The organism is Limnohabitans sp. 2KL-3, assembly GCF_001269405.1.
In the GTDB taxonomy this organism is placed as follows: Bacteria; Pseudomonadota; Gammaproteobacteria; order Burkholderiales; family Burkholderiaceae_C; genus Limnohabitans_A.
The window spans coordinates 1-87,137 of record NZ_CXON01000017.1 but is presented as its reverse complement, the minus strand read 5'-3'; the positions used below and the strand labels follow the sequence as shown (position 1 = coordinate 87,137).

General features: G+C 62.5%; 65 protein-coding genes and 2 pseudogenes. 50 read left to right on the top strand and 17 right to left on the bottom strand.

Annotation, left to right across the window (positions count from 1 at the left end):
• Positions 1-1,063: 1,063 nt before the first annotated feature.
• The 9 genes and pseudogenes from AMM41_RS17270 to iaaH (AMM41_RS17230) all read left to right on the top strand — a co-directional run bounded on the left by AMM41_RS17270 (position 1,064) and on the right by iaaH (AMM41_RS17230) (position 10,720).
• Positions 1,064-1,679, top strand: a pseudogene (locus AMM41_RS17270) (LysE family transporter).
• A gap of 32 nt (positions 1,680-1,711) precedes the next feature.
• Positions 1,712-2,329, top strand: coding sequence for a LysE family transporter (locus AMM41_RS17265; RefSeq protein ID WP_089962074.1), 618 nt, complete (start codon positions 1,712-1,714; stop codon positions 2,327-2,329).
• Between the two features lie 15 nt (positions 2,330-2,344).
• Positions 2,345-3,115, top strand: a complete 771-nt coding sequence (locus AMM41_RS17260) for a ParA family protein (protein WP_089962071.1) — start codon at positions 2,345-2,347, stop codon at positions 3,113-3,115.
• 21 nt (positions 3,116-3,136) lie between these two features.
• Complete coding sequence (locus AMM41_RS17255; RefSeq protein WP_228769335.1) at positions 3,137-3,721, top strand: RBBP9/YdeN family alpha/beta hydrolase; 585 nt, start codon at positions 3,137-3,139, stop codon at positions 3,719-3,721.
• Positions 3,722-3,723: 2 nt separating this feature from the next.
• Positions 3,724-4,641 carry a ParB/RepB/Spo0J family partition protein gene (locus tag AMM41_RS17250; RefSeq protein ID WP_089962107.1) on the top strand — a complete coding sequence of 306 codons (918 nt, stop codon included), beginning with the start codon at positions 3,724-3,726 and terminating at the stop codon, positions 4,639-4,641.
• Between the two features lie 6 nt (positions 4,642-4,647).
• On the top strand, positions 4,648-6,387 hold the full coding sequence (locus AMM41_RS17245) for an ATP-binding protein (RefSeq protein ID WP_089962066.1): 1,740 nt from the start codon (positions 4,648-4,650) through the stop codon (positions 6,385-6,387).
• Positions 6,388-6,390: 3 nt separating this feature from the next.
• On the top strand, positions 6,391-8,154 hold the full coding sequence (locus tag AMM41_RS17240; protein ID WP_089962064.1) for a hybrid sensor histidine kinase/response regulator: 1,764 nt from the start codon (positions 6,391-6,393) through the stop codon (positions 8,152-8,154).
• Between the two features lie 97 nt (positions 8,155-8,251).
• On the top strand, positions 8,252-8,986 hold the full coding sequence (locus tag AMM41_RS17235; protein WP_228769334.1) for a response regulator transcription factor: 735 nt from the start codon (positions 8,252-8,254) through the stop codon (positions 8,984-8,986).
• Between the two features lie 168 nt (positions 8,987-9,154).
• Positions 9,155-10,720, top strand: a complete 1,566-nt coding sequence (iaaH, locus tag AMM41_RS17230) for an indoleacetamide hydrolase (protein WP_089962055.1) — start codon at positions 9,155-9,157, stop codon at positions 10,718-10,720.
• A gap of 62 nt (positions 10,721-10,782) precedes the next feature.
• Here iaaH (AMM41_RS17230) and AMM41_RS17225 read toward each other — a convergent pair whose 3' ends face one another.
• Positions 10,783-11,739 carry a Bug family tripartite tricarboxylate transporter substrate binding protein gene (locus AMM41_RS17225; protein WP_089962051.1) on the bottom strand — a complete coding sequence of 319 codons (957 nt, stop codon included), beginning with the start codon at positions 11,737-11,739 and terminating at the stop codon, positions 10,783-10,785.
• A 178-nt stretch (positions 11,740-11,917) separates the two neighbouring features.
• Here AMM41_RS17225 and AMM41_RS17220 point away from each other — a divergent pair, with 178 nt between their 5' ends.
• Complete coding sequence (locus AMM41_RS17220; protein WP_089962048.1) at positions 11,918-12,697, top strand: helix-turn-helix transcriptional regulator; 780 nt, start codon at positions 11,918-11,920, stop codon at positions 12,695-12,697.
• Here the strand turns inward: AMM41_RS17220 and iaaH (AMM41_RS17215) are convergent.
• The gene (iaaH, locus tag AMM41_RS17215) at positions 12,688-14,097 is read right to left on the bottom strand and encodes an indoleacetamide hydrolase (RefSeq protein WP_089962045.1); all 1,410 of its coding nucleotides are present in this window, start codon (positions 14,095-14,097) and stop codon (positions 12,688-12,690) included. The two genes, AMM41_RS17220 and iaaH (AMM41_RS17215), sit on opposite strands and share 10 nt — an antisense overlap.
• 597 nt (positions 14,098-14,694) lie before the next feature.
• On the opposite strand from iaaH (AMM41_RS17215), the gene AMM41_RS17210 reads away from it, so the two are divergent.
• Positions 14,695-15,864 carry a benzoate/H(+) symporter BenE family transporter gene (locus AMM41_RS17210; RefSeq protein WP_089962102.1) on the top strand — a complete coding sequence of 390 codons (1,170 nt, stop codon included), beginning with the start codon at positions 14,695-14,697 and terminating at the stop codon, positions 15,862-15,864.
• 31 nt (positions 15,865-15,895) lie between these two features.
• On the opposite strand, the gene AMM41_RS17205 is transcribed toward AMM41_RS17210, so the two are convergent.
• A complete protein-coding gene (locus tag AMM41_RS17205; protein WP_089962042.1) occupies positions 15,896-17,323 on the bottom strand; it encodes an FAD-binding oxidoreductase in 1,428 nt (475 codons plus the stop codon).
• Between the two features lie 198 nt (positions 17,324-17,521).
• Here AMM41_RS17205 and AMM41_RS17200 point away from each other — a divergent pair, with 198 nt between their 5' ends.
• From AMM41_RS17200 to AMM41_RS17170, 8 genes are all read left to right on the top strand, one after another.
• Positions 17,522-18,088, top strand: a complete 567-nt coding sequence (locus AMM41_RS17200; protein ID WP_089962038.1) for a cob(I)yrinic acid a,c-diamide adenosyltransferase — start codon at positions 17,522-17,524, stop codon at positions 18,086-18,088.
• 5 nt (positions 18,089-18,093) lie between these two features.
• Entirely contained in the window at positions 18,094-18,429 is a 336-nt protein-coding gene (locus AMM41_RS17195) for a hypothetical protein (protein ID WP_089962034.1), read from the top strand.
• Between the two features lie 84 nt (positions 18,430-18,513).
• Positions 18,514-20,622 carry an acetoacetate--CoA ligase gene (locus AMM41_RS17190; protein ID WP_089962099.1) on the top strand — a complete coding sequence of 703 codons (2,109 nt, stop codon included), beginning with the start codon at positions 18,514-18,516 and terminating at the stop codon, positions 20,620-20,622.
• 139 nt (positions 20,623-20,761) lie between these two features.
• The gene (locus AMM41_RS17185; RefSeq protein ID WP_089962095.1) at positions 20,762-21,715 is read left to right on the top strand and encodes an alpha/beta hydrolase; all 954 of its coding nucleotides are present in this window, start codon (positions 20,762-20,764) and stop codon (positions 21,713-21,715) included.
• A 150-nt stretch (positions 21,716-21,865) separates the two neighbouring features.
• Positions 21,866-21,988 (top strand): hypothetical protein, encoded by a 123-nt coding sequence (locus tag AMM41_RS22390; protein ID WP_255350448.1) that lies wholly within the window; start codon positions 21,866-21,868, stop codon positions 21,986-21,988.
• Positions 21,989-22,057: 69 nt separating this feature from the next.
• Positions 22,058-23,389, top strand: coding sequence for a type II toxin-antitoxin system HipA family toxin YjjJ (gene yjjJ, locus AMM41_RS17180; protein ID WP_089962030.1), 1,332 nt, complete (start codon positions 22,058-22,060; stop codon positions 23,387-23,389).
• A gap of 62 nt (positions 23,390-23,451) precedes the next feature.
• A complete protein-coding gene (locus AMM41_RS17175; protein ID WP_089962026.1) occupies positions 23,452-23,718 on the top strand; it encodes a BrnT family toxin in 267 nt (88 codons plus the stop codon).
• The gene (locus AMM41_RS17170; RefSeq protein ID WP_089962023.1) at positions 23,705-23,995 is read left to right on the top strand and encodes a BrnA antitoxin family protein; all 291 of its coding nucleotides are present in this window, start codon (positions 23,705-23,707) and stop codon (positions 23,993-23,995) included. The genes AMM41_RS17175 and AMM41_RS17170 overlap by 14 nt, the downstream gene beginning before the upstream one ends.
• A gap of 105 nt (positions 23,996-24,100) precedes the next feature.
• Here AMM41_RS17170 and dapD read toward each other — a convergent pair whose 3' ends face one another.
• From dapD to AMM41_RS22485, 3 genes are all read right to left on the bottom strand, one after another.
• Positions 24,101-25,078 (bottom strand): 2,3,4,5-tetrahydropyridine-2,6-dicarboxylate N-succinyltransferase, encoded by a 978-nt coding sequence (gene dapD, locus AMM41_RS17165; RefSeq protein WP_089962020.1) that lies wholly within the window; start codon positions 25,076-25,078, stop codon positions 24,101-24,103.
• Between the two features lie 78 nt (positions 25,079-25,156).
• Positions 25,157-25,453: a BrnA antitoxin family protein gene (locus tag AMM41_RS17160; RefSeq protein ID WP_089962016.1), complete on the bottom strand. Its 297-nt coding sequence runs from the start codon at positions 25,451-25,453 to the stop codon at positions 25,157-25,159.
• A gap of 93 nt (positions 25,454-25,546) precedes the next feature.
• Positions 25,547-25,705 (bottom strand): BrnT family toxin, encoded by a 159-nt coding sequence (locus AMM41_RS22485; protein ID WP_368664975.1) that lies wholly within the window; start codon positions 25,703-25,705, stop codon positions 25,547-25,549.
• Positions 25,706-25,921: 216 nt separating this feature from the next.
• On the opposite strand from AMM41_RS22485, the gene AMM41_RS17150 reads away from it, so the two are divergent.
• The 3 genes from AMM41_RS17150 (at position 25,922) to AMM41_RS17140 (ending at position 30,052) form a co-directional block, all read left to right on the top strand.
• Positions 25,922-27,457: a class I adenylate-forming enzyme family protein gene (locus AMM41_RS17150; RefSeq protein ID WP_089962012.1), complete on the top strand. Its 1,536-nt coding sequence runs from the start codon at positions 25,922-25,924 to the stop codon at positions 27,455-27,457.
• Positions 27,454-28,638 carry a CaiB/BaiF CoA transferase family protein gene (locus AMM41_RS17145; RefSeq protein WP_089962008.1) on the top strand — a complete coding sequence of 395 codons (1,185 nt, stop codon included), beginning with the start codon at positions 27,454-27,456 and terminating at the stop codon, positions 28,636-28,638. Before AMM41_RS17150 ends, AMM41_RS17145 begins: the two co-directional genes overlap by 4 nt.
• Before the next feature lie 361 nt (positions 28,639-28,999).
• Positions 29,000-30,052, top strand: a complete 1,053-nt coding sequence (locus AMM41_RS17140; protein ID WP_089962005.1) for an AraC family transcriptional regulator — start codon at positions 29,000-29,002, stop codon at positions 30,050-30,052.
• Positions 30,053-30,148: 96 nt separating this feature from the next.
• On the opposite strand, the gene AMM41_RS17135 is transcribed toward AMM41_RS17140, so the two are convergent.
• Complete coding sequence (locus tag AMM41_RS17135) at positions 30,149-30,328, bottom strand: hypothetical protein (protein ID WP_228769333.1); 180 nt, start codon at positions 30,326-30,328, stop codon at positions 30,149-30,151.
• Between the two features lie 144 nt (positions 30,329-30,472).
• Between AMM41_RS17135 and AMM41_RS17130 the strand changes: the two genes are divergently transcribed.
• Both AMM41_RS17130 and AMM41_RS17125 read left to right on the top strand, forming a co-directional pair.
• A complete protein-coding gene (locus AMM41_RS17130; RefSeq protein ID WP_053173107.1) occupies positions 30,473-30,739 on the top strand; it encodes a type II toxin-antitoxin system Phd/YefM family antitoxin in 267 nt (88 codons plus the stop codon).
• Positions 30,736-31,068: a type II toxin-antitoxin system RelE/ParE family toxin gene (locus AMM41_RS17125; RefSeq protein ID WP_089961997.1), complete on the top strand. Its 333-nt coding sequence runs from the start codon at positions 30,736-30,738 to the stop codon at positions 31,066-31,068. The genes AMM41_RS17130 and AMM41_RS17125 overlap by 4 nt, the downstream gene beginning before the upstream one ends.
• A gap of 323 nt (positions 31,069-31,391) precedes the next feature.
• Here AMM41_RS17125 and AMM41_RS17120 read toward each other — a convergent pair whose 3' ends face one another.
• Together AMM41_RS17120 and AMM41_RS17115 are read right to left on the bottom strand one after the other, a co-directional pair.
• Positions 31,392-31,886 carry an RES family NAD+ phosphorylase gene (locus AMM41_RS17120; protein WP_089961994.1) on the bottom strand — a complete coding sequence of 165 codons (495 nt, stop codon included), beginning with the start codon at positions 31,884-31,886 and terminating at the stop codon, positions 31,392-31,394.
• On the bottom strand, positions 31,886-32,473 hold the full coding sequence (locus AMM41_RS17115; protein WP_089961990.1) for a type II RES/Xre toxin-antitoxin system antitoxin: 588 nt from the start codon (positions 32,471-32,473) through the stop codon (positions 31,886-31,888). Before AMM41_RS17115 ends, AMM41_RS17120 begins: the two co-directional genes overlap by 1 nt.
• 147 nt (positions 32,474-32,620) lie before the next feature.
• Here AMM41_RS17115 and AMM41_RS17110 point away from each other — a divergent pair, with 147 nt between their 5' ends.
• From AMM41_RS17110 to AMM41_RS17000, 23 genes and pseudogenes are all read left to right on the top strand, one after another.
• Positions 32,621-33,814: a lipid-transfer protein gene (locus AMM41_RS17110; protein ID WP_089961986.1), complete on the top strand. Its 1,194-nt coding sequence runs from the start codon at positions 32,621-32,623 to the stop codon at positions 33,812-33,814.
• 58 nt (positions 33,815-33,872) lie between these two features.
• Positions 33,873-34,325 (top strand): MaoC family dehydratase N-terminal domain-containing protein, encoded by a 453-nt coding sequence (locus tag AMM41_RS17105; RefSeq protein ID WP_089961981.1) that lies wholly within the window; start codon positions 33,873-33,875, stop codon positions 34,323-34,325.
• A 10-nt stretch (positions 34,326-34,335) separates the two neighbouring features.
• Complete coding sequence (locus AMM41_RS17100) at positions 34,336-34,755, top strand: MaoC family dehydratase (protein ID WP_089961977.1); 420 nt, start codon at positions 34,336-34,338, stop codon at positions 34,753-34,755.
• Positions 34,756-35,242: 487 nt separating this feature from the next.
• Positions 35,243-36,070 carry an SDR family NAD(P)-dependent oxidoreductase gene (locus tag AMM41_RS17095; RefSeq protein WP_089961973.1) on the top strand — a complete coding sequence of 276 codons (828 nt, stop codon included), beginning with the start codon at positions 35,243-35,245 and terminating at the stop codon, positions 36,068-36,070.
• Positions 36,071-36,077: 7 nt separating this feature from the next.
• Positions 36,078-37,229: an acyl-CoA dehydrogenase family protein gene (locus tag AMM41_RS17090; protein WP_089961969.1), complete on the top strand. Its 1,152-nt coding sequence runs from the start codon at positions 36,078-36,080 to the stop codon at positions 37,227-37,229.
• 45 nt (positions 37,230-37,274) lie between these two features.
• Entirely contained in the window at positions 37,275-38,990 is a 1,716-nt protein-coding gene (locus tag AMM41_RS17085; RefSeq protein ID WP_089961965.1) for a long-chain-fatty-acid--CoA ligase, read from the top strand.
• Positions 38,991-39,228: 238 nt separating this feature from the next.
• On the top strand, positions 39,229-40,020 hold the full coding sequence (locus AMM41_RS17080; protein WP_089961960.1) for an SDR family oxidoreductase: 792 nt from the start codon (positions 39,229-39,231) through the stop codon (positions 40,018-40,020).
• Positions 40,017-40,829, top strand: coding sequence for an enoyl-CoA hydratase/isomerase family protein (locus AMM41_RS17075; RefSeq protein WP_089961955.1), 813 nt, complete (start codon positions 40,017-40,019; stop codon positions 40,827-40,829). Before AMM41_RS17080 ends, AMM41_RS17075 begins: the two co-directional genes overlap by 4 nt.
• Before the next feature lie 764 nt (positions 40,830-41,593).
• On the top strand, positions 41,594-42,514 hold the full coding sequence (locus tag AMM41_RS17065) for an SDR family NAD(P)-dependent oxidoreductase (RefSeq protein WP_089962092.1): 921 nt from the start codon (positions 41,594-41,596) through the stop codon (positions 42,512-42,514).
• A gap of 9 nt (positions 42,515-42,523) precedes the next feature.
• Positions 42,524-42,838, top strand: a pseudogene (locus AMM41_RS22305) (Zn-ribbon domain-containing OB-fold protein); the annotation flags it as partial.
• A 93-nt stretch (positions 42,839-42,931) separates the two neighbouring features.
• A complete protein-coding gene (locus tag AMM41_RS17060; RefSeq protein WP_228769336.1) occupies positions 42,932-44,146 on the top strand; it encodes a thiolase in 1,215 nt (404 codons plus the stop codon).
• A gap of 18 nt (positions 44,147-44,164) precedes the next feature.
• Entirely contained in the window at positions 44,165-45,331 is a 1,167-nt protein-coding gene (locus AMM41_RS17055) for an acyl-CoA dehydrogenase family protein (protein ID WP_089961944.1), read from the top strand.
• Positions 45,332-45,424: 93 nt separating this feature from the next.
• Positions 45,425-46,411 (top strand): Bug family tripartite tricarboxylate transporter substrate binding protein, encoded by a 987-nt coding sequence (locus AMM41_RS17050; protein WP_089961940.1) that lies wholly within the window; start codon positions 45,425-45,427, stop codon positions 46,409-46,411.
• A gap of 26 nt (positions 46,412-46,437) precedes the next feature.
• Positions 46,438-47,433 carry a Bug family tripartite tricarboxylate transporter substrate binding protein gene (locus AMM41_RS17045; protein ID WP_228769332.1) on the top strand — a complete coding sequence of 332 codons (996 nt, stop codon included), beginning with the start codon at positions 46,438-46,440 and terminating at the stop codon, positions 47,431-47,433.
• A gap of 3 nt (positions 47,434-47,436) precedes the next feature.
• On the top strand, positions 47,437-48,960 hold the full coding sequence (locus tag AMM41_RS17040; protein ID WP_089961934.1) for a class I adenylate-forming enzyme family protein: 1,524 nt from the start codon (positions 47,437-47,439) through the stop codon (positions 48,958-48,960).
• A 455-nt stretch (positions 48,961-49,415) separates the two neighbouring features.
• Positions 49,416-50,297 carry an HTD2 family dehydratase gene (locus tag AMM41_RS17035; protein WP_089961930.1) on the top strand — a complete coding sequence of 294 codons (882 nt, stop codon included), beginning with the start codon at positions 49,416-49,418 and terminating at the stop codon, positions 50,295-50,297.
• A gap of 38 nt (positions 50,298-50,335) precedes the next feature.
• A complete protein-coding gene (locus tag AMM41_RS17030; RefSeq protein ID WP_089961926.1) occupies positions 50,336-51,496 on the top strand; it encodes an acyl-CoA dehydrogenase family protein in 1,161 nt (386 codons plus the stop codon).
• Positions 51,497-51,841: 345 nt separating this feature from the next.
• Positions 51,842-53,023: a CaiB/BaiF CoA transferase family protein gene (locus tag AMM41_RS17025; protein WP_089961922.1), complete on the top strand. Its 1,182-nt coding sequence runs from the start codon at positions 51,842-51,844 to the stop codon at positions 53,021-53,023.
• 154 nt (positions 53,024-53,177) lie between these two features.
• On the top strand, positions 53,178-54,542 hold the full coding sequence (locus AMM41_RS17020) for an MmgE/PrpD family protein (RefSeq protein ID WP_089961916.1): 1,365 nt from the start codon (positions 53,178-53,180) through the stop codon (positions 54,540-54,542).
• Complete coding sequence (locus tag AMM41_RS17015) at positions 54,539-55,378, top strand: HpcH/HpaI aldolase/citrate lyase family protein (protein WP_089961911.1); 840 nt, start codon at positions 54,539-54,541, stop codon at positions 55,376-55,378. The genes AMM41_RS17020 and AMM41_RS17015 overlap by 4 nt, the downstream gene beginning before the upstream one ends.
• A 126-nt stretch (positions 55,379-55,504) precedes the next feature.
• Positions 55,505-56,425, top strand: coding sequence for a LysR family transcriptional regulator (locus AMM41_RS17010; protein ID WP_089962088.1), 921 nt, complete (start codon positions 55,505-55,507; stop codon positions 56,423-56,425).
• A 124-nt stretch (positions 56,426-56,549) separates the two neighbouring features.
• Positions 56,550-56,798, top strand: coding sequence for an AbrB/MazE/SpoVT family DNA-binding domain-containing protein (locus tag AMM41_RS17005; RefSeq protein WP_089961908.1), 249 nt, complete (start codon positions 56,550-56,552; stop codon positions 56,796-56,798).
• Positions 56,791-57,222, top strand: a complete 432-nt coding sequence (locus AMM41_RS17000; RefSeq protein WP_228769331.1) for a type II toxin-antitoxin system VapC family toxin — start codon at positions 56,791-56,793, stop codon at positions 57,220-57,222. The genes AMM41_RS17005 and AMM41_RS17000 overlap by 8 nt, the downstream gene beginning before the upstream one ends.
• A gap of 248 nt (positions 57,223-57,470) precedes the next feature.
• Here AMM41_RS17000 and AMM41_RS16995 read toward each other — a convergent pair whose 3' ends face one another.
• The 8 genes from AMM41_RS16995 to AMM41_RS16960 all read right to left on the bottom strand — a co-directional run bounded on the left by AMM41_RS16995 (position 57,471) and on the right by AMM41_RS16960 (position 68,171).
• On the bottom strand, positions 57,471-58,802 hold the full coding sequence (locus AMM41_RS16995; protein WP_089961904.1) for a type II toxin-antitoxin system HipA family toxin: 1,332 nt from the start codon (positions 58,800-58,802) through the stop codon (positions 57,471-57,473).
• A complete protein-coding gene (locus tag AMM41_RS16990; protein ID WP_089961900.1) occupies positions 58,802-59,080 on the bottom strand; it encodes a helix-turn-helix domain-containing protein in 279 nt (92 codons plus the stop codon). Before AMM41_RS16990 ends, AMM41_RS16995 begins: the two co-directional genes overlap by 1 nt.
• A gap of 185 nt (positions 59,081-59,265) precedes the next feature.
• The gene (locus AMM41_RS16985) at positions 59,266-60,486 is read right to left on the bottom strand and encodes a CaiB/BaiF CoA transferase family protein (RefSeq protein WP_089961896.1); all 1,221 of its coding nucleotides are present in this window, start codon (positions 60,484-60,486) and stop codon (positions 59,266-59,268) included.
• Complete coding sequence (locus tag AMM41_RS16980; RefSeq protein WP_089961892.1) at positions 60,483-62,303, bottom strand: acyclic terpene utilization AtuA family protein; 1,821 nt, start codon at positions 62,301-62,303, stop codon at positions 60,483-60,485. The genes AMM41_RS16985 and AMM41_RS16980 overlap by 4 nt, the downstream gene beginning before the upstream one ends.
• Positions 62,300-64,426 (bottom strand): acetyl/propionyl/methylcrotonyl-CoA carboxylase subunit alpha, encoded by a 2,127-nt coding sequence (locus tag AMM41_RS16975; protein ID WP_089961888.1) that lies wholly within the window; start codon positions 64,424-64,426, stop codon positions 62,300-62,302. Before AMM41_RS16975 ends, AMM41_RS16980 begins: the two co-directional genes overlap by 4 nt.
• Positions 64,427-64,431: 5 nt before the next feature.
• Positions 64,432-65,358 carry an enoyl-CoA hydratase/isomerase family protein gene (locus AMM41_RS16970; protein WP_089962081.1) on the bottom strand — a complete coding sequence of 309 codons (927 nt, stop codon included), beginning with the start codon at positions 65,356-65,358 and terminating at the stop codon, positions 64,432-64,434.
• Positions 65,359-65,369: 11 nt separating this feature from the next.
• Positions 65,370-66,536 (bottom strand): acyl-CoA dehydrogenase family protein, encoded by a 1,167-nt coding sequence (locus AMM41_RS16965; protein ID WP_089961885.1) that lies wholly within the window; start codon positions 66,534-66,536, stop codon positions 65,370-65,372.
• Between the two features lie 12 nt (positions 66,537-66,548).
• Positions 66,549-68,171, bottom strand: coding sequence for an acyl-CoA carboxylase subunit beta (locus tag AMM41_RS16960; protein ID WP_089962077.1), 1,623 nt, complete (start codon positions 68,169-68,171; stop codon positions 66,549-66,551).
• 475 nt (positions 68,172-68,646) lie between these two features.
• Between AMM41_RS16960 and AMM41_RS16955 the strand changes: the two genes are divergently transcribed.
• The 3 genes from AMM41_RS16955 to AMM41_RS16945 all read left to right on the top strand — a co-directional run.
• Complete coding sequence (locus tag AMM41_RS16955) at positions 68,647-69,453, top strand: IclR family transcriptional regulator (RefSeq protein WP_089961882.1); 807 nt, start codon at positions 68,647-68,649, stop codon at positions 69,451-69,453.
• 631 nt (positions 69,454-70,084) lie between these two features.
• Positions 70,085-71,179, top strand: coding sequence for an OmpA family protein (locus AMM41_RS16950; RefSeq protein ID WP_089961879.1), 1,095 nt, complete (start codon positions 70,085-70,087; stop codon positions 71,177-71,179).
• 102 nt (positions 71,180-71,281) lie between these two features.
• On the top strand, positions 71,282-87,137 hold a 15,856-nt coding region (locus tag AMM41_RS16945), incomplete at its 3' end, for an Ig-like domain-containing protein (protein WP_089961875.1).

Genomic DNA, 87,137 nt, shown 5'->3' with positions numbered 1-87,137 from the left:
GCAGGAGGTTGAGGGCGATGCTGCGCAAGCAGCAAAAGAGCCCGGGGATGGGGAAGAGCCAAGTTGATCACAAACGCTGGCCAAACGAGTACTTCGCGCAGTTGGGGCTGTTCACCATGACGCAGGCCCGAATGCAAGCGAGCCAATCCCGATGAGGAAACCACTGACTGGAGAGCCGTGTGCGGGAAAACTGCACGCACGGTTCGGAGGGAGGGGAGGCCTTGGCCTTTCCTACCCCTATCAAAATGTAGGAGCTCCACCCTCGGGGCGATGTGTGATGGTCTGTGAGGCTTTCATCGCGACGAGGGCACCCCTCCTACAAAATGTGGGAGCCCCGCCCTCGGGGCGGTGGGTGGTGGTCTGCGAGGCTCCATCGCGGCGAGGGTGCCGCTCCTACAAAATGTGGGAGTCCCGCCCCCGGGGCGATGGGGGGTGGTCTGCGAGGCTCCATCGCGGCGAGGGTGCCGCTCCAACAATCCTTGTGGGAGCCCCGCCCTCGGGGCGATGGGTGGTGTTCTGCGAGGCTTTCATCGCGACGAGGGCGTTGCTCCTACAAAATGTGGGAGCTCCGCCCTCGGGGCGATGGGTGGTGGTCAGCGAGGATCCATCGCGGCGAGGGTGCCGCTCCTACAAAATGTGGGAGCCCCGCCCTCGGCGATGGGTGGTGGTCTGTGAGGCTTTCATCGCGACGAGGGCGTCGCGCCTACAAAATGTAGGAGCCCCGCCCTCGGGGCGATGGGGGGTGGTCTGCGAGGCTTTCATCGCGACGAGGGCGTTGCTCCTACAAAATGTGGGAGCCCCGCCCTCGGGGCGATGGGGGGTGGTCAGCGAGGCTTCATCGCGACAAGGGCATCACTTTTACAAAATACCGTTCATACAGACGTCATCGGGCCGGATTCATCCATAAGAGATGAATCATTCGAACTTGATAGGCCACCGCACATCGGTTTGAAAATGTGCAAACGCCAGTCAAACGCAGACTTGTTTCACGTGAAACAACAAAAGACGAGTCAAAGCGCACATGTGGCATTTACACTCAAGGTCTTGTTATCAAAGAGCTCACATGTTTGGTATTTCGGATTACGGCGCTTTTTCAGCAGCGTTTCTATTGCTGTTGTTCTTGCCTGGTCCTGGCAATCTGGCCTTGATCACCTCAACCACTTTGGGTGGTTTGTCGGGTGGTTTGGCATCGGTTCTGGGACTTTTGCTGGGTGACCAAATTTTGTTGTGGCTCACAGTGGCAGGTGTTGCGGCCGTGCTCAAGGCCTATCCGAGCGTTTTCATGGTCTTGCAATACATGGGGGCGGCCTATTTGACTTGGTTGGGAGTCAAAATGATCGTGGCCAAGCCGGGTACAGGGCCAAGCGTGAAAATCACCCCTGGGCATTATTTTCGTGAGACCCTGTTCATCACTTTGCTGAATCCCAAGGCCATTTTGTTTTATCTGGCTTTTTTCCCGCAGTTCATCGACCCCGTTCAACATCAAGGCGTGCTGACTTTTGTGGTGATGGCATTGACCATTGCCGTCTTGGGACTGACCTATTGTGTGGGTGTGGTGGCGGTCACGCACACCATGGCCGAACGCATTCGGGCAAGGCCCAAAGTGGCGGGGNTTTTTGCAAAAATGTGCCGGTTTGGGTCTGATCGGTTTTGGACTCAAGATGGTGCTGGTCAAGTAAGTCAAAACCTGAACTTCTGACGAAAGTGTTGTATGTTTTTTGGTATTTCTGATTACGGTGCATTTGTCGCCGCCATTGTGTTGTTTCTGGCCATTCCTGGGCCGGGTAACTTGGCCTTGATCACCTCCACAGGCAAAGGGGGCATGGCTGGTGGCTTGGGTGCCACCTTGGGCGTGATCGTGGGTGATCAGGTGCTAATGTGGTTGGCGGTGGCCGGTGTGGCGACGGTTTTGGCCACATACCCTGCCGCATTTGTGGCAGTGCAATGGATGGGTGCCTTGTATCTGACCTGGTTGGGCTGGAAGATGTTGTCTGCCAAACCCGGTGACGCGCCCGTGCTCAACATACGCCCGCGCGACTTTTTTCAGCAAGCGGTGGTCATCACCTTGCTGAACCCCAAGGCCATTGTGTTTTACATGGCGTTCTTTCCTTTGTTTGTTGACCCAAAAACCCACTTGGGGTGGATCAGTTTTGGCGTCATGGCCGCCACCATCGCGGCCTTGACGTTTTTGTACGGTTTGGGCATGACCTTGTTGACTTACCACTTGGCCGAGCGCATGCGTTCAAATCCGCGCATCGGCCGCATTTTGGAAAAACTGGCGGGTGTTTTTCTGGTGGGTTTCGGTCTCAAGCTGGCCATTTCCAAATAATTCGGACACCTTCATATGGCCCACATTTTCTGCATTGCCAACCAAAAAGGTGGCGTTGGCAAAACCACCACCACCGTCAATCTGGCCGCTGGCTTGGCCAAATTGGGTCAGCGCGTTTTGCTGGTCGATTTGGACCCGCAGGGCAATGCCACCATGGGGTCGGGCATTGACAAACGGCAGGTCGAGCTCAGCGTCTACGATGTGTTGCTCGAATCGGCGTCAGTGGCCGAATCGGTCGTCAAGGCCGAAAAATGCGGTTACGACGTGCTCAGTGCCAACCGTGAATTGGCAGGGGCCGAAGTCGAACTGGTTCAATTGGAGCACCGTGACCAGCGACTGAAAGTAGCCCTGCAATCCGTGGATGCCGACTACGATTTTGTGTTGATCGATTGCCCGCCTTCCCTGTCCATGCTGACCCTCAATGGCCTGTGTTGCGCCCACGGGGTCATTGTGCCGATGCAGTGTGAATATTTTGCGCTGGAAGGGCTGACCGATTTGGTCAACACCATCAAGCAGGTGCACGCCAACTTGAACAAGGGCCTGAAGATCATTGGTTTGTTGCGGGTGATGTTTGACCCGCGCATCACCTTGCAGGTGCAAGTCAGTGACCAACTCAAGGCCCACTTTGGAGACAAGGTGTTTGACACCGTGATCCCTCGCAATGTGCGGCTGGCCGAAGCGCCCAGCTATGGCGTTCCAGGGGTGGTGTTTGACCCATCGGCCAAAGGCAGTCTGGCCTATGTGGAGTTTGCGCGGGAAATGATTCAACGAGCCCCTGTGCTGTGAGGGGTGTCCGCAGTGATGTCCATGAACACATTGAGCGGCGACGCACGTTCCGGGCTGCGGCCCGAGGCTGAGCCAGCCAGCGTCTTGATCTTGCCAAGTTGGCAGGGCAGCGGCCCTGAACATGGGCAAACGCTTTGGGCGCAGCGTGATGGTTATACCGTGGTGGAACAAAACGATTGGCAAAGGCCTCGCCGTGGTGACTGGCTTGCACGACTGGATGAAGTCATTGTCGATGCACCCGGTTCCGTGGTGCTGCTGGGGCACGGTTTGGGATGCATTTTGGTGGCCGCATGGGCCTCTTTTTCTCGCCATACGGCGCGTGTTCGGGGGGCTTTGCTGGTCGCGCCCGCCGATGTGGAGGCATCCGAGCTGCATGAGCATTTGCCAGGCTGGGCACCCATTGTGCGGCAGACTTTGCCTTTCCCCAGCGTTTTGGTGGGTTGCCAGAATGACCCGCATTGCCGCACCGACCGAGCCCATGAGATGGCTCAAAATTGGGGTGCGCGATGGGTTCTGGGCGAACCGTTTGAACACCTCAAGGTTGACACCTTTTGGGGTGCATGGCCACAAGGTCATGCGCTTTTGCAAACCCTCTTGAAAGAATGACCATGGTCACCAAAAAACCCAAAGGCCTTGGCCGTGGACTGGAAGCTTTGCTGGGCCCCAAAGTGGCCGATGCGCCACTTGAGGCCGAAACCGGCACGCCCCATCAGCTCAGGCTTGACCAAATGGTGGCGGGCATTTACCAGCCGCGAACGCGCATGGACGAAGGGGCGCTGTACGAGTTGGCCGAGTCCATCAAGGCGCAGGGCATCATGCAGCCCATTTTGGTGAGGCAGCTCACCGAGGGCGACAACGCTGGCAAATACGAGATCATTGCTGGCGAACGGCGCTTTCGCGCCTCGCGTCTGGCCGGTCTGGAGTCGGTTCCGGTGCTGGTGCGGGATGTGCCCAACGAGGCTGCCGCAGCCATGGCGCTCATTGAAAACATCCAGCGCGAGGACCTCAATCCTTTGGAGGAGGCTCAAGGCCTGCAACGCTTGGTGAAAGAGTTTGGGCTCACTCACGAAGCGGCGGCCCAAGCCGTTGGGCGTTCACGCAGCGCAGCCAGCAACTTGCTTCGTTTGCTCAATTTGGCCGATCCTGTGCAAAGCATGCTCATGGCGGGTGATCTCGACATGGGCCATGCCAGGGCCTTGTTGGCCTTGGACAAGGCCCAGCAAATCACAGCGGCCAACCAGATTGCAGCCAAAAAGCTCTCGGTCAGGGAGACCGAGGTGCTGGTCAAAAAACTGGGCAACGATGCGAATCCAGCACCCCGGAAATCGAGCACCGAAAAGTCAGGGGACATCCGCCGGGTCGAGGAAGAGTTGTCAGATGCCCTGATGGCTCAGGTCGAGGTGCGCATCAAAAAGCGGGTCAAACGTTTGGGCAAGATGCAAGACATGGGCGAGGTGAGCATCCAGTTTGGCTCACTCGAAGAGCTCAATGGCTTGATTGACCGATTGCGCGGACAAGCCAGCTGAAGCCCCATGCTTCGAAAGGGTGCTTCATCATTGCCGGCGGGCTCGGAGGCTGACGGCAAAACCTTGTTTTCCAGAGAAAACCTGCTGGTCATCTTTTTGCTGGCCATTGGGCTGAGCTCGCTGCTTTTTTTCTTCATGCCGTCGGGGTATTACGATCGGCGCATCAATTTGGCCTGCACGGTGCTCATGGTGGCTTTGGTTCCCTTGGCCTACCGGCCGCGGTATTTTGCGGCCGTTGTGCATGGTGCCGCATTGATCAGCGCCACCATGGTCGCCCACAACGCCATGGCGTCTGGGGGCGTCAATTCCATGGGCATGGTGTGGCTCAATGTGCTGTCGGTGCCAGTGCTGCTGCTGTTGGGGCCGATGGCCACCTTGATCTGGGTTGTCATTTCCTTGTCGCTCACAGCGGGTTTGTTGGTGGCCACCCTGAGCGGCTGGTCGGGTGACCATGTCCAGATCACGCAACAAGCCGTGCCATGGTCATTGATGAACAATGCTTTGGTCGCTGGCAATTTGATGTTGGCGGTTTTTTTGTACGATCACCTGCACGACCGGCAGCGTCAGCAACTGGATCGACGAAACGAAGAACTCAAGGCCACGCACCAGGCCTTGTTGCAGGCACAGGCCCACAAGGATGAATTTGTGGCGGCGGTGGGACATGAGCTGCGCACGCCCATGAACGCCATTTTGGGTTTTAACAGTGTGTTGCGTCAGGAGTTGGCGGACCATCCTGACCAAGTGGAGGTGGTGGACCACATTCGCCGCTCCACCACGCACCTGTTGCAAGTGGTCAACGACATTCTGGATTTTTCGCAACTTCAGGCCGGTAAATTGTGGGTCCACGCGGTGGATTTTGATGTGGAACCCCTCATGCAAGAGGCCTTGCAAACACACCAGACCCGGGCGCAGGAAAAAGGCCTGACTTGGACAGGCCAGATGGAGGATGGTGTGCCCAAGCGGGTGCATGCAGACCGTCAGCGACTGCTTCAAATATTGCGCAATTTGCTCGACAACGCGTTCAAATTCACCGACCAAGGAGCGGTCCATTTGCGCATTGCCGTTCAGTCGGGGCAGTTGCGCTTTGAAGTCACCGACACGGGTCGCGGCATCGCGCCCGCAGAGCATCGCCAGATCTTCAAACGGTTTGAGCATGCCAATATCCAAACCACCCGCGCTTATGGTGGGACAGGACTGGGCTTGTCCATTTGCGAGAAACTGGTGAATTTGCAGGGGGGGCAGATCGGGCTTCAAAGTGAGCCTGGCCATGGCGCCACGTTCTGGTTCCAAATACCCCTTCAAGCCGCGAGCACACCCTCAGAAGCGCACCCCAAATCTTCGGACAGTTTGCAAGACGAGGCCTTGCGCATTCTGGTGGTCGATGACAACACCATGAACCTGATGGTGGCACGCTTGCAGCTCAAGAAGTGCTGGCCCAAAGCGCAGATCGTCACCGCAGACGGGGCTGCACAAGCGCTGAGCTTGTTGGACACTCAAAGCTTTGACATTGCCTTGGTCGACATGATCATGCCCGAGATGGATGGCATGCAATTGACGGCACAAATTCGCCAACAATTTCCGGCCATCACGGCCCGCATGCCGATTTTGGCGCTCACAGCCAACACCAACCCGGTTGACCGACAACGCTGTCTCGATGCAGGCATGGATGAGGTGCTGGACAAACCCATGGACCCCGAAATCTTGGTGCGTTGCGTGAGTCGGCACATTCGAAAAGCGAGGGCCTGAACCGTGCACCAAGACAAGGCCGCCCCTTCACGGTTTGAACAAATCGTCGCCCGACTGCCTGCCAGTTACCGCCAGGGCAAGATGCCCTATGTGTTCCTGTTTGGCCTTTTGATCATTGGCGTACTCTTGCTGCATGTGGTGACGAACCTGCAACAAACGGCCACACCCATGTTTTTGTTGATGGCCGGGGTCTTGTTGCTGCTGCTGGTCTTGATTGACCGTGGAATGCCCCTGAACTGGGCGGTGCACATCGGCACCACCACCAGCTTGTGTGTGCTGGCATACGCCGCTTGGACGACAGGGGGCGTTTCGTCGCCACGCTTGGCCTGGATGTTGGTGCTGCCCTTGACGCCGTTCTACATCATGGGTCGTCGGGCAGGGGCTGTCTGGTTGGTGTTGGTGTGGTTGGCTCAGTTGGGCATGGGCTGGGCCAATTGGGTGGGGTGGACACCCCCGTATGTCTTGGGTGTCGAGCATGCGGTGTCGTCTTGGATGACCTTCAGTTTGGTGACCGGGGTGCTGGTCATTGTGCCGCTGATCTATGACCGCCTTTACCAAGCCACCTTGAGCCAAAGCCTGCTTTACCAAACCGAGCTGGAAACCAAGCGTCAGGAATTGGAGATGGCGTTGAAGATGCGTGAGCATTTCATTGCCAACGTCAGCCATGAGTTGCGAACACCCATGAATGCCATTTTGGGCTTCAATGCGCTGCTGCTGTCCCGTGTCCGGGACAAACCCGAAGCGGTCAAGGTGCTCAACCACACCCACCAATCGGCCGATCACTTGATGACGGTGATCAACGACATCCTGGACTATTCCCAGCTGCAGGCCGGTCAACTGGTCACCCACCCCGAAACCTTTGAGCTGCGAAAAACGGTGGAGCATGCCTTTGAGCTGTTCAAGCCCCGCGTGAAAAGCATGGACATCGACTACCGCCTGGTGCTCGATGATGCCCTGCCCACCTGGGTGCACACCGACCGCCATCGCCTGATGCAGGTGTTGGTCAATTTGTTGGGCAATGCCCTCAAGTTCACCCACCAGGGTGCGGTGCAACTGCAGGTGCGTTGGCAAGCACCGGGTGTGGAGTTTTCGGTCAAGGACACAGGCATTGGCATTGCCAAGGAAAGACAAGCCCAAATTTTCAAGCGCTTTAGCCAAGCCGAAAGTGATACGCAAACCCTGTACGGCGGCAACGGCCTGGGCTTGGCCATCTCGCAAAAACTGGCGCACTTGCTGGGAGGTGACATTGGCTTTGAAAGCGAACCGGGCCAGGGCTCAAGGTTTTGGTTGCGCCTGCCCTTGACGGCCGAGGAGGCACCGGGTCAAAAATTGTCTTCGGTGCATCTGCGTGTGCTCAGTTCAGACAAGGCCTGGACTTTTTTGGTGGCCGATGACCATCCGGTCAACCGTTTGCTGCTCAAGCAAGTGTTGCAAAACGCCTGGCCATTCAGCGTGGTGCTGGAGGCGCTGGACGGGCAAAGTACTTTGGACACCTTGCATCAAAAACATGTGGATCTGGTGCTCATGGACATGGTCATGCCCGTCATGGATGGCATTGATGCAACACGCGTCATTCGGCAAGACCCTTTGCCCCGAGTGCGTGACGTGCCGGTGTTGGGGCTGACCGCCAATGTGAACCCCCTGGACTTGGCCGCCTTCAAGTCGGCAGGTCTGAGTGACGTCATGCTCAAACCCTTTGAACCGGCGGTGCTGTGCAGCAAGATCGAGCAATGCCTGGTGGGTGGCTCATCAACAAGAGGGTTGTGAACGCCTCCTTGATTTTCAGGAGGATGTAAACCCGCTGTGCACCGGTGCCAGATCACCTTGTAATACGAAAAGACCCACAAGCCAAGGAGAAGGGCCCGTGTACCTGACCGGAAAACAAACCACACTGCTTGGCCAGATCATGCAAACCCTGGCCGAGCCGCACGAAGAAACCGAGATCCGCGAGATCATGGGTGATTTGGTCATGCAGCTGCTCGGGGCGCAGTTCTACGCCAGCTTTGTCTGGCAGCCCGGCAGCCAGAGTTTTGCCCAGCCCATCCAGATCAACATGGACCCGATGAACCTGCGGGCCTATGAAAGCTATTACCAGTTCCATGACCCCATCACACCCCTCATGCAGCGTTACCAGGTGGCGGTGCGTGCCACCGATGTGTTGCCCATCGAAGAACTGAAGAAAACCGAATTCTTCAACGACTTCCTGAACAAAGACGGCTTGTACTGGGGCGTGAACCTTTATGCCTGGCACCAGGGCCAAAACCTGGGTGACATGCGCATCTGGCGCGACAAGCGCCGGGATAACTTCACACCCGACGAAATGCGTTTGCTTGACATGCTGCAACCGGCTTTTGTGACGGCACTCGCCCGTGCGCAAAGGTCCAGTCAGCCCGAGGCCTTGACCTTGAACATCTTGTCGCAACGCTTGACCACGCGCGAACAAGACACCGCTCGTCTGGTGATGTTGGGCATGACCGACAAGGAAATTGCCCGGGCGCTGCACATTTCCACCACCACCGTGCGCACCCACTTGGAAAACGCGTTTCGCAAAGTGGGCGTGAGCAACCGGGCCGCGCTGGTGCACAAACTCAGGCCATGAAGGGCATGCAGGCCTCCTGAAAACCAAGGATGGTCGCTCTCCAGTCGCGTCTCTAGCATGGAGTCAACGCCCATTCAGGCGTTTCAACCTTAAAAGGAGACCTCCATGCCTACAAACACATCACGTCGGAATTTCTTTAAAAACACGGGAGCCGTGTCTGCTGCGGCCATGCTGGGCGGTGTTGGCGCAAGCCTGACGGCTTGTGGTGGCAATTCCAGCACCACACTGACTTCAGCCGAACAACTGAACTTGACGGCCTCTGAAGCGGTTGCCGCCTTGAAGGCGGGCAAGATGACGGCAACTGACTATGTTGCCAACCTGATCAACCGCGCCAAGTCATTGTCTGATCTCAACGCCATGATCAGTCTTGACGAGGCGGGTGCATTGGCCGCAGCCAAGCAAGTCGATGCAGACCGCGCTGCAGGCAAAACATTGGGCGCGTTGGCGGGTTTGCCGATTGTGGTCAAAGACAACATCAACACCAAAGGCATGAAAACCACGGGCGGCACATCGTCGCTGCGCAATTTCCAGCCCAAAACCAATGCGCCTTCTGTTCAAAAGCTGCTGGATGCAGGGGCCATCATTTTGGGCAAGTCCAACCTGCACGAGTGGGCCTTTGGCATCACCACCACCAACTTCACACTGGGCATTGACCCCATCACCAAAGCAGCCAACCGCCCTGGCAAAAACCCCTACGACTTCAGCCGCATTCCTGGTGGTTCATCGGGCGGAACAGCCATTGCCGTGGCCGCACGCTTTGCCCCTGCAGGTTTGGGCACCGACACCGGTGGATCAACCCGCGTGCCGGCGTCGTTCTGCGGCATTGCGGGCTTTCGCCCCTCGGTGGGCGATGGCGCAGGCCAAGGTCGCCGTTATCCTGACACGGCAACTGACGCCTTGCCCATAAGCACCACACGCGACACCGTGGGCCCCATGGGCCGCACCGTGGCCGACCTGGCCTTGCTCGATGCCGTCATCACGGGCGGTGCGGTACCCACGGCCAAGGCACTCAAAGGCTTGAAGATCGGTCTTCCTGCCGCCTTCTGGACGGATCTCGATGACAGCGTCAGAACAGTGGCTGATGCAGCCAAGAAAAAGCTGGCCGATGCGGGCGTGGTGTTTGTGGACGCCGACTTGGTGGGCATCATGGACCTCAATGACACCATGTCATTCCCGATTGCCTTGCACGAACCGGTGGCAGCCATTCCTGCCTACTTGAGCGCCAACAGCGCGCCCGTCACCACCGTTGCACAAGTGCAGGCCGGCTTGGCCAGCCCTGATGTGGTGGGTGCATTTGGTGCGATTGCAGGGGATGTGTTTGCCGCCGCTTATGCCGCCGCCATGGTTCCCACCACAGGTGGCCGTGCACAACTGCAAAAACTCTACAAAGACTACTTTGCCGCACAAGGCGTGGCGTGTGTGTTGTTCCCGACAACCATCGTGACCGCCCCCAAAATCGATGCGGTGGAAGGCTCCAGTGCAGGAAAACTTCCTTACACCGTCGGCGGTGTGGCGAAACAAACTGCGCGTGACACCTTCAGCACTTGCATATTCAACACCGACCCCTGCACCAACGCCGGCATCCCCAGCCTGTCGATCCCCGCAGGTTTGACGGCAGGCGGTATGCCCGTCGGCATGCAAATCGACGGCCCCTTGGGCTCGGACACCGATTTGCTGGCCATTGGCATGGGCATTGAAGCGGTTTGGGGTTCGGTGAAAGCGCCCGCGATCTGATGCAAAAAAGGCCAAGCGAATCCATACCGCTTGGCCTTTTAAATGCGCGCTTGAGCGGCAGCTCAGTCTGCCGTGAAACCCGAGGCCTTGACCACAGGTGCCCAGCGGGCAGTTTCTGAGCTGATCAGCGCTTGAAGGTCTTGCGGGCTGCCGCCACCGATTTCCAGGCCCATTTTGGTGAAGCGGTCCTTGAGGGCCGGGTTTTTCAAAGCGCGGTTCACGGCGGCGTTCAGAGAGGCGATCTGTGCGGAATCGGTGCCGCCCGGTGCAAACAAGGCAAACCAGCCCACGCCGACCAAATCCTTGAAGCCCGACTCACGAAGCGTGGGCACATCCGGAAACAAGGCATTGCGCTGAGGGCCTGAGGTGGCCAGGATGCGGCTTTTGCCCGCGCGGTGCATTTCGCCTTGGTCCACCAAGGTGTCAATGCCCAGCGTGACTTGATCGCCGATGAGGGCCGTCATCAATTGCGCGCCGCCGTTATAGGGCACATGGGTCAAATCGAGCCCGGTCTTTTGGCCGATCATGACGCCAAAGAAATGCGGCAAACTGCCTGGGGCGGGTGAACCAAATGAGCCGGTTTTGGGATTCTTTTTGACCACGGGCACCAAGTCCGCAATGCTGCGAATCGGGCTGTCTGCCTTGACGGACACCCCAAACTGGAAGTCGGCAATGTGCGCCACAGGTGCGAGGTCTTTTTGCGCGTCGTAGTTGAGTTTCTTGAACACCAGCGGTGCCAGCACGGGAACCACAATGGGTGCCAGCATGACGGTGGAGCCGTTGGGCGGGGCATTTTTCAAGGCTTCAGCGGCGATGCGGCCACCCGCACCCACGCGGTTTTCAACCACCACAGGACGGCCCAATTCGTCCTTGAGGCGTTCGGCCAGCAGACGTGCGGCCAAATCGGCCGAGCCGCCTGCGCCAAACCCCACCAACACTTTGAGGGGCACCGGGTCGTTGGCTTGCGCCAGCCCAGACAACAGCAGCAACACGCTGCCCAACCAGAGTTTCGTTTTCATCGCGCATCCTTGAGGTTCAAAAGTTAAAAAACACACGAGATGACTTTAGGGTTTTCTGCCGCCAGCGAACACCCTCAAAATTGACGGTTGGTCAAGTTCAAGGCGCCCAGACAGCGGGTAATCTCTCTTGACCTTGCCTTTGCATTTGTTAACTTGAAGTGCTTGTGAGAAGCCCCCCATGTACCTGAACACACAACGATCCAAAATGCTGGCAGACCTGTGCGCGGTGATGGCCTCGGACGTCTCGAAAGCACAACTGCTCCAGACCTTGGCGCAACCCCTGGCCCAGTTCATGCAGGCCGATCATCTGGTGTCTCGCCAATGGAATGCCACCACCCATCGCTACGCCATCTGCGCTTCGTACAACGTCAAGCCGTCCAGAATCCGGGCTTATGAAGAGCACTTTCAGTTTTGCGACCCCATCACACCGCGCTTGCAGGCCATGCGCACACCGGTACGGGTCAGCGATGTGTGTTCAGTGCAAGAGCTGGAGCGCTCCGAGTTTTACAACGACCACCTGCGTCAGGACGGTATTCACTGGGGCGTGAACCTGTACGCCTACCGTGGTGATGACTGTTTGGGCGATTTGGTCATTTACCGGGCGAGGGGACGAGACGACTTCAGCCGTCAAGACATGGCCTGCCTCAACATCCTCGCGCCCGTGTTCACGGCCGCAATGAGCCGACTGGACACCGATGAATCCACCAAGACCACATGGTTGGGCCATGACGAAGCCGAGCTGCGCCGCTTGTTGAGCGGTCCTTGTCAGCTCAGCCAGCGCGAGGCCGATGTGGTGCTGCTTTGCCTGAACGGTTGCTCAGACAAGGACATTGCGCGGCAGCTCCACATTGGCTTTACCACCGTGCGTTATCACTTGGGCCACGCGTTTGAAAAACTCGGCGTTCAGGGGCGCAACAAACTGGCTGCCCACATTGGGCAGCTTTTGCATCAGGCCTGAACCATCGGTGGCCGCGGCAGCGCTGGCAAAACCCGCTCAATGGCCGCCGCCACAGCCAAAAGGTGGCGATCCGAGCCCAAAGCGCCGTCCAACTCCAGACCGACAGGTAAGCCCTCGGCCGTCAAACCCGCCGGAAGGCTGATGCCAGGCAGTCCGGCATTGCTGCCAGGGTCTGTGTTGCGGATCAAGGTTTTGAATGTGGGCAAGGCTTGCCCATGCAAATCCACCAGCTCGTCGTGACCTATGGGTGGGGCCGTCATGAGGCAGGTTGGGAAAGCCAAGGCATCCAGGCGGTGGACAGCAAAATGCTTGGCGTAGGCGGTTTGCAGTTTCTGGCGACGGGCCTGTGCCGCAGCATAAGCGGTCGCCGTGACGCGTCCCCGGCCCAATTGGCGCGACAAAAGCAGGGCCACGTCCGGGCTGCCCACACCTGCCAGCAGGGCGTCCATCGACAAGCCCTGTGCCTTGGCATAAGCGGGCAGGCTTTGCATCATTTCGAACATCACCAAGGTCGATCCCGTGGCATCGTTGTGCTGTTTCAGGTCTGGCACATCCAGTGTCACGCAGACAACGCCTTCAGCGACCAGCGTATCCAGCACTTGCTCAATGACCGCCAGAACTTGCGGGTCAGCGCCTTCAAAAAAGTCCCCGCGCGGAATGCCCAGACGCAGGCCTTTGAGTGACACGTTTGGCATGTGCAGGCGGTCTTTTGCCAAAAGACCGTCCAGCCAGGCCACGTCGGCAACGCTGCGGGCCATGGGCCCTGCGGTGTCTTTGGTGGGTGACAGGTGCAAGAGGCCTTGTGATGCATAGCGGCCTGTGCTGGGTCTGAACCCGACCACACCACACAAGGCGGCAGGCAGGCGAACCGAGGCACCTGTGTCAGTGCCCAAGGCGGCGGGCACCATGCGCGCAGCCACGGCCACGGCCGATCCACCTGAGCTGCCACCCGGGACGCGCAGGGCGTTCCAGGGGTTGCGACAAGCACCCGTGACCGCGTTGTTCGTGGTGCCGCCCAAGGCCAGTTCGTGCAGATTGGTTTTGCCAGCGATCAAGCCGCCCGACTGAAGCAGGCGCTCGACCACAGCCGCATTGCGCTGGGGCCTGGATGCGAGCAAGGCCCGAGTGCCACCACTGGTGGGCAGATTGGCGGTGTCGATGTTGTCCTTGATGGCCACAGGTATGCCCGCCAAAGGGAGATGTTCAGATGGTGCACTCGAGGCCTGATCGAAGGCCTTGGCTTGCAGGACCAGGCCTTCAGGATCGCGGCTGATCCAGGCATTCAGAGAGGTCAGCCGTTCGGTTTGCGCAAGCAAGGCCTGGACGTACTCCAGGTGCCCGAGTTTTCGCGTGCGCAGCGCTGCGGCCGCTTCCAGCAGCGTGAGTTCGAGAGGGTCCATAAGGCGTCAAGCATCAAAAACGGCTGACTCTAGGGTGCCTTTGAAAACTTGAACACCCCCATCAATGACGGTGTGCAAAAAATCCATCGTGTGCAGGCCCATACCGTGCTCGTCGGTGTGGGTGGCCATGTGACACCTTGGCCACCTGTCTCTTTCTCACCGACCCTGGCACCCACATCGGTACTCCTGCAGATCCGGCCCATTGAAGCCTTGTGCTGCAGGCAAAGGATGTGTTTTTGTAGGAGCCCACCCTGTGGGCGATGGGCGTGGCACACGCCCTGCAAACCATCGCCCACAGGGGCGGGCTCCCACAAAACAAAAGCCATCGCCCACAGGGGTGGGCTCCCACAGCAACAAAAATAACCGCATGGCGCGCAAAATGAGGGGCTTTTAAAACTTCAAGGGGCCGGACAAAAACGTCGGCATTCCGAGTCTGTCGATCCCGGTAGCTGCTTTGCGGGTGCGAGCAAACGGCGCACCGCGCAGTGCCATACTTCAGCGATGCCCGTTTTGCTGCAGAACCCTGCACCTAGCGGTGAGGTGTGCGAGGACAAAAAATCCTCGTGCCTGGTGCAAGGCTTCTGTGAGAAAAAACCCATGTTGAAAAAATGGCTGCGCGATGTGTCGCTGTCCACGGTCGTTGCTGGCTTTGTGGCTGTGCTGGTGGGGTTCACCAGTTCAGCGGCCATTGTTTTTGCGGCGGCACAGGCCCTGGGTGCCAACGAGGCGCAAATGGCCTCCTGGATGTGGGCCCTGGGTTTGGGCATGGGCGGCACCAGTTTGGTCTTGAGCCTTTGGTATCGGCAACCGGTGTTGACGGCTTGGTCAACGCCCGGTGCGGCGGTGTTGGCCGTGACGCAGGGCGTGACCCTGCCGGAAGCCACAGGGGCCTTCATCGTGAGTGCGTTGCTCATCATGGGCGTGGGCTACAGCGGCCTGTTTGAGCGGTGGATGGCACGCATTCCTTTGGCTTTGGCCAGTGCCTTGTTGGCAGGGGTTTTGGCCCGCTTTGCCCTGGATGCGGTGGGGGCTGTCGGTCAAGCCCCGGTCTTGGTGCTCAGCATGGCGGCTGCGTACCTGATGGGCCGTCGCTTTTTCCCCCGTTGGGCGGTGCCTTGTGTGCTGGCGGTCGGCATGGTGGTGGCGGCTTTGCAGGGTCAATTGAATGTGGCCCAGATCGCCTGGGCGTGGGCCACGCCGGTCTGGGTGTCACCTGATTGGCGTCTGGGTGCCATGGTCAGTGTGGCCTTGCCGCTGTTCATCGTGACCATGGCATCACAAAATTTGCCCGGTGTGGCCGCACAGCGCAGTGCGGGTTACAACACGCCGATTTCGCCCGTGATCGGCGTCACTGGCGGGGTCACCTTGCTGTTGGCCCCCTTTGGCGGGTATGCGCTCAATTTGGCGGCCATCACAGCGGCCATTTGCATGGGCCGTGAGGCGCATGCCGATCCCACACGACGGTACACGGCCTCGGCAGCAGCAGGCATTTTTTACATTCTTTTGGGCTTGGCGGGTGCCACCATCGTCAGCTTGCTGGCCGCATTTCCCAAGGCGATGGTGTTGGCCGTTGCCGGCTTGGCCTTGGTCTCGACCATCGCGTCGAGTTTGTCCACAGCCATGAAAGACGAGGGTCACCGCGATGCGGCTTTGCTGACTTTTCTGGTGACCCTGTCGGGTTTGAGCATTGCGGGGGTGGGGGCGGCTTTTTGGGGCCTGCTGGTGGGCATCGTGGCACTGTGGGCCTTGACGGCACGCAAAGCCTGAAGCGGCTTTGCCTGCGCAAACCCGCTGGGCATCACATCGAGAAAATTTTCCCCGGGTTCATGATGTTGTGCGGGTCCAGCGCCCGCTTGATGGTGCGCATCATGTCCACCGCGCCTTCGCCGGTTTCAGTGCGCAAAAAGTCCATCTTGTGCAGGCCAATGCCGTGCTCGCCGGTGCAGGTGCCCCCTAAGCGCAGGGCGCGGTTGACCAGTTGCTGATTTAAAGCTTCGGCCGTGGCGCATTCCTCGGGGTTGTTGGGGTCGATCAAATAGCCGAAGTGGAAATTGCCGTCGCCCACATGGCCGACCAAAAAGTAGGGGATGCCGCTGGCATCGGTTTCGGTGATGGAGTCGAGCAGGCAATCGGCCAGGCGGCTGATGGGCACGCAGGTGTCGGTGCTGATGGCGCGGCAGCCAGGCCGGCTTTGCACTGCGGCAAAGTAGGCGTTGTGCCGAGCCGTCCACAGGCGCGTGCGCTCTTCGGGGGTGGTGGCCCATTCAAAGGCGTTGCCACCGAACTCGCTGGCGATTTCCTGCACCGTCTCGGCTTGTTCCTTCACGCCAGCGGGTGAGCCGTGAAACTCCATCAGCAACATGGGCTCTTCGCGCAGGCCCAGTTTGGCGTAGGCATTGACCATGCGTATGCTGTTGTGGTCCAGCAACTCCACCCGTGCAATCGGCACACCCAGCTGAATCGTTTGGATGACCGTGTGCACAGCGGCTTCGATGCTGGGGAAAGAGCAAATGGCCGCCGAGATGGCTTCGGGCAGGGGGTACAGGCGCACGGTGACTTCGGTGAGCACACCCAGCGTGCCTTCGCTGCCCACCATCAGGCGTGTGAGGTCGTAGCCGGCGCTCGACTTTTTGGCGCGGGTGCCGGTGCGGATGACTTCGCCAGACGAGGTGACCACTTCCAGGGCCAGCACGTTCTCGCGCATGGTGCCGTAGCGCACGGCGTTGGTGCCGCTGGCGCGGGTGGCACTCATGCCGCCAATGGTGGCGTCGGCACCCGGGTCGATCGGGAAGAACAGACCGGTGGATTTGATCTCTTCATTCAGCTGCTTGCGCGTCACGCCAGGCTGCACCGTCACCGTCAGGTCTTCGGCGTTGATGGCCAGCACTTTGTTCATGCGCATCAGGTCGATGCTGATGCCGCCTTGTACCGCCAGCAAATGGCCTTCGAGTGACGAACCCACGCCAAAGGGAATGACGGGTACTTTGTGCTCGGCGCACAGTTTCACGGCATCGGCCACGTCTTGTGTGCACTCGGCAAACACCACCGCTGCCGGTGGTGGCACATGGGTGAAGGCCGACTCGTCGCGGCCGTGTTGCTCGCGCACCACCAGAGCGGTGGAGCAGTTGTCACCAAATCGGGCCTTGAGAGCGGCCAAAAACGCTTCGGGTACGGCGCGTTGCGCAACTTCGGGGGCCAAGTGGGCGGCGGGGGTGGGGGCGTTCATAAAGTGTCTCCGGTGGTGGCGGGGCAAGGCCGCCAGACATGCTGAACGGCAGTTTACGCCGCAAATACAGGCCTTGCTGTCCGCTGTCAGACAAGTTGCAGCCACTTGGTCGACAATCAACCCTCTTTGTAGGAGCCCACCCCTGTGGGCGATTTTTGACCCTGCACGCTTGAGCGAACACAATAAGAGAGCAATTCCATGGGCAACCGACTCACACAAATCGCCACCCGCACCGGCGACAACGGCACCACCGGCCTGGGCAACAACCAGCGCGTGTCCAAAAACAGCCTGCGCGTGCACGCCATGGGCGAGGTCGACGAGCTGAACTCTCACATCGGTTTGCTGCTGTGCGAAGACATGCCCGCCGATGTGCGCGAGGTGCTGGTCGAGGTGCAGCACCAGCTCTTTAACTTGGGCGGCGAGCTGTCCATTCCCGGCTTTGAGCTGCTCAAAGATGAGGCCGTGGCGGCCCTGGACGAGGCCCTCGAAAAGTACAACGCCCAGCTGCCCAAACTCGAAGAGTTCATCTTGCCAGCCGGCACACGCGGGGCGTCGCAAGCCCATGTGTGCCGCACTGTGGCCCGCCGCGCCGAGCGTGCGTGTGTGGCGCTGGGCAACGAAGAAGCCTTGAACGACACGCCGCGCCAATACCTCAACCGCCTGTCGGACCTGATGTTTGTGCTGGCCCGTGTGCTCAACCGCATGAACGGCGGCGACGACGTGTACTGGAAAAGCCAGCGCATGCAAAAAGACCCGGCGGCTTGATGCGCATGCTTGGCCACACCCTGAGTTTGGGGCTGTTGAGCTTGGCAGCGTTCAGCTCGGCCTTGGCGGCCCCCTCGTCGGTGGTCCTGACTTGCGCGGTGGCCTACATGCCGCAGCGCAGCACCTGGGTGCGTGAGGTGCGCATCGACTGGGACGCCAAAGCCGTGCGCCGTTTGCGCATCGACGGCGTGGAGCCTTATGGCTTTTCTCTCTTGCCCAGCGGTGTGATGACTGCGGTCGACAACGAGCGCATCCAGATCGATCTGGCCGCGCTGCAATGGCAAAGTGATTTTCGGGGCCAAGCCACGGGTCAGGGCCGTTGCGAAAAGTCGCCGGCTTGAGTCTTGTGCGCACTGTCACTTAGGTGCATGTTTCGGTCTTGTGGCGCGTGACAGCGGTGCATGGCCGCTGATACGCTGGAGCCCATGAACACCGCGACACGACCCACCGCTTCTGCCCCCTATCTGCCCCAGATCAGGCTCTACCAAAACTGGCTGCGCGATGAGCGCGGCCTGAGCTTTGACACCTACAACGACCTCTGGCGCTGGTCGGTCACCGAGCTCGATGCGTTTTGGCAAAGCATCTGGGATTATTTCGATTTCCAGTCGCCCACGCCGCACACGGCGGTGTTGGCGGGCAACGTCATGCCGGGGGCCAAGTGGTTCCCGGGGGCCCAGACCAATTACGCGCAACAGGTGTTTCGGCATGTGCAGCCCGCGCATGGGGCGGGGTTTTTGGCCGTCATCAGCCACAACGAAAAAGGCCTGCGCCGCGAAATGACCTGGCCCGAGTTGCGCCGCCAGGTGGCGGCCATGGCGCTGCACCTGCAGGCCCAGGGTGTGCAACCGGGGGACAGGGTGGCGGCTTATTTGCCCAACATCCCCGAAGCCATGGTGGCGTTTTTGGCCACCGCCAGCGTGGGCGGTGTCTGGAGCATTTGCGCCCCCGACATGGGCACCCACGCCGTGCTCGACCGCTTCAAGCAGATCGAGCCGAAAGTATTGATTGCGGTGGACGGCGTGAGCTACGGCGGGCGCGACTTTGACCGCATGGGTGTGGTGCAAGAGCTGCGTGACGCGCTGCCCAGCGTGCAACACGTCATCGTGCACGACAACCTGGGCACGCTCGACCTGGCCCATTGCGCCGTGGGTGCCAGCGTGCAGATGTCCACCATCACCACGCGTGACGATGCCGCCGTGCAGGCCTTTGAGCCGATGTGGTTGCCCTTTGACCACCCGCTGTGGATCGTCTATTCCAGCGGCACCACCGGTTTGCCCAAGCCCATCGTGCATGGCCACGGCGGCACCGTGATCGTGGCGTTGGCCAACAAAATTTTGCACAACGACATCGGCTGCAGTTACCACCCCAACAGCTGGGGCGAGCGCTTTCACTGGTACAGCTCCACCGGTTGGGTCATGTGGAATGCGCAAGTCGCGGGCCTGCTCAACGGCGTGACCTGCGTGATTTACGACGGCAACCCCGGCGGCAGCAAAGACAACCCCGACTGGGGCATTTTGTGGCGCTTGGCCGCGCATGAGAAGGTGAGTTTCTTCGGCGCGGGTGCGGCCTTTTTTGCCAACTGCCAAAAGGGAGGCGTGGACATCTCGCGCTGCGGCGACTTGTCGGGGGTCCGTGCCTTGGGCACGACCGGATCGCCTTTGTCGCCCGAGACCCAAAGCTGGGGCACAACGCAATTCAAGAACATCGGCACCGACATTTGGTGGTGCAACATCTCGGGCGGCACCGACTTTGCCGGGGCTTTTTTGGGCGGCCACCGCGAGCTGCCGCAAGAACCAGGCGTCATGCAATGCCGCGAACTTGGCTGCGCGGTCGAGGCCTGGAACGAAGCGGGCGAGCCGGTCAAAGGCGAAGTGGGCGAGCTGGTCTGCACCCAGCCCATCCCGTCCATGCCGCTGTACTTTTGGGGTGACCAGAACAACGCCCGCTACTTGGCCAGCTACTTCGAGATGTACCCCGCAGGCCACGGCCGCATGCCCGGTGGCGGTGACGGCCCGGCCAGCATGGGCGGTGTTTGGCGGCACGGCGACTGGCTGCGCATCGGCAGTGGTGACCCAGAAACCAAGGGCCAAGGTGAAGGCTGCGTGATCTTTGGCCGCAGCGACGCCACCATCAACCGCTACGGCCTGCGCATGGGCACCAGCGAGCTGTACAGCGCCGTCGAGGCGCTGCCTGAAGTCATGGACTCGATGGTGGTGGACCTGGAATACCTGGGCAAAGAAAGCTACATGCCCCTGTTTGTGGTGCTGCGCCCCGGCACCACACTCGACGACGCGCTCCAAGCCAAGCTCAACAACGCCATCAAAGTGGCGCTCAGCCCGCGCTTCATCCCGAACGAGATCTTCCAGGTCGCCGAAATCCCACGCACCTTGTCCGGCAAAAAGCAGGAGCTGCCGATCAAGAAACTCATGCTCGGTCAGCCACTCGAAAAGGTGGTCAACAAGGACGCCATGGCCAACCCAGGGTGTCTGGATTGGTATGTGGCTCTGGCCAAACGGCATTTGGCCAAGGCTTGATCCGCAGGCGCTTTTGATCTGGCCATTGAGCCGGTCCGATGGTGATTGCAATAACGCTTTTTTGTGGGAGCGGCGCCCTCGCCGCGATGGCGTTTTGCACATCACCCCACATCGCCCCGAATTCACAGGAGACCGCCTCATGCGTACATTTCTCGGAGCCCTCGTGGCTTTGTCTTTGGCAGGATGCGCCGCCGTCCCCGCTTCAAAAACCGTCGAAGTGCCTTCGGTCGTCTCGCCACAGATCGCCGCTGAACTGCTCAAAATCGGCCCGGTTGTCGCGCCGCCGCCCACCGAAAAACTCTATGCCCCGCTGGCCGAGCGCGAGCCTTATGCGGGCGTGCAGGTGCGTCGCGACGTGCGTTATGGCACCGACGCCCGAAACCTGCTGGACGTGTTCACCCCCGACAAACCGCAAGCGGGCCAGCCTGTGCTGGTGTTCGTGCATGGCGGTGCCTTCATGCGTGGCGAACGCCGCACCGGTGACAGCCCGTTTTACGACAACATCATGCTGTGGGCCGTGCGCCAGGGCATGGTCGGCGTCAACATGACCTACCGCCTGGCCCCAGCCCACCCCTGGCCAGCGGCGCAGCAAGACATCCAGTCCGCCCTGAAGTGGGTGCGCGAGAACATCGCGGCCAGCGGTGGCAACCCCCAACGCATCATCCTCATGGGCCATTCAGCCGGTGCTGCCCATGTGGCGCAATACGTGGCGCACCCGCAGTTCCATGTCGTGCCTGGCTCGGGCCTGGCCGGTGCCGTTCTGCTCTCGGGCCTCTTTGACCCGTCAACGGCAGATTCCAACCCGCCCCTGCAAGCCTACTTTGGCAAAGACGCCGCGCAATACCCTGCCCGATCGGCCGTGCCCGGCCTGGTGGCGGCCAAGGTGCCCTTGCTGTTGGCCTATGCCGAGCTGGACCCGCCCGATTTCCATCGCCAAAGCGAACAACTCAACACCGCCTTGTGCAAGGCTGGCAAATGCCCGGGCCTCTACAAACTCATAGGCCACAGCCACATGTCCGAGGTCTATTCGATCAACAGTGCGGACAAAACGGTGACCAACTTGATGAAGCAGTTGGTGGACCGGGTGCGCTGAGGGGGTGGCGCCGCTGAGGGGGGCTGGGCCTGTTTTGGCCCTGGTGCGACATGGGTACTGCCGCACCAGATTTACGACTTTTATGCAGTACTTTGAATAAAAGTCGCGACTATTTGTCAAAGTCCTGTAAAAAAGTCGAAAAATGGCGGCGTGAAACGCTACCTTGATGACCGTGTGCAGGCCGATCTGGCCCACAAAATGGTGTTCCTTACCGGTCCGCGCCAGGTCGGTAAAACCACGCCATTGAAATTCCTGGTTGTTATCAAATTCTGAAAATATTCATTTAAATACAAGAACTTGAATGCGTTGTATCATTGAAATATCTATTCATATATCCATTCAATGAATCCCGCAGACACCCTGATCGCGATCCTGCGACGCCACAACGGCCATGCCAGCAGCCCCGAGCTGCAGGCGCAGTTGGGCGTGAGCCAGCCCACCGTCTCGCGTTTGCTTGTGCCCTTGTTGGCATCAGGCCAAGTGGTCAAGGTGGGCGCAGCCCGGGCGCAGCGATATCTGTTGCCACGCGATGTGCCGGGTGTGGGGCGGCAGGTGCTCATCCACCAAGTGCTGCTCAGTGGCGAGCTGCAAAACTTTGGCACCTTGTACCCGCTGCCCGGAGGCGGTTTTTGGATGGACGAAGCCGACAAGGCCCATGGCCGCAGTGAGTTTCACCCCAGCTTGCCTTGGTTTTTGATGGACACCCGTCCCCAGGGCTTTATGGGTCGGGCTTTTGCCCAAGCGCACCCCGAGTTGGTCTTGCCCCCGCATTTGGCGCACTGGAGCGATGACCACATCCTGCTGGCGCTGGTGCGTGCAGGTGAAGACTTGCCCGGCAACCTGCTGATCGGCAGCGCCTCGCTCGACCGTTACCTGGCCCTGCCACCCAGCCGCAGCGCCGCCCCGGTGGTGAGTGAACCTGTTCAAGACTACCCGCGTCTGGCCCTGCTAGCCCTGGGCAGCGCAGCACCGGGCTCCAGCGCAGGTGGTGAGCAACCCAAGTTTTGCGCCGTGACCCATGGCGTGCCTGTGCTGGTCAAGTTCTCGCCCGCAGGCAATGGCCCGGCCGACCAGCGCTGGCGCGACTTGCTGGTGTGCGAGGCACTGGCCTTGCAAACACTGCAAGCCGCAGGCATTGCCGCCGCACAGACCGACATCGTGCAGGCCGGTGGCCGCGTCTTTTTGCAAAGTCGACGCTTTGACCGCACCCGCCAGGGCCGCGTTGGCATGGTGTCTTTGGAGATGTACGACGCCCACTACATCGGCATCGGATCGCAATGGTCAGCAACCGCCATGCAGACTGGGCGGGCAGGCACCGAAAGCCTGAGTGCTGCCGACATTCAGACCCTGTGCCTGCTAGACGCCTTTGGCGCCCTGATCGCCAACACCGACCGCCACCACGGCAATGTGTCGCTGTTGCTGCACCAACACCGCTGGCAACTGGCCCCGGCTTACGACATGTTGCCCATGTATTACGCTCCGGTGGCAGGCGAAGTGGTGGCGCGAGACTGGTCCAGCCAGCTGCCGCGCCCCAATGCACACACCTTGAATGTCTGGCCAAAAGCGCGTGAGTTGGCCTTGCAGTTTTGGCAAAGCGCGGCTGTGCATGCAAGGATCGGTGACGAGTTTCGCGCGGTTGCGCGGGCCAATGCTGGGGTGGTGCAGGGGCTTTGAGTGAAGCGTGGTGCTCACCCTCAGTCATTGACTGTTAAGTTATTGTCCATACAATAAGTTGAATGAGCATCCAGTTTGACCAAGCTAAGGACGCCAAAAACACCCAAAAGCATGGCGTGTCTCTGGCTGCGGCTGCGGGTTTTGAATGGATGGATGCAGTGACCTGGCCTGATCAACGTCAAGACTATGGCGAGGAACGTATTGCCGGAATTGGTTACATCGGCGATCGGCTGTTTGATGTGGTCTTCGTTGTCCGTGGCGAGGAGAGAAGAATCATCAGCCTGCGAAAGGCTAACCAACGCGAGGTGAAACGCTATGCCGAAACTTAAACCGACCCATATTTCTGTCACGGACACAGAAGATGCAGCGATCACCGCTGCTGCGATGACCGACCCCGACGCCTTGCCTTTCACGGATGAACAGTGGGCCTCGGTTAAGCCTCGCCTGCGCATGGGGCGTCCTAAAGCCGAGTTGACCAAAGAGCGCATCACCATCCGACTCTCCCGTGATGTGGTCACACAGTTTCGCGCCACAGGGCAGGGGTGGCAAACCCGAATGGATTCGGCGCTGCGCCAATACATTGCGGAGCACCCGATCACGCCTTGACCGCCGTAGGTCGTGATGGCGTCATAGAACTTGCCGTATTCGCCACATCAAAACGGCGTGCCCACTTTCGTGGGCACGCCGTTCGTTTTAAAAAAACCGGAAAAATCAGTTCTTGTGCAACTCAGCGTTCAACTCGCCCCAGCTCTTGTTGCGCGGAATGGCGTGCAGCGCGCCCGACTGTGAATCGCGGCGGAACAGGATGCCGTTTTTGCCGGACAGCTCTTTAGCCTTGACCACGCTGCCGTCGGGCAGCTGAACGCGGCTGCCGCCGGTGATGTAGCAACCGGCTTCCACGATGCAGTCGTCGCCCAGCGAGATGCCGATGCCGGCGTTGGCACCCAGCAGGCAGCGCTTGCCCACTTTGATGACTTCTTTGCCGCCACCCGACAGCGTGCCCATGATGGACGAGCCGCCGCCGATGTCGCTGGCGTCATCCACCACCACGCCCGCGCTGATGCGGCCTTCGACCATGCTGGAGCCCAGCGTGCCGGCGTTGAAGTTGCAAAAACCTTCGTGCATGACGGTGGTGCCGCTGGCCAGGTGCGCGCCCAGGCGCACGCGGTCGGCGTTGGCGATGCGCACGCCCGACGGGATCACGTAGTCGGTCATCTGCGGGAACTTGTCCAGGCCCTTGATCTCGAGCACGCGGCCGGTGCCACGGGCTTTCAGGCGGGCGGCGGGCACATCGGCCAGGGCGCAGGGGCCAAAGTTGGTCCAGGCCACGTTGGGCAGCAGGCCAAAAATGCCGGTCACGTTGGCACCGTGTGGCAACACCAGGCGGTGGCTCAGCAGGTGCAGGCGCAGGTAAGCGTCGTGGGTGTCGGCGGGCGCGTCGGCCAAGGACTTGATTTCGGTGCGCACGGCGACCACGGTGGCGTTGCGCACAGCGCAAGGGGCCAAGGCCTGGGCCACATCAGCGCCCAGGGCCGCCACGGCTTCTGCTTCGGTCAGGCGCGTGCTGCCGCTGGCGGCCACATCGGCGGCCAGTTCGGGGGCGGGGAACCAGGTGTCCAGCACGGTGCCGTCAGCGGCGATGGTGGCCAGGCCGGTGGCGCGTGCGCCGGTGGTTTGGAAAGTGCTCATGGTGTTGCTCCGAAAAAATGGCCCGCAGTGCGTGCGGGCCGGGGGAAATCTGAAGGCGTGATTATCGGGGATGGCGACTTAGGGTCTCGAATGGCTGGCCACATATTGGCGCAGCACGCTGTCCATGCGCGACTGCCAGCCTTCGCCTGTTGACTTGAAATAGGCCAGCACTTCGGGGCTGTAGCGCACCGAAACCAGCTGTTTTTTGTTCTCGGACTTGGGGCGACCGCGCAAACTTTTGAGCGGGACCATGGCCTGCAATTGCGTGGGCGTGAGCGGCTGAGCATGCGGATCGCTGCGGGCGGCGGCGGTGATGGCCTTGTCCTCTTGCACGCTGGGCATGCGGACAGTCGGGCGCTTAGAAATTTTCGACATAGTGCTTTACCTCCCGTCGATTGGCACGGCGAAGGCTGATGATTCTTCGCGTTGGTACCCGTCAACAAATGCCACGTAGTAAAGGGTTTCGGTCTAGGGCGCGAGAGCGATCATGCGCATCTCGTTGGACTCAAACCGATCATCAACCCATACCAGCGCGGATTCCCAGTCGAGTTCTTCGGCCATGCCCAAAGACAGACCATGTTTGATCTGATTCGAGGCGTCTTTGATCGGATCGAACTCAATACGCATTGTATTAATGTAGCTACTAAAAATCAATGTGTCAATGCTGTGAGTAAAGCTCATGGGGTAGAGCTTGTTGGGCCCCCAAAGGATGTTTGAGCTTGACGCCCTGTCACTTTCTGCCAACTCCTTTGAGCCTTGCAGCGATTGCGGCCGCCCCGCCTGCGCGGTGCAATCACCCCATGGCGACGGCCGAAATCAGGCCGTGCCGATGGAGACACAAGCATGTACCTCACCGCTGGTTTGCACCGCTCGATGCAAAGGCACCCCGACAAGATCGCCACCGTCACAGGTACGCGCCGCCAGACCTACCGGCAACTGGTGGACCGCGTGGCCCGCACCGCTTCGGCCCTGCGTGCGCTGGGCTTGCAACCGGGCGAGCGCTTGTCGGTGCTGGCGCTGAACAGCGACCGCATGATCGAATTGCTGCTGGCAGGTGCCTGGGCCGGGCTGGTGATCAACCCGATCAACACCCGCTGGACAGCGGCCGAAGTGGCCTACGCCCTGAACGACTGCGGGGCCAACGCGCTGGCGGTGGACGATGCCCTGATGGCCTCCGCGCAAGCCATGACCGACGCCCTGCCGACCCTGCGGCAGCGTTTTTACATCGGCGAAGCCCAAGCCCCGGCAGGCTATCTGCCGCTGGAGGCGCAACGGGCTGCAGCCGTGCCCATGGAAGATGTGCGCAGCGCCCCAGACACGCTGGCCGCCATCGTTTACACGGGGGGCACCACCGGCTTCCCCAAGGGCGTGATGCTCTCGCACGGCAACCTTTGGGCCTCGCTGGTGGGGCGCATGGCCGAGGTGCCCAACCCGCCGCATTACGTCACCTTGCTCACCTCGCCCATGTTCCATGTGGCGGGGCTGGGCCGCATGCTGGGACAGACCGTGGTGGGCGGCACCTGCGTGACGGTTCCAGCATTTCAGCCCCAGCCCGTGGTCGAGATCATGGCCCGCGAAGGCGTGAACGACCTGGTCATCGTGCCCAGCATGCTGCAAATGCTGCTCGACACCCCCGGCTTTGACCCGCAGGGCCTGCCCAAGCTGGAGCGCATTTTGTGGGGCGCGGCACCCATCACGTTGCCGCTGCTGCGGCGTGCGCTGCAGGCTTTCCCTGATGTGGACTTCATCCATGTGTACGGCATGACCGAAACCTCGGCCGCCGTCTCGACCTTGCCGATTTCCCGTGACCCGGCCTTTCTGGACAGCGAGCGCATCCGCTCGGCGGGGCAGGCCGGGGTGTCGGCAGAGATCCGCATCGCCGACGCCGAGGGCCAAGAGCTGCCCGCAGGCACGCACGGCGAGATCCTGGTGCGCGGCCCGGCGGTGATGCAAGGCTACTGGGGCCGAGAAGAAGACACCCGCAAGGCCTTGGCAGGCGGCTGGCTGCACACCGGTGACGGCGGCGTGATGGACGCCCACGGCTACCTGTACGTCATCGATCGCATCAAAGACATGGTCATCACCGGCGGCGAAAACGTCTACCCGGCCGAAGTGGAAAGCACCCTCACCAGCCACCCGGCGGTGTCGATGTGCGCCGTCATTGGTGTGCCCCACGAGAAATGGGGCGAGGCCGTGCACGCCGTTGTGGTGCTCAAACCCGGCGCGCAAGCCAGCGGCGAAGAACTCTCGGCGCACTGCCACGCGCTGATCAGTGGCTTCAAGTGCCCCAAGAGCTACGAATTTCGCGACAAGCTGCCGCTCACGGCTGCAGGCAAAGTCCAAAAAACCGAACTGCGCAAGACCGCAGCACGCGCATGAGCAGCACCGCCACCCATTCGCCCAACCGCCCGCCGCTGCAAGGCGTGCGCGTGCTCGACCTCACCCGCCTGCTGCCAGGCCCCATGTGCACCCTGCACCTGGCCGACTTGGGCGCCGACGTCATCAAGATCGAAGACCTGGGCGCGGGCGACTACGCCTCACCACCGGTGCGCGAAATGCTCAACCGCAACAAACGCGGCATGCGCCTGGACCTGAAGCACCCCGAAGGCATGCAGCTTTTGCTCAAGCTGTGCGAGACCGCCGACGTGCTGGTCGAAGGCTTTCGCCCGGGTGTGATGGCCCGGCTGGGCTTGGGTTACGACGTGGTGCACAGCCGCAACCCGCGCCTCGTGTACTGCAGCATCAGCGGCTACGGCCAGACCGGACCGCTGAGCCAAAAGGCCGGTCACGACCTGAACTACTGCGGCTATGCCGGCGTGGCCGACCAAGTGGGCACGCCGTCGGGCGAGCTGGCCCTGTCCAACTTGCCCATGGGCGACTTGCTGGGCGGCACCATGCCCGCCGTCATGGGCATCTTGGCCGCGCTGTTTGACGCGCAGCGTACCGGCCAAGGCCGCCATGTGGACGTGGCCATTGCCGATGGCGTGCTGGCCCACGCGGTGATCCCGCTCGCTGGCCTGCACAGCCGGGGCCGCGTGCCCGCGCCCGGTGGCGACAAGCTGACCGGCGCGCTGCCCTGCTACGGCCTGTACTCCACACAAGACGGCCGCTACCTGGCCGTGGGCGCTTTTGAGCACAAGTTCTGGGACACCTTTTGCACCTTGCTGGGCCGCCCTGATTTGGCCGAGCACCACATCCCCAAAACGCAGGCCTTGAACGACTGGGTGCGGCGCGAAGTCGCCCAAGCGGTGCAAGCCCACCCCCTGGCCCACTGGGCGCAGCTGCTCGATGGTGCCGACTGCTGCGTGACCCCTGTGCTCAAGCTCGACGAGGCGCAAAAGCTGCCCCACTTCCAAGACCGGGGCATGTGGGTGCAGGTGCAAACCGCGCAGGGCGAGACCATGACACAACTGGCCATGCCAGTGCAGATGAGCGGCTACCGCTTTGAAGTGCAACGCCCCGCGCCCCTGCAGGGCCAGCACACTCGCGAGCTGCTGACCGCTGCGGGACTCGATGACGCCGCGATTGATGTTTTGTGCCAACGCAAAGTCGTAGGATAGAGGCCTCGTATTCGAGGCCCTGAAGTCAGAATTGCCCCCGTAATCAACGCATCTTGTAGGTCGGTGGCTTCAGCCCCGACATGAGACCTGCGCCGAAGCGAGCCATGTCGGAGCTGAAGCTACCGACCTACGGAGGCGGTATTCGTAGGTCGGCGGCTTCAGCCCCGACATGAGACCTGCGCCGAAGCGAGCCATGTCGGAGCTAAAGCTACCGACCTACGGGGAGCCAGTGGTTTTTCGCAGGTCGGCGGCTTCAGCCCCGACATGCAGCCAGCGGCAAAGCCAACCATGTTGATTTTGAGGCCAAACCCGCAAAACCATTGATGAACTTTCACCGTACCGAACCTCTGACAACTGCTTCATGACCCGCCCGCCCAACGCCCCGCCCATTCAGCACACCATCGCGGCCTACCAGGTGGTGCAGATGCTCATGGCCATCGAGGACGATAACGCCCGCGTTGCCGTGCTGCGCCGTGCAGGCATCCTGCCCGCGCTGCTCGAATCCAAACTGGCGCGGGTCACCCAAGCCCAGTTTGCCCGCCTGATGACCGCGCTGGTGCGCCACCACCGCGACGAGTTTTGGGGCCTGAGCACCACCGCGCTGCCCCTGGGCTCTTTTGCCATGGGCTGCCGCATGCTGGTGGGCCACCGCAAACTGGGTGAGGCCGTGCGCGCCGGGCTGCGTTACTACCACGCGCTCTTGCCCGATTTTGTGCCGCGCTTGGTGGTCAGCGGCGGCGTGGCTTATCTGCGCATGAGTCCGCGCCACACCCTGAATGATCGCCAGGCCTACGCCGTGCGGGTCTTCATGTTCCTCAGCTACGGCGTCATGTGCTGGCTGGCGGCGCGGCGTATCCCGGTGGATGAAGTCGTTTACCAAGACCGCGATGTGGCCCGGCGCAGCGATGCGTCCAAACTGTTCCAGGCCCCCATTCGCCTGATGGACGGTGAATGGGGCTACCGTTTCGACGCCAAATGGCTCGACCTGCCCGTGGTGCAAAACACCGAAAGCGTAGAAGAGTTTTTGCAACAGGCCCCGGCCTGCCTGCTTGTCAAATACCGCGACCAGGCCAGCCTGACCGAGCGCATCCGCCGCATGCTGCGCCGCTACCTGGCAGAAGAAATGCCCTCGCTCGAAGCCATCAGCGACATGCTGGCCACCACCCCCCAAACCCTGCGCCGCCGCCTGCAGCGCGAAGGCCAGGGCTACCAAATGATCAAAGACGCCCTGCGCCGCGACGTGGCCGTCGAGTACCTCACCCAGACCGACCTGCCGCTCTTGGAAGTAGCAGCCCGCGTGGGGTTTTCAGAAGCCAGCACTTTCCACCGCGCCTTCAAAGGCTGGACGGGGCTGACGCCAGGGGCGTACCGCCAGGCGCACAACGAACCGGCTGAAGGCGAAGTGCAGGCCTGAGCTGAGTGGGTTTCCTTGTGGGAGCGGCGCCCTCGCCGCGATCAACCCTCGCAGACCCACATCCATCGTCCTCATGCGCTTGGATTTCCTCACCGCTCAAACCTCATCATCTTGATAACCCGCTTCGCGCTGGTGCCAAATCCTGGCCACCATGACCCGGTCCAACACATCGACCCATGCGTAGCGCGCCAGACAAACGCTGCGCCTGCGGGAGATGATCAGTTCACGCAAACCACCTTCCACCGGGCGACCTATGCCGGGTTGATGCGTCAACACTTGCAAGCTTTCTTTACAGCAGCACAAAGCGCAGACGGAGAATGCGACTGAGACTGAGTTGTTGACGACGTTGCAGGCTGGGTGTGAACTTGACGCGAACCAAATTTGGTCTATATTTGGTCTGAATTTACTTCTGAGGCGGCCATGTCACTCGCTCAACAAATCAAGCCTATTTCATATCTCAAGTCACACGCTGCCGACATCATTAAAAACTTCGCCACCAACCCTGATCCGTTGATCATCACGCAAAACGGTGAAGCCAAGATGGTGGTGCTCGATATCCAAGCCTACGAGCAACAACAAGAAACCATGGCACTCTTAAAGCTGATTGCCATGGGTAACAAAGAGTTGGCTCAAGGCCAGTTTCAAGAGGCTGATGACTTCTTCAGCGAAATGGCGCGTGAAGAATGACAGGCCCCAGAAAAGTTGTGATTCTTCAGTCGGCAAAATCAGATTACCGAAGAATCAAAACCTACGTGACGCAGAAATTTGGGGCTGAAACTTGGCTTGAAATCAATCACGAATGGAAAGTCAAACTCCATCAATTGGCAACGAATCCGGAACTGGGCAACAACATCTTTGAACTCGATGGCACGGGCTTGACTGGATTCAAAAGATATCAGTACAAAAATGCCTATGTGGTTTACCAGACCTCTGATGCGCTTTTGACCGTTTACATGTTCATACCGAGCATGCGCGATTTCAGGCGACATTTGATGGATCGCTTGCTCGCTGCTTGATCGCCAAGGCGCACACTCGGCGTGACCCCGTCCCGTCTTGAATCGGGTTTTGAGGCCTCAACGCTCAAACATCATCATCTTGGTAACCCGCTTCACGTTGGTGCCAAATCCTGGCCACCATGACCCGGTCCAACACATCGACCCATGCGTAGCGCGCCAGACAGACGCTGCGCCTGCGGGAGATGATCAGTTCACGCAATCTTGGTCTAAATCGATCCTAGCATTCGTTCTTTGCTGCAATGGCTAACCCCGTGCCGCAAGAGCTGTGCATAAGTTGACAGCGCAGTTTCTCTGACTGACATTGAACGAACGCCTCAATTCACTCAAGCAAGGCGAGGGTCGTAGACGAAGGGCCTGTGTACTTGGGCTTTGATCTTGTCTGCGTCCTTGTGCTTGGGGTTGATCAGCACATTGAACTCTTCGTGAACAATGACTGAGGGCACCAGCAGCAGCAAGCTGTCGCAGCTTTTGAGCCATGTATTACCCACATTGACCGTGTCCATGCCGGGTGGCTCGGCGACCCAGGTTTTGGGCAAGCTGTCTGGGGCAACCACCTGACGTGCCTCCCACAACTTGTGCGGGATTTCGATGCCCACCAGAAACCTGTTTCTGCAGGCGATGTCATCGCCGATGTGTGCCAGCGTTTCCAGTGTGCACAGCGCAATCGATGTGCCCGCATACACCACAGGGTGTCCCACCGCGTTCCAACGGCCACCCACTGCAGCGGCCCCTCCTCCACTGAGGTCCTCCGCTCGGAAGTCTTTGGTGTGCTTGGCTATTCGCCAGACTGTGGTGGGGGCGGCGCTCTTGGCAGGCATCAAGCCACCACGCCGTGTTCGATCCGACCCAGCGTGTGCATCACCAGCTCGAAGCCACTGTCCGTGTCCATGAGCGACACCGGTGTCACACCACCAAGAGATCTGATCTCCCGCTTCAGCCAGGACGATGCAGCATGGCTGTCTTCAAAGACCTCTTGTGCCCTGACCAAGGCCTTGGCTGAGCGAAGTACCGCATCCCCTTCGGTGGGGGTCAGCGGGGTATTATTTTTGATGCGTGCTTCAATTGTGCTTCTGGGCAGCTGGAGGTAATCCAGAAAGCTGGCCCGAGGCATGGCCAACGCATCGCACATTTCGACAACGGTTTTGGACGATAAGCCTTGTCGGACGAAGACCGTTTGATCCCATAAATTGCAACGCACCAAGGTAAAAATCGATGGATTTTGGCCACCGGTCGGCAATGCTTTATGGAGATCGATGGTTGCGGTTTTCTTGCTCACGAATGTCGTCACAAAAACGTCCGTTTTCTTGACTTTTCGGGCGATGGCCATTCGCCGGGGTTTTTTGCTCGAAGAGCCAGGCGCGTCGATTTTTGCTATTGAGTGCATGGCGTTGTCCAATTTGGTCATTTAATTGTCTGATTATAGACATTAATTCAGGCTGTGTGATCATCAAAAATGTCACTTCCTGCCAATCATCTTGACCTGATTGGCGATTGGTAAAGCCTCCTTGGCGCTCGATACTTTGTACGTATCGAACCCTTTCAAGGAGCAGGCATGGCCGTTAGCAAGCGCGCAGTTCACGTCGTCGGCGTGGGCATGATCCCCTTCACCAAACCCGGGGCCAGTGAGTCCTACCACCTCATGGGTGCGCGGGCGGCTCAGCTGGCGCTTGACGATGCGGGTGTGCCTTACGACGCTGTGCAGCAGGCCTATGTGGGCTATGTCTATGGCGATTCCACCGCCGGGCAAGCGGCCATCTACGGCGTGGGCCTGACCGGCATCCCGGTTTTTAACCTCAACAACAACTGTTCCACCGGCTCCAGTGCCCTGTACTTGGCATGCCAGGCGGTGGAGAGTGGCATGGTCGAATGCGCCATTGCGCTGGGTTTTGAGCAAATGGTGCCCGGCCCTCTGAAAGGGGCTTACCAAGACCGTCCCGCGCCCATGGCCCGCTTTGTCGAGGTCATGACCGCGCACCAGGGCTTTGATGTGGCCGCGCCCCGTGCCGCCCAGTTCTTTGGGGGCGCGGGCCTGGACTACATGAAGGAATACGGCATCCGCGCCGACACCTTTGGCCGCATCTCTGTCAAGGCGCGCCAGCACGCGGCGCGCAACCCGCTGGCCGTGTTTCGCCAGACGCTCTCGCTCGAAGAGGTGATGGCTTCGCCCACCGTGTTTGGTCCGCTCACGCGCTACCAGTGCTGTCCGCCCACCTGCGGCGCGGCGGCCGCCATCGTCTGCTCGGCCGACTTTGCCAAAAAGCACAAGCTGGACGCCAGTGTGGTGATTGCCGCACAGGCCATGACCACCGACACCCCCAGCACCTTCGAGAGCGATGACATGCGCCGCGTGGTGGGCTACGACATGACGGCCAACGCGGCCAAACAGGTCTACGAAGCCGCAGGCATCGGCCCCGAAGACCTGGACGTGGTGGAGCTGCACGACTGCTTCACGGCCAATGAACTCATCACCTACGAAGGCCTGGGCCTCACGCCCGAAGGCACCGCCGAAAAGTTCATCGTGGACGGCGACAACACCTACGGCGGGCGCATCGTCACCAACCCCTCTGGCGGCCTGCTGTCCAAGGGGCATCCGCTGGGGGCCACCGGGCTGGCGCAGTGCTACGAGCTGGTCTCGCAGTTGCGCGGCCAAGCCGAGCAGCGCCAGGTCGAAGGCGCACGTTTGGCGCTGCAGCACAACCTGGGCTTGGGCGGTGCTTGTGTGGTCACGCTGTACCAAAAGGTGTGAATATGAAGCCCCCACGCTCCTCACTTCGTGTAGTCGCTGCCCCCCAAGGGGGTGAAAAATGATCGACCGCCAATACATCGGCCACACCATGCCCGCCTTCGAGGTGCTGGTGGAAAAGGGCCGCCTGAAATTCTTCGCCAAGGCCACGGGCCAGACCGACCCGGTCTACACCGACGAAGAAGCTGCCCGCGATGCCGGGCACCCGGCCTTGCCCGTGCCGCCCACGTTTTTGTTTTGCCTGGAGATGGAGTCGCCCGACCCGGCCGCGATCCGCAACCTGCTGGGCATGGACTACCGCAAGCTGCTGCACGGCGAGCAGGGCTTCACTTTTCACCGCATGGCCTATGCGGGCGATGTGCTGCGTTTTGAGCAGCGCATCGAAGACATCTACGACAAAAAGGGCGGCGCACTCGAATTCGTCGTCCGCAAAACCCGTGTCAGCAACCAGCGTGGCGAGCATGTGGCCGACTTGCGCGCCGTGACCGTTTTGCGCCACGGCGTCAGTGCATAAGGAAACCCCCATGACACTCCCCTCTTTTGATGCCCTGCAAGTGGGCGACGCCATTCCTGCGCTGGAGCTGCCGCCCGTTTCGCGCCTCACGCTGGCGCTTTACTGCGGCGCATCGGGCGACCACAACCCGATCCACGTCGACACCGACTTCGCCGCCATCGCGGGCTTGCCCGACGTGATCGCGCACGGCATGTTGTCCATGGGCTGGCTGGCCCGCCTGCTTACCAACTGGGTGCCGCAAACGGCGATCCGCGACTACAGCGTGCGCTTTGCCGCGATGACGCAGGTGGGCGAAAAAATCACCTGCACAGGCCAGGTGACCGAAAAGTTTGAAGTGGATGGCGAGCGCCGCGTGCGCCTGTCGCTGACCACCGACAACGCCGAAGGCCAGGTCAAGCTGGCGGGCGACGCCGTGGTGGCGTTGGCCTGAAACATCAGGATTGATTCGGCCCTGTGAACTATTCAATGTCCAAAGATGTTGTAGGTCGGCGGCAACAGAGCCGACATGCAGCCTGCGCCAAAGTCAGCAATGTCGGTGCTAAAGCCACCGACCTACGAGATGACTTGCGCAGACATTTCGAATTTCAGCATGCCGTAGAAAAGGATTGCTCATGAATCGCAAACATCGAAGATGTAGGTCGGCGGCAACAGAGCCGACATGCAGCCTGCGCCAAAGTCAGCAATGTCGGGGCTAAAGCCACCGACCTACGAGATGACTTGCGCAGACATTTCGAATTTCAGCATGCCGTAGAAAAGGATTGCTCATGAATCGCAAACATCGAAGATGTAGGTCGGTGGCAACAGAGCCGACATGCAGCCTGCGCCGAAGCAAGTCATGTCGGGGCTAAAGCCACCGACCTACGAGAAGAATTGCGCACACGTTTCAAACTTCAATATGCCATAGAAAAGGACTCCTCATGACCCGCAAACTCGAAGGCCAAGTGGCCCTGGTCTCAGGCTCTGGTCGCGGCATCGGCCGTGAAATCGCGCTCAAGCTGGCCAGTGAAGGCGCACGCCTCGTCATCAACGACCTCGACCAAGCCCCGGCCGAGCAGACCGTGGCCGACATCGTCGCCAGCGGCGGCCAGGCCGTGGCCTGCATTGGCAGTGTGACCGACAACGATTTTGGCGACCGCTTTGTCAAAACCGCACTCGACGCGTTTGGCGGCATCGACATCATCGTCAACAACGCCGGTTACACCTGGGACAACGTGCTGCAAAAGATGAGCGACGAGCAGTGGGAAGCCATGCTGGCCGTGCACATGACAGCGCCGTTTCGCATCTTGCGCGCCGCCTCGGGCTTCATCCGCGAAGCGGCCAAGCGCGAAGCCGAAGCCGGCATATCCAAGCACCGCAAGGTGGTCAACATCTCGTCCACCTCGGGCGTGTACGGCAACGCAGGCCAAGCGAACTACGCCGCTGCCAAGGCGGGCATCAACGGTTTGACCAAAGCCATGGCCAAAGAGTGGGGCCGTTACAAGGTCAACGTCAACAGCGTGGCCTTTGGCCTGATCATGACGCGCCTGACGCAACCCCTGACGGCAGGCGACGCCAGCGTGGAGATTCAGGGCCGCACCATCGCCGTCGGCGTGCAGCCTGATCGCCTGAAGGCCGCCGAATCCACCATCCCGCTGGGCCGGGGCGGCACGCCTGAAGAAGCCGCAGGCGCGGTCTACATGTTCTGCATCCCCGAATCCAACTACGTCAGCGGCCAGGTGTTGGTCTGTGGCGGCGGCCGTCCTTAAGGCGCGTATGGACAGCATCCTCACTTTCCCCCGCAGCGTCTTCCGCGAAGACCACGAAATGCTGCGCACCACCGTGCGCCGCTTTTTGGAGCGCGAATGCAAACCCCGCCAAGCCCAGTGGGACAAGGACGGCAAAGTCGACCGCGAAACCTGGCTCAAAGCCGGACGCGAGGGTTTGCTCTGCGCCACCATGGACCCTGAATGGGGCGGCGGCGGTGGCGACTTCGGCCACGCGGCCGTGATCGTCGAAGAGATTGGCCGCTCGGGTGTGAGCGGCTTGGGCTTTGGCCTGCACTCCGACGTGGTGGCCCCTTACATCGAGCGCCTGGGCACGCCAGAACAAAAAGCCCAGTGGTTGCCGCGATGCGCCACGGGCGAAGTCATTTTGGCCATTGCCATGAGCGAGCCCGGCGCGGGCAGCGACCTCAAAGCCATCCGCACCACGGCGCGCCGCGAGGGGGGCGACTACGTCATCAACGGTGCCAAGACCTTCATCTCGAACGGCCTGAACTGCGACTTGGTCGTGGTGGTGGCCAAGACCGAGCCCGAGCTGGGTGCCAAGGGCGTGTCGCTGATCTTGGTCGAAGCCGACCGCGCCGGTTTTCGCAAAGGCCGCAAGCTCGACAAAATGGGCCAGGAAGCGGCCGACACCGCCGAGCTGTTTTTTGAAGACGTGCGCGTGCCCGTGAGCAACATCCTGGGCGAAGAGAACAAGGGCTTTGCCTACCTGATGCAAGAGCTGGCGCAAGAGCGTTTTGTGATCGCACTGGGTGCAGCCGCCAAGATGGAAGCGATGTTTGACGAGACCGTGCGTTACACCAAAGAGCGCGTGGTCTTTGGCAAACCGCTGTTTGACTTTCAGAACACCCGCTTCAAGCTGGCCGAAATCAAAGTCCGCACCACCGCCGTGCGCATGATGGTGGACCAGTACCTGGCCGAACACCTGCGCCGCAAGCTCACCGTGCAAGAAGGTGCCATGGCCAAACTCTTTGCCACCGAAGAGCTCGGCAAAGCGCTCGACGAATTGCTGCAGCTGTACGGCGGCTACGGCTACATGATGGAATACCCCATCACCCGTGCCTTTGTGGACTCGCGTGTGACCCGCATTTATGGCGGCACCAGCGAGGTCATGAAAGAGCTGATCTCGCGAAGTTTGTGATCACCGTTTGTGACCCCCACACCGCACCCGCCTTAAGAGCCACTCATGTCCACATCGTCCTTGCCTTATTGGCCTAAAGGCGTTCCGCGCACGCTGAGCCTGCCGCAGGTGCCGCTCACGCATTACGTTCAGGTCGCGGCCGAGCGCTACCCCAACAAGCCTGCCGTGATTTTTTGCGGCAGCACGCTGAGCTACGCGACGCTGCTCACGCGTGTGGAGGCGCTGGCCGGTTACCTTGTGCAGCGCCTGGGCGTGCAGCGCGGCGACCGGGTCTTGCTGATGAGCCAGAACTGCCCGCAATACGTGGTGGCCTACTACGGCATCATGCGCGCTGGGGCGGTGGTGGTGCCGGTCAACGCCATGTGCACGCAAAGCGAAATCCGCTACTACCTGCAAGACAGCGGCGCACGCGTGGCCATGGTGGCGCAAGAGTTGTTGCCCCAGGTCATGCCGCTGCTGCAAGCTGGCAACCCGGATGCCTTGCAAGCCGTGTTGGTGCATGCCTATTCAGAAGGCTTGCCCGCGCAGCCCGTCAGCGACGAAGTGCAGGATGAGGTGCCTGATGTTGTGCTCGCCCCGCGCCAGTGGCCCGAGGCTCCGGGCCTGCATGGGCTCGAAGACGCCATCGCACAGGCCTTGCCCGCGCCTGCAGAGCACCCGCGCAGCGACGACCTGTGTGTGCTGCCCTACACCTCGGGCACCACCGGCCACCCCAAGGGCTGCATGCACACCCATGCCACGGTGCTGGCGTCCAACATGGCTGCGCAGGTTTGGCGCAGCATGCACATGGACTCGGTGTTTTTGGCCGTGGCACCGCTGTTCCACATGTTGGGCATGCAAGGCGGCCTGAACGTGCCGATCACGCTGGGTGCCACCGTGGTCATGCTGCCGCGCTGGCATGCGGCCTCAGCGGCGCGTTTGATCGAGAAGCACCGCGTCACGACCTGGTCTGCACCTCCCGCCATGCTGATCGACTTCTTTGCCAACCCGGCCGCCGCGCAGCGCGACTTGAGCAGCCTGTCGGCTTTGGCGGGCGGCGGCGCGGCCATGCCCGAGACGGTGGCGAACTTGCTCCAAACGCGTTTTGGCATCGCCTACAACGAGGCCTACGGCATGACCGAGACCGCCTCATTTTTGCTGGGCAACCCGCCCGCACGCGGCAAGCGCCAGTGCCTGGGCGTCATCACGCCCGGTGTGGACGCGCGCATCGTGGACCCGGAAACCCTGCGCGAGTTGCCCGTGGGCGAAGTGGGTGAACTGGTCACGCGTGGCCCGCAACTCATGCGTGGCTATTGGCAAAACGAAAGCGCCAACCAGACTTCATTTTTTGAGCTCGATGGCCAAATTTTTTTCCGCACGGGCGACCTGGCCAGTGTGGACGAAGAGGGTTACTTCTTCATGCGCGACCGCCTCAAGCGCATGGTCAACGTCTCGGGCTTCAAGGTCTGGCCTGCCGAGGTGGAAAACACCCTGTACGAACACCCGGCGGTGCACGAGGCTTGCGTGATTGCTGTGCCCGACGACAAGCGCGGCGAAAACGTGATGGCCCTCTTGGTGCTCAAGCCTGCCTTCCAAGGCCAAGTCACCGAGCAAGACCTCATCGACTGGAGCCGCGAGCACATGGCCGCCTACAAAACCCCGCGCATCGTGCGCTTTGTGGACACCCTGCCCAAGTCGGGCACCGGCAAGATCCTCTGGCGTCAGTTGCAAGAGCAAGAACGCGCGCGCTTGGCCGCAACCCCTCCACAGGCGACCCCATGACCCACCCGCACCCCGCTTGTTGTGTAGGAGCCAGCCCTGCTGGCGATGGGGTGCCCGTGGCCCGCAAGCCATCGCTTGCAGTTGTAGGTCGGTACCTTCAGGTCCGACATGGCGGGCTTCGGCTCAGGCTGCATGTCGGGGCTAAAGCCACCGACCTGCGAGGGCCAGACGGCTTAGCTGCAGGAGCCCACGCCAAAGCATTCATTTGCAAATCGCACTTTTTCCAGCAGGAGACCCCATGCGCATTCCTTTGAGTTTCAAAGGCCAGTCGGTGTTTGTGGCCGGTGGCAGCAGCGGCATCAACCTGGGCATCGCCACCGCGTTTGCCCAGGCCGGGGCAAACGTGGCGATTGCCAGCCGCAACGCCGAGCGCGTGTCCCAGGCGGTTGAACAATTGCGCCAACATGGCACGCAGGTCGAGGGCTACAGCGCCGACGTGCGCGACGCCGCAGGCATTGCCGCTGCGCTGCAGCAGGCGCGTGACGCCATCGGCCCGTTTGACGTGCTGGTCTCGGGCGCTGCGGGCAACTTTCTGGCACCCGCTTTGGGCATGTCGGCCAACGGCTTCAAGACGGTGGTCGACATTGACCTGAACGGCACCTTCCATGTGCTGCGTGCAGGCTTTGAGCACCTTCGCCGCCCGGGCGCCAGCGTCATCAACATCTCGGCACCACAGGCCTTCAACCCCACCAAGCTGCAAGCCCATGTGTGTGCGGCCAAGGCGGGCGTGGACATGCTCACCCGCGTGCTGGCCATGGAGTGGGGGCCCGAGGGCGTGCGCGTGAATTCCATCGTGCCCGGTCCGATTGGCGACACCGAAGGCATTCGCCGCCTCGCGCCCACACCCGAGACGCTGCAACGCATGACGCAGTCCGTGCCCCTGCAGCGCATGGGCCGGGTGGAAGAGATCGCCGACATGGCGCTGTTTTTGGCGTCGCCGCACGCCGCATTCGTCACCGGTGCCATCATGGTGGTGGACGGTGGCAGTTCCCTGGCCGGTGGCCGGGATTACTCAGGAGCCTTGACATGACCGCCAACACCCTTGCATCAACAGCACTTCAATTTGAGGTGAGTGACCAAGTCGCCACCCTCACCTTCAACAGTCCAGCCAAGCGCAATGCACTCGAGATGGCCATGCGCGATGGTCTGGTTGTGGCGCTGCGTCACATTCAGCAAAACAAAGACATTCGGGCCGTGGTGCTGACGGGCGCAGGTGGGCACTTTTGTGCGGGCGGTGATCTGAAAAACATGGCCGAGGTCCAGCATGAAAACGGCGCTTGGCTCAGCCGCATGCAGATCTTGCACGAATGGGTGCAAATTTTGCTCACGCTCGACCGTCCGGTGATTGCCGCCGTCGATGGCGCAGCCGCCGGTGCGGGATTCAGCTTGGCGCTGGCCGCAGACTTTGTGTTGGCCACACCTCGCGCCTGGTTCAACATGTCCTTCCTCAAGGTCGGCCTGGTGCCCGATGTGGGTGCGCTTTACACCTTGCCCCGGGTGGTGGGTGTGCAGCGTGCCAAAGAAATCATGCTCTCGGCCCGCGACATCGACGCGCAAGAAGCCTTGCGGCTGGGCATTGTGATGGAGCTGCACGCGCCCGAACAACTGTTGACCCGCGCACACGCCATGGCCCGCAGCTTTGTGGGTGCATCGCCCACAGCGGTGTCGCTCATCAAGCGCAGCTTGGGCAGCGCTTTGGGTGGGGGTCTGCAAGACATGTTGACGGCCGAAGCCCAAGCGCAAGCGCTGGCCGCAGGCACCGCCGAACACCGTGAAGCCGTCAACCGGTTTCTGAGCAAACAACCGTTGGCCTTTGCCTGGCCAGCCCACAAGGATTGAGGCGTGGTGCAAGCGGAGTTTTGTAGGAGCGGCGCCCCCGCCGCGATCAAGCGCCTGCAGACCACGACCCATCGCCCCGAGGGCGGGGCTCCTGCAAAAAGCAGTGCCGAAACCGAGTGCTTACGGCGTTTTGTGCAAACGGAGTCTTGTAGGAGCGGCGCCCCCGCCGCGATCAAGCGCCTGCAGACCACGCCCCATCGCCCCGAGGGCGGGGCTCCTGCAAAAAGCAGTGCCGAAACCGAGTGCTTATGGCGTTTTGTGCAAGCGGAGTTTTGTAGGAGCGGCGCCCTCGCCGCGATCAAGCGCCCACAGACCACCACCCATCGCCCCGAGGGCTGGGCTCCTGCAAAAAGCAGTGCCGAAACCGAGTGCTTACGGCGTTTTGTGCAAACGGAGTTTTGTAGGAGCGGCGCCCCCGCCGCGATCAAGCGCTCGCAAACCACGAGCCATCGCCCCGAGGGCGGGGCTCCTACAAAAAGCAGCGCCGAGACCGAGTGCTTACGGCGTTTTGTGCAAACGGAGTTTTGTAGGAGCGGCGCCCCCGCCGCGATCAAGCGCCTGCAGACCACGACCATCGCCCTCGGGGCGGGGCTCCTGCAAAAAGCAGTGCCCAAACCAAGGGCAATCCCTGAGTTTTGCAATGCTGAACCCCCGCTTCAGCATTGGCAGATTGTTCAGAATCACTGAACGCATCAAGATACACCAACCCCCATGGGGTGTGGACGCCATGAATGGCCAGCACCCCGGCACCCACAGGAGAAAAAATGAGCAAAGCCCGATTGGTTGAAGACAAAGTCGTCGTGGTCACCGGCGCAGGTGGCGGCATTGGCCGCGACATCGCGCTGGCCATGGCGCGTGAAGGCGCCAAGGTGGTGGTCAACGACATCGGCGCGTCCGTCTCGGGCGAAGGCCAAGACGCAGGCCCCGCGCAAAAAGTGGTGGACGAAATCCGAGCCATGGGCGGTCATGCTGCGGCCAACACCGACAGCGTGTCAGACGCCGCAGGCGCGGCCCGCATCATCCAAACGGCCATCGACAGCTTTGGCCGCATCGACGTGGTGGTCAACAACGCAGGCATCTTGCGCGACCGCTTCTTCCACAAGATGAGCATGGACGAGTGGGATGCGGTGCTCAAGGTGCACCTGTACGGCGCTTTCTACGTCAGCCGCGCTGCCGCCCCGCACTTCAAGGAGCAGGAAAGCGGCAACTACATCCACATGACCTCCACCTCGGGGCTGGTGGGCAACTTCGGCCAAGCCAATTACTCGGCGGCCAAGCTGGGTGTGACCGCGCTGTCCAAGTCGATTGCGCTCGACATGCAAAAGTTCAACGTGCGCTCCAACTGCATCTCGCCCTTTGCATGGAGCCGCATGATCGGTTCGATCCCGACCGAGACGCCCGAAGAGCAAGCCCGCGTCGAGCGCATCAAGCAGATGACGCCCGCCAAGATCGCCCCCATGGCCGTGGCCCTGGCCAGCGACGACTCGGCCCATGTGAACGGTCAGGTCTTTGCCGTGCGCAACAACGAAATCTTTTTGATGAGCCAGCCGCGCCCCATCCGCTCGGTGCACCGCAGCGAGGGCTGGACGCCGCAGAGCGTGCTCGACCAGGCCATGCCCGCGCTCAAGTCCAGCTTCTTCGATTTGGACCGCTCGGGCGACGTGTTCAGCTGGGACCCCATTTAAGGAGCTGCGATGAGCGACAACCCACAAGGCGTGCAAGCCCAACACCAAGCCGCCCTGGCCGAAGGCCGGTTTCTGATTCAGCAATGCGGTGATTGCAGTCAGCACATTTACTTTCCGCGTGAGGTCTGCCCGCACTGCGGCAGCAATGCACTCGCGCTGGTGGCCCCCACGGGTCTGGGCACGGTGTATTCGGTCACCACGGTGCGCCGCAAGCCCGACGCGGGTGGCGACTACAACGTCTGCCTGATCGACCTGGACGAAGGCGTGCGCCTGATGAGCCGCGTTGAGATCAGCCCGGTCGACGCCGTGCAGGTGGGCCAGCGGGTGCAGGCCCGCGCGGTCGTCGACAAAGGCCAAGGCGTGGTGGTGTTTGACCCGGTCAGCACAGAGGCGGCAGCGGCAACAGCGGCCAAGCCCGTGCCCCGTGGCCCGGCCGCATCTGCAGCAGTGCACTCGTCCACCGGCCTCAAGGCCTTGCGCGGCAGCGCCGCCATCGCGGGCGTGGCCACTTTTGGTTGTGGCGAAGCCACGGGCTTTTCCGAGATGGAAGTGCTGGCCCGTGCCGCGCACGCCGCGGTGGCCGACGCAGGTTTGAAGATGAGCGACATCGACGGCCTGTGCACCGCCAGTGTGCTGTCCACCATGTGGCCCATGCCGGTGACCGAATATTTGGGCATCAACCCCCGCTACATCAACGGCACCATGCTCGGCGGCTCCAGCTTTGTGGCGCACCTGCTGCCCGCCATGATGGCTTTGCAGTCGGGCCAGTGCAACGCGGTGCTGGTGTGCTACGGCAGCACGCAGCGCACGTCGACCTTTGGCCGCGCTGAAATCGCGCAGGCCCGCCGCGTCATGGACCCGCAGCCTTACGAAACCCCCTACGCGCCGATACAACCGCTGAGCGCCTACGCGCTGGCCACGCAGCGGCACATGCACCAATACGGCACCACCCGCCGCCAGCTGGCCGAAGTGGCGGTGGCCGCACGCGCCTGGGCCCAGCGCAACCCCGAAGCCTTCATGCGCGATCCGCTGTCGATCGACGACGTGCTCAAGGCCCGCATGGTGTCCGACCCCTTGTCTGTGCGCGACTGCTGTTTGGTGACTGACGGCGGCGGCGCGTTTGTGCTGGTGCGTGCTGACCGTGCGCGTGACCTGCCGAAGAAGCCTGTTTACGTGTTGGGCAACGCCACCGCCAACTGGAACCGCCAGGTCTCGTCCATGCACGACCTCACCGTCACATCGGCCAGCCAATCAGGGCGCGAAGCTTTTGCCATGGCAGGCCTCACGCCCGCCGACATGAACGTGGTGCAGCTGTACGACGCCTTCACCATCAACACCTTGCTCTTCCTCGAAGACTTGGGCTTTTGCAAAAAAGGCGAAGGTGGTGCATTTGTCGAAGGCGGTGCGATCGCGCCCGGTGGCCGCCTGGCGGTCAACACCAACGGCGGCGGTCTGTCGTGCACGCACCCGGGCATGTACGGCATCTTCACCCTGATCGAAGCCGTGCGCCAGTTGCGCGGCGAGGGCGGCGAACGCCAAGTGGCCGGTGCCCAAACCGCGCTGGCCCACGGCAACGGCGGCACGCTGTCGAGCCAGTCCACGGCCATCCTCGGCACCTTTGAGACTTTGTAAATTCATCACCCACAAGCCATGATCCGAGATACCGAAACCTTTGAAGCCCTGCTCGATTCCGTGCGCCGTTTTGTGCGCGAGCGCCTGGTGCCTGCCGAGAATGAAGTGGCTGAGACCGACGAGATTCCCGAAGCCATCGTGCAAGAGATGCGCGAGATGGGCCTGTTTGGCCTGACCATCCCCGAATCCTATGGCGGCTTGGAGCTGACCATGGAAGAAGAGGCTCGCCTCTTGTTTGAGCTGTGCAAAACCTCGCCCGCTTTTCGCTCGGTGATTGGCACCACGGTGGGCATTGGCTCACAGGGCATCCTGATGGATGGCACCGAAGCGCAGAAAGCCTATTACCTGCCCAAGCTGGCCACGGGCGAGTTGTCGTCTTCGTTTGCCTTGACCGAGCCCGACGCGGGCTCCGACGCGGCATCGCTGCGCACCACGGCCATCCGAGGCACGGACAGTGAGGGCGACCACTACATCGTCAACGGCACCAAGCGCTACATCACCAACGCGCCGCATTCCAAAATCTTCACGCTCATGGCGCGCACCAATCCGGCCGACAAAGGCGCGGGCGGCGTGTCGGCTTTCATCGTCGACGCGCAATCGCCCGGCATCAGCCTGGGCAAGAACGACAAGAAGATGGGCCAAAAAGGTGCACACACCTGTGATGTGATGTTTGACAACGTGCGAGTGCCTGCCGCCAACCTGATCGGCAACAAAGAAGGCCAGGGCTTCAAGACCGCGATGAAGGTGCTCGAAAAAGGCCGCATCCATTTGGCCGCCGTGTGTGTGGGCGTGGCCCAGCGCATCTTGGACGACGCGCTGCGCTACGCCATCGACCGCAAGCAGTTTGGCCAGCCCATTGCCGAGTTCCAGCTGGTGCAGGCCATGCTGGCCGACAGCAAGGCCGAGCTGTACGCGGCCGAGTGCATGGTGATCGACGCCGCCCGCAAGCGCGACGAAGGCCGCAGCGTCTCGACCGAGGCCTCGTGCTGCAAGATGTTCGCGTCCGAAATGTGTGGCCGCGTGGCCGACCGGGCGGTGCAAATTTTGGGTGGCGCGGGTTACCTGTCGGAGTACGGCATCGAGCGTTTTTACCGCGATGTGCGCCTTTTTCGCCTGTATGAGGGTACGACCCAGATACAACAAATCATCATTGGCCGCAACATGGTGCGTGAAGCACGCGGCTGAGCCAAGGGTGGGTTCGTTTTGCGGCGAAAGCCGCTCCAAAGCACCCGCTCCGTCAGCGTGACCCCTTTCGACAACAACACAAGGAGACAAGACATGACAAAGACATTCACCCGCCGCATGGCCCTGGCCACGCTCAGCAGTTTGGCCGTGATGGGCGCAGGCAGCGCCCAGGCCCAGGCCCAGGCCCAGCCGGCTTACCCGAGCCAGCCGATCAAGTTCATCGTGCCCTACCCCGCAGGCGGAGCCACCGATGTGTTGGCGCGCATGGTCGCGCAAAAAATGCAAGACAGCTGGCAGCAAACCGTGGTGGTCGAGAACAAGCCCGGCGCAGGCGGCACCATTGGCAACAACCTGGTGGCCAAAGCCCCGGCCGATGGCCACACGGTCTTGTTTGGCATCGTGGCCCTGGTGCAGCAAATGACTTTGATGAAGCTGCCCTACGACCCGATCAAGGACTTCGCGCCCATCAGCCGTGTGGCCATCAGCCCCAGCGTGTTGGCCGCATCGCCCACACTGCCCATCAACAACCTCGCCGAGTTCACCAGCCTGGTCAAGGCCAACCCCGGCAAGCACAGCATTGGCTCGTATGGCCCGGGCACCTCGGCCCACCTGCAAGGCGCTTTGCTCAATCTGCAGTCGGGTCTGGACCTGACGCATGTGCCCTATCAGGGGGGTGCGCCACTGGTCACGGCCATGATGGGCGGTCAGCTGTCTTCGGCCTTCATGGATGCGGGCTCTTCCAAGCAGCACCTGCCCAAGTTCAAGCTGTTGGGTGTGACGGGCACCGAGCGCCTGTCCTGGTTGCCCAATGTGCCCACGCTCAAAGAGCAAGGCCTCAACTCTTACGAGCCCATGGGCTGGTTCGGTCTGTTTTTGCCAGGGGCCACGCCCAAGCCGGTGGTGGACAAGTTCTCAGCCGAAACCCAGCGCATCCTCAAGCTGCCCGATGTGCGCGAGAAGATCGAAGCCATGGGCTTGATCCCCGGCGGTGAAACCACCGAGAGCTTTGCCAAGGTCGTCAAGTCCGATGCTGACGTGTACGCCCGCATCATCCGCGACGCCAAGATCACGCTGAACTGAGTAGAAACAAACAACAGGAGAACGACATGAGTATTCAAGCTTCATCATTGAAGTGGCCTTCTCGCCGAGGCGTTTTGGGCTTGCTGGGCCTGGCATTGACCGTGGGGGGCGGTGCGGCGTGGGCCCAGTCCACAGGCAGCAACACCGTCAAGCTCATCGTCGGCTATGCCGCAGGCGGGCCCGTGGATTCGTCGGCGCGGGTGTTTGCGCCGGTGCTCAGCCGCGAACTGGGTCAGCCCGTGATCGTGGAAAACCGCCCCGGTGCGGGCGGTGCGGTGGCTGGCAACAGCGTGGTCAAGTCCGCGCCCAATGGCTTGGAAATTTTCTATGCCGCCAGCCCCACCATGACCATCAGCCCCCATGTGCTCAAGGCCATGGCTTTTGATCCGCTCAAGGACATGACCCCGCTGGCCACCATCCTGAGCTATGCCAACGTGCTGGTCATCAACCAGAACCAGCCCTTCAAAACCTTGCCTGAGTTGGTGGCCTTTGGAAAAGCCAATCCCGGAAAACTGGCCTACGGCTCGGCCGGCATGGGCGCATCCAACCACCTGAGCGGCGAGCTGTTTGCGCGCCGTGCGGGCATCAACATGACCCATGTGCCCTACAAGGGCAATGCTCCGGCCATGACCGACGTGATGGGCGGGCAGATCCAGATGATGTTTGACATCGTGGGCGGGGCCAAGGCCCACATCGACGGCGGCAAGGTCAAGCCTTTGGCGGTGACCTCCAAAGAGCGCAACCCCGCCCTGCCGCAGCTGCCCAGCATGACCGAGTTGGGCATTCGTGATTACGACGTGGGTGGCTGGTATGGCCTGTATGGTCCGCTGGGCATGAGCGCCGAACTCAGCCAGAAGATCACCGCCGCCACGGCCCGCGCCCTGCAAGACCCCGAGCTGAACAAGCGCTGGGTGGACCAGGGTTACGTGATCTGGAACGCCAAACCCGCCGACCTGGCCGACCGCATGCGCCGTGAACACGCGCTGTGGGCCGAAGTGACCAAAGGCATGACCTTCGAATAAAACATGGCTGTGCAATTGACCTCACCCCACACACGCATTCATCACCTGTTTGACGAGCGCGTCGCGCAGTCACCCGATCACCCCTTCTTGTTCATGCCCGACCGGGTGATGACGCTGGGCCAGCTGGCGCAGCAGGTCGATGCGCTGGAAGCCGAACTGCGCGAAGCGGGTGTGCGTGTGGGCGACCGCGTGCTGGTGGCCGCCGAAAACTGCCCTGAGCATGTGGCGCTGGTGCTGGCCTGCAGCCGTGTGGGCGCTTGGGCCTGTGGGGTCAATGCGCGCATGACAGCGTCCGAACTCGCGGGTTTTGCCGCCAAAGCCGATGCCCGCGTGCTGTATTTCACGGTGGGCGTGTCTGCTGCGGCGGGCCAGCACGCGCAGCAATACGACACGCGCGAGAGCGTTTTGCCTGCGCTGCGCCGCACGCTGGCCGATGCGCAAGCCGCGGCGCAAACGGGCGACTTGGCCGAGAGCGTGGCGGCCATCATCTTCACTTCCGGCACCACCGGCCAGCCCAAAGGCGTGATGCTCACGCACGCGGGGCTGCTGCAGTTTGCCAAGGTCTCGGCGCAGTCACGCCAGCTGAGGCCTGCCGACCGCTCGTACGCCTATCTGCCCATGACGCACATCTTCGGTCTGGGCACGGTGCTCATGGCTTCGCTGCACGTTGGGGCCGGTTTGCTCATGCGCAGCCAGTTTGACCCAGCCGATGTGTTTGATGCACTGGCCCACCAAGGCATGACACAGCTGCAAGGCCCGCCTGCCATGTTCACCCGCCTGCTGGCCTGGCTCGATGCGCAGGGCATCGATCACCCCGCAGCGCCTGAGCTGCGTTACGTTTACACAGGCGCTGCGCCGCTGGACATGAGCGTCAAAAAAGCCATTGAGGCACGCTTTGGCAAACCCCTGCACCACGGCTATGGCCTGTCGGAATACGCAGGCGCGTTGACGCTGTGCCGACGGGGCGAGTGGCGCGACGACACCAGCGCGGGTTACCTGGTGGAAGGCGCTGAGCTGCGCATCATCGGACCGCAAGGCCAAGACCTGAGCGCAGGCGAGACCGGCGAAATCTGGATGCGTGGCGTGGGCCTGATGCCCGGTTACTTCCGCGACCCCGAAATCACCGCGCAGGTCATCAAGTCTGGCGGCTGGTACGCCAGCGGCGACTTGGGCCGACAAGATGCCGACGGTGCTTTGCAGGTGGTCGGACGCCTGAAAGAAATGATCATCCGCTCGGGCTTCAACGTGTACCCCGGCGAGGTCGAGGCGGTGTTCCTGGCCTGGCCCGGCGTGCAGCGTGCCGCCGTGGCGGGTCGAAAAGCGGCCGACGGGAACGAAGACATCCTGGCCTTCATCGAAGCCAAGCCCGGCGTACAGCTGGACCTGCAGGCCCTCAAGGCCCACGCCCATGAACATCTGTCCCCTTACAAACGGCCCTCCATGGTGGTGCAAGTGCCCGAAATGCCCATGACCCTGAGCGGCAAAGTGCTCAAGCGTGAGCTGGTGGAGCAGTACAGCCAGGCGTGAAACCCCAGCCATGCCCGTGGCCCTTGATCCCCTTGTAGGAGCGGCGCCCCCGCCGCGATGCGCCCGCGCAAACCACCAAGAATCGCCCCGAGGGCAGGGCTCCCACAACGAAACATCCCCTTGTAGGAGCGGCGCCCCCGCCGCGATGCGCCCGCGCAGACCACCAAGAATCGCCCCGAGGGCGGGGCTCCCGCAACGAAACATCCCCTTGTAGGAGCGGCGCCCCCGCCGCGATGCGCCCGCGCAAACCACCAAGAATCGCCCCGAGGGCGCGTCTCCCACAACGAAACATCCCCTTGTAGGAGCGGCGCCCCCGCCGCGATGCGCCCGCGCAAACCACCAAGAATCGCCCCGAGGGCAGGGCTCCCACAACGAAATGCCCCCTTCACGTTCGCTAAAGATGGTCTTTCATAAAGACAGACCAGCGCACCATTGAACTCGGCGAAGATACGGCCATGAACACCCCCACCACCCTTGACGCCACCCAAGTCGCCCACCTGCGCAGCTGGGAAGGCCGCAGCGAAACGCTGACCGACGAGATCGTGGCCGCCCCCTTGCGTGGCCAAAGCGCCTTGCTCGACCGAGATGACGCCCGCCAAGCCGCAGGCAGCGACGTACCGCCGCTGTGGCACTGGCTGTACTTTTTGCCGCAGGCCCCACAAAGCCAGATCGGCCCCGACGGCCACCCTTTGCGCGGTGGCTTTTTGCCGCCCGTGCCGCTGCCGCGCCGCATGTGGGCCGGAGGCCGCCTGCAGTGGCACACCAACAACCCGCTGCGTGTGGGCGACGCCGCACAAAAGCATTCGCGCATCGCTTCGGTCAAACACAAGGCAGGCCGCACGGGCGACCTGCTGTTTGTCGAGGTCGAACACGCTTTCAGCAACGCCCAAGGTCTGTGCCTGACCGAAACACACGACATCGTGTACCGCGCAGCAGCAGTGCCCGGCGCACCTGAAGTGCCGCCCACCGCAGCCGAGACCGACGCGCCCTGGCAACGCGATTTTGTCCCCGACCCGGTGTCGCTGTTTCGCTATTCGGCGCTCACCTTCAACGGCCACCGCATCCACTACGACCGCAGTTACGTCACGCAAGAAGAAGGCTACCCCGGCCTCATCGTGCACGGCCCGCTGATCGCCACTTTGTTGGTGGACCTGGTGCGCCGCCAAGTGCCTGAGGCGCGAGTAGCCTCGTTCCAGTTTCGCGCCGTGCGCCCCACGTTTGACTTGCACCCTTTCCGGCTGAATGGCCGGCCGTCTGCCGATGGCAAGACCATTGAGCTGTGGGCCTGCGACCACGAAGGCTGGCTCACCATGCAAGCGCAAGCCACGCTGGCCTGACGTTTTTTGAACTGAATATTTTTACCGACACCACCACCATGCAAACCTCACCCGACCAATACCAAGACATCCGTGACGCCGTGCGCGCCCTGTGCGCCCAGTTCCCTGACGAATACCACCGCAAGGTCGACGAAAAACGCGGCTACCCCGAAGAGTTTGTCGACGCCCTGACCAAGGCGGGCTGGATGGCCGCGCTGATTCCGCAGGAATACGGCGGCTCGGGCCTGTCCATGGCCGAAGCCTCGGTCATCATGGAAGAGATCAACCGCTCGGGTGGCAACTCGGGCGCGTGCCACGGCCAGATGTACGTGATGAACTCCATTGTGCGCAGCGGCTCGGACGCGCAGAAAAACACGCTCTTGCCCAAGATCGCCACCGGCGAGTTGCGCATCCAGTCCATGGGCGTGACCGAACCCACCACGGGCAGCGACACCACCAAGCTCAAAACCACCGCCGTCAAGAAAGACGGCCGCTGGGTGATCAACGGCCAAAAGGTCTGGATCTCGCGCATCCAGCACAGCGACCTGATGATTCTGCTGGCCCGCACCACGCCCGCCGACCAGGTCACCAAGCGCTCCGAAGGTTTGTCCTGCTTCCTCATCGATTTGAAGCAGGCCATTGGCAATGGCCTCACGGTGCGCCCCATCCTCAACATGGTCAACCACGAGACCAACGAGCTGTTTTTTGACAACCTCGAAATCCCCGAAGACGCGCTCTTGGGCGAAGAAGGCAAAGGATTCAAGACCTTGCTCGACGGCCTGAACGCCGAGCGCACCCTGATCGCGGCCGAGTGCATTGGCGATGGCTACTGGTTCATCGATCGCGCCACCAAATACGCCAAAGACCGCGTGGTCTTTGGCCGCCCCATTGGCCAAAACCAGGGCGTGCAGTTCCCAATCGCCGACGCCTTCATCGAGCTGGAAGCGGCCAACCTCATGCGCTGGAAAGCCTGCGAAAAAATCGACGCCATGCAAAACGCCGGGGCAGAAGCCAACATGGCCAAGTACCTCGCGGCCAAGGCCAGCTGGGAAGCGGCCAACGTCTGCCTGCAAACGCACGGCGGCTTTGGTTTTGCGTGTGAATACGACATCGAGCGCAAGTTCCGCGAGACGCGCTTGTACCAAGTCGCCCCCGTGTCGACCAACATGATCTTCAGCTACGTGGCCGAGCACATCCTTGGGCTGCCACGTTCGTTCTGATGCGCATGCTGATTTCGCTGTTCACCACCCATCGCCCCGAGGGCGGGGCTCCCACAAAGAGCGTACAGCCCTCCTTTTGGGGTAGAACTCCCACAAAGCACATGCAGCCCTCCTTTTGGGGTAGAACTCCCACAAAGCACATGCAGCCCTCCTTTTGGGGTGGAACTCCCACAAAGCACATGCAGTCCCCCTGTTGGGGTAGGACTCCCACAAAGCACAAGCAGTTCCCTTGTGGGGGTGAGGCTCCCACAAAGAGCATGCAGTTCCCCTGTGGGAGCGGCGCCCCCGCCGCGATGAGCGTCTTGCACACCACCCCCATCGCTCCATCTCCATAAGGTGCACACGATGACCAGACCCCTCGACGGCATCACCGTCATCTCTCTCGAACACGCGATTGCCGCGCCGTTCTGCACACGCCAACTGGCCGACCTGGGCGCGCGCGTCATCAAGATCGAACGCCCCGGCGCGGGCGACTTTGCCCGCGCCTACGACACGCGGGTGCGCGGCCAGTCTTCGCACTTTGTGTGGACCAACCGCTCTAAAGAAAGCCTGACGCTGGACCTCAAAAATCCCGACGCCATGGCTGTGCTCAGCAGCCTGCTGCAAAGCGCCGACGTGCTGGTGCAAAACCTCGCGCCCGGCGCGGCTGCGCGCATGGGTTTGTCGTTTGAGGCGCTCAGCCCCAAACACCCGAAGTTGATCGTGTGCGACATCTCGGGCTACGGCGAAGACGGCCCCTACCGCGACAAGAAAGCCTATGACCTCTTGATTCAGAGCGAGGCGGGCATGTTGTCCATCACGGGCACGCCCGAAGACCCGTCCAAAACCGGCAACTCGATCGCCGACATCGCGGCCGGCATGTACGCCTACACCAACATCCTGTCGGCTCTGCTGCTGCGCGGCAAAACCGGCCAGGGCAGTCACATCGACGTGTCCATGCTCGAAGCGTTAGCCGAGTGGATGGGTTACCCGCTGTACTACGCCTACGACGGCGCCACTCCCCCGACACGCAGCGCCGCCTCACACGCCAGCATCTATCCCTATGGCCCGTTTGCGGCGGGCGACGGTGGCACCGTGATGCTGGGCCTGCAAAACGAACGCGAGTGGAAAGTGTTTTGCGAGGTGGTGCTGGGCGATGCCGCCCTGGCCAGCGATGCGCGCTTTTGCACCAACGCCTTGCGCAACGTCAACCGAGCGCAGCTCAAGCAACTCATCTTGGGCGTGTTTGCCCCCATGACCACGTCCGAGGTCGAGGCGCGGCTGGACGAGGCGCAAATTGCCAACGCCCGCATGAACGACATGGCCGGTGTCTGGGCGCACCCGCAGCTCAAGGCGCGCGAGCGCTGGCACAAGGTGGGCTCACCTGCGGGCGACATCCCCGCCCTGCTGCCGCCCGGGCGCAACAACCGCTACGACTACCGCATGGACCCCGTACCCGCCGTTGGTGAGCACACCGAGGCCATATTGCGCGAGCTGGGGCTGGACGACGCGGCGGTGCAAGCGCTGCGTCATCAGCAGGCCATTTGAGTCAGGCGATCCATGGATGTTTGCCTGAGCGGACACATGTCGGGGCTAAAGCTACCGACCTACAGGACGCGGCCTGCGGTTTCCCGTAGGTCGGCGGCTTTAGCCCCGACAGGGATCAGCCAAGCCATTTGAGACAGAACACAAGGAGACAGACATGACACAGCACACCGCATCCAACACCGCCCAACTCGCCGCCTTCGCATCCGCGCTGCGCTTCGAGGACATTCCTGCGCCCGTGGTGAGCAAGATCGAAGACCTGCTGGTCGACTGGTTTGGCTCGGCCGTGGCCGGGCATGGTTCGCGCCCGGTGGAGAGCATCACCCGTTTCGCGCAGGCCATGGGCGCGGGCGAAGGTCCGAGTGAAGTGATCATCAACCGCGCACGCACCACGCCCTATTTGGCGGCCATGGTCAACGCCGCGGCCTCGCATGTAGCCGAGCAGGACGATGTGCACAACGGCTCGGTGTTCCACCCGGCCACGGTGGTGTTTCCGCCCGCCGTGGCGGTGGCCCAAGCCTTGGGCGCAAGCGGCCAGCAACTGCTGGCCGCATCGGTGGTGGGCTACGAAGTCGGCATCCGTGTGGGTGAATTTTTGGGGCGCTCGCACTACCGCGTGTTCCACACCACCGGCACCGCAGGCACCTTGGCAGCGGCCGCTGCTGTGGGCCATTTGCTCGGCCTGAACGCGCAGCAAATGCAGCACGCCTTCGGCTCGGCCGGCACGCAGTCGGCAGGCCTGTGGGAGTTCTTGCGCACCGCCGCAGACAGTAAGCAGCTGCACACCGCGCACGCGGCTGCAGCGGGCCTCATGTCAGCCTACTTGGCCAAAGACGGCTTCACCGGCGCGGCAGAAATTCTGGAAGGCCCGCAGGGCATGGCTGTGGGCATGTCGAGCGACGCCGACCCGAGCCGATTGGTGGACGGTTTGGGCACACGCTGGGCCACGGCCGAGACCTCGTTCAAGTACCACGCCAGCTGCCGCCACACGCACCCGGCGGCCGATGCGCTGCTGCACGTCATGCAAACCAACGGCCTCAAGCTCGATGACCTGGCCCAAGTGGTGACCCATGTGCACCAAGGTGCCATCGACGTCCTCGGCCCGGTGGTGCGGCCCGTCACGGTGCACCAGAGCAAGTTCTCCATGGGCACGGTGCTGGCGCTGGTGGCGCAGCACGGTCATGCGGGCTTGACTGAATTCGACCGCGACTTTTTAAGCCAGGCAACGCAGGCCTTGCGCGACAAGGTCAGCATGGTGCTCGACGCCGAAGTGGACAGCGCCTACCCCAAGCGCTGGATCGGCAAAGTCACGGTGACCACCACCGATGGCCGCGTGCTGCACGGCCGCGTGGACGAGCCCAAGGGCGATCCGGGCAACACCCTCTCGCGTCAAGAGATCACCGACAAAGCCCTGCGCCTGGCCGCCTTCAGCGGCGGTGCTACGCCTGAGGCCATGCGCCAAAGCGTGGACGCGCTCTGGCAAGTGGCCACTTGGCCCAAGGTGGGGGCTTTGCTGTCATGAGCGGGCCGGGGTCCTCGCCACTGTCGCTGGCGCGCAGCTTTTTGTTTGTGCCCGGCAATCGTCCCGAGCGCTTTGCCAAAGCTTTGGCCAGCGGTGCCGATGCGGTCATCATCGATCTGGAAGACGCCGTGCCGCTGGATGCCAAAGCCACGGCGCGTGACGCGCTGTTGGCCGCTTGGTCTGGCTTGGACGCAGCCGAGCGCGCACGCCTTTTGGTGCGCGTGAACCCCGCAGGCACCCCCTGGCACGCAGCCGATCTGGCCGCAGTGGCCAGCCTGACGGGTCTTGGTGCGCTCATGCTGCCCAAGGCCGAAAACGCACAACAGGTCGAGCAGGCTTTTCACACCAGCAGCATGCTGGTTTTGCCTTTGATCGAAAGCGCCGAAGGTGTGGGGCAGATGGACGCCATAGCCCGGGCAGCAGGCACCTTGCGCTTGGGTCTGGGCCACATCGACCTGCAGGCCGATTTGGGCATGCGCTGCGGCCCCGATGAAGCAGAACTCGCCCCCATCCGGCTGGCCATGGTGGTGGCCTCGCGCCGTGCGGTCCTGCCCTCGCCGGTGGACGGCGTGACCACCGCCACAACCGACGCGCAGGTGTTGTCGCAAGACGCGCAGCGCAGCCGCCGATTTGGCTTTGGTGCCAAGCTGTGCATCCACCCCGCACAAGTGGCGGGCGTGCACCAGGCTCTCGCCCCCACCGAAGCCGAGTGCGACTGGGCCCGCCGCGTGCTGGCCGCCGAAGTGGCAGCGGGCGGCGGCGCGTTCAGTGTGGACGGCAAGATGGTCGACCCACCGGTTCTGCTGCTGGCGCGTCAGATTTTGCTGATCCTGTAGGAGCACACCCCGTGGGCGATGGGCGTGGCACACGCCCTTTTAAAAACAATCGCGCACGGGGTGCGCTACTACCCAAACCTCCGACCGCGCCGCCGCAACCCCACCCCACTGGCACAATCCCCCCCCATGTCTGTTCATTTCGATCTGGTGGATTTGCGCCTCATGGTGCGGGTGGCCGAAGCCAACAGCCTCACCAAAGGGGCCGAGGCCTCGCACATCTCGCTGCCTGCGGCCAGCACGCGCATCAAAAACCTTGAAGAAAGCATCGGTGCCAAGCTGCTCAACCGCCACAGCCAGGGCGTGACCCTCACGCCACCGGGGCAAGCCTTTGTGCACCGGGCGCGGCTGGTGCTGGGCCAGATCGAACACCTGCGCGGCGACCTGCAGGAATACGCCAGTGGCATCAAAGGCCACCTGCGCGTGTACGCCAACACCACGGCCCTGGGCGAGTTCTTGCCCGAGGTGCTCAAGCGCTACCTGGCCACGCACCCCGATGTGAACATCGATCTGCAAGAAAAACTGTCCAACGAAATCGTGCGCGCCGTGATGGACGGCAAGACCGACATCGGCATCGTGGCCGGTTCGGTCCGCACCGAAAACCTGCAGACCTTGCCCTACCGCTCGGACAGCCTGGTGCTGGTGGTGCCCGAGCACCATCCGGTGGCCGACTTGCCCAGCATGCCCTTGATCGACGCGCTGGAGTTTGACCATGTGGGCCTGCACGAAGCGAGCGCCTTGCACGCCTTCCTCAACCGCGAGTGCGAGCAGCTCAACAAGCCGCTCAAGGTGCGCATCCAGGTCAGCAGCTTCGAGTCGGCCTGCCGCATGATCGAAGCCGGTGTGGGCGTGGGCGTGTTGCCTGAATCGGCCGCCCGCCGCCACGCCCGCAGCATGGCCATCCGCCTGGTGCCGCTGTCCGACGCCTGGGCGATTCGTTCCATGCAGATTTGCGTGCGCAACTTCGACGAACTGCCCAACTTTGCGCGGGATTTGATTGATTTGTTGTCAGAGGATGCAAGGCTGGCACAACCCGCATTGATTGACTGACCCAAGCTTCAAGAATGGGCAAGGGATTGGGCAGACCTTTCGACCAAGCGGGGTGACCGTGCCGGGCTTTCTTCTGAAGACAGTATTACTGACATAAAATCAAGTAAGACTTTCAGGAGTTCACATGAGCACCACCCTCACCGTCAAAGGCCAGGTCACCATCCCCAAACCCATCCGCGATGCCATGGGTCTAACCCCCGGCACCTCGATCGACTTTGCCATCAACCGCAGTGGCGAAGTGGTGCTGCACAAAGCCGACAGCGGCAAGGCCACCCGCAAGACCAAGCCCCAGCCCGACCGCTTTGAAGCCGCCCGTGGCAAGGCCGACGTGCCCTGGAAAACGCAAGACCTGATGGCCTTGTTGCGTGGCTGAGCCCAAGGTTCAACGCGACATGCTGGTCGACACCAACGTCCTGGTGGACGTGCTTGAAAACGATCCCACTTGGGCCGACTGGTCCATCGCGCAACTGCGCGCCCAAGCGCAAATCCATCGCCTGGTCATCAACCCCGTGATCTACGCCGAACTGTCGCTGACCTTCAGCACGGTGGAGGCGCTGGACGCCACGCTGGCCGACTTGCAAATCCCGGTGATCGAGACACCCAAGCCCGCGCTGTTTTTGGCGGGCAAAGCCTTTGTGCAATACCGCAGGCAAGGCGGCACAAAGACGAATGTGCTGGCCGATTTTTTCATTGGCGCACATGCTGCGGTCTCTGGTTTGCCTGTGCTGACGCGAGATGTGCGGCGGTATGCGAGCTACTTTCCGACGGTGCGATTGATCGCGCCCGAGATGAACTGAAACAGAGTCAAAGAACGAAGGCTTTTGCCTAGATTGCTGGCCGACTTTCACCTCACCCGTTTTTCACCGGATGCAAATGAAACTTTTTGAATCAAGCCATTTGTGATTTCGTAGATGCAAAGCATCTCCAAAGTCCCAACACCTTCAGGAAAATTTGGGGTGATTGACTCCAAGTCAACGACAACGTTGCCCATCGTGGCTTCGATGTGTTGTTTGAGCAAATGTCGTTGTTGCTGAGCTCGAACCAGTCACCGTTCACCCAGCAAAGGCGAGCGCCCTATCTTGTTTGTTTCCGCTGCCAGCTTGGGCGGCGCAGAAAACCCCTCAAACGCCTCGCCCGCTACCCAGTCGCCCACGGCATACACCCGTTGATCGCGCAGACCCTGCACGCCTTCGGTCCAAGCCAGCAGCATGCGTTTTCCGATGTCTTCAAAGCCGGGGTGCTCGGCCATGGCCTGGCGCACCTCGCGGCCCACGTCGGCCACGGCGTCGCTGATGGCTTGCACCATGTGTTGCTGTTCTTTGGGCTGGATGCCGAAGTTGGCGGCGATGAACTTTTGCAGGTTCTTGCCGGGCAGCCAGGTTTTTTTGCCCATGAATCCAATGCCCGGCGGGTTGTGTTGAAAGCCGGCATACACGCTGGTGGTCAGCATGTCGTAGGTGGGCGACAGGTGAACGTCGGCGCGGCTCGTGTAGAGCAGGGCCAGGTTTTTGGCGTGGCAGTCGGCGTTGCGCAGCGCGTAGGTCAGCAGCAAGGTGTTGGCCAGTTGCCGAAAGGTGCCCAGCCGCTGAGGTCCGGGCACATGGTCGCGCACGGCTTTGGCGATGCGTTCCCAAGTGGTGTCGTATTTGGCGGCGGGGCGCAGGCCCAGCAGGCTGCAAAAGTCTTCCGTGCCCCAGTGGGGCTGGCCTTGCTCGTCCACATCAAAGCGGTGCACCACCAGGGCTTGACCGTCGTCGGACACTTGCGTGTGGGCTGTGGGCATGATGCGCCGCGCCACTTGCATGCACAGGTGCTCGTTCAGGGCCACAAAGGGCAGTCGGGCGCTGGAGCCTTTGACGATGTGCCGTCGGGTGATCAGGCTGGCTTTGGGGTTGCAGCCGAGTGACTGGGCTTCTTCCGTTTGCGCGTCCAAAAACTTGGGCACCACACCCGACACGCCGCTGGTGGCGTGTTCGCGCACCAGCGCTGCAAAGGCGGCTTCGGAGTTGTCGCCCTTGAGCAGCGCAGTCACTTCAATGGGTTTGGCGGGCTCGCGCAGCGTCGCGCCGGGGGCAGCCACTTGCAAGCGGCCCACCATGTTGCGGCCAATGACCGACAGCAGTGCCGCAGGGCTGGCGCCGATGTGCGGGCCAAACTGTTCTTGCAGCACTTGCAGCAAATAGCCTTCGGGCAGGTTCATTTGCAGCACGGGCGGCAGCTGGTCGTCCCACACGTAGCTCTCGGTGCGTACCGGCATGGTGAGCGACACGAAGTCGTCTGTGGCCACACCAGGGTGGTAGCTCAGCACGCTTTTGAAGTCGCCGGATGGCTCCAGCGTGGCCACTTCGCGGCTCAACACGTACACCGACAGTGGCATCACGTCGCCCCTGTCTGATTGGGCAATGTCTGCGCCCGTTCACGCCGCAGCTCGTCCAGGTTGCCGCTCTGGCCTTGGGACATCACGTCCAGCTCGGCACCCAGCACGGCCAGCACCGCCAGCAGCTTGCGCGTGCCAAATTCGGCGGTGCGGCCACGTTCAAAGCGCGACAGCAATTCCGCCGACACGCCCGCCATGACCGCCACATCGCCTTGCTTGAGTCCCAGCTGTTTGCGCCGTGCGGCCACGGCTTCACCGAGTTCTTGGAGGGTTTGCACTTGATGTTTACATCAAAAAATTGAGGTTTAAAACTGTATTTTGATGTAAATATCAAGAAAAGCAAGACAAACCAGGCGTGACAGCTCAAAAGAATTGTCCATGTAGGCACTGCGCTTTGGCCCACAGCGCGACGTCTTGGGCTCACAGATGTTCAAAGGCGCGCTGCGCCGCGATGTGGCCCCCCTCAAACCACCCCCCGCGCCACCAGCCCCGCCACCTGCGCATCACTCAGCCCCAGCTCGTCGCGCAGGGCTTGCAGGCTGTGTTCACCCAGCCGAGGCGGTGCTTTGTGTGTCACGGGCGATGCCGACCAGTTCAGTGGGCTGCGCACCAGGCGCACGGTCTGGCCTGAGCTGTGGGGCAGTTCCACCACCATTTGACGGTGTTGGGTTTGTGGGTTTGTAAAAACTTGGGCCATGTCGTTGAGTGGTCCGGCCGGGACGTTGGCCGCGCTGAGTTGTTCCAGCAACCGTGCGCGGGGTTGGCCGTGCACCAGCGTTTGCAGGGCGGCCTGCAGTTCGCGGCGGTGGGCGATCCGCTGCATGTTGGTGGCAAAGCGCGGGTCGGTGGGCATGTCGGGTGCACCCAACACGGTGCACATCCGCTGAAACTGCTGGTTGTTGCCGGCCGAAATGATGATGCGACCTTCAGCACACTCAAACACTTCAGAGGGCGATGCAATCGGGTTGGTGTTGCCCACGCGTTGTGGCACCTTGCCGTTCATCAGGTAGCCCACGGCCAGGTGCCCGTTGAAGGCGACGGTGGCGTCCAGCATCGCGGCGTCGATGACTTGGCCTTCGCCGGTTTTTTGGCGGTGCATGAGCGCGCCCAAAATGCCGATGGTGGCGTACAGGCCGGTCACCATGTCGGTCATCGGGATGGCTGTGCGCATGGGGCCGCCGCCGGGCTCATCGTCAGGCAGGCCGCAGGTGCTCATGGGCCCGGCCATGCCTTGCAAGATGAAGTCGTAAGCGGGCTTGGGCGCATCAGGGCCGGTTTGCCCAAAGCCAGTGACCGAGCAGTAAATCAGCTCGGGTTTCAGGCCCCGCAGGCTGGCTGCGTCAAGGCCATATTTGGCCAGCGAGCCGACCTTGTAGTTCTCCACCACCACGTCGCAGCGCAGCGCCAAATCGCGCACCAATTGCGCGCCTTCAAGGGTGGCGATGTCCACTGTGACCGAGTGCTTGCCCCGGTTATAGGCCAGGTACAGCGCCGAGTCGTTGCTGGGTTGGCCCGTGGCGGGGTCTGGCAAAAAAGGCCCCATGCGCCGCGTGTCGTCGCCTTCACCGGGTTTTTCGATTTTGTAGACCGAGGCCCCCATGTCGGCCAGGATCTGTGTGCACATGGGGCCCGCGACCACACGGGTCAGGTCGAGGATCTTGATGCCTTCGAGGATGGCGCTCATGGGGGGTCTCCAGAAGTGGGTGCCGTCAGCACCGAGGCGGGCACGCGCAGCGGCATGTCCAGCAGCATCTGCGCAAAGGATTTGCCCAAGGGGTCTGAGCGCAGGCTGCACACGCCGCCACCGCCCAGCGCCTGGTGCAAAACAAAGTTGAGCGCCTGCAAGCCAGGCACTTCGTAACGCAGCACCGGCCCTTGCACCAGGTGGCTGAAATAGGCCTGCACCTGCTCGGCTTGCAACTGGCTGCGCAGCCAGTCCCAGGCGCGGGCGTGGCGTGCGATGACACCGATGTTTTCATCGTCGCCCTTGTCGCCGCTGCGCGCCCACGCCAGGTCGATCAAACGGCAATCGTGCAGGGGCTCATCGCTTGCAGTGGTCGTCTCGGGCGTCGCTGGCGCAGTGCTGGACACGGCAATAGCGTTGGCAGCTGGTGACACGGTCAGGTCGCTCGCGTCCTGCACATCGTCACCCAACTGCATCTGCAAGTGCACCTGGCTTTTGAGCACCATGAACGAACACAGCTTGATGACGGGCTGAATGTCGGCCCGCCCCGAAAACGAAGACCGCGTGCCCGGCCCCATGGAAGTGCCGCTGCTGGCGCATTCGCGTTGCAACACCGCCAGCGCCTTGGCCTGGGCGTGCCGCACCGCGATGCGCAGCACCACTTCGCGGGCGGTGTGCGCCTGTGCGTGGGGGCCGTAATGCGACTCGCCGCCCAGCAGCTCCACACAGGTCTCGCTGTCATCGCCAAAGCCCTGCGTAGCCATGAGGGTGCGCGAGCGGGTCAGCAGGGCTTGCGCGGTGCGCTCGGCCTTGAGCGGCGCGTCGATGCCGCGAATCGCCAACATCAATTGCAGCTGATAGCCGTCTTGCCAGGTGGCGTTGGCTTTGTAGTGGGTGGGGGCGGGCAGGCCGCGTGCGCCGCTGACTTGTACGGTGTCCATGCCGGTGCGCTCCACCTGCACATGCCGCCAGTCGCAGCACACATCGGGCATGAGGTAGTTCGCTGGGTCGCCCACTTCGTAAAGAATTTGCTCGGCCACCGCGCCGGGGTGGATCAGGCCGCCCGTGCCTTCGGGTTTGCTCAGCACCAGGCTGCCATCTGCGTGAACGTCAATCACCGGGTAGCCGATGTTGGCCCAGTCGGGCACCAGTTGCCAGTCGGTGAACAGGCCACCCGTGGCTTGCGCGCCGCACTCGATCAAATGCCCCGCCAGCGTACCAGCCGACAGGAGGTCCCAGTCTTGCCAGGACCAGCCGAATTCGTGGACCAGCGCGCCCAGCACCACCGCGCTGTCCACGCAGCGGCCGGTGATGACCACATCGGCCCCGGCCGCCAGCGCCTGGGCAATGCCGCGTGCGCCTACATAGGCGTTGGCCGACAGGGGTCGTTCGGGCAAGGGGGCGTCCGCCGTGGTGCGCACACCTTGCGTTTGCAGTGCGTTCATCTGCGGCATCAGGTCGTCGCCGGTGACCACGGCCACGCGCAGGGCGATGCCTTGCTTTTCGGCCACTTGCAGCAGCGCATCGCGGCAGCCTTCGGGGTTCAGACCGCCCGCGTTGGCAATCACCTTGATGCCGCGTTCGTGGATGGCCCTCAGGTGCGGCGGCATGACGGCTTGCACAAAGTCGGTCGCGTAACCCAGTGCCGGGTCTTTGGCCCGCGCACGCGCCAAAATGGCCATGGTGGTTTCGGCCAGGTAGTCGTAGACCAAGTACTGCAAGCCGGGCACTTGCAGCAGCTGCGGCGTGGCCATGGCCGAGTCGCCCCAAAAACCGCAGGCCCCGCCGATGCGCACGCGCTGCGCTGCGGTGCTCATGCCGCCTCTGCCTCGATCTGCAGCAGCAGCGCACCTTTGAGGGCCTGCCCACCCGACTGCACGCGCAGCTCGCGCACCACGCCGGTGAACGGCGCGGTCAGCGTGTGTTCCATCTTCATGGCTTCGAGCACCAGCAGGCGTTCGCCCGCCAGCACCGTCTGGCCCGGCGACACCATCACCTGCAGCACGCGGGCGGTGAGTGGGGCCAGCACAGCGCCGCTGCCTGCGGCCTGCTCGGTTTGGCCGTGGGCGGCGGGGCATTCAAAAACCCAAGCGCGGCCTGCATGAAAAATCTGCACCCCGTGGTCGGTGTGGGCGCTGCAAATTTGCTCGCGCAGACCTTGGCACTCCAGCGCCAGTTCGGTGCGCGGGGCGTCTTGCCACTGCACATGCGTCAGCGTTGTGGTGTGGGTGTCGGCCTTCACGGCATGGCCTTCAGAAATTGCGGCATATGTTGAGCCAGATATTGCGGCAGTTGCAACACCCCCCAGCACTGTGCACTGCACCTCCCAAGCTGTGCTTGGGCCCGTGCCCGCATCGGATGCCTGCGGGCAGCTTGTCGGGCGGATACGGTAACGCCAGCGCTGCCCGCCCCATTGCAGCAGGCCTTGCGCTTGGCCTTGCCCCAGGGCACCCGCGTACACATGCCCGTGGTCGCTGGTGGGCAAGTTGTGCACTTGCGCGGCCAAGGCCGCCAGCGCCACGGTGTGCGCACTGGGCACGGGCGCGGCCGGGGGTAGGCCCATGCGCTCGGCCACAAAACCGGTGTGCACGCCCAAGCCCTGCACAAACACTGCATCGGCCAGGCAATCCGCCAAAAAGCCCTGGTTGCTGGGCAGCCCCAGCAGCACGCACTGGCGCACGGCCGCCAGCAGCTTGCGCCGCGCTTCCTCGCGGTCGCGGCCATGCGCCACGATCTTGGCCACCATCGAGTCGTAATGCGGGCTGACCTGCCCGCCTTCGCGCAGTGCGCTGTCGATGCGCACATCGTGGCCCGTGCTCTGTGGCGTGGGCGGCCGCCAGCGCAGCACCGGGCCGGTTTGCGGCAAAAAGCCAGCGGGCACGTCTTCGGCCGTCAGCCGCACCTCCATCGCGTGACCCTGCAAGCGGATGTCGGCCTGCTGCCACGGCAGAGCCTGACCGCTGGCCACGCGCAGTTGCCACTCCACCAAATCCAGCCCGGTGATGGCTTCGGTCACCGCGTGCTCGACCTGCAAGCGGGTGTTCATCTCCATGAAATAGAACTGGCCATCGGCGGCCAGCAAAAACTCCATGGTGCCCGCGCCGACATAGCCCATGGCGCGGGCGCTGTCCACCGCCACCTGGCCCATGCGTGCACGCAGCGCGGCGTTCACAGCGGGCGAGGGCGCTTCTTCGATCAGCTTTTGATGACGCCGCTGCACCGAACAATCCCGTTCACCCAAGTGCACCACATGCCCGTGGCTGTCGGCCAGCAGCTGGATCTCGACATGGCGCGGGTCGATGAGGGCGCGCTCCAAAATCAGCTCGTCCGACCCAAAAGCCGTGCGCGCTTCCGAGCGGGCCGAGGCCAGCGCCGCAGGCAGTGCATCGGGCGTGTCCACCCGCCGCATGCCGCGCCCGCCGCCACCGGCAGCGGCCTTGCACATGATCGGAAAGCCAATGCGCGCTGCTTCGCGCACAAACGCTTCGTCGCTTTGATCCTGACCTTCGTAGCCAGGAATGCAGGGCATGCCCCAGCCTTGCATCAGGCGCTTGGCCCCGGCCTTGTTGCCCATGGCGCGGATGTTCTCGCCAGACGGGCCAATGAACACCAGGCCCGCCGCATCCACCGCGTCGGCAAAGGCGTCGTTCTCGGACAGGAAGCCATAGCCCGGGTGCACCGCGTCGGCCCCAGCCAGCCGGGCGGCGGCGAGGATGGCCTCGATGTTCAGGTAGGACTGTGCAGGCGCTGCCGGGCCGATGCACACCGCGCGGTCAGCCGCTTGCACATGCGGGCTGTCACGGTCGGCTTCGGAATACACGGCCACCGTGCCATAGCCCAGGCGGCGCACGGTGCGCAGCACGCGCAGCGCAATCTCGCCGCGGTTGGCCACCAGCACGGTGTGGAAGGGGCGGATGTTTTTGGGTGTGTGCGTGGGCATGGAGGTCACTTGGGCGCTGACGCAGGGCCGGGTTGGGGGGCGTGGTGAAGAGCGTGGTGGAGGTCGCTTTGGGGTTCGTGGCTCAGGCCATGCAGGCGTGCCACGTCGGCAGCATGCAAGGTCTGTGCCCAGGCGGGGGCGCGGCGTTCGCGAAAGGCTGCAATGCCCTCAGCGCCTTCGCTGCGCATGCATTGCGCAAAGCGCAGCGCCGCGTCGTCGAGCCAGGCACTGAGGCCATGGTCAACGGATGCGCCACCGGCCACGTCACGCGACAGCAAAGCCTTGAGCGAGCGGTTGGCTTGCGGCCCGCAAGCCAAAATGCGGTTGAGCCACTGTGCCTGCAACGCGTCGAGTGCAGTGCTGTCAGCGGCCAGTGCATCCACCAGGCCCAGCTGCTGGGCCAGCGTTCCGTTCACGCGCTCGCCGCTCAGGCCCAGGCGCAGCGCCACCCGGCGGCCCACGCGGGCTTGCACAAAGGGCGCGATCTGCGCCGGGATAAGCCCCAAACCGGTTTCGCTCAGGGCAAAGCGGGCGTCGTTGGTGGCCAGCACGATGTCGGCGCAGCAGGCCAGACCCATACCGCCGCCCATGGCCGCGCCTTCCACCACCGCCAGCACCGGCATGGGCAGGGCGGTGAGGGCCTGCAGCACATGGCCAAAGGCCCGGTTGCGGCTGACCACGGGGTCTTCGCCGTCTTGAGCACTGGCTTGCAAGCGCGACTGAAAGTTGCCCACATTGCCGCCCGCGCAGAAAAAGCCTGCGCTGCCACGCAGTACAAAAGCACGCACAGTGCTGTCTTGGGCGGCTTGCGCAATGGTTTGCGACAGCTCGGCCACCATGTCGGGTGACAGCGCGTTGCGGGTGGCAGGGTGGTGCAGCGTGACCCATACCATGCCGTGCTCTCGATGAACGAGAAGATTTGCAAACGTCATGTTGTGCCCTTTCAACCAGCAGGGTCCATCAGGCCCATCTTGCGGGCAATCACCATCAGCATCACTTCGTCGGCACCGCCACCAATCGAGCCGAGCCGGTAGTCGCGGTAAGCGCGAGACACACGGTTGTCCCAGGTGTAGCCCATGCCGCCTTGAAACTGCATGCACCAGTCGGCCACGTCGCGGCCCAGGCGTCCAGCCTTGAGCTTGGCCATCGAGGCCAGCTCGGTCACGTCCTGCCCCTGCACATAGGCGTGCGTGGCCATGTAAATCAGGCCGCGCAGCGCTTCGATTTCGGTCTTGAGTTCGGCCAGCTTGTACTGGATGAACTGGTTGTCGAGCAGCGGCTTGCCAAAGGCCACGCGCTGGCGCAGGTAGTCGGCGGTTTCTTCGATCAGCTCGATGCTGGCCAGACGCCGCGCCGCGCCGTCCAGGCGCTCTTCCTGAAATTGCTTCATCTGGTAAATAAAGCCCATGCCTTCTTCGCCAATGCGGTGGCGCACCGGCACGCGCACCTCGTCAAAAAAGATCTGCGCGGTGTCCGAGCTCCACATGCCGAACTTCTTGATCTTTTGCACTTCAATGCCCTTGGCGCGGCGGCCTGCCGAATCTTTGAGCGGCACGATGATGAGCGACTTGTTCTTGTGCGAAGGGCCGTCCGAGGTGTTGCACAGCAGGCAGATCCAGTCGGCCTGGGTGCCGTTGGTGATCCACATCTTGGAGCCGCTGATGACGTAGTCGTCGCCATCGCGCCGTGCGCGGGTCTTGAGCGAAGACACGTCCGAGCCCGCACCTTGCTCGCTCACGCCGATGCTGCACACCACTTCGCCCGCAATGGCTGGGGCCAAAAATTCGCGTTTGAGTTCATCCGAGCCAAAACTGGCCAGCGCCGGTGTGGCCATGTTGGCCTGCACACCAATGCCCATGCCCACGCCCTGGGCCTTGACGTGGCCAATGGCCTCGGCGGCAGCCAGCGCGTAGCTGAAGTCCAGGCCCATGCCGCCATAGGCCTCGGGTTTGGTGATGCCCAAAAAGCCGAGCTGCCCCATCTTGCGAAACACCTCGTGCGCCGGAAAGATTTCGGCGGCTTCCCATTCGTCGACAAAGGGGTCGATTTCGGCGCTGATGAAACGGCGGATGCTGGCCATCAGTTCGTGGTGTTCGGGTGTGTAGATCATGTGCGGGGACTTTCAAAAACGGGGAACTGCAAACTGCATCGCGTGCGGGGTGCGGGCGGCGGCTTCGCGCACGGTGGCCAGCAAGAGCGACAGCACCTCGCGGGTCTGGCGCGGGTCGATGATGCCGTCGTCGAGCAAATGGCCGCTGGTGTAGAAAGCGCTGGCCTGGCTTTCAAACAGGGCCACGATTTCAGACTTTTGCGCTTGCAACCGGGCTTCGTCGACCGGCTTGCCGCTGCGCTCGGCCTGTTGGCGCGCCACGATGTCGAGTGTGGTGGCCGCCTGCTCGCCGCCCATCACGGCCGAATGGGCGTTGGGCCACGAAAAACAAAAGCGCGGGTGAAACGCGCGCCCACACATGCCGTAATTGCCCGCGCCAAACGAAGCGCCACAGTGCAGGGTGATGTGCGGCACCTGCGAGTTGCTCAGGGCCTGGATCATCTTGGCGCCGTGCTTGATCATGCCGGCCTCTTCCGAGGCGCGGCCCACGATGAAGCCAGTGGTGTTTTGCAAAAACACAATCGGCGTGCCCGACTGGTTGCACAGGTGAATGAACTGCGCCGCCTTGGTCGCGCCCGCCGGGTCGATGGGGCCGTTGTTGCTGATGAAGGCCACCGCATACCCGTCGATGCGGGCGTGGCCACACACGGTGGCGCTGCCGTAGTCGGGCTTGAAGTCGAGCCAGGCCGAGTCGTCCACCAGCCGGGCAATGACTTCGCGCATGTCGATGGGCTGGCGGTGTTCCAGCACCATCACGCCCGCCAGTTCGTCGGGCGACAGCCGGGGAGGGCGCGGCGCTTGCTTGGGCGGGGGCACGGCAGCACGCGGCCAGTCGATGGCGGCCAGCACCTCGCGGGCCAGGGCAATCGCGTGGGCGTCGTCTTGCGCCACGTATTCGGCCAGGCCGCTGACGGTGGCGTGCATGTCGGTGCCGCCCAGGGCCTCGTCGGTGGCGATCTCGCCCGTGGCGGCTTTCAGCAAAGGCGGCCCCGCCAAAAAGGCCTTGGCCTGGCCACGCACCATGATCACGTAATCCGACAGGCCGGGCATGTAGGCCCCGCCTGCGGTGGACGAGCCGTGCACCACCGTGAGCACCGGCAAGCCAGCGGCAGACAGGCGCGCCAGGTTGTAGAACATGCCGCCGCCCCGGATGAATTTCTCAACCCGGTACTTGCGCAAGTTCGATCCTGCCGACTCGACCAGGTGCACAAAAGGCAGCTTGTTTTGCAGCGCAATCTCTTGGCAGCGCATGAGCTTTTGGTTGCCCGCTTCGGTCAGGGCCCCGGCATCGATGCCCGAGTCGGTCACCACCACCATGCAGCGCACGCCACTGACCTGGCCAATGCCTGCCAGCTGCGAGCCGCCGGGCACGCAGCGTGACAAGTCCGGGTTGTCCATGCCGTAACCGGCCAGCGTGGCCAAAGGCAAAAACGGTGCGCCAGGGTCCAGCAACTGCGCCAGGCGCTCACGCGGCAGCAAAGCCCCGCGTTTGGCAAAACGCTCGGCCGATTTGGCCGAGGCGTCACTGGCGCGTTGCTCCAGCGCATGCCAGTCGGCAATCAGTTCGAGCATGCCTTGTCGTTGCGCGGCAAAGGCGTCCGACGTGGGCTGTATTTGGGTCTGAAAAGGGGTCATGTCCCGATTGCAGCGCAGCCGGGGCTCCGTGACCATGCGCAGGAAACCCGGTGTGCATAATGTGCACATGGTGCTTTCCCTATGGATCCTGCCCGATGATGTTTGTCTGCGAAAGCCGCGCCCCCGCCGCGACAGTCCCCAACAGTTTTTTGTAGGAGCCGCGCCCCCGCCGCGACAGTCCCCAACAATTTTTTTGTAGGAGCCGCGCCCCCGCCGCGACAGTCCCCAACAGTTTTTGTAGGAGCGACGCCCCCGCCGCGACAGTCCCCAGCAGTTTTTTGTAGGAGCGACGCCCCCGCCGCGACAGTCCCCAACAGTTTTTTTGTAGGAGCCGCGCCCCCGCCGCGACAGTCCCCAACAGTTTTTTGTAGGAGCGGCGCCCCCGCCGCGATAGTCCCCAGCAGTTTTTTGTAGGAGCGGCGCCCCCGCCGCGATAGTCCCCAACAGCCCTGAGCCACTTAGACAAGGTCAATTCATGAGCAGACACGCCAAGCCTTCCAACGAGTTGCTCGGCCAAGATTCCTCCGCCAAGACCGTGACGCCTTCCCGCACCGGCGCACAGAGCATCGAACGCGCCATGGGCCTGGTTAACCTCGTGGCCCGCCACCACGATCAGGGCATCAGTTTGCAGGCCTTGGTGAAACTCAGTGGCCTGGACCGAACCACTGCCTGGCGCATGCTGGGCAGCCTGCAAGGCACGGGTTTGGTTGAACGCGATGAAAGCTCCGGCCTCTACACCTTGGGGACGCAAGCTACAGCTTGGGGGGCGGCCAGCTTGGGACAGGCGGCCTGGGTCCGCCAATGCCAAAGTGCCATGAAAACCTTGGCCCGGCTGAGCGGCGATAACGTATTTTTAGTACTGCGCATGGGCGACTACAGCCACTGCCTGCACCTGGAGCAGGGCCAACACGCGGTGCCCTCGTTCCGCCAGACTGTTGGAGAAACGCGTCTGCTCGGCCTGGGTGTGGCCAGCATTGCCATGTTGGCGTTGCTGGACGATGCCGCCATTCAAGCCCACCATGCCCGCCACGCAGCGCAGTACGCACTCGAAGGTGTCGCTCAGGCTCAACTGCAGCGCTGGGTCCAATCCACGCGCCAACGCGGCCACGCCTACCGCAGCACCGCAGGCATTGCCGCAGTGGGCCTGCACTGGCATGTGGGCCAGACGGCGATGGCAGCCTTGTCGATCGGCGCTTCACGCAGCCGCTTGCCTCTGGGCCGAGCCGCTGAACTGTCCGTTCTGATGCGCAGCCATTTTCCCCTGCTGCCTCTCCCCCTGTAGGAGCGGCGCCCTCGCCGCGATCAAGCCCCGCACACCACCACCCATCGCACCGAGGGCGGTGCTCCCACAGGGGACCGCGATAGCGCCCCGCAGACCACCCCCACCGCCCAGGCCGCGTTGCTCTCCCCCCTGTAGGAGCGGCGCCCCCGCCGCGATCAAGCCCCGCACACCACCACCACCCATCGCACCGAGGGCGGTGCTCCCACAGGGGACAGCGATAGCGCCCGCAGACCACCCCCCATCGCCCAGTCAGCGTTGCTCTTCCCCCTGTAGGAGCGGCGCCCTCGCCGCGATAAAGCCCCGCAGACCACCACCCCCCATCGCACCAAGGGCGGTGCTCCCACAGGGGGCAGGGAACGGCCCCCACCCCTCAAATCCCCAAATTCATTAAACCCAATCTGATTCATCACGCACCCAGCTGCGCCTGTTTCAAATTCTCAAATTCATCACAATCCCTGCCGGTTTGCCTTGAATCGCAAATTGTGAGTTCTTAAATGTGCTGTATTTTACAAATAAATACACCAAAACCAACAGAATATTCCAATTGGCTAGTGGCGTTTTGTGGACTTATTGGGTACTATGTTTTACAAATTCGCCGTCATTTTTTGAGCCAAAAAGCACCCCTATTTCCATGATTTCGAAACCCCTTGCCCCTTTGTCTCAGATCGCTTTGGCTTTGACTTCCTGGCCACTTGCTTGGCGCGCGTGCGCGGGGCGTGTTGCTCGGGCGCTGGCCGCCGGGGTTTCGGTGATGGTGCTGGGCCTGGCCGGGGCGCAGGCGCAAACGGCCATCGAGACCAGCCAAGCCGGAGCCAACGCGCGCATCGACGTCTTGGGCTCGCCCTTTACCCCCCCGCCGGGCACGGCCGCCAGCCAAAGCCGCATCTTGGTCTACCGCGCCAGTGACAGCGCAGGCCTCAAAGGCGCCACGGGCGTGTTTGTCAATGGCCAGTACCACACCTCCTTGGTTGCCGGTGGCTACAGCCAGCTGTGCACCGAGCCCGGGGCGGTGGAGATTGGTGCTCGCCAAGTGCGTGTGGGCCGCACGGCCAAAGACAACTACGACAGCTTGACCGCCACGCGCTTGCTGGCCGCGCAAAGCCAGTACTTTGCCGTCTACGAGGACGCGGGTCGCCCCGTGCTCAAGCCCGTGCCTGCGGCCCAGGCGCTGCAAGAGATGGCCAGTGTGCGCTTGCAAATGCACACCGTCTCGCGCGTGACCAAGGCCCAGGACTGCCTCTCGGCACCCGCTTCCGCACCCGCCCCTGTGGCCGCTCCCGTCATGGTGCCCGCCATGCCCCAGCAGTTTGCCTTGTCGGGCGATGCCTTGTTTGCCTTTGGCCGCTCCGATGCGGCGGGCATGACCAGCCAAGGCTTGGCCGTGATTGACCAACTGGTCTCGCGCATTCGCAGCGACTACACCTACATCAACCACATCCACGTCATTGGCCACGCCGACCCGCTGGGCTCGCCTGCGGGCAACCAGCGTTTGTCCGCTGAGCGGGCCGACACGGTGCGCCGCTACATCGAGCGCGTCAGCCAGATCTCCGCGCGCATCACCTCCGAGGGACGGGGCTCGCGCCAGTTGGTCGAGCGCTCGTGCGGCTCGGTCGCCTCGGCCAGCGCCATCGCCTGCAACCAGCCCAACCGCCGCGTGGTGGTCGAGGTGGTGGGCCAGCGCCGCGTGGACGGTGGGGGGCAAATAAGCCCCTCCACACCCCGCTGATCTGCTGATTCACCTCCAGATTCACCCCCCAGCTTCATTCCCCAGATTCATCCCTGAATTCCCACCCCGAATTCACACCCCAATTCACTGAGAGCACACACCATGGCCAAGCAATTCAAAGTCCTCGTCAACACCGGCAACGCACAAAGCAACCAGGTCCTGGACGTCACACAAGGGCAAGGCGCCAAAGGCCAGCCCCTGCGCATTGCGGCCAAAGCCGGTGCCAAGTACCAGCTGCAAGAGCTCGACAAGAACAAAGAAGCCGCCCCCGAATACGTCAAAGTCAAGCGTGTGGGCAAGAACCTGCACATCTTGCTAGAAAACAGCACCGAAGCGGACATCATCATCGAGGACTACTACGAGGTCATGCCCGAGGGCTACAACGGCGTGGTGGGCCAAGCAGAAAACGGCAACTTCTACGAATACATCCCGGAAGACCCGGACGTCAAAGGCCTGATCCCGCAGCTGGCCGACGGGGGCCAAACGGTCAGCGTGGCGCTGGGTGGTGCTGAAGTCGTGGGCTCGGGCGCTGCCGTGGGTGTGCTGGCCTTTAACCCCTTGCTGGCCGCTTTGGGGCTGGCGGGCGCGGGCGCAGCCGCCGCTGCTGCCGGTGGCACCACCGCCACCACCTCCAACACCACCATTGGCAGCGTCACCGACAACGCGGGCAACCCGGGCAACGGCACCGAGTCGCTCGCCAACGGGGCCAGCACCAACGACAAGACCCCCACGCTGACGGGCCAAGCGCCTGCGGGCACGGTCATCACCATCAAAGACGGCGGCGTTGTCATTGGTTCTGCCACGGCCGATGCCAACGGCAACTGGTCCTTCACCCCGCCTGCCGACTTGTCCGAGGGCAAGCACAGCTTCACCGCCGAGTCCACCACCAACGGCGTTGCCAACGTCAGCCCGGCCTTTGAGATCACGGTGGACACCATCGCCCCCCAGATCGCCATCGCCACCGACAAGATTGCCCTGGGCAGCGCCGAGACCGCTGCGATCACCTTCACGCTCAGCGAAGCCAGCGCTGACTTTGTGGCCGGTGACATCACCACCACGGGCGGCACCTTGAGCGCCCTGGTCAAGAGCGCGGCCAACCCGCTGGTCTACACCGCCACCTTCACGCCCACGGCGGGCGCCACCAGCGCCAAGATCAGCGTGGGCAGCAACCAATTGACTGACGCTGCGGGCAATGCCAACCAAGACGGCGCGGACGCCAACAACAGCGTGGCCCTGAGCCTGGGCTCGGCCCAGGCCAAAGCGGCTGTGGCGCTGGACCCCATCAGCGGCGACAACCTGATCAGCGCCGCCGAGGGCGCCCAAGCCAGCCTCACCCTGACGGGCCGCGTCAGCGGCGCCTTCACGCCCGGCGACATCGTCACCATCCGCGTGGGCACCCAGACCTTCACCACCATCGTGGCGGCCAACGGCAGCTACAGCCAAGTGGTCCCCATGACCGAGCTCAAGGCCGATGCCGACAAAAAAGTCGAGGTCAGCGTGGCCGTCAAAGACCCCGCCACCGGCCAAGTCAGCACGGTGGACAACAGCCAGACCTACACGGTGGAGGGCGCTGCAGGCACGGGCACATCCTTGGTGGTGGACCCCGTCACGGCCGACAACCTCATCACCCCCGCCGAGGCCAGCGTGGCCAACACCGCCGTCACTGGCCGCGTCTCGGGCGTGTTTGCCGCAGGCGACACCGTCACCCTGACCGTCAACGACAAGCCCTTTGTGGGCACCGTCAACGCCCAAGGCCTCTTCAGCATCAACGTGCCCACCACCGACTTGGTCGCTGACCGCGACACCAAAGTCGAGGCCAGCGTGTCCGCCACCACCCCCACCGGCAAAGTCACCGCCAGCGCGGTGCAAGACTACGCCTTGAGCAACCAAGGCGGCACGGGCGCAGCCATTGGCGGCACCAGCACCGGCACCGCCATCGAAGACAGCAGCGCCCAAGCGGCGGGCACGCTCACCGTCACCGGTGCGGCCAACAGCGCCAACAACGTGCTCAAGGCCCCCACCAGCTTGGCCGGCCAGTATGGCAACTTCACCCTGGACACCACCACCGGCGCTTGGACCTACACGCTGGACAACGGCAAAGCGGCCACGCAAGCGCTCACCGCTGGCCAGCAAGTGAGCGACAAACTCAGCGTCACCAGCCAAGACGGCAGCGCATCCAAAGACATCGTCATCGCCATCACCGGCGTCAACGACAAAGCCCTCATCACCGGCCAGACCACGGGCGGCGTGACCGAAGACGCCCCTGCCACCACCACCAGCGGCACCCTCACCGTGACGGATGTGGACACCGGCCAAGCCGCCTTGCAAACGCCAGCCAGCCTGGCGGGCACTTATGGCAACTTCACGCTCAACACCACCACCGGCGCTTGGGTCTACACGCTGGACAACAGCAAAGCGGCCACGCAGGCCCTGACCCAAGGCCAACAAGTCACCGACAAACTCACCGTCACCAGCCAAGACGGCAGCACCACACAAGACATTGTGGTCACCGTCACCGGCGCGGCCGAGGGCGCTGTCAGTGGCACCGTCATTGGTGGCACCAACACCGGCGCCGTGATCGAAGACAGCACCTCGCAGGTTGCAGGCGTCTTGGTGGTCACCGGCGCTGCCAACAGCGCCGACAACGTGCTGCAAACGCCCACCAGCTTGGCGGGTACTTACGGCACCTTCACGCTCAACGCCACCACAGGCGCTTGGAGCTACACCCTGGACAACAGCAAAGCGGCCACACAGGCCCTGAACGCAGGCCAGCAAGTCACCGACAAACTCACCGTGGCCAGCAAAGATGGCAGCGTGGCCAAAGACCTCTTGGTCACCGTCACCGGCACCAACGACGGCGCAGCCATTGCGGGCACCAGCACCGGCACCGTCACCGAAGACGCTCCTGCCACCACCGCCAGCGGCACCCTCACCGTGAGCGATGTGGACACCGGCCAAGCCTTCTTGAGCACGCCCACCACCGCCAGCCTGACCGGCACGTACGGCAACTTCACGCTCAACAGCGTCACCGGCGCCTGGACCTACACGCTGGACAACAGCAAAGCGGCCACGCAAGCGCTGGCGGCTGGCCAGCAAGTCAGTGACAAACTCACCGTCACCAGCAAAGACGGCAGCGCATCCAAAGACATCGTCATCGCCATCACCGGCGTCAACGACAAAGCCCTCATCACCGGCCAGAGCACCGGCAGCGTCACCGAAGACGCCCCTGCCACCACCGCCAGCGGCACGCTCACCGTGGCCGATGTGGACACCGGCGAAGCCCTGCTGCAAACCCCCACCAACGCCAGCTTGGCTGGCACTTACGGCAACTTCACGCTCAACACCGCCACCGGCGTTTGGCTCTACACCCTGGACAACAGCAAGCCGACCACCCAAGCCCTGGCTGCAGGCCAGCAAGTCAGCGACCAACTCACCGTGAGCAGCAAAGACGGCACGGCCTCGCAGCTGATCACCGTCACCGTCACCGGCGCAGCCGATGGCAACGCCACCGCCATCACCGGCACCAACACCGGCACCGCCATCGAAGACAGCACCGCCCAAGCCTCGGGCACGCTCAGCGTCACCGGCGCTGCCAACAGCGCCGACAACGTGCTGCAAGCGCCCACCAGCTTGGCTGGCACTTACGGCAACTTCACACTCAACACCACCACCGGTGCCTGGACCTACACGCTGGACAACAGCAAAGCGGCCACGCAAGCGCTGACACAAGGCCAGCAAGTCACCGACAAGCTCACCGTCACCAGCAAAGACGGCAACGCCATCAAAGAAATCTTGGTCACCGTCAGCGGCGTCAACGATGCGGCCGTCATCAGCGGCCAAGCCACGGGCAGCGTGACCGAAGACTCGGCCGCACAAACCACCGCCAGCGGCACCCTCGCCGTGACGGATGTGGACACCGGCCAAGCCTTCTTGAGCACGCCCACCACCGCCAGTTTGGCCGGCACGTATGGCAACTTCACGCTCAACACCGCCACCGGCACCTGGACCTACACGCTGGACAACAGCAAACCGGCCACCCAAGCCCTGGCCCAAGGCCAGCAAGTCACCGACACCTTGCGCGTGACCAGCCAAGACGGCAGCGCCACACAAGACATTGTGGTCACCGTCAACGGCGTCAACGAAACCGTGGCCAAACCCACCACCATCAGCGAAGTCACCGACAACGCTGGTAACCCCGGCGGGGCCACACAAAGCGTGCCCAATGGTGCCAGCACCAACGACACCACCCCCAGCTTCAAAGGCACCGGCACGCCCGGCGAAGTCGTCACCCTCAAAGACGGCGACAAAATTGTGGGCTCCACCACCGTCAACCCCGACGGCACTTGGAACTTCACCGCGCCTGAACAAGCCACTGGCCCGCACAGCTACACCGCCAGCACCCCGTCGGGCGGCAGCACCGCGCCGTTCACCGTGACCGTGGACACCGCGCCGCCCACCATCGCCATCAGCGTGGACAAAGCCAACATCGGCAGCGCCGACACGGCCAGCGTCACCTTCACCCTGTCTGAGGCCAGCGCCGACTTCATCAAAGACGACATCACCGTCACCGGCGGCAGCTTGGGGCCACTGGTCCAAAGCGCCACCAACCCGCTGGTCTACACCGCAGTGTTCACACCCACAGCCGGAGCCACCCCAGGCTCCAGTGGCACCGTGCGGGTCGACAGCAACAAATTCACCGATGCCGCAGGCAACGCCAACGCAGACGGAGCAGACGCCAACAACAGCGTCAGCGTCACCGTGGTCGCGGGCAAACCCACCGCCATCAGCGAAGTCACCGACAACGCAGGCAACCCCGGCGGGGCCACAGCTGTGGTGCCCAATGGCGGCAGCACCAACGACACCACCCCCAGCTTCAAAGGCACAGGCACGCCCGGCGAAGTCGTCACCATCAAAGACGGCGACAAGATTGTGGGCTCCACCACCGTCAACCCCGACGGCACTTGGAGCTTCACCGCGCCTGAGCAGGCCACTGGCCCGCACAGCTACACCGCCAGCACCCCGTCGGGCGGCACCACCGCACCGTTCACCGTGACCGTGGACACTGCGCCGCCCACCATCACGGTCGCCATCGACAAAACCAGCATCGGCAGCGACGAGATGGCCCAGCTCACCTTCACCTTGAGTGAAGCCAGCAGCGACTTCAGCAACAGCGACATCACCGTCACCGGCGGCAAACTGGGCACCTTGGTCCAAAGCAGCACCAACCCGCTGGTCTACACCGCCGTCTTCACCCCCGACGGCAGCGCAGCGGCGGGCACCGTGCGGGTCGACAGCAACACATTCAGCGACGCCGCAGGCAACTTCAACCAAGACGGCGCCGACACCAACAACGCCGTGGGCCTGAACATCACCGCCTCGCCAGGCAACGCGGCCATCACACTGGCCCCCATCACCGGTGACAACCTGATTACCGCCGCCGAAGGCAGCACCCTGGTCAACGTCACCCTCACTGGCAAAGTCACCGGCGCGTTCACGGCAGGCGACGTGGTCACCATTCGTGTGTACGACCAAATGCTCACCACCACCGTGGACGCCTCTGGCAACTACAGCCAAGTGGTCAGCATGGCCGCCCTCAAAGCCGACGCAGACACCCAAGTGGACGTGTCGGTCGCCGCCAAAGACCCATCCTCTGGCCAAACCAGCACCGCCAGCAACAAGCAAAACTACACGGTCGAGACCAACCCCAACAGCGGCACCGCCCTGGTCATCGACCCCGTCACGGCCGACAACATCGTCAACCTGGCCGAATCCAAAGCCACCGACACCACCGTCACCGGCAAAGTCACGGGCGTGTTCGCTGCGGGCGACAAAGTCACCCTCACCGTCAACGGCAACCCCTACAGCGCCAACGTCAACGCCGATGGCAGCTTCAGCATCCCCGTCAAAACGCTGGACTTGCTGGCCGACAAAGACACCCAAATCGACGGCATTGTCAGCGTCAACGGCGGCGCGATCTACAGCGCCCAGCAAAACTACGCCGTCGACACCACGCCGCCTGCAGGCACGGTCACGCTCAACCCGCTCACACCCGACAACCTGATTGACGCTCAAGAAGCGGGTCAAACCACCTTGCCCGTCACCGGCAAAGTCACCGGCGACTTCAAAGTGGGCGACAAAGTCACCGTCACCGTCGACGGCAAGCCCTACAGCGGCACCGTGGACGCCCAAGGCAACTTCAGCATCCCCGTGCCCACAGCGGCCCTGATTGCCGACACGGACACGAAGTACGAAGTCACTGTGGCTCTGACGGACGGCGCAGGCAACACCGGCACGGCATCAGGTGCCAACGACTACAACAGCAACGTGGCACCGCCCGCCAACAACGTGGCCATCAGCTTGAACCCGGTCACGGGCGACAACATCATCACCGTGGCCGAGGGCCAAGCCGACAGCATCACGCTCTCGGGCAAAGTCTCGGGCGCCTTCACCGCAGGGGACGTGGTCACCCTCCGCGTGCACGACCAGATTCTCTCTACCACCGTGGACGCGGTGGGCAACTACAGCCAAATCGTCAGCATGGCCGCCCTCAAGGCCGACCCGGACACCCAAGCCGAAGTCAGTGTGGCGGCCAAAGACCCCGTCTCGGGCAAGATCAACACCGTGGGCACCAGCCAGGACTACACGGTGGAGACCGATGGCAGTGGGGGCACCAGTGGCAAAACCGTGGCGATGTACATCGACCCGGTCACCTCTGACAACGTGATCAACGCCAGCGAAGCCAAGGCCACCGACACCGCCATCACTGGCCGCGTCACAGGCGTGTTCACGCCAGGCGACCAAGTCATCCTCAGCGTCAACGGCAAGCCCTACAGCGGCGCTGTCAACGCCCAAGGTGCCTTCAGCATCAACGTGCCCACGGCCGAACTGCTGGCCGACTACGACACCCAAATCGAAGGCCGCATCACCACCAGCGCAGGCACGGCCAACGCGGTGCAAAACTACGCCCTGAGCGACAGCAACACCAACGGCGCCAACACCGCCATTGGCGGCACCAGCAGCGGCGCGGCCATCGAAGACAGCACAACCCAAGCCTCGGGCAGCCTCAGCGTCACCGGTGCTGCCAACAGCGCCGACAACGTGCTGCAAGCGCCCACCAGCTTGGCAGGTACTTACGGCAACTTCACGCTCAACCCCTCCACCGGTGCGTGGAGCTACACGCTGGACAACAGCAAAGCGGCCACGCAAGCGCTGACACAAGGCCAGCAAGTGAGCGACAAACTCACCGTCACCAGCAAAGACGGCCTGGTCAGCAAAGACATCACCATCGCCATCACCGGCACCAACGACACCGCCGCCATCACCGGCAGCAAAACCGGCAGCGTCACCGAAGACGCTGCACAAAACACCGCCACCGGCACCCTCACGGTGTCTGACGTGGACACCGGCGAAGCCCTGCTGCAAACCCCCACCACCGCCAGCTTGGCTGGCCAGTATGGCAACTTCACGCTCAACACCGCCACCGGCGTTTGGGTGTACACCCTGGACAACAGCAAGCCAGCCACACAAGCTTTGGCTGCAGGCCAGCAAGTCACCGACAAACTCACCGTCATCAGCAAAGACGGCAGCGCCACACAAGACATCGTCGTCACCGTCACCGGCGCAGCCGATGCCAGCACCACCGTCATCAGCGGCACCAACACCGGCACCGCCATCGAAGACAGCACCGCGCAAGCCTCGGGCACGCTCAGCGTCACCGGCTCTGCCAACAGCGCCGACAACGTGCTGCAAGCGCCTGCCAGCTTGGCCGGTACTTACGGCAACTTCACGCTCAACACCACCACGGGTGCCTGGACCTACACGCTGGACAACAGCAAAGCGGCCACACAAGCGTTGACACAAGGCCAGCAAGTCAGTGACAAACTCACCGTCACCAGCAAAGACGCCTCGGCCATCAAGGAAATCATCGTCACCGTCACCGGTGTCAACGATGCCGCTGCCATCACCGGCACCAAAACCGGCTCGGTCACCGAAGACCAACTGGTCACCACCGCCTCTGGCGTTTTGACAGTCAGCGATGTGGACACCGGCGAAGCCCTGTTGGCCACGCCCAACAGCGCCACATTGGCAGGCACCTACGGCAACTTCACGCTCAACACCGCCACCGGCACCTGGGTCTACACCCTGGACAACAGCAAAGCGGCCACCCAAGCGCTCATCAGCGGCCAGCAAGTGCAAGACAAGCTCACTGTCAGCAGCAAAGACGGCACGGCCAGCCAAGAGATCGTGGTCACCGTCAATGGCGTCAACGAAACCGACACCACCAACGGCAAAGCTGCCATCACGCTGGCTCCCATCACCGGTGACAACCTCATCAGCGCCACCGAAGGCAGCACCCTGGTTAACGTCACGCTCACTGGCAAAGTCACCGGCGCGTTCTCAGCAGGCGACGTCGTCACCATCCGTGTGTACGACCAAGTGCTCACCACCACCGTGGACGCCGCAGGCAACTACAGCCAAGTGGTCAGCATGGCCGCGCTCAAAGCCGACAGCGACACCCAAGTCGAAGTGTCGGTTGCAGCCAAAGACCCTGTTTCGGGCCAAACCAGCACCGCCACCAACAACCAAAACTACACCGTCGAGCCCACCAGCGGCACAGGCACGGCGCTCTACATCGACCCGGTCACGGCTGACAACATCGTCAACCTGGCCGAGTCGGGCGCGGTCAGCATCCCCGTCACCGGCCGCGTGACGGGCAAGTTCAGTGCAGGCGATGTGGTCACCCTCATCGTCAATGACCAGAAGTTCTCGGGCACTGTGGACGCCAACGGCAACTACAGCATCCCCGTCAAGACCCTGGACCTGCTGGCGGACAAAGACACCCAAGTCGAGGCCAGCGTGAGCGTCTCGGGGGCCAACTACAGTGCCCAGCAAAACTACGCCGTCGACACCACACCGCCCACAGGCACGGTCACGCTCAACCCGCTCACGCCCGACAACCTGATCGACGCCTTCGAGGCGGGCCAGGCCACCTTGCCCGTCACCGGCAAAGTCACGGGCGACTTCAAGCCGGGCGACAAAGTCACCGTCACCGTCGACGGCAAGCCCTACAGCGGCACCGTGGACGCCCAAGGCAACTTCAGCATCCCCGTGCCCACATCGGCCCTGATTGCCGACACGGACACGAAGTACGAAGTCACCGTCGCTCTGACCGACGGCGCAGGCAACACCGGCACGGCATCAGGCGTCAACGACTACAACAGCGCGGTGCTGCCGCCTGCCAACAACGTGGCCATCAGCTTGAACCCGGTCACCGGCGACAACATCGTCACCGTGGCAGAAAGCCAGGCCGACAGCGTCACGCTCTCGGGCAAAGTCTCGGGCGCGTTCACCGCAGGTGATGTGGTCACCATCCGTGTGCACGACCAAGTCTTGTCCACCACGGTGGACGCGGCAGGCAACTACAGCCAAATCGTCAGCATGGCGGCCATCCGCGCTGACATCGACACGAAGGCCGAAGTCAGCGTCGCGGCCAAAGACCCCGTCTCGGGCAAAGTCAACACCGTGGGCACCTACCAGGACTACACCGTGGAGACCGATGGCACCGGTGGCAAGCCAGACACCGTGGGCAAAACGGTGGCCTTGTTCATCGACCCGGTCACCGCTGACAACCTGATCAACGCCACCGAGGCACAAAACGCCAACACCCCCATCACCGGACGCGTCACGGGCAAGTTCGCTGCAGGCGACGAAGTCACGCTCACCGTCAACGACAAGCCCTTCAAAGGCACGGTCAACGCCCAAGGTGTCTTCAGCATCTTGGTGCCCACGGCCGACCTGGTCGCCGACCGCGACACACAAGTTGAAGGCAGCGTGACCACCAGCGCAGGCACGGCCAACGCGGTGCAAAACTACGCCCTGGGTGAGGGCGCAGGCCCCAACCCGGTCAAGCCCGCCATCACCGAAGTCACCGACAACGTGGGCAACCCGAACAATGGCACGGTGCCCCTGACCAATGGCGGCGACACCAACGACACCACGCCCACCTTCAAAGGCACAGGCACGCCCGGCGAAGTCGTCACCATCAAAGACGGCGACAAGGTGGTGGGCTCCACCACCGTCAACCCCGACGGCTCCTGGAGCTTCACTGCGCCTGAGCAAGCCACCGGCCCGCACAGCTACACCGCCAGCACGCCAAGCGGCGGCACCAGCGAGCCGTTCGCATTCAAGATCGACACCACACCGCCCACCATCAAGGTGGACATCGACAAAACCACCCTCAACACCGACGAAACCAGCACCGTGACCTTCACCCTGAGTGAAGCCAGCACGGACTTTGTCAATGGCGACATCGCCGTCACCGGCGGCACCCTGAGCCCGCTGGTCCAAAGCAGCACCAACCCGCTGGTCTACACCGCCACCTTCACGCCCGCCAGTGGTGCCACCGCAGGCACCGTCAAGGTCGACAGCAACAAGTTCAGCGACGCCGCAGGCAACTTCAACCAAGACGGCGCGGAAGCGGACAACAGCGACAGCGTGGCCATCACCACCGGCGCAGGCAAAGCCGCCATCACCTTGGCCCCCATCACCGGTGACAACCTGATCACCGCCACCGAAGGCAGCACGCTCACCAACGTCACCCTGACTGGCAAAGTCACGGGCGCGTTCAGCGCAGGCGACGTGGTCACGATCCGCGTGTTCGACCAAGTGCTCACCACCACCGTGGACGCTGCAGGCAACTACAGCCAAGTGGTCAGCATGGCCGCGCTCAAAGCCGACAGCGACACGCAAGTCGAAGTGTCGGTCGCCGCCAAAGATCCGTCATCGGGCCAGATCAGCAACGCCAGCAACAACCAAAACTACACGGTCGAGCCCACCACCGGCACGGGCACGGCCCTGTTCATCGACCCGGTCACCTCTGACAACATCGTCAACTTGGCCGAGTCGGGTGCGGTCAGCATCCCTGTCACCGGCAAAGTGACTGGCAAGTTCAGTGCAGGCGACGTGGTCACCCTCATCGTCAACGACCAGAAGTTCTCGGGCACTGTGGACGCCAACGGTGCCTACAGCATCCCCGTCAAAACCCTGGACCTGCTGGCGGACAAAGACACCCAAGTCGAAGGCAGCGTCACCATCGCAGGCGGCGTGTCCTTCACGGCCCAGCAAAACTACGCCGTGGACACCACACCGCCCACAGGCACAGTCACGCTCAACCCGCTCACGCCCGACAACCTGATCGACGCCGCTGAGGCGGGTCTTGCCACCTTGCCCGTGACGGGCAAAGTCACGGGCGACTTCAAGCCGGGCGACAAAGTCACCGTCACCGTGGACGGCAAGCCTTACAGCGGCACCGTGGACGCCCAGGGCAACTTCAGCATCCCCGTGCCCACATCGGCCCTGATTGCCGACACGGACACGAAGTACGAAGTCACTGTGGCCCTCACGGACGGTGCGGGCAACACCGGCACCGCCTCGGGTGCCAACGACTACAACAGCAACGTGGCACCGCCCGCCAACAACGTGGCCATCAGCTTGAACCCGGTCACGGGCGACAACATCGTCACCGTGGCAGAAAGCCAAGCCGACAGCGTCACGCTCTCGGGCAAAGTCTCGGGCGCGTTCACGGCAGGTGACGTGGTCACCATCCGTGTGTTCGACCAAGTCTTGTCCACCACGGTGGACGCTGCGGGCAACTACAGCCAAGTGGTCAGCATGGCCGCCATCAAGGCCGACATCGACACCAAGGCCGAAGTCAGCGTCGCGGCCAAAGACCCCGTCTCGGGCAAAGTCAACACCGTGGGCACCTACCAGGACTACACCGTGGAGACCGATGGCACCGGTGGCAAGCCAGACACTGTGGGCAAAACGGTGGCCTTGTTCATTGACCCGGTCACGGCTGACAACCTGATCAACGCCACCGAAGCACAAAACGCCAACACCCCCATCACCGGCAAAGTGACAGGCAAGTTCGCTGCAGGCGACGAAGTCACGCTCACCCTCAACGACAAGCCGTTCAAAGGCAGTGTCAATGCCCAAGGTGTCTTCAGCATCTTGGTGCCCACGGCCGACCTGGTCGCCGACCGCGACACACAAGTTGAGGGCAGCGTGACCACCAGCGCAGGCACGGCCAATGCGGTGCAAAACTACGCGCTGGGCCAAGATGCGGCCGCCAACACCGCCATTGGTGGCGTGACCAGCGGCTCGGCCCTTGAAGACAGCAGCACCCTGGCCTCGGGCACGCTCACGGTGACAGGTGCAGCCAACAGCGCCGACAACGTGCTGCAAACACCCACCAGCTTGGCCGGCACGTACGGCAACTTCACGCTCAACAGCGTCACAGGGGCCTGGACTTACACGCTGGACAACAGCAAAGCGGCCACACAAGCGTTGACGGATGGCCAAAATGTCAGTGACAAACTCACCGTCACCAGCAAAGACGGCCTGGTCAGCAAAGACATCGGCATCACCATCACCGGCGTGAACGACACCGCCGTCATCACCGGCACCACCACCGGCAACGTCACCGAAGACGCCAGCGTCAACATCGCCAGTGGCACCCTCACGGTGACCGACGTGGACACTGGCGAAGCCTTGCTCAAAACGCCCACCAGCGCCACGCTGGCCGGCACTTACGGCAACTTCACCCTGAACACCGCCACCGGTGCCTGGACTTACACGCTGGACAACAGCAAACCCGCCACCCAAGCCCTGGCCAACGGCGACAAAGTCACCGACAAACTCACCGTCACCAGCAAAGACGGCACCGCCAGCCAAGACATTGTGGTCACCGTCAACGGCGTCAACGAAGCCGACACCCCCAACGGCAAAGCCGCCATCACGCTGGCCCCCATCACCGGTGACAACCTGATTACCGCCACCGAAGGCAGCACCCTGGCCAACGTCACCCTCACTGGCAAAGTCACGGGCGCGTTCAGCGCTGGCGATGTCGTCACCATCCGTGTGTACGACCAAGTGCTCACCACCACCGTGGACGCCGCAGGCAACTACAGCCAAGTGGTCAGCATGGCCGCGCTCAAAGCCGACTCGGACACCCAAGTCGAAGTGTCTGTTGCAGCCAAAGATCCGTCATCGGGCCAGATCAGCACAGCCACCAACAACCAAAACTACACGGTCGAGCCCACCACCGGCACGGGCACGGCCCTGTTCATCGACCCCGTCACCTCTGACAACATCGTCAACCTGGCCGAGTCGGGCGCGCTCAGCATCCCTGTCACCGGCCGCGTGACAGGCAAGTTCAGTGCAGGCGATGTGGTCACCCTCATCGTCAACGACCAGAAGTTCTCGGGCACTGTGGACGCCAATGGTGCCTACAGCATCCCCGTCAAAACCCTGGACCTGCTGGCGGACAAAGACACCCAAGTCGAGGGCAGCGTGAGCGTCTCGGGGGCCAACTACAGCGCCCAGCAAAACTACGCCGTCGACACCACGCCGCCCACAGGCACGGTCACGCTCAACCCGCTCACCCCTGACAACCTGATCGACGCTCAAGAAGCGGGCCAAGCCACCTTGCCCGTCACCGGCAAAGTGACGGGCGACTTCAAAGCGGGCGACAAAGTCACGGTCACCGTCAACGGCAACCCCTACACCGGCACGGTGGATGCGCAGGGTAACTTCAGCGTCAACGTGCCCACGGCCGAGCTCATTGCCGACCCGGACACGAAGTACGAAGTCACTGTGGCCCTCACGGACGGCTCGGGCAACCCCGGCACGGCATCAGGCGTCAACGACTACAACAGCAACGTGGCACCGCCCGCAGGCAACGTGGCCATCACCTTGGAGCCCGTCACCGGTGACAACGTCATCACCCTGGCCGAAGGCAGTACCGCCACCACCACGCTCAGCGGCAAAGTGACTGGCGCGTTCAGCGCAGGTGATGTCGTCACCTTCTTTGTCAACGACAAAACCTTCACCACCACCGTGGCTGCCGATGGCAGCTACAGCTTGGGCGTCGCCACAGCCGAGCTCAAGGCCGACTTTGACACCAAGGTCGAAGTGCGAGTGGCCGCCAAGGACCCCATCAGCGGCAAAACCCAATGGGCAGGCAACGCGCAGGACTACACGGTAGAGACCGACACGGTCCTCAAGACCGTGGCCCTGTCCATCGACAAAGTCACCGCTGACAACATCGTCAACCTGGCCGAATCGGCCAACACCAACACCCTGATTGCAGGCAAAGTGAGCGGCGTGTTCGCAACAGGCGACAAAGTCACCCTCAGCATCAACACCGTCGACTACACCGCCACCGTGCAAGCGGACGGCAGCTATACCGCGAGCGTCAAAACAGCCGACCTGCTGGCCGACAGCGACACACAAATCCAAGGCTCCGTCACCACCAGCGCCGGTGTGGCCAAGGCCATCCAGAACTACGGCGTGGACACCACACCGCCCGTGGCCAGCGTCGTCATCGACCCGCTGACCCCCGACAACATGATCGACGCCTTGGAGGCGGGCCAGCAAACCCTGCCCGTCACCGGCAAAGTCACGGGCGAATTCAAGCCTGGCGACAAAGTCACCGTCATGGTGAATGGCAACCCCTACAGCGGCACCATCAAGCCCGATGGCAGCTTCAGCGTCAACGTGCCCACCACCGAGCTCATTGCCGATCCGGACACCAAGTTCGAAGTCACCGTCACCGTCACCGACAACTCGGGCAACACGGCTGACGTCAAAGGCGACAAAGACTACGGCTCGGCCGTCAGCCCAGCAGATGCCAAAGTGGCCATCACCCTGGAGCCCATCACGGGCGACAACATCGTCACCGTGGCCGAAGGCGCACAAAGCAGCGTCACCCTCAGCGGCAAAGTCACCGGCGCGTTCACGGCAGGCGACGTGGTCACCCTCCGTGTGCACGACCAAGTGCTCACCACCACCGTGGACGCGGCAGGCAACTACAGCCAGGCCGTCAGCATGGCCGCCATCAAGGCCGACCCCGACACCCAGGCCGAGGTGAGCGTGGCCGCCAAAGACCCCGTCACTGGCAAAGTCAACACCGTGGGCACCGCGCAGGACTACACCGTAGAGACCGACGCCACCGCCGGCAAGACCGTGGCCCTGTCCATCAACACCGTCACCGCTGACAACATCGTCAACCTGGCCGAATCGACGGCCGCCGAGACCACCGTCACCGGCAAAGTCACCGGCGTTTACGCCGCAGGCGACACTGTCACCTTCACCGTCAACAAAAAGCCCTTCACCGGCACGGTGAGCGCAGACGGCAGCTACAGCGTCAAAGTGGCCACGGCCGAGCTGATCGCCGACAGCGACACGCAAATCGAGGGCACTGTCACCACCAGCGCCGGTGTGGCCAAGGCCATCCAGAACTACGGCGTGGACACCACCGACCCCGTGGTCAAGCTCAGCGTGGACACCGTCACCGCCGACAACTTCCTGTCCGCTCAAGAAGCGGGCCAGGCCCAGACCGCCATCACTGGCCAAGCCACAGGCGAATTCCGCGCCGGTGACGTGGTCACCCTCACGCTCAAAGACAGCAACAACAACGTCAAAACCTACAGCGCCGCCGTGAACGCCGCAGGGGCTTACAGCATCCAGGTGCCCAGCGCCGACCTCGTCTCGGACGCCGACACCCTGATCGAGGCCAGCATCGTGGCCACCGACGGTGCGGGCAACAGCGCTACCGCCTTGGCCCAGCGCGACTACAACAGCGCCGTCACCCCCGCAGACGCCAAAGTGGCCATCACCTTGGCGCCCATCACCGGCGACAACATCGTCTCCGTGGCCGAAGGGGGCCAAGCCAACACCACGCTCAGCGGCAAAGTCAGTGGCGCCTTCAGCGCAGGTGACGTGGTCAGCGTGTACCTCAACGACAAGACCTTCACCACCACCGTGGCCGCTGACGGCAGCTACAGCCTGAGCGTTGCCACCGCCGAGCTCAAGGCCGACAAAGACACCGTGGCCGAAGTCTCGGTGGCGGCCAAGGACCCGGCCACCGGCAAAATCAACGTGGCGGGCAACAGCCAGG

Coding starts and splice junctions, on each gene's coding strand:
- AMM41_RS17265 (WP_089962074.1), top strand. CDS start 1,712: ATGTTTTTTGGTATTTCTGATTACGGTGCATTTGTCGCCGCCATTGTG.
- AMM41_RS17260 (WP_089962071.1), top strand. CDS start 2,345: ATGGCCCACATTTTCTGCATTGCCAACCAAAAAGGTGGCGTTGGCAAA.
- AMM41_RS17255 (WP_228769335.1), top strand. CDS start 3,137: ATGAACACATTGAGCGGCGACGCACGTTCCGGGCTGCGGCCCGAGGCT.
- AMM41_RS17250 (WP_089962107.1), top strand. CDS start 3,724: ATGGTCACCAAAAAACCCAAAGGCCTTGGCCGTGGACTGGAAGCTTTG.
- AMM41_RS17245 (WP_089962066.1), top strand. CDS start 4,648: ATGCTTCGAAAGGGTGCTTCATCATTGCCGGCGGGCTCGGAGGCTGAC.
- iaaH (WP_089962055.1), top strand. CDS start 9,155: ATGCTGGGCGGTGTTGGCGCAAGCCTGACGGCTTGTGGTGGCAATTCC.
- AMM41_RS17225 (WP_089962051.1), bottom strand. CDS start 11,739: ATGAAAACGAAACTCTGGTTGGGCAGCGTGTTGCTGCTGTTGTCTGGG.
- AMM41_RS17220 (WP_089962048.1), top strand. CDS start 11,918: ATGTACCTGAACACACAACGATCCAAAATGCTGGCAGACCTGTGCGCG.
- iaaH (WP_089962045.1), bottom strand. CDS start 14,097: ATGGACCCTCTCGAACTCACGCTGCTGGAAGCGGCCGCAGCGCTGCGC.
- AMM41_RS17210 (WP_089962102.1), top strand. CDS start 14,695: ATGTTGAAAAAATGGCTGCGCGATGTGTCGCTGTCCACGGTCGTTGCT.
- AMM41_RS17205 (WP_089962042.1), bottom strand. CDS start 17,323: ATGAACGCCCCCACCCCCGCCGCCCACTTGGCCCCCGAAGTTGCGCAA.
- AMM41_RS17200 (WP_089962038.1), top strand. CDS start 17,522: ATGGGCAACCGACTCACACAAATCGCCACCCGCACCGGCGACAACGGC.
- AMM41_RS17195 (WP_089962034.1), top strand. CDS start 18,094: ATGCTTGGCCACACCCTGAGTTTGGGGCTGTTGAGCTTGGCAGCGTTC.
- AMM41_RS17190 (WP_089962099.1), top strand. CDS start 18,514: ATGAACACCGCGACACGACCCACCGCTTCTGCCCCCTATCTGCCCCAG.
- AMM41_RS17185 (WP_089962095.1), top strand. CDS start 20,762: ATGCGTACATTTCTCGGAGCCCTCGTGGCTTTGTCTTTGGCAGGATGC.
- yjjJ (WP_089962030.1), top strand. CDS start 22,058: ATGAATCCCGCAGACACCCTGATCGCGATCCTGCGACGCCACAACGGC.
- AMM41_RS17175 (WP_089962026.1), top strand. CDS start 23,452: ATGAGCATCCAGTTTGACCAAGCTAAGGACGCCAAAAACACCCAAAAG.
- AMM41_RS17170 (WP_089962023.1), top strand. CDS start 23,705: ATGCCGAAACTTAAACCGACCCATATTTCTGTCACGGACACAGAAGAT.
- dapD (WP_089962020.1), bottom strand. CDS start 25,078: ATGAGCACTTTCCAAACCACCGGCGCACGCGCCACCGGCCTGGCCACC.
- AMM41_RS17160 (WP_089962016.1), bottom strand. CDS start 25,453: ATGTCGAAAATTTCTAAGCGCCCGACTGTCCGCATGCCCAGCGTGCAA.
- AMM41_RS22485 (WP_368664975.1), bottom strand. CDS start 25,705: ATGCGTATTGAGTTCGATCCGATCAAAGACGCCTCGAATCAGATCAAA.
- AMM41_RS17150 (WP_089962012.1), top strand. CDS start 25,922: ATGTACCTCACCGCTGGTTTGCACCGCTCGATGCAAAGGCACCCCGAC.
- AMM41_RS17145 (WP_089962008.1), top strand. CDS start 27,454: ATGAGCAGCACCGCCACCCATTCGCCCAACCGCCCGCCGCTGCAAGGC.
- AMM41_RS17140 (WP_089962005.1), top strand. CDS start 29,000: ATGACCCGCCCGCCCAACGCCCCGCCCATTCAGCACACCATCGCGGCC.
- AMM41_RS17130 (WP_053173107.1), top strand. CDS start 30,473: ATGTCACTCGCTCAACAAATCAAGCCTATTTCATATCTCAAGTCACAC.
- AMM41_RS17125 (WP_089961997.1), top strand. CDS start 30,736: ATGACAGGCCCCAGAAAAGTTGTGATTCTTCAGTCGGCAAAATCAGAT.
- AMM41_RS17120 (WP_089961994.1), bottom strand. CDS start 31,886: ATGCCTGCCAAGAGCGCCGCCCCCACCACAGTCTGGCGAATAGCCAAG.
- AMM41_RS17115 (WP_089961990.1), bottom strand. CDS start 32,473: ATGACCAAATTGGACAACGCCATGCACTCAATAGCAAAAATCGACGCG.
- AMM41_RS17110 (WP_089961986.1), top strand. CDS start 32,621: ATGGCCGTTAGCAAGCGCGCAGTTCACGTCGTCGGCGTGGGCATGATC.
- AMM41_RS17105 (WP_089961981.1), top strand. CDS start 33,873: ATGATCGACCGCCAATACATCGGCCACACCATGCCCGCCTTCGAGGTG.
- AMM41_RS17100 (WP_089961977.1), top strand. CDS start 34,336: ATGACACTCCCCTCTTTTGATGCCCTGCAAGTGGGCGACGCCATTCCT.
- AMM41_RS17095 (WP_089961973.1), top strand. CDS start 35,243: ATGACCCGCAAACTCGAAGGCCAAGTGGCCCTGGTCTCAGGCTCTGGT.
- AMM41_RS17090 (WP_089961969.1), top strand. CDS start 36,078: ATGGACAGCATCCTCACTTTCCCCCGCAGCGTCTTCCGCGAAGACCAC.
- AMM41_RS17085 (WP_089961965.1), top strand. CDS start 37,275: ATGTCCACATCGTCCTTGCCTTATTGGCCTAAAGGCGTTCCGCGCACG.
- AMM41_RS17080 (WP_089961960.1), top strand. CDS start 39,229: ATGCGCATTCCTTTGAGTTTCAAAGGCCAGTCGGTGTTTGTGGCCGGT.
- AMM41_RS17075 (WP_089961955.1), top strand. CDS start 40,017: ATGACCGCCAACACCCTTGCATCAACAGCACTTCAATTTGAGGTGAGT.
- AMM41_RS17065 (WP_089962092.1), top strand. CDS start 41,594: ATGAGCAAAGCCCGATTGGTTGAAGACAAAGTCGTCGTGGTCACCGGC.
- AMM41_RS17055 (WP_089961944.1), top strand. CDS start 44,165: ATGATCCGAGATACCGAAACCTTTGAAGCCCTGCTCGATTCCGTGCGC.
- AMM41_RS17050 (WP_089961940.1), top strand. CDS start 45,425: ATGACAAAGACATTCACCCGCCGCATGGCCCTGGCCACGCTCAGCAGT.
- AMM41_RS17045 (WP_228769332.1), top strand. CDS start 46,438: ATGAGTATTCAAGCTTCATCATTGAAGTGGCCTTCTCGCCGAGGCGTT.
- AMM41_RS17040 (WP_089961934.1), top strand. CDS start 47,437: ATGGCTGTGCAATTGACCTCACCCCACACACGCATTCATCACCTGTTT.
- AMM41_RS17035 (WP_089961930.1), top strand. CDS start 49,416: ATGAACACCCCCACCACCCTTGACGCCACCCAAGTCGCCCACCTGCGC.
- AMM41_RS17030 (WP_089961926.1), top strand. CDS start 50,336: ATGCAAACCTCACCCGACCAATACCAAGACATCCGTGACGCCGTGCGC.
- AMM41_RS17025 (WP_089961922.1), top strand. CDS start 51,842: ATGACCAGACCCCTCGACGGCATCACCGTCATCTCTCTCGAACACGCG.
- AMM41_RS17020 (WP_089961916.1), top strand. CDS start 53,178: ATGACACAGCACACCGCATCCAACACCGCCCAACTCGCCGCCTTCGCA.
- AMM41_RS17015 (WP_089961911.1), top strand. CDS start 54,539: ATGAGCGGGCCGGGGTCCTCGCCACTGTCGCTGGCGCGCAGCTTTTTG.
- AMM41_RS17010 (WP_089962088.1), top strand. CDS start 55,505: ATGTCTGTTCATTTCGATCTGGTGGATTTGCGCCTCATGGTGCGGGTG.
- AMM41_RS17005 (WP_089961908.1), top strand. CDS start 56,550: ATGAGCACCACCCTCACCGTCAAAGGCCAGGTCACCATCCCCAAACCC.
- AMM41_RS16995 (WP_089961904.1), bottom strand. CDS start 58,802: ATGCCACTGTCGGTGTACGTGTTGAGCCGCGAAGTGGCCACGCTGGAG.
- AMM41_RS16985 (WP_089961896.1), bottom strand. CDS start 60,486: ATGAGCGCCATCCTCGAAGGCATCAAGATCCTCGACCTGACCCGTGTG.
- AMM41_RS16980 (WP_089961892.1), bottom strand. CDS start 62,303: ATGAGCACCGCAGCGCAGCGCGTGCGCATCGGCGGGGCCTGCGGTTTT.
- AMM41_RS16975 (WP_089961888.1), bottom strand. CDS start 64,426: ATGCCCACGCACACACCCAAAAACATCCGCCCCTTCCACACCGTGCTG.
- AMM41_RS16970 (WP_089962081.1), bottom strand. CDS start 65,358: ATGACGTTTGCAAATCTTCTCGTTCATCGAGAGCACGGCATGGTATGG.
- AMM41_RS16965 (WP_089961885.1), bottom strand. CDS start 66,536: ATGATCTACACACCCGAACACCACGAACTGATGGCCAGCATCCGCCGT.
- AMM41_RS16960 (WP_089962077.1), bottom strand. CDS start 68,171: ATGACCCCTTTTCAGACCCAAATACAGCCCACGTCGGACGCCTTTGCC.
- AMM41_RS16955 (WP_089961882.1), top strand. CDS start 68,647: ATGAGCAGACACGCCAAGCCTTCCAACGAGTTGCTCGGCCAAGATTCC.
- AMM41_RS16950 (WP_089961879.1), top strand. CDS start 70,085: ATGATTTCGAAACCCCTTGCCCCTTTGTCTCAGATCGCTTTGGCTTTG.